The organism is Mesoflavibacter sp. (genome assembly GCF_964226795.1).
Taxonomy (GTDB): domain Bacteria; phylum Bacteroidota; class Bacteroidia; order Flavobacteriales; family Flavobacteriaceae; genus Mesoflavibacter; species Mesoflavibacter zeaxanthinifaciens.
Window position 1 is genome coordinate 1 of the sequence record NZ_CAXQQP010000005.1, and the last position, 115,343, is coordinate 115,343.

The 115,343-nt window shown below is 31.8% G+C and carries 87 protein-coding genes and 1 pseudogene (1 of these 88 running past the window's edge); 49 read left to right on the plus strand and 39 right to left on the minus strand.

Annotated features, from left to right (window positions below):
* A pseudogene (locus ACEQT4_RS02385) lies at positions 1-750 on the minus strand (hypothetical protein); the annotation flags it as partial.
* 182 nt (positions 751-932) lie between these two features.
* Positions 933-3,284, minus strand: a complete 2,352-nt coding sequence (pbpC, locus tag ACEQT4_RS02390) for a penicillin-binding protein 1C (protein WP_370225831.1) — start codon at positions 3,282-3,284, stop codon at positions 933-935.
* Positions 3,285-3,372: 88 nt separating this feature from the next.
* On the opposite strand from pbpC, the gene ACEQT4_RS02395 reads away from it, so the two are divergent.
* Entirely contained in the window at positions 3,373-5,244 is a 1,872-nt protein-coding gene (locus ACEQT4_RS02395) for a T9SS type B sorting domain-containing protein (RefSeq protein ID WP_370225833.1), read from the plus strand.
* Positions 5,245-5,250: 6 nt separating this feature from the next.
* On the opposite strand, the gene ACEQT4_RS02400 is transcribed toward ACEQT4_RS02395, so the two are convergent.
* The 3 genes from ACEQT4_RS02400 to ACEQT4_RS02410 all read right to left on the minus strand — a co-directional run bounded on the left by ACEQT4_RS02400 (position 5,251) and on the right by ACEQT4_RS02410 (position 12,517).
* A complete protein-coding gene (locus ACEQT4_RS02400) occupies positions 5,251-5,727 on the minus strand; it encodes a hypothetical protein (RefSeq protein ID WP_370225835.1) in 477 nt (158 codons plus the stop codon).
* Positions 5,728-5,769: 42 nt separating this feature from the next.
* On the minus strand, positions 5,770-11,343 hold the full coding sequence (locus ACEQT4_RS02405; RefSeq protein WP_370225837.1) for an alpha-2-macroglobulin: 5,574 nt from the start codon (positions 11,341-11,343) through the stop codon (positions 5,770-5,772).
* Between the two features lie 106 nt (positions 11,344-11,449).
* The gene (locus ACEQT4_RS02410) at positions 11,450-12,517 is read right to left on the minus strand and encodes an isoaspartyl peptidase/L-asparaginase family protein (protein ID WP_370225839.1); all 1,068 of its coding nucleotides are present in this window, start codon (positions 12,515-12,517) and stop codon (positions 11,450-11,452) included.
* A gap of 116 nt (positions 12,518-12,633) precedes the next feature.
* Between ACEQT4_RS02410 and ACEQT4_RS02415 the strand changes: the two genes are divergently transcribed.
* From ACEQT4_RS02415 to ACEQT4_RS02425, 3 genes are all read left to right on the plus strand, one after another.
* The gene (locus ACEQT4_RS02415) at positions 12,634-14,187 is read left to right on the plus strand and encodes an aldehyde dehydrogenase family protein (protein WP_027879688.1); all 1,554 of its coding nucleotides are present in this window, start codon (positions 12,634-12,636) and stop codon (positions 14,185-14,187) included.
* A 190-nt stretch (positions 14,188-14,377) separates the two neighbouring features.
* Positions 14,378-15,292, plus strand: coding sequence for an OmpA family protein (locus ACEQT4_RS02420; RefSeq protein ID WP_370225840.1), 915 nt, complete (start codon positions 14,378-14,380; stop codon positions 15,290-15,292).
* 13 nt (positions 15,293-15,305) lie between these two features.
* Positions 15,306-15,857: a hypothetical protein gene (locus tag ACEQT4_RS02425; protein ID WP_370225841.1), complete on the plus strand. Its 552-nt coding sequence runs from the start codon at positions 15,306-15,308 to the stop codon at positions 15,855-15,857.
* 198 nt (positions 15,858-16,055) lie between these two features.
* On the opposite strand, the gene ACEQT4_RS02430 is transcribed toward ACEQT4_RS02425, so the two are convergent.
* From ACEQT4_RS02430 to ACEQT4_RS02440, 3 genes are all read right to left on the minus strand, one after another.
* Positions 16,056-17,186, minus strand: a complete 1,131-nt coding sequence (locus tag ACEQT4_RS02430; RefSeq protein WP_106677070.1) for an ATP-binding protein — start codon at positions 17,184-17,186, stop codon at positions 16,056-16,058.
* Between the two features lie 40 nt (positions 17,187-17,226).
* Complete coding sequence (locus tag ACEQT4_RS02435; protein WP_370225843.1) at positions 17,227-17,979, minus strand: SDR family NAD(P)-dependent oxidoreductase; 753 nt, start codon at positions 17,977-17,979, stop codon at positions 17,227-17,229.
* Between the two features lie 69 nt (positions 17,980-18,048).
* On the minus strand, positions 18,049-18,915 hold the full coding sequence (locus tag ACEQT4_RS02440; protein WP_370225844.1) for an aldo/keto reductase family oxidoreductase: 867 nt from the start codon (positions 18,913-18,915) through the stop codon (positions 18,049-18,051).
* A gap of 168 nt (positions 18,916-19,083) precedes the next feature.
* On the opposite strand from ACEQT4_RS02440, the gene ACEQT4_RS02445 reads away from it, so the two are divergent.
* The 12 genes from ACEQT4_RS02445 to ACEQT4_RS02500 all read left to right on the plus strand — a co-directional run bounded on the left by ACEQT4_RS02445 (position 19,084) and on the right by ACEQT4_RS02500 (position 31,709).
* The gene (locus ACEQT4_RS02445; RefSeq protein ID WP_027879681.1) at positions 19,084-20,085 is read left to right on the plus strand and encodes a MoxR family ATPase; all 1,002 of its coding nucleotides are present in this window, start codon (positions 19,084-19,086) and stop codon (positions 20,083-20,085) included.
* A 113-nt stretch (positions 20,086-20,198) separates the two neighbouring features.
* Positions 20,199-21,065 (plus strand): DUF58 domain-containing protein, encoded by an 867-nt coding sequence (locus ACEQT4_RS02450; RefSeq protein ID WP_370225845.1) that lies wholly within the window; start codon positions 20,199-20,201, stop codon positions 21,063-21,065.
* Between the two features lie 36 nt (positions 21,066-21,101).
* Positions 21,102-22,763, plus strand: coding sequence for a hypothetical protein (locus ACEQT4_RS02455; RefSeq protein ID WP_370225846.1), 1,662 nt, complete (start codon positions 21,102-21,104; stop codon positions 22,761-22,763).
* Positions 22,763-23,767, plus strand: a complete 1,005-nt coding sequence (locus ACEQT4_RS02460; protein WP_027879678.1) for a VWA domain-containing protein — start codon at positions 22,763-22,765, stop codon at positions 23,765-23,767. The genes ACEQT4_RS02455 and ACEQT4_RS02460 overlap by 1 nt, the downstream gene beginning before the upstream one ends.
* 34 nt (positions 23,768-23,801) lie before the next feature.
* The gene (locus ACEQT4_RS02465) at positions 23,802-24,839 is read left to right on the plus strand and encodes a VWA domain-containing protein (protein WP_106677082.1); all 1,038 of its coding nucleotides are present in this window, start codon (positions 23,802-23,804) and stop codon (positions 24,837-24,839) included.
* Between the two features lie 77 nt (positions 24,840-24,916).
* Complete coding sequence (locus ACEQT4_RS02470; RefSeq protein ID WP_370225848.1) at positions 24,917-25,759, plus strand: tetratricopeptide repeat protein; 843 nt, start codon at positions 24,917-24,919, stop codon at positions 25,757-25,759.
* A gap of 47 nt (positions 25,760-25,806) precedes the next feature.
* A complete protein-coding gene (locus ACEQT4_RS02475) occupies positions 25,807-27,591 on the plus strand; it encodes a BatD family protein (protein WP_370225849.1) in 1,785 nt (594 codons plus the stop codon).
* 12 nt (positions 27,592-27,603) lie between these two features.
* Positions 27,604-28,362, plus strand: coding sequence for a tetratricopeptide repeat protein (locus tag ACEQT4_RS02480; RefSeq protein ID WP_370225850.1), 759 nt, complete (start codon positions 27,604-27,606; stop codon positions 28,360-28,362).
* A gap of 57 nt (positions 28,363-28,419) precedes the next feature.
* Positions 28,420-28,710 carry a hypothetical protein gene (locus ACEQT4_RS02485; protein ID WP_027879673.1) on the plus strand — a complete coding sequence of 97 codons (291 nt, stop codon included), beginning with the start codon at positions 28,420-28,422 and terminating at the stop codon, positions 28,708-28,710.
* Positions 28,711-28,796: 86 nt separating this feature from the next.
* Positions 28,797-30,383 carry a SulP family inorganic anion transporter gene (locus tag ACEQT4_RS02490; protein ID WP_370225852.1) on the plus strand — a complete coding sequence of 529 codons (1,587 nt, stop codon included), beginning with the start codon at positions 28,797-28,799 and terminating at the stop codon, positions 30,381-30,383.
* A gap of 23 nt (positions 30,384-30,406) precedes the next feature.
* Entirely contained in the window at positions 30,407-31,036 is a 630-nt protein-coding gene (locus ACEQT4_RS02495) for a carbonic anhydrase family protein (protein ID WP_027879671.1), read from the plus strand.
* A 7-nt stretch (positions 31,037-31,043) separates the two neighbouring features.
* Positions 31,044-31,709, plus strand: a complete 666-nt coding sequence (locus tag ACEQT4_RS02500; RefSeq protein ID WP_106677096.1) for a DUF2490 domain-containing protein — start codon at positions 31,044-31,046, stop codon at positions 31,707-31,709.
* Positions 31,710-31,733: 24 nt separating this feature from the next.
* On the opposite strand, the gene ACEQT4_RS02505 is transcribed toward ACEQT4_RS02500, so the two are convergent.
* Positions 31,734-32,285 carry a CvpA family protein gene (locus ACEQT4_RS02505; RefSeq protein WP_027879669.1) on the minus strand — a complete coding sequence of 184 codons (552 nt, stop codon included), beginning with the start codon at positions 32,283-32,285 and terminating at the stop codon, positions 31,734-31,736.
* 52 nt (positions 32,286-32,337) lie between these two features.
* Here ACEQT4_RS02505 and ACEQT4_RS02510 point away from each other — a divergent pair, with 52 nt between their 5' ends.
* The 7 genes from ACEQT4_RS02510 to ACEQT4_RS02540 all read left to right on the plus strand — a co-directional run bounded on the left by ACEQT4_RS02510 (position 32,338) and on the right by ACEQT4_RS02540 (position 40,852).
* Positions 32,338-32,694, plus strand: coding sequence for a hypothetical protein (locus ACEQT4_RS02510; RefSeq protein WP_027879668.1), 357 nt, complete (start codon positions 32,338-32,340; stop codon positions 32,692-32,694).
* Between the two features lie 165 nt (positions 32,695-32,859).
* Positions 32,860-33,879, plus strand: coding sequence for a phenylalanine--tRNA ligase subunit alpha (gene pheS / locus ACEQT4_RS02515; RefSeq protein ID WP_027879667.1), 1,020 nt, complete (start codon positions 32,860-32,862; stop codon positions 33,877-33,879).
* A 146-nt stretch (positions 33,880-34,025) separates the two neighbouring features.
* The gene (locus ACEQT4_RS02520) at positions 34,026-34,526 is read left to right on the plus strand and encodes a GbsR/MarR family transcriptional regulator (RefSeq protein ID WP_370225854.1); all 501 of its coding nucleotides are present in this window, start codon (positions 34,026-34,028) and stop codon (positions 34,524-34,526) included.
* 4 nt (positions 34,527-34,530) lie between these two features.
* A complete protein-coding gene (locus ACEQT4_RS02525; RefSeq protein ID WP_370225855.1) occupies positions 34,531-35,670 on the plus strand; it encodes an efflux RND transporter periplasmic adaptor subunit in 1,140 nt (379 codons plus the stop codon).
* Between the two features lie 27 nt (positions 35,671-35,697).
* On the plus strand, positions 35,698-38,835 hold the full coding sequence (locus ACEQT4_RS02530; RefSeq protein ID WP_370225856.1) for an efflux RND transporter permease subunit: 3,138 nt from the start codon (positions 35,698-35,700) through the stop codon (positions 38,833-38,835).
* A gap of 4 nt (positions 38,836-38,839) precedes the next feature.
* Positions 38,840-40,249 (plus strand): efflux transporter outer membrane subunit, encoded by a 1,410-nt coding sequence (locus ACEQT4_RS02535; RefSeq protein WP_370225857.1) that lies wholly within the window; start codon positions 38,840-38,842, stop codon positions 40,247-40,249.
* Between the two features lie 6 nt (positions 40,250-40,255).
* Complete coding sequence (locus ACEQT4_RS02540; protein ID WP_370225859.1) at positions 40,256-40,852, plus strand: TetR/AcrR family transcriptional regulator; 597 nt, start codon at positions 40,256-40,258, stop codon at positions 40,850-40,852.
* A 56-nt stretch (positions 40,853-40,908) separates the two neighbouring features.
* On the opposite strand, the gene ACEQT4_RS02545 is transcribed toward ACEQT4_RS02540, so the two are convergent.
* Together ACEQT4_RS02545 and ACEQT4_RS02550 are read right to left on the minus strand one after the other, a co-directional pair.
* Entirely contained in the window at positions 40,909-42,006 is a 1,098-nt protein-coding gene (locus tag ACEQT4_RS02545) for an HmuY family protein (RefSeq protein ID WP_370225860.1), read from the minus strand.
* Positions 42,007-42,018: 12 nt separating this feature from the next.
* Positions 42,019-44,151, minus strand: a complete 2,133-nt coding sequence (locus tag ACEQT4_RS02550) for a TonB-dependent receptor plug domain-containing protein (RefSeq protein WP_370225861.1) — start codon at positions 44,149-44,151, stop codon at positions 42,019-42,021.
* 90 nt (positions 44,152-44,241) lie between these two features.
* Here ACEQT4_RS02550 and ACEQT4_RS02555 point away from each other — a divergent pair, with 90 nt between their 5' ends.
* The 6 genes from ACEQT4_RS02555 to ACEQT4_RS02580 are packed head-to-tail and all read left to right on the plus strand — an operon-like array spanning position 44,242 to position 50,121.
* Positions 44,242-45,144: a DUF6607 family protein gene (locus tag ACEQT4_RS02555; protein WP_370225863.1), complete on the plus strand. Its 903-nt coding sequence runs from the start codon at positions 44,242-44,244 to the stop codon at positions 45,142-45,144.
* 3 nt (positions 45,145-45,147) lie between these two features.
* Positions 45,148-46,620 carry an ankyrin repeat domain-containing protein gene (locus ACEQT4_RS02560; RefSeq protein WP_370225864.1) on the plus strand — a complete coding sequence of 491 codons (1,473 nt, stop codon included), beginning with the start codon at positions 45,148-45,150 and terminating at the stop codon, positions 46,618-46,620.
* Between the two features lie 10 nt (positions 46,621-46,630).
* A complete protein-coding gene (locus ACEQT4_RS02565; RefSeq protein WP_370225865.1) occupies positions 46,631-47,113 on the plus strand; it encodes a DUF2271 domain-containing protein in 483 nt (160 codons plus the stop codon).
* An 8-nt stretch (positions 47,114-47,121) separates the two neighbouring features.
* Positions 47,122-49,311 carry a PepSY domain-containing protein gene (locus ACEQT4_RS02570; protein WP_370225866.1) on the plus strand — a complete coding sequence of 730 codons (2,190 nt, stop codon included), beginning with the start codon at positions 47,122-47,124 and terminating at the stop codon, positions 49,309-49,311.
* A 16-nt stretch (positions 49,312-49,327) separates the two neighbouring features.
* Positions 49,328-49,684: a DUF6686 family protein gene (locus ACEQT4_RS02575; protein WP_106677122.1), complete on the plus strand. Its 357-nt coding sequence runs from the start codon at positions 49,328-49,330 to the stop codon at positions 49,682-49,684.
* A gap of 41 nt (positions 49,685-49,725) precedes the next feature.
* Positions 49,726-50,121, plus strand: coding sequence for a hypothetical protein (locus ACEQT4_RS02580; RefSeq protein WP_370225867.1), 396 nt, complete (start codon positions 49,726-49,728; stop codon positions 50,119-50,121).
* A gap of 34 nt (positions 50,122-50,155) precedes the next feature.
* Here ACEQT4_RS02580 and ACEQT4_RS02585 read toward each other — a convergent pair whose 3' ends face one another.
* The 3 genes from ACEQT4_RS02585 to ACEQT4_RS02595 form a co-directional block, all read right to left on the minus strand.
* Positions 50,156-50,614, minus strand: coding sequence for a hypothetical protein (locus ACEQT4_RS02585; RefSeq protein WP_370225869.1), 459 nt, complete (start codon positions 50,612-50,614; stop codon positions 50,156-50,158).
* Positions 50,615-50,686: 72 nt separating this feature from the next.
* Positions 50,687-51,043, minus strand: coding sequence for a hypothetical protein (locus ACEQT4_RS02590; RefSeq protein WP_370225870.1), 357 nt, complete (start codon positions 51,041-51,043; stop codon positions 50,687-50,689).
* A gap of 52 nt (positions 51,044-51,095) precedes the next feature.
* Positions 51,096-52,097: an NAD(P)H-dependent glycerol-3-phosphate dehydrogenase gene (locus ACEQT4_RS02595; RefSeq protein WP_370225871.1), complete on the minus strand. Its 1,002-nt coding sequence runs from the start codon at positions 52,095-52,097 to the stop codon at positions 51,096-51,098.
* A gap of 130 nt (positions 52,098-52,227) precedes the next feature.
* Between ACEQT4_RS02595 and ACEQT4_RS02600 the strand changes: the two genes are divergently transcribed.
* Entirely contained in the window at positions 52,228-53,181 is a 954-nt protein-coding gene (locus ACEQT4_RS02600) for a nicotinic acid mononucleotide adenyltransferase (RefSeq protein WP_370225872.1), read from the plus strand.
* A 187-nt stretch (positions 53,182-53,368) separates the two neighbouring features.
* Here ACEQT4_RS02600 and ACEQT4_RS02605 read toward each other — a convergent pair whose 3' ends face one another.
* The 5 genes from ACEQT4_RS02605 to ACEQT4_RS02625 all read right to left on the minus strand — a co-directional run bounded on the left by ACEQT4_RS02605 (position 53,369) and on the right by ACEQT4_RS02625 (position 58,049).
* Positions 53,369-53,806, minus strand: coding sequence for an OsmC family protein (locus ACEQT4_RS02605; RefSeq protein ID WP_027879649.1), 438 nt, complete (start codon positions 53,804-53,806; stop codon positions 53,369-53,371).
* Positions 53,807-54,098: 292 nt separating this feature from the next.
* Positions 54,099-55,877 (minus strand): WG repeat-containing protein, encoded by a 1,779-nt coding sequence (locus ACEQT4_RS02610; RefSeq protein WP_370225874.1) that lies wholly within the window; start codon positions 55,875-55,877, stop codon positions 54,099-54,101.
* A gap of 78 nt (positions 55,878-55,955) precedes the next feature.
* Complete coding sequence (gene nadD, locus ACEQT4_RS02615; protein WP_027879647.1) at positions 55,956-56,534, minus strand: nicotinate (nicotinamide) nucleotide adenylyltransferase; 579 nt, start codon at positions 56,532-56,534, stop codon at positions 55,956-55,958.
* Between the two features lie 52 nt (positions 56,535-56,586).
* The gene (gene gmk, locus ACEQT4_RS02620) at positions 56,587-57,174 is read right to left on the minus strand and encodes a guanylate kinase (protein WP_370225875.1); all 588 of its coding nucleotides are present in this window, start codon (positions 57,172-57,174) and stop codon (positions 56,587-56,589) included.
* Between the two features lie 17 nt (positions 57,175-57,191).
* Positions 57,192-58,049 (minus strand): YicC/YloC family endoribonuclease, encoded by an 858-nt coding sequence (locus tag ACEQT4_RS02625; RefSeq protein WP_370225877.1) that lies wholly within the window; start codon positions 58,047-58,049, stop codon positions 57,192-57,194.
* A gap of 138 nt (positions 58,050-58,187) precedes the next feature.
* Here ACEQT4_RS02625 and ACEQT4_RS02630 point away from each other — a divergent pair, with 138 nt between their 5' ends.
* The gene (locus tag ACEQT4_RS02630) at positions 58,188-58,667 is read left to right on the plus strand and encodes an acyl-CoA thioesterase (protein ID WP_370225878.1); all 480 of its coding nucleotides are present in this window, start codon (positions 58,188-58,190) and stop codon (positions 58,665-58,667) included.
* On the opposite strand, the gene ACEQT4_RS02635 is transcribed toward ACEQT4_RS02630, so the two are convergent.
* Together ACEQT4_RS02635 and ACEQT4_RS02640 are read right to left on the minus strand one after the other, a co-directional pair.
* Positions 58,656-59,552 (minus strand): DMT family transporter, encoded by an 897-nt coding sequence (locus tag ACEQT4_RS02635; protein ID WP_370225880.1) that lies wholly within the window; start codon positions 59,550-59,552, stop codon positions 58,656-58,658. The two genes, ACEQT4_RS02630 and ACEQT4_RS02635, sit on opposite strands and share 12 nt — an antisense overlap.
* Positions 59,545-59,898 (minus strand): arsenate reductase family protein, encoded by a 354-nt coding sequence (locus ACEQT4_RS02640; RefSeq protein WP_370225882.1) that lies wholly within the window; start codon positions 59,896-59,898, stop codon positions 59,545-59,547. The genes ACEQT4_RS02635 and ACEQT4_RS02640 overlap by 8 nt, the downstream gene beginning before the upstream one ends.
* A gap of 162 nt (positions 59,899-60,060) precedes the next feature.
* Here ACEQT4_RS02640 and ACEQT4_RS02645 point away from each other — a divergent pair, with 162 nt between their 5' ends.
* Positions 60,061-60,516: a DinB family protein gene (locus ACEQT4_RS02645; protein ID WP_027879641.1), complete on the plus strand. Its 456-nt coding sequence runs from the start codon at positions 60,061-60,063 to the stop codon at positions 60,514-60,516.
* Here the strand turns inward: ACEQT4_RS02645 and ACEQT4_RS02650 are convergent.
* Positions 60,513-61,241: a DUF3298 domain-containing protein gene (locus ACEQT4_RS02650; protein WP_370225884.1), complete on the minus strand. Its 729-nt coding sequence runs from the start codon at positions 61,239-61,241 to the stop codon at positions 60,513-60,515. The genes ACEQT4_RS02645 and ACEQT4_RS02650 overlap by 4 nt on opposite strands.
* A gap of 166 nt (positions 61,242-61,407) precedes the next feature.
* On the opposite strand from ACEQT4_RS02650, the gene ACEQT4_RS02655 reads away from it, so the two are divergent.
* Positions 61,408-62,547, plus strand: a complete 1,140-nt coding sequence (locus ACEQT4_RS02655) for a cystathionine gamma-synthase (RefSeq protein WP_370225885.1) — start codon at positions 61,408-61,410, stop codon at positions 62,545-62,547.
* Between the two features lie 70 nt (positions 62,548-62,617).
* Here the strand turns inward: ACEQT4_RS02655 and ACEQT4_RS02660 are convergent, their stop codons facing one another.
* Entirely contained in the window at positions 62,618-63,433 is an 816-nt protein-coding gene (locus ACEQT4_RS02660) for a hypothetical protein (RefSeq protein ID WP_027879638.1), read from the minus strand.
* 226 nt (positions 63,434-63,659) lie between these two features.
* Here ACEQT4_RS02660 and gdhA point away from each other — a divergent pair, with 226 nt between their 5' ends.
* On the plus strand, positions 63,660-65,003 hold the full coding sequence (gdhA, locus tag ACEQT4_RS02665) for an NADP-specific glutamate dehydrogenase (protein ID WP_370225886.1): 1,344 nt from the start codon (positions 63,660-63,662) through the stop codon (positions 65,001-65,003).
* Between the two features lie 50 nt (positions 65,004-65,053).
* Here the strand turns inward: gdhA and ACEQT4_RS02670 are convergent, their stop codons facing one another.
* Together ACEQT4_RS02670 and ACEQT4_RS02675 are read right to left on the minus strand one after the other, a co-directional pair.
* Positions 65,054-66,136, minus strand: a complete 1,083-nt coding sequence (locus ACEQT4_RS02670) for a hypothetical protein (RefSeq protein WP_370225888.1) — start codon at positions 66,134-66,136, stop codon at positions 65,054-65,056.
* 1 nt (position 66,137) lies between these two features.
* Positions 66,138-67,451 carry an MBOAT family protein gene (locus ACEQT4_RS02675; RefSeq protein ID WP_370225889.1) on the minus strand — a complete coding sequence of 438 codons (1,314 nt, stop codon included), beginning with the start codon at positions 67,449-67,451 and terminating at the stop codon, positions 66,138-66,140.
* A 159-nt stretch (positions 67,452-67,610) separates the two neighbouring features.
* On the opposite strand from ACEQT4_RS02675, the gene ACEQT4_RS02680 reads away from it, so the two are divergent.
* From ACEQT4_RS02680 to ACEQT4_RS02690, 3 genes are read left to right on the plus strand one after another with little or no spacing between them, the layout of a single operon-like run.
* The gene (locus tag ACEQT4_RS02680; protein WP_370225890.1) at positions 67,611-69,971 is read left to right on the plus strand and encodes a two-component regulator propeller domain-containing protein; all 2,361 of its coding nucleotides are present in this window, start codon (positions 67,611-67,613) and stop codon (positions 69,969-69,971) included.
* A complete protein-coding gene (recO, locus tag ACEQT4_RS02685; protein ID WP_370225891.1) occupies positions 69,971-70,690 on the plus strand; it encodes a DNA repair protein RecO in 720 nt (239 codons plus the stop codon). The genes ACEQT4_RS02680 and recO overlap by 1 nt, the downstream gene beginning before the upstream one ends.
* Positions 70,674-73,091, plus strand: a complete 2,418-nt coding sequence (locus ACEQT4_RS02690) for a TonB-dependent receptor domain-containing protein (RefSeq protein WP_370225892.1) — start codon at positions 70,674-70,676, stop codon at positions 73,089-73,091. Before recO ends, ACEQT4_RS02690 begins: the two co-directional genes overlap by 17 nt.
* A gap of 63 nt (positions 73,092-73,154) precedes the next feature.
* Here the strand turns inward: ACEQT4_RS02690 and ACEQT4_RS02695 are convergent, their stop codons facing one another.
* Positions 73,155-75,542 (minus strand): T9SS type A sorting domain-containing protein, encoded by a 2,388-nt coding sequence (locus ACEQT4_RS02695; RefSeq protein WP_370225893.1) that lies wholly within the window; start codon positions 75,540-75,542, stop codon positions 73,155-73,157.
* Positions 75,543-75,656: 114 nt separating this feature from the next.
* Entirely contained in the window at positions 75,657-80,204 is a 4,548-nt protein-coding gene (locus ACEQT4_RS02700; RefSeq protein ID WP_370225894.1) for a beta strand repeat-containing protein, read from the minus strand.
* A gap of 164 nt (positions 80,205-80,368) precedes the next feature.
* Here ACEQT4_RS02700 and ACEQT4_RS02705 point away from each other — a divergent pair, with 164 nt between their 5' ends.
* Positions 80,369-80,836, plus strand: a complete 468-nt coding sequence (locus ACEQT4_RS02705) for a regulatory protein RecX (RefSeq protein WP_370225895.1) — start codon at positions 80,369-80,371, stop codon at positions 80,834-80,836.
* Positions 80,837-80,891: 55 nt separating this feature from the next.
* On the opposite strand, the gene ACEQT4_RS02710 is transcribed toward ACEQT4_RS02705, so the two are convergent.
* The 3 genes from ACEQT4_RS02710 to ACEQT4_RS02720 form a co-directional block, all read right to left on the minus strand.
* Complete coding sequence (locus ACEQT4_RS02710; protein WP_370225896.1) at positions 80,892-81,383, minus strand: DUF6646 family protein; 492 nt, start codon at positions 81,381-81,383, stop codon at positions 80,892-80,894.
* 2 nt (positions 81,384-81,385) lie between these two features.
* Positions 81,386-82,255, minus strand: coding sequence for a cupin-like domain-containing protein (locus ACEQT4_RS02715; RefSeq protein WP_027879627.1), 870 nt, complete (start codon positions 82,253-82,255; stop codon positions 81,386-81,388).
* Positions 82,256-82,322: 67 nt separating this feature from the next.
* On the minus strand, positions 82,323-84,143 hold the full coding sequence (locus ACEQT4_RS02720; RefSeq protein ID WP_370225898.1) for a TonB-dependent receptor plug domain-containing protein: 1,821 nt from the start codon (positions 84,141-84,143) through the stop codon (positions 82,323-82,325).
* 78 nt (positions 84,144-84,221) lie between these two features.
* On the opposite strand from ACEQT4_RS02720, the gene ACEQT4_RS02725 reads away from it, so the two are divergent.
* Positions 84,222-85,715 carry a PLP-dependent aminotransferase family protein gene (locus ACEQT4_RS02725; RefSeq protein ID WP_370225899.1) on the plus strand — a complete coding sequence of 498 codons (1,494 nt, stop codon included), beginning with the start codon at positions 84,222-84,224 and terminating at the stop codon, positions 85,713-85,715.
* 1 nt (position 85,716) lies between these two features.
* Here the strand turns inward: ACEQT4_RS02725 and ACEQT4_RS02730 are convergent, their stop codons facing one another.
* Entirely contained in the window at positions 85,717-86,247 is a 531-nt protein-coding gene (locus ACEQT4_RS02730; protein WP_370225900.1) for a hypothetical protein, read from the minus strand.
* Positions 86,248-86,661: a putative signal transducing protein gene (locus ACEQT4_RS02735; RefSeq protein WP_370225902.1), complete on the minus strand. Its 414-nt coding sequence runs from the start codon at positions 86,659-86,661 to the stop codon at positions 86,248-86,250. It lies immediately after the preceding gene.
* Between the two features lie 133 nt (positions 86,662-86,794).
* Between ACEQT4_RS02735 and ACEQT4_RS02740 the strand changes: the two genes are divergently transcribed.
* Positions 86,795-88,054, plus strand: a complete 1,260-nt coding sequence (locus ACEQT4_RS02740) for a Y-family DNA polymerase (RefSeq protein WP_370225904.1) — start codon at positions 86,795-86,797, stop codon at positions 88,052-88,054.
* Positions 88,055-88,197: 143 nt separating this feature from the next.
* Positions 88,198-88,638 (plus strand): LexA family transcriptional regulator, encoded by a 441-nt coding sequence (locus ACEQT4_RS02745; protein WP_027879621.1) that lies wholly within the window; start codon positions 88,198-88,200, stop codon positions 88,636-88,638.
* A gap of 56 nt (positions 88,639-88,694) precedes the next feature.
* Here ACEQT4_RS02745 and ACEQT4_RS02750 read toward each other — a convergent pair whose 3' ends face one another.
* The 7 genes from ACEQT4_RS02750 to ACEQT4_RS02780 form a co-directional block, all read right to left on the minus strand.
* Positions 88,695-88,973 (minus strand): F0F1 ATP synthase subunit epsilon, encoded by a 279-nt coding sequence (locus ACEQT4_RS02750; RefSeq protein WP_370225905.1) that lies wholly within the window; start codon positions 88,971-88,973, stop codon positions 88,695-88,697.
* 74 nt (positions 88,974-89,047) lie between these two features.
* Positions 89,048-90,556: a F0F1 ATP synthase subunit beta gene (atpD, locus tag ACEQT4_RS02755; RefSeq protein WP_106677203.1), complete on the minus strand. Its 1,509-nt coding sequence runs from the start codon at positions 90,554-90,556 to the stop codon at positions 89,048-89,050.
* A 168-nt stretch (positions 90,557-90,724) separates the two neighbouring features.
* On the minus strand, positions 90,725-92,362 hold the full coding sequence (locus ACEQT4_RS02760) for a G-D-S-L family lipolytic protein (protein ID WP_370225907.1): 1,638 nt from the start codon (positions 92,360-92,362) through the stop codon (positions 90,725-90,727).
* Positions 92,363-92,373: 11 nt separating this feature from the next.
* Positions 92,374-95,136, minus strand: a complete 2,763-nt coding sequence (locus ACEQT4_RS02765; protein ID WP_370225908.1) for a TonB-dependent receptor — start codon at positions 95,134-95,136, stop codon at positions 92,374-92,376.
* Positions 95,137-95,327: 191 nt separating this feature from the next.
* Positions 95,328-97,175 (minus strand): glutamine--fructose-6-phosphate transaminase (isomerizing), encoded by a 1,848-nt coding sequence (glmS, locus tag ACEQT4_RS02770; RefSeq protein ID WP_027879616.1) that lies wholly within the window; start codon positions 97,173-97,175, stop codon positions 95,328-95,330.
* Positions 97,176-97,180: 5 nt separating this feature from the next.
* On the minus strand, positions 97,181-98,809 hold the full coding sequence (locus ACEQT4_RS02775) for a DUF4270 domain-containing protein (protein WP_370225909.1): 1,629 nt from the start codon (positions 98,807-98,809) through the stop codon (positions 97,181-97,183).
* A gap of 17 nt (positions 98,810-98,826) precedes the next feature.
* On the minus strand, positions 98,827-99,636 hold the full coding sequence (locus tag ACEQT4_RS02780) for a glycogen/starch synthase (RefSeq protein ID WP_370225911.1): 810 nt from the start codon (positions 99,634-99,636) through the stop codon (positions 98,827-98,829).
* 109 nt (positions 99,637-99,745) lie between these two features.
* On the opposite strand from ACEQT4_RS02780, the gene panC reads away from it, so the two are divergent.
* From panC to ileS, 8 genes are all read left to right on the plus strand, one after another.
* Complete coding sequence (panC, locus tag ACEQT4_RS02785; protein ID WP_370225912.1) at positions 99,746-100,594, plus strand: pantoate--beta-alanine ligase; 849 nt, start codon at positions 99,746-99,748, stop codon at positions 100,592-100,594.
* 13 nt (positions 100,595-100,607) lie between these two features.
* Entirely contained in the window at positions 100,608-100,958 is a 351-nt protein-coding gene (panD, locus tag ACEQT4_RS02790) for an aspartate 1-decarboxylase (protein ID WP_027879612.1), read from the plus strand.
* On the plus strand, positions 100,959-101,915 hold the full coding sequence (locus ACEQT4_RS02795; RefSeq protein WP_370225913.1) for a YbhN family protein: 957 nt from the start codon (positions 100,959-100,961) through the stop codon (positions 101,913-101,915).
* Positions 101,916-101,950: 35 nt separating this feature from the next.
* Positions 101,951-103,096 (plus strand): alpha/beta hydrolase, encoded by a 1,146-nt coding sequence (locus ACEQT4_RS02800; RefSeq protein ID WP_370225915.1) that lies wholly within the window; start codon positions 101,951-101,953, stop codon positions 103,094-103,096.
* Positions 103,096-104,460, plus strand: coding sequence for a DNA repair protein RadA (gene radA, locus ACEQT4_RS02805; RefSeq protein WP_370225916.1), 1,365 nt, complete (start codon positions 103,096-103,098; stop codon positions 104,458-104,460). Before ACEQT4_RS02800 ends, radA begins: the two co-directional genes overlap by 1 nt.
* A gap of 127 nt (positions 104,461-104,587) precedes the next feature.
* Positions 104,588-110,353 carry a LamG-like jellyroll fold domain-containing protein gene (locus tag ACEQT4_RS02810; protein WP_370225917.1) on the plus strand — a complete coding sequence of 1,922 codons (5,766 nt, stop codon included), beginning with the start codon at positions 104,588-104,590 and terminating at the stop codon, positions 110,351-110,353.
* A gap of 22 nt (positions 110,354-110,375) precedes the next feature.
* A complete protein-coding gene (locus ACEQT4_RS02815; protein WP_370225918.1) occupies positions 110,376-113,306 on the plus strand; it encodes a PQQ-dependent sugar dehydrogenase in 2,931 nt (976 codons plus the stop codon).
* 121 nt (positions 113,307-113,427) lie between these two features.
* Positions 113,428-115,343, plus strand: the 5' portion of a protein-coding gene (gene ileS / locus ACEQT4_RS02820) for an isoleucine--tRNA ligase (protein ID WP_370225920.1). The gene runs 1,489 nt beyond the window's last position; only the first 1,916 of its 3,405 coding nucleotides appear in the window; it begins with the start codon at positions 113,428-113,430; the stop codon falls past the right edge of the window.

Genomic DNA, 115,343 nt, shown 5'->3' on the forward strand with positions numbered 1-115,343 from the left:
TGCTGGATAAGGATTGTTAGTCGATGTTGTTGTACCATCTGTTGTTGGCCCTCCTGTTCCTGCTGGTTGTATCCAAATTTGCCATTCAGTCTCTGATCCGCCTGCTAACCATGTTATATCTGCAGTGGTATCTCCTGTTGTGACAGCAGTTACACCTGTTACGTCTGCACATGCTGGTGGCATTTGAGAATATAGTGTTGGAGAACTAAAACACATTCCCCATCCCCAAATTCCTCCATCATCATAAAAGAGACGGTATTTGAAACCAGATAACTGTGTTGCTGTAAAACCAGCTATGTTTAATTGGTCTGTAGTATAAGCTTCAGATGTTCCTGCACAAAAATCATTTGTTGGAGGTGTAGCTGTATCTGCTTGAATTGGTGATCCCCAAGGATTCCATGTTCCTGCATCTGCATCCCAATATTCAACTCCGATAGCGTCTGAACTTATCCAGTTGAAAACATAATCTGTGTCAACAAATAGCCAAGTTTCGCCTGCACTAAATGCTGCTGTTAAATCAATTACTGGTGATTCTGCTTGTATGGCGTCTGTACTACCGCTACCTGCATCATCATCATCAAATGCAAAGTTTGCTGTTGTTGTAGGGTCTGCTTCAAAAGCTGTAGGATCTGTATTGTAGCTTCCAGTTACAGTCCAATTGGTATTGGGCCAGTTTGCTGGCTGATTAATTACCTGAGCTTGTACAATTATACTAAATAATAGTAAAATTAGGAGAGTAGTTTTTTTCATAGGTATGAAATGATTGTGTTAGTTTAATTTATATGATAAACATCCCAAAATTTCATTTGGAATCTTAAAGGTATATTTTTTTATGAGACTATCTAAATTCAGATAGATATAATGCTCTTTTTTTCGTTGAAATGTTAGTGTTTTGTTAAAATTGGTATTTAATTTTCTGTGTTTTTGCTGTTTTAATGAGAAATTTCTATGGTTTTTTTGATTTCGTTGCCGAATTCGTCAGTGACTGTAATTGTATATTTACCTTCTTTTGGTCGTATAGACATGTTGTGGATTGTAGTTGTTTCACCTAAAAAAATATGGTCTAAATACCAATATAATTTAGTGTTTGGTTTAGAGTGTGTAACTTTTAAAATCAGATCGTTAGTTTTTTCATTGAAATCTTTAGGTAGAAAAATCTTTTTGATATCTTTAGGATAGATAAATTCCATTGTTTCTTTTTTAGAATTAATGCAATCCTCTCTAAAAGCGGGTAAGGGTTTGTAAAATGGATGTTTGTCTTTATAGTAGTAAGCCATTAAAGGAGGTAAAATAAACCAAGATGTGTTTTTAATTTCGTTTATATTTTCGCAAGAAGAATTTACTTGGAAACTCTCAGTTTTATCTAAATGTATTAATTTATGATAGGGACAAGCTTTAGTTTTTAAGCCACTTTTTTGTATATATTTTTCATCTACATTATTACAATTTACAGACGCTCTGTAACCACTAGTTAAGCATATCTTTACCTTTTCCATTTCATCAAAAGGTTTTTGAAACCATTGACTATTAGGTAATAAATCAAACACATCAAAAAGTATTGGTGCAGCTGTTTGTACACCAACTAAGCCAGGTCTTCCTTCTCCATCTGCATTACCAACCCAAACACCAACTACATAATCTTTTGTAGTACCTATAGCCCATGCGTCTCTAAAGCCATAGCTAGTCCCTGTTTTCCAAGCAATTTGTTTAGAATTATCAAAAAATTCCCAATTATCATCGCCTTCAGGTCTATTTACTTCTTTTAAACTTTCATAAGTTAAGTAAATGGAAGCGGCGTCAAAAAGTGTTTTTTCGTTGGATTTTTTACCAAAATTTATTTTTTCGTCTTCGTAGAAAGTAGGCTCACAAAATTCGTTACTAAAATATTCGCTTGATGTTTCGTTAAAATGATTAATAGTTGAAGAAAACGCTGCATAACTTTTACATAAATCCCAAAGGTTACTTTCTGCTCCGCCAAGTACTAAAGATAACCCGTAGTGGTTAGCATTAAATCTAATATCTTTAAGATGAAGATTTTTTAAATAGTAATGAAATCTGTCCAAGCCAAAATCTTTTAACATTATAACAGCAGGTACATTTAAAGATCTTGATAAAGCTTGTTTTGCAGGTACAGCACCATCAAACTCTTTATTGAAATTTTCTGGTGAATAATCGCCAAATTGTGTTGGTACATCTGCAACTAAAGTATTTGGTAAAATATCACCAGCGTCTAGCATTGCAGCATATAAAAAAGGTTTTAAAATACTACCTGTGCTACGTGGTTTGTTTATAATATCTACACTATTTTGATGATTTTTATCGGTTGGAGCATTACCTATATAGGTTAAAACTTTTCTGGTTTTTACATCTAAAATTAGTACCGAAATATTATAAATTTCGTTTAGTTTTAACGTGTTATAATGGTTAAAAACAATAGTGTTAGTTTGCTGTTGAAGTCTCTTGTTAACACTAGTTTTAATTCGTTGCCCTTTGTTGTTTTTTGCAATGGTTTGCAGTAAATGTGGCGCAATTTGTGGTAAAGGATAGGGTTTTTGTGGTAATCCTTCGGATATTGATAGTCTGTAAGTTAGGCTATCAATAGTTTGATTATCTAAAAGCTTTTTTAGTAATCTATTACGTTTCTTTAATAGTTGTAATTGGTTTTTACCAGGATATATCAAACTTGGTGCATTTGGTAAGACTGCTAATGTTGCACTTTCTGCCCAAGATAAATCTTCAGAATTTCTATTAAAATATCGCCACGATGCTGCATCTAAACCAACAACATTTCCGCCAAAAGGCGCATGACTGGCGTACAATGCTAAAATTTCATCTTTTTTATGCCTAAATTCTAGCCGCGTTGCTAAGATAATTTCTTTAAATTTTTCCCAATAAGTACGCTGTTTTCCTTTTCGCGATAAGCGTATAACTTGTTGTGTAATGGTACTTCCGCCTCGTTTAATTTCACCAGAATTTATATTTTCTTTTAAAGCTTTAAAAATTGAAATTGGATTAAAACCAGGATGATTGTAAAAGTATTCATCTTCAAAAGCTATGATACAAGTTTTAAATTTATCAGGAACTGAATCATTTTCAGGAAAGCGCCACTGCCCATCGTCTGCAATTATAGCTCCTAATAACTCATTTTTATTACTTGTAATAACCGTTGCAGTTGGGTCTTTAAAAAGGTGTTTGGGTAAGCAAAAATAGTAAGCCACAAGTAGTAAAAACAATACAATTGTTTTCTTTTTATTGTTTTTAAAGTAGGCTAACAGTCTTTGCATTAAAAAGTTATAGTTTGTAACAAAGTTTTAAAAAGTGAATTTAAGCATTTAACATTAAAAATGACCAATTAATATTTATCTTTAAAACGTGAAAAACGATAAGTTACTTCTTAAAATAATTATAATTTTTATTGTTCTATTTTCTATTGAAGATGGATATGCTCAGTTAGGTTTTTGTAATGGAAATTCTGGTGACCCAATCTTCACAGAAACCTTTGGGACAGGTACAATACAAACACCTTTGCCAGCAGGTACAACAACTTATACCTTTTCTTCTGCAACACCAAATGATGGGTTTTATACAGTTTCAAGTTCAACTGCGTTTTTTGATTGGCACGATGTACCAGATCATACAGAAGGTGATAGTAATGGGAAATGCTTAATTGTAAATGCAGATTTTACTGCTGGCGAATTTTATAGAACAACAATTACAGGACTTTGTGAGAATACATCTTATGAGTTTTCAGCATTTTTAATAAACCTTTCAAGAAGTACGGGTTGTGGAGGAAATAACATCCCAATAAATGTAAGGTTTGAAATTTGGGATGATACTGATACTACACTTCTTGCAAGTGGTGATACAGGAGAAATTGACGCACAAGCCACACCAAATTGGGAGCAGTATGGATTAGTTTTTCAAACATTACCAGCGCAAACCGAAGTGATTTTAAAAATGAGAAATAATGGCGCAGGCGGTTGTGGTAACGACCTTGCAATTGATGATATAGTTTTTAAATCATGTGGAGATAATGTAACCATAGAAGATACAACTAATGAAAGTGATGTTTTTATTTGCGAAACACAAACGCCTTATAATTTAAACTTACAAGCTAATCCTGACGGCACAATTTTTAATACATATGCATATCAATGGGAAACCTCTACAGATGGTATAAATTGGACAGAAATTGTAGGTGAAACCAATCAAAATTTAAACATCAATGTTAATACAACATCTTTATACCGTGTCAAAGTAGCCGAAGATGCTATAAACCTAGCTAATGCATTGTGTAATGTAATTTCAGATGAGTTTTCTATTACGATAGTACCAACGCCATTAGCACCTGTTAGTAACGGAGATATCACAATTTGCGAAAACGAAAATCAACCTTTAGAAGTCACTGTACCAACAGGAGTAACAGTAAATTGGTACGATGCTGTTTCTGGAGGAAATTTACTTGAAGAAAATAATACGAGCTTTTCACCTGAAAATGAAGGTGTTTATTATGCTGAAGCCATTTCGATAAACGGAAATTGTATTTCAAACACAAGAACAGCAGTAACACTTACTTTTTCCCAATCGCCACAAGTTTTTGATGAAGCAGTCTTTTTTTGTCAAGATGAAAGTATTGAAATAAGTGCAAACATCAATAACGTGAGTTACCTTTGGAATACAGGTGAAACAACCGAAAGTATTACAGTTTCAACCGAAGGTATTTATACTGTAGATGTTACAAATCTTGATGGTTGTACAGTTACAAAAACAATAGATGTTACACAATTAGATGCGCCGATAATTGCTGAAGTTTTTACTGAAAATAATGACTTAATAATTACTACCGAAAACCAAGGTAATTTCTCTTATTCTGTCGACGGAATTAATTATCAAAACACTCCAGTTTTTGAAAACCTTGAAGGAGGAAGATATACCGTTTACGTTAGAGAAAATAGTGATTGCGGCATAGATACTCAAACTTTTATTCATTTTATAGTACCAAAATTTTTCACGCCAAATAATGATACTTACCATGATACTTGGCGATTAAAAGGCATAGAATTTTATGCGTCTTCTGAAGTGCAAATTTTTGACCGTTACGGTAAATTACTTTTTTATAGAAAGAACAAACCAATCTCTTGGGATGGAATGTTTAGGAAACAACAATTACCAACTTCAGATTATTGGTACGTTATTACTATTAATGGACAACGTCGTGTTGGGCATTTTACGTTGAAGCGATAAAATAATTTAGTCCAAACTATCTAAAAAGGCTTTTAGTTCGTCAATTTTTTGAGAACCGATTAAAAACTTTTTTCCATTTTTAAGCTCTAAGGCTAAACCCATTTTTCCTTTAATGTTGTAAACGGTTCCGTAATTGGTCCATAATCTAATTCCCCAACCGCCAACAAAACCATAATTTACAATTTGTGCTTTTTCAACTTCAGACCATTTCATAGCTCTTTTAACTAAAGGGAAGAAGTGTATTTTAATATCTTGTTGCGTAATTTCGGTTCGCAATTGTATCATCCAGAAAAAAGTAATTAACGTAAAAACAAATACAGAAAATACAATAAGCCCTTCATCAGACATAGGTTTATCTCCCATAGGTTCTCCTAAGTAAAGTTGCTTGTAAATACCAGCAATAGGCAAAACACCAATACTAAGTAAGATTAGCCAAAGCCACCATTGTGTAAATTTTTGTGTTTCTGTGAATTGTTTTTTCATATTTCAATAATATAAAAAGATTCCCGCTTTCGCGGGAATTTGTTACTTCTCAACCTCAATCCATTGTCCTTTATTTCTAACAAAAAACTCGTTATCATACATGGCTTCTGCTTGTATACCTGGTAAATAATAAGACCCTAAGTAAGACGCATTAAGCATAACGTTAAAGGTTTTAGTTTCCTTTTGTTTTAAATCAAAATAGAAATTAACACGGTCGTCTCTAATATCTGTAAATCGGGCTTGACTTGTTGTATTATCTCCAAAATCTGTAAAACGTGTGTTTACAATTTCCCAACCTGAAGGGAAAATTTGGGTTAATGCCACATCATTAACGCTATAGTTTTTAGCATTAGTAATTTGTACTGTTGCAACAAAATCTTCACCTTGTTTAAGTGTTGAGATGTCTATTTTATCACCTTTTAAGTTTTTAAAGACAACGTTTGCAGTTAATCCTCTTTGCTCGGTTAACTCTTCGCCTAAAGGTAATTTACCAGAAGTTAATACGCGTACATACACTAAATTGTCGTAGTTGTTTTTAATACTAATTTGGTTAGCACCATCTTTGATTTTTAAATCACGTTGCGCTAATGCATTACTACTATTTACGGTTTCGGATTTACCATTAATACTGTAGTTAATTTTTATGCCTTTTCCGCCATTAGCAATAACCATTTTACCCATTGCAAGCAAGCTGTAAGCTGTGGTTTGTGTACTCATCCAACGTTGGCTAGACAATTCTTTAGCAATAGTTTCAGCTAAATCTTTAAGGCGTTTATCTTTGGTAATAACCATTGTTTCTAGCGCCATAGCACGATTTCGGTCAACAGAACCGTAGGTGTAATAGTTACGTTTTACAGGTTGAAACTCGATATTTGCAGTTTTAGCAACTGTGTTACTAGCTTCGGTTTGACCTGCTAAAGCATAAGCTGCTGCAAGACGCCATTTGGCTTCGTTAGATAATTCTGAAAATTCGCGTAAGCGATTCATTGCTGCTAAATCAGGACTATCAGCCAATGCTAATGTGTACAATCTGTAAGCTTGTGCTAAATCAGAGTTGTAGTTACTGTAACTAGGTCTCCAGTTTTGCGCTGCTTCTTTTTGGTATTTTATCCAATTGCTTTTAAACGTTAATGGTAATACAAAACCTTTCTTTTCGGCTTCTATCATAAAATGTCCAGCGTAACTTGTTCCCCAATCATTAGTGTTATTTTCTCCAATCCAATAACTCATGCCACCATTTGGTCTTTGGAAATGACCAAGACGCTTGATTCCGTTTTTAATATTATCCTGAATTTTTAATTGTTGATCTTGAGGTAAATCAAAAATATCTGTCAAAAATAATTGAGGGAAAACGCTAGATGTTGTTTGCTCTACGCAGCCATGAGGATATCTAATTAAATATTCTAAACGACGTGTAAAGTCCATTGGAGGTAATGTAGAAAACTCAACCGTTGCGCTATTTGTACCTGTAACACCAAAGGTTGAAAAATCTATAGTTTTACTCTCGTTTGCGGTTAAAGATTCGTTGTGACTTTTAGTAGATATTGGATTAACATTTTCAACATCAATTTCAACTTTGTAAGTTGAAGTTTCGCCGTTTCCAGATGCTACAACTTCAATTGTATTGATGCCTTTTGCTTTGCTAACATCCAGTTCAAAATATTCCATCTTTTCATCTGGTTTTGCAAAACTTAAAGATTTTGAAGACTCGCCAACTACTGAAATTCCGTTGCTTAATTTTAATTTAAGTGATACGTTTTTCACCTTAGGTTCCATAGCAAAAACCGTTACCGGAAGTGTTACTTTTTCGCCAGGACTTAATTTGCGTGGTAATGATGCTAATACCATTAAAGGTTGTTTAACTTGTACCGATTTTTCAGCATTACCGTAGGCTTCATTTTCTACATGACTAGCTACAACCATAGTTCTTACTGCACCAATATAATTTGGCATTTTTATGGTGTGAGATTTGCGATCTCCAGCCTCTAGTTTAAATGGACCTAAAAAGGTAACCACAGGTTTAAAGCGGTTAGCCTTTTTGTTTTTTCCTGCTGCTGCATTACCATCTCCACCAATTGCAAACACTTGATCAATACTACCGCTGTAAGCGCCAATAACATCATCAAATATATCCCAAGTTTTTACACCTAAAGCCTCGCGTGCGTAAAATGCATCCCAAGCATTTGGAGTTTTGAATCGGGTTAAATCAAGCAAACCTTCTTCTACGACAGCAAGCGTGTACGTCATTGGTTTGTTATTTTTTTCTGAAACAAATACCGTGTAATCTTCTTTTGGTTTTAAGACACTTGCCATTTTAATTTCTGGATGTAAAATGGTATTTGGATCTTCTACCATTAATGGAATTACACCGTATAAACGCAACGGTAAATCGTTAGCAGTAGAGGCATGTGGTTGCAGTAACAATATGTTTACAAATACGTTTGGCGCCATTTGTTTGGTAATAGGAATATCTACTGTTGTTTCTCCAGTTTCGGTTTTAACCCATTTGTGTTCTATAACTTCAGAGCCATTTTCTATACTAATTAACGCACGACCAGAAGTGCCAGACGGGAAAGTGATTTTTGCAGTTTCGTCAACATTGTAATTTTCTTTATCTGCTGAAAACACAAGCATACTTGCAGCTTCTTTGTCGTTTGATGGTTGACGTTTCCACCAATTTTTATAGAAATATGCAGTTTGACCTGTTGAATGTCCAGAAACAGGATCTTTAATTGTGATGTAATAACGACCACCTTCTTCATCAGGAACATTGATATTAAAAGACGTTTTTCCTTTGGAATTGGTGTTTAATTTGCTTTCTAAAAATGGTTTGTAAAACGAACTTGAGGTGTATTTTGATAGATTATCTTCTGAAGAATTCCACCACCAACGCCATTCAATTTTATAAACTTTTACTTCTAAACCATTACGTTGTATAGCATTACCTTGATCATCTACAACGACTAGATCGAAGTTGTTATTAGCATCCGTTTCATAAGAACCGTAACGTTTTGGCTCTGGTGATTTTAAACCAACAAACGAGTTGTAAGGTGCGTAAGGCATTGTGAATGCATCCATAGAGAAATCGCCACCATTTTCAAAAGCTCTGACTAAAAATTGTGCGTTTAACATACCTGGTGCGCCTTTACCAATAGATAAGTTTTTGGTAATGTTGGCTAAACCATCGGCATCTAAATTGCCTTCAAAAATGGTTATTTCTTCGGTATTGAAAGATTTTGCAGGATCTCTAAATTTGTAATCTGGATAGTTTTTAAATCCTGAATAGGAATTAGAAAACTTTGCTTTTACTTCTGCTTTTAAATTTTTTGCTGGTGCGCCATGTAGCCAATTAACGGCTAATTTTCCTTTTAAATTAGAATTGCTTTTTAGGATTTCGTCATTAAAATCTATCTTAATTTTTAGACGGTTTGGTTTAACGGTTTCAACTTTTAACCCTTTATAAAAATTAGCGCCACCAACGGTTACTTTTGCATTCCAATTACCAGTTTTGTCTTCGGTAGCTGTTGGAACGGTAAAGGTGTAAACATTGTTTAATCCGTTGCTTTTTACTTCTTTAAAGGCTAATTTTCCGTTAGGATCTGTAATTTCAAGTTTTACTGGATGACCTTTAGGTAGTTTATTTGCCGCATCATTAAGCATAAATGATAAATGAATGGTGTCACCAGGTCGCCAAACACCACGTTCTCCATAGATGTAACCTTTTAAACCACGTTGCAGCGTTGTGCCCGAAACATCAAATTTACTTAAGGATAAAGAGTTACCATCGTTAAGTTTTACATAAGTAGTGTTGTAGCCTTTTGTTACAGTTGCAAAAGCAGCGTGCTTATTAGCGCTTATAGTTGCAAAACCATTACTGTTAGTGGTTGAACTAACTATTTTTTGTTGCTGAAAATTGTATAATGCTATAGTTGCTCCTGCTTCTGGATTAGTATTTAAAATATTACTTACTGCAAATAAATAGTTGTTATTAGCTCCTTTTTTAACAATAGTACCAAGGTTAGAGCTAATTAAATTTTGAGCAATAACACGATTAGAGTTATAGTACGATTCGTGGCAAGGATTGTTGCGTTCTCTCCAGTTATAGTTATCGTTGCGGTAGCTATAGGTTAGATTATCCCAATACTCTTCTTCTTTAAGGTCTTCGTCTTCGGTGTTGGTTTGGTTGTAATTGTCGCTGTAATAATCGTCGTAATAGTAATCGTCTTCGTAGTAATACTCATCCTCGTCATCATTACTACTAGAAGCTGTGGTATTACAGTCGTAAAGTGAATAGGCTTTTTTAAAGTCAATTTCAACTCTATAAATAGCGCCAGGATCTGCTTTTATGTATTTTGAAAGATCTACGCTGTAGGTTTTCCATTTTCCGTCGTTATCTAAAGGGTTTTCAATTAGGTTAATGGTATGTTTTGCAATGCGTCTTCCTACGCGTCTAATAGCTCTACTATTGTTGCTATATAGTTCATTATCTTGAAGAAATTGAAGTACGTTATCTTCAAAAATTTTAATAACTCTAAGATCTACAGCTTTTAAATTTACTGCTTTAAAATTGAATTTTAATTCTTTAGAATTTGGCAAAAACACACCGCTATTTACCAGTTTTACTTTTGGTTTTATGTCTTCAAAAGCAATAGTTTGACTGTAAGGTGTTTTTAATTTGTACCCATATGTGTTTTTTATACCTTGAAATACATCAATTTTTAAATTACCTGACATTTTGGATTGTGGATACACTTTAAGCACATTGCCATCTACAATAAATTTTGGGTTTTTAGCATTTTGAATAGTTACTAAACCATCAAAATTTTGTTGTTTTTTTATTGGGTCTGAAAAATTAATAGATAAAAATTGCTCTGGTAATTGAAACACTTCTACACCAACAATTTTAAAGTTGTTAATACCAGGAATGGTTACTTTGTTCTCTCCAGAATTGTCTGCATTTATTGGTTTTCCGTTCCATTTTACTAAAATATCTGCATCATCAATTTTTCTAGTAATACTATCAATTTTAAATTCAAAATATTTTGAAGGAAGCAGTTTTTCATCCCAAACAATGTTTAATTTTTTTCCATCTTGACTGGCTTCAACCAGTAGCTTTGCTTTATCAATAGTAGTGATATCTGCTAATTTTAACGCGCCATTTAAATACTGTAATTCTTTAGTGTAAGATTGTAGGTTGTTAGTTTCAATAATAAAATTTGGTGTAATAGTTTTAAAGCTAAAATCATAAGTATCAAAACCATCTGGTAAATCGTTATAAAGATCTTTTAGTTTTACAGAAACGGTATATTCTGTGTCTGGCGATAAGTTTTCGTCAGGAATAAAAGTAAACGCGTGATCATTTACAACTTTAAGTTGTCCTTCTACAAAAGGTTTGATTTTAAAAAGACTTTTGTCTAACTCTTTGTCAGCTTCCCAACCGGCTACAGTTTTTGCAAGACTAACGTTAATATTATCTGCAACAGATACTCGACCAGCAGTTGTGTAACTAATATAGTCTCTATATTTAAAAAGATTGTCTGTTTTTGGTGTTTTTTCTTTACATGAAAATGTTATGAAAAAAACTAATAGAGTGGTGTAGAAAGATTTTAACTGCATTGATTAATAGGTTTGTAGATGAATGTTTATCAAGAGAAATAGTGTTAAATAAATTACGTTAACATTTTATGATTTAGTTTGTATGAGATGTTAAAAAAAAGATAAATTATTGATTGTAGATACCAACATAAACTTCTCCTTTGTCATTAACAGAAGCTCTATACATGCCAGCAGTGTTAAAGTCCATAACAATGTTTCCGTATTTATCAATAGCAATAATACCACCGTTCCCACCAAGATCAGGTACCTTTTTTTGAATTACTTCTTTTGCAGCATCTTTTAGGCTTAAACCTTTATATTCTATTAATGCAGAAATATCATGAGCAACCGTAGCGCGAATAAAAAATTCTCCCCAACCAGTTCCAGAAACAGCGCAAGTAGTATTGTTTGCATAAGTACCAGCTCCAATTATTGGTACATCACCAACCCGACCAAATCTTTTATTAGTCATTCCTCCAGTAGATGTGCCAGCAGCTAAATTTCCGTTTTTATCAAGAGCTACACAGCCAACGGTTCCAAATTTTGAATTTTTTATTTCAGCGTCATAAAAAGCTATTTGCTTTTCTTTATTAGTTTCTTTCTCTTTAATTCTTTTTAAACTTTTAAGTCGTTTTTCTGTTTTAAAGTAATTAGGGTCTACAATTTCAAGTTGTTGTTCTTTTGCATACTTTTCTGCACCTTGACCTGTCATCATTACATGTGGAGAAACATCCATGATTTGTCTAGCTAAATTAATAGGATTTTTAACGTTTGTAATAGCAGCACATGCACCAGCATTTAAGGTTTTTCCATCCATAATTGAAGCATCAAGCTCAATAGTTTCTTCATTTGTAAAAACAGCACCTTTACCTGCGTTAAATAAAGGAGAATCCTCTAGTATATTTATTGTTTTTTGTACAGCATCAACACTGCTGCCTCCTTCTTTTAAAATGTTGTAACCAACCATTACGGCTTCTTCTAATTTTGCTTTGTAGGCTGCTTCATTTTGTTTAGTCATATTCTTTTTTAAAATAGTGCCTGCACCACCATGAATAACTATAGCGAACTCATTTACTTGAGTATTGGTAGTTTTGTTAACTATGTCTGATTCTACATTTTTTGATTTTTCTGTAGAATTGCAGCTTAGGTTTAATAGAAATAAAAGCGATAGAATAGATTTTAGTAAAGTCTTCATTAGATAAAAATTATAGCATTAAAATTAGCAATTTTTAAACGGTTTTTATGCTAAATAACCAATGAAATATTAGTATATTCGCTAAAAATTAAATAATTCGTAAAAAAGAAACATTTATGGAAGCAATTGCTACCGATTTCGGAATAAAAGAAGCTTTAAAACAATTAGGTATTAAAGACGTTAATGATGGTACTTCTACAGGCTCTGATAGCTTTGGAAGTGGTGAGTTAATTTCATCTTACTCTCCAACAGATGGACAATTAATTGGTAAAGTTTCTACTACAACAAGAGAAGACTACGATAAAGTTATAAAAACAGCTCAAGATGCCTTTTTAGAGTTTAGAGCAATGCCAGCACCACAAAGAGGTGAGATAGTAAGACAGTTTGGTAACCGTTTAAGAGAATTAAAAGAACCATTAGGTAAGCTAGTATCTTACGAAATGGGTAAATCTTTACAAGAAGGTTACGGAGAAGTACAAGAAATGATAGATATCTGCGATTTTGCAGTAGGTTTATCAAGACAGTTAAACGGGCAAACTATTCCTTCGGAAAGACCAGGACACGTCATGAGAGAGCAGTGGCACTCTTTAGGTATTGTTGGGATTATTTCAGCATTTAACTTTCCAGTTGCAGTTTGGTCTTGGAACACAGCTTTAGCATGGGTTTGTGGTGATGTTTGTGTTTGGAAAGCTTCAGAAAAAGCACCACTTTGTGCAGTAGCATGTCAAAATATAATTGCTGAGGTATTAAAAGAAAATAATTTACCTGAAGGTATTTCTTGTATTATAAACGGAGATTACAAAGTAGGAGAATTTATGACAACAGATCATAGAATTCCGTTAATCTCTGCAACAGGATCTACACGTATGGGACGTATTGTTGGTAAAACAGTAGCCGAGCGTTTTGGTAAATCTTTATTAGAATTAGGAGGAAACAACGCCATCATCATTACACCAACTGCAGATTTAAAAGTAGTTGTGCCTGGTGCAGTATTTGGTGCTGTTGGTACTTGCGGACAACGTTGTACAAGTACACGTCGTTTAATTATACACGAGTCTGTTTACGATAAAGTAAGAGACGCTATTGTTGGTGCCTACAAGCAATTAACTATTGGTAACCCATTAGACGAGAAAAACCACATTGGACCATTAATCGATAAAGACTCTGTAAACACGTATTTATCTGCTATAGAAAAAGCTAAAGCTGAAGGCGGAAATGTACTAGTTGAAGGTGGTGTTTTAGAAGGAGAAGGATACGAGTCTGGTTGTTATGTAAAACCAGCGATTATTGAAGCTGAAAATGATTTTGAAATTGTACAAACCGAAACTTTTGCGCCAATTTTATATTTAATGAAATATTCTGGCGATGTAGAAAATGCAATCGAAATGCAAAACGGAGTTGCGCAAGGATTATCTTCTGCAATCATGACTAACGAAATGAAAGAAGCAGAAAAATTCTTATCCTTTGCTGGAAGCGACTGCGGTATTGCCAACGTAAACATTGGTACTTCTGGAGCAGAAATTGGAGGTGCTTTTGGAGGCGAAAAAGAAACTGGTGGCGGACGTGAGTCTGGATCTGATGCTTGGAAGGTTTACATGCGTAGACAAACTAACACGGTAAACTACTCAGACCAGTTACCTTTAGCGCAAGGTATTAAGTTTGACTTATAATATTATTTCGCTTTCGCGGAAGTTAAGCCACATCAAAAAAGATGTGGCTTTTTTATTTTCATAAAATTTAACCTAAAATTTTAGTTTTTTATCGATTATTTGTGTTTAATTCAAATAATTAATAATCAAACAGTTAAAAAATCACGATTTTTTAATAACTTAATACTCATAATATTAAAAACTAACCATTATGAGTAAAAAATCTAGATACCTTCTTGGTATTTTACTTACCATCATAATCGGTACAGTCTTGTACTGGTTTTTTTGTTGTCAATATTGCACAGGTAATATTGAGAATAAACAAAAAGATGTGTCCGTAGCACCAAAAGTAACTATCAAACCAATTACACTTAATGATCCAGATGGAGATTTTAATTTAGAAATTAAAGACAATTTTAGTTTCAAATTTTCAGATTACCATTTTATTGAGCCAATTTCAACAGAATTAAATCAAGGTTTAGATCAAATAGCAACTTATTTAAATAATCATCCTGAAAAATCACTTGACGTTAAAGGTTTTTACAAGTCAGTAGAGATTAATAACTCGGCATTTCCTACCATTGGGTTAGCACGTGCTAACGTGATAAAAAATCTTATGGCTTCTAAAGGTGTAAATTTTAAAAATATAAATACATATGGTGTTTTAGATAACGATTTAAATCGAGAAAATGATACTATAAACGGAGGTATAAGTTTTGAAATTTCTGCATTTAAAGAAAGAAATTCTGATCAAGATGAAGCTTTAAAAGATTTAGCTAAAAGTATTAAAGCTAATCCGTTAATACTTCATTTTGAAACAGCTCAAACTAATATTGTTCTAACTAAAGAACAACGACAAAAAGTGGCAGATATGGTTGATTATGTATATAAAGTAGATGGTGCAAGTATTACGGTAACCGGACATACAGATAATCAAGGTAGCAGAGATACTAATATAAAAGTTGGACAAGAAAGAGCAGATTTTGCTAAAAACTATTTAATAGATAACGGTATTTCTTCAAGTAAAATATCGAGTACTTCTTTAGGTCCAGATCAACCTATTGCAGATAACACTACTGAAGAAGGTAGAGCAGAAAACAGACGAGTTGTAATAACCATTAACTAAAAAAAATAAAACCATGAGAATATTATTAATTAGCATACCGTGTTGGTTAATTCCTACTTTGGTAGGATTAATTTGCGCAATTTTAGGATACTTATTAGGTAAACTACTAAACAGAAGTAATGATAATAATGAAAATATTGATATTTATAAAAACCGAATTTCTAAATTAGAAACAGATTTAGCAGCTTGTATGTCAAGCAAAGATGTGTCTCATACTTCTGGATTAGCAAATACTATTGCTCCCAAAGCATCAGGTATTGAAGCTGTTGTTTTTAATGCAGATGCAGCTAAAGCAGCTTTAGGGAAAAAAATAAAAGAAAACGATTTAACTGTTGTTGAAGGTATTGGACCAAAAATAAAAGAATTGTTCCATAGCCATAACGTTATAACTTGGAAAGATCTAGCTAATTGTACGGTAGAAAAATGTCAAGAGATATTAAAATCTGGTGGAAAACGATTTGAAATACATAAGCCAGGTACTTGGCCAAAACAAGCAGAAATGGCTGCTAAAGGCGAATGGCAAAAACTTAAAGATTGGCAAGATCAACTTGATGGAGGTAAATAAGAAATAATAAAGATTTAAAAAGTAAAACCACTTTCTAATAGAAAGTGGTTTTTTTATGTAAACCCTAATTCAATGCCGAAACTTTATCGGGAGAACTAAGGTTTTTTAAAATGTTAATTAATACATTAAAACATTGTTTAATTAACTAATTTATAGACAGTTTTAAATTTATATATAACCAATTATCTAGATTAACCGTTAACTGTATTTAACCTTTCTTAAAATTCTAATAGCATCTTTATATTTTTGATACACTTTAGGATGCTTTTTTAAATATGGTTTTGCTTCATGAAGTTTATCTATTGCTTCATGAAATAAATTTAGATAACATATAAGATACGTTTCTGGTAGGTTATTTAGATCTCGTAATTCTACTTTATTTAAAGAAATTCCTTTTTTAAGTTTTTCTAAAACAGAATTATTAGTATTGTAAATGTGATGTAATACTTTTTTGTCATACTGTGGCGGATTGAAAACCAAGGTAGAATCTATATTATAATTTGCATTATCATTAAAACTAATAACAGTTTCTTCTAAAGGGTAATATTTATAATGATCTTGAATACCTAGCTTTACATAATCTAAAATTGAAAACGAATTTTCATCATATTTTATAGCAACTTCATCTAAAGTTGAATAAAACAATCGTACTTGCTCGTTAACCAGTTCTATATCAACTCTAGAGTAAAATGTTTCGTCTTTAACGGTCTTTTTAATACCTGACCAACACACAATAAAATATTCTTTAAAGACAATATATTTTGGATTGTAATCTTGTCTTTTTTGCATAAAATCTATAACTCCATCTAAAATATGCTGAATATTATTTTGGGCATGTTTCTCGATAGAAGCTACAATTTCTGAATTAACATCTTTAATCTCTATGTCAAAAACCTTAGGCATACTAATACTACCTTCTCTAAAAAACACAGAGCCACCATAGTATTTCCAGATGTTTTTTCTTAAAGATGTAATACCTGTACTTGGTCTAATAGTTACTAGACCAACTACTTTGTGATCTGGTAAATGCGGAAAAGGAATATTTTCATATTGTACAATTGGCGGATTGGTTAAATAGGCATTTATTAAATTCTGAATTTTAGAATCGTCAAAAAAATCTACACCAACTATTTTATTATCTTCGTCTTCTACGCCAATAACGATGTAAGAATTATTTTTTGGGTTAGAGTTTGAAAGTGCGCAGACGTGCTTTAAAAATTTAGCTTTTCCTTCCTTTTGACCAATATCAATTTTTCGTTTTTTGTCATAAAAACTGTTCTCATCATTATGAGCTAGTAAGTTTTTAATTAAAAGACGTTTATTGATCATATGTCTGATATTCCTGCGCATGCAGGAATCTTTTTAAAGGTTATTCCTTTTTCACAATAGTACTACTAGCTTGTGCTGTACAAAACATCAATACATCTGCAAGGTTAACATGTGCAGGACGTGATACAGCAAAATAAATAACTTCGGCAACATCATCTGCTTGTAAGGCTTTGTAACCGGTATAAACGGTATCTGCTTTGGCATCTCCTTTAAAGCGTACTTTAGAGAATTCGGTTTCTACCAACCCAGGATTTATGGCTGTAACTTTAATCCCAAAAGGGTTAAGGTCTATACGCATACCTTCGGTAATGGCGACAACTGCGTGTTTGCTTCCGCAGTAAACATTACCATTAGGATATACTTCTTTTCCTGCCGAAGAGCCAATGTTAATAATATGTCCGCTCTTACGCTCGGTCATATTAGGGATTATGGCTTTGCTAACGTAAAGTAAACCTTTAACGTTAATGTCCATCATTTTATCCCAATCGTCTAAATTTCCGTCTTGAATGGGATCTAAACCATGTGCATTTCCTGCATTATTAATTAAAATATCTATGGTTTTAAATGCTTCTGGTAAAGAATTTATAGCGTCAAAAACGGCAACTTTATCACTAACATCAAAATTAAGTGTATGTACGTTAGTTTGTTTTGATAAGGCTTTTTTAATAGTATCTAATCGCTCTTGACGTCTTCCGCAAAGTATAAGATTGATGCCATGTTTGGCAAATTGGTGTGCTGTAGCTCTTCCTATGCCGCTTGTTGCTCCTGTTATTAACGCAGTTTTTTGACTCATTTTTAGGTGTTGTTTTAAACACCTAAATATAAGGGTAATAAACTTCTGTGAAAACTTTTTTAAATTAAATTAAGGTACTTTATGACCTTGACAAGCTACTAATATTAAGAACCAATCTTCTAGATCTAAATTAATTTTAGTAGCAGCATAAGCATCTTTTAAACGTTGTTTTGTTGTAGTGCCAACTACAGGAATAATGTTTGAAGGATGTTTTAGTATCCAAGCTAATAATAATTGATCTTCGGTAGCATTATATTTATCTAATAAAGCACCTAATTGCTTGTGTATACGTCTTGTTTGCTCTGTATCTTCTTTAAACACATAGCCTAATGGTGACCAAGACATTGGTTGTATATTGTTTAGCATCATGTGGTCTAAGGTACCATCATGCATTGCTGTATGTTGCGTTAAAGAAAACTCTATTTGATTAACCTCCACACCAACGTATTTATTTAATAAGTCGGTTTGACTAGGTGTAAAATTAGAAACACCAAAAGACTTTATTTTACCTTCTTTTTTTAATGTTGATACTGCTTCAGCAACAACTTCTGGTTGTAATAATGGACTTGGTCTATGCAATAATAACAAATCTAAATAATCTGTTTTTAGATGTTTTAAGCTATTTTCGGCAGACCAAATAATGTATTCTTTTGTGTAATTATAGTGTTTTACTTTTAAGTCTGGTCTAGAGTTGCCAATATACTGTATACCGCATTTGCTTACTAACTCTATTTGACTTCTTTTAATACCACTTTCCGCGAAAGCGTTACCAAAATCTGCTTCTGTGCTGTAGTCTCCATATATATCAGCGTGATCAAATGTATGTATGTTATTTTCTAAACAATGATGCATCAAATCTATCATTTCTTGTTTAGACAGTTTTTTTCCCCATTGTCCCCATGTCATTGTCCCTGCTGTAATTTTAGAAAAATTCATACTATATACTTTAGTTTTTATATTTGTGCTAATAATGTAAAATTACTCTTAAAAGACTTATAAATTAAGAACTTTTAACCAATTCTTAACATCGGTAATTGAAAAAAAATTACAATTTGCAGAGCTTGAAATTATTAGAGTTTCAAATTCCTAAAAAACTAATTTATAATGGAAGATACTAGTACTGTTGATATTGCATCAATAAATGCAAAAATTGAAAAGGAAAGCGCATTTGTAGACTTACTTATGCTAGAGATGAATAAAGTAATTGTTGGACAAAAACACATGGTCGAGCGTTTACTAATTGGATTATTAGGACAAGGACATATTTTACTAGAAGGAGTACCTGGTCTAGCAAAAACATTGGCTATTAATACGTTGTCACAAGCAATAGATGCTAGTTTTAGCAGGATACAATTTACACCAGATTTATTACCAGCAGACGTTATTGGTACATTAATTTATAATATAAAGGAAAACGATTTTACTATTAAAAAAGGTCCAATCTTTGCCAATTTTGTTTTGGCTGATGAGATTAACCGTGCGCCAGCAAAAGTACAATCGGCTTTATTAGAAGCGATGCAAGAAAAGCAGGTAACTATTGGTGACGAGACTTTTAAATTAGATAAGCCATTTTTAGTAATGGCAACTCAAAACCCAGTAGAACAAGAAGGAACATATCCTTTGCCAGAAGCGCAAGTAGACCGTTTTATGCTAAAAACGATTATAGATTATCCAAAACAAGCCGAAGAGCAACTAATCATGCGTGCTAATTTAAAAGGAGCTTGGGATAAAGTAAATCCAGTAGTGACTACAGAGCAAATTATAAGAGCACAACAAGCGGTAAGAGAAGTGTATATGGATGAAAAGATTGAAAAATACATCCTAGATATCATCTTCGCTACACGTTATCCAGAACAATATAGACTAGACGATTTAAAACCATTAATCTCTTTTGGTGCGTCGCCACGTGGTAGTATTAACTTAGCTACTGCAGCAAAATGTTACGCATTTATCAAACGTCGTGGTTATGTAATTCCTGAAGATGTACGTGCTGTTGTACAAGATGTATTACGTCACCGTATCGGAATTACTTACGAAGCTGAAGCAGAAAATGTAACTGCAGAAGATATCGTAAACAAGATTGTAAACGAAATTGAAGTACCTTAATCAGTTGGCAGTATTTAGTCAACAGTCTTCAGTAAAGTTTAATTTACCGAATTCTTTTAACTAAATACTATTTAGCACTGCAAACTGCACACTGAACACTGCATACTGAAACAATGGATACTAAAGAAATACTAAAAAAAGTTCGAAAAATAGAGATTAAGACACGTCGTTTGTCTGATCATATTTTTGGAGGCGAATACCATTCGACTTTCAAAGGTCGTGGTATGACTTTTTCTGAAGTACGCCAATACCAATTTGGTGACGATGTAAGAAACATCGATTGGAATGTTACCGCACGTTATAATGAGCCTTATGTAAAAGTTTTTGAAGAAGAACGCGAGCTAACCATGATGCTTATGGTAGACGTTTCTGGATCTGAATTTTTTGGAACAGAACAACAATTTAAAAACGAAATTATAACCGAAATCGCTGCTACTTTAGCCTTTTCGGCAACTCAAAATAACGATAAAATAGGTCTGATTTTATTTTCAGATGACATTGAACTTTACATTCCACCAAAAAAAGGAAGATCTCATGTATTGCGTATTATTCGCGAGTTAATCGAGTTTCAACCTAAAAGCAAACAAACCAATATTGCCGAAGCTTTAAAGTTTTTACGCAACGTCATGAAAAAGAAAGCTATTGTTTTTATGATGAGCGATTTTATTGCAGAAGATTACAAGCAAACCCTAAAAATTGCAGCCGGAAAGCACGATATAACAGGAATTAGAATTTACGATAAACATGAAGAAAATATACCAAATTTAGGTATGGTAAATATGCAAGACGAAGAGTCTGGCGAGCTAATGTTGGTCAATACAAGTTCTAAAAAAGTAAGACAAGAATACGCAAAGTTTTATACACAAAAGGTTAGCTACTTTAAAGATAGTTTTGCAAAATCTGGCGCAGGTAGTTTGTCTTGCAGAACCGATGAGAGTTACGTAAAAAAACTATTAGGCTATTTTAAAACAAGAGGATAAATTATCAGGTTTAGCGTAGTCCAAACCTAATTTAGTATGAAGAAACAGTATTTAAAATATAATAAAGTAAAACTAAAAGGCTTTTGGTCTTTGGTCTTTTTTCTTTTCTCGTTTTTATCATTTGCACAAGTTACATCATCCATAGATTCTACTTCAATAAAAATTGGTGAACAAATTACCTATAAAATTGAAGTCGAAACCGATACAACAAACGCTGTTATTTTTCCTGAAGGGCAAACATTTATGCCTTTAGAAATGATAGAATCCTATCAGCCAGACACTACAAAATATGATGCTAAGTATAAACTGATTAAAAAGTACGGTTTAACACAGTTTGATTCTGGTAAATATGTTATCCCAAAGCAAAAAATAATCATTGGAGGAAAGACGTTTGCAACAGATAGTATGTTGGTTGAGGTTAACGATATAGTTGTAGATACAACCAAGCAAAAACTATACGATGTTAAACCAATGATAGACGTTAAAAAACCTTCTAGCAATTGGTGGTTATGGGTATTGTTAACTATTGCATTGGTTGCAACAATTGGCTTTTTAGTGTATTGGTTTGTATGGCGAAAAAAACCATTAACCGAAGAAGAAAAAATAGCACAATTACCACCTTACGATCGTGCAAAATTAGCCTTAAAGCAATTAGACGAAACCAAGTATTTAGAACGTGCCGAAATCAAAGAGTACTATTCTGAGCTAACCTTTATCATCAGAAAATATTTAGATGAAAAAGTTTACGACAAAGCTTTAGAAAGTACAACAGATCAATTAATAGATCGATTAAATATTTTACAAGAAGGTAATCAAATAGAGCTAAGCAAAGATGATATAAAAAATATTGAAGCTATTTTAAAACGTGCCGATTTGGTAAAATTTGCAAAATCTGCTCCAGATATCGAGCTTGCTAAATTAGATAGGCAAACGGTAGATACAGAAATAGATCAAGTAAAAGACGCTTTACCAGAACCAAGCGAAGAAGAATTACTTAAAAACGAAGAATACCAAAAGCTAAAAGCTAAAAAAGAAAAGCAAAAAAAAATCTGGATTACAGCAGCAATTGCATTTATGCTTTTAATAGGTACTGTTGGTGTTTTTAGTTATAAATACGGTATTAATTACGTTATAGATACGGTAACAGGTAAAGACACTAAGCAATTATTAGAAGGTAATTGGGTAACTAGTCAGTATGGTTTTCCGCCAATGACAATTTCTACTCCAGAAGTATTAAAAAGAGAAGATGTTGAGGTAGAACAAAGTATAGCACGACCAATTACAAAAACAGCATTTAGTTACGTTCTAGAAAATGAGTTTTATGTAACCGTTTCTACCACAACAATAGAGGTTAATCCGCAAGCAGAAAACAAACCATCTGCAGAACAAAATATCCAAAAAGCAATAGAAGATAATTTTAAAGCGCTAGAAGACAACGGAGCAAGAAACATCTTGCCTGTTAACGATAAGTTTGTAACACCTAATGGTGTTGAAGGCTTAAAAACATCAGGAACATTAGAGTTTCCTGTTGATGAAGCTAAAGAGAAATACGTATCAGGTCAGTTTGAATTATTAAGTTTTGCTAGTGAAAACGTCATGCAACAAGTTATGATATATTATCTAAAAGATGATGTCTATTTAGACCAAGTTGTAGAGCGTGTTTTAGCTTCAGTAGAATTAAAATCTAAAGAAGAATAATGTTACAAGGTATCACTTTTGAAAATAAAATATTTTTCTGGTTGCTGTTAGCATTACCACTAGCTATACTTTGGTATGTATTAAAACATAAACGTCAAACAGCTGAGCTTAAAATTTCAAGTTTAAAAGGATTTAAAACCAAACAATCTTGGTTGCCAAAATTAAAACATGCATTATTTGCATTACGATTAATTGCATTAGCCTTATTAATTACCGCGTTAGCACGACCACGAACTTCAGAAACTAAAAGCAAAACTAAAACCACACGAGGTATCGATATTGTTATGGCAATAGATGTATCAGCTAGTATGTTGGCTAAAGATTTGCGTCCAAACCGTTTAGAAGCTTTAAAAGATGTAGCGTCAGAATTTATTAAAGGCAGACCAAACGACCGTATAGGATTGGTCGAATATGCTGGAGAAAGTTACACCAAAACACCAATTACTAGCGATAAAGCTATTGTGTTACGTAGCTTAGACGAAATTAAATATAATACAATTATAGAAGGTGGTACAGCAATTGGTATGGGATTAGCCACTTCGGTTAACCGTTTAAAAGATAGTAAAGCAAAAAGCAAAGTCATTATTTTACTAACCGATGGAGTTAATAATTCTGGAGCAATAAACCCAACTATTGCTAGTGAGTTAGCTGTTGAGTTTGGTATTAAAGTCTACACCATTGGATTAGGTACAAATGGTATGGCATTGTCTCCTGTCGCAATTTTACCAAACGGAAGATTTCAATACGATCGTGTACAAGTAGAAATTGATGAAGAACTACTAAAAAGTATAGCAACTGCAACTGGCGGGAAATATTTTAGAGCAACCAACAACCAAAAGTTAGCAGAGATTTACGACGAAATTAATAAACTAGAAAAAACAGAAATAGACGAGATAAAATTCACAACCTACCAAGAACATTTTAGACCATTTGTTATTGCAGCAATGGTATTGTTGTTGTTAGAATATCTAATGAGAATTACAGTCTTTAGAAGTTTTGTTTAAAAGAAATTCCGCGAAAGCGAAAAAATAAAAATTTATGTTTCAACTAGAAGAAAAAATATGGTTTTGGGCACTACTTATCATTCCGGTGATAGTTGTTTTCTTTTTGTTGCTACTGCTTTGGAAAAAGCAAACCCAAAAAAAGTTTGCAGACAAAGCACTTTTAAAGCGATTAAGTCCAAATCAGTCGGTATTTAAATCTGTACTAAAAATAATCGTGTTAAGCTTAGCATTTGCAAGTTTAGCAATAGCATTGGTAAACCCTAAAATTGGAACAAAGTTAGAAACCGTAAAGCGCGAAGGTGTAGATATTGTCTTTGCAATTGACGTGTCAAAAAGTATGTTGGCAGAAGATATTAAGCCAAACCGATTAGAAAAATCAAAGCAATTAGTATCTCAAATCATTAATAACTTAGGTAGCGACCGTGTTGGAATTATTGCTTACGCAGGAAAAGCGTTTCCGCAGTTACCAATAACTACAGATTATTCGGCAGCAAAACTGTTCTTACAAAACATGAATACAGATATGCTGTCGTCACAAGGAACAGCTATCAATGAAGCTATTTTACTTGCAAAAACGTATTATGACGATGATGAACAGACTAATCGCGTATTAGTCATTATTTCTGATGGAGAAGATCATAGTGAAGCTGCAGTGCAGGTTGCAGAACAAGCTAGCCAAGAAGGTATAAAAATCTTTACCATTGGTGTTGGAGAAGCAAAAGGAGGACCAATTCCCTTAAAACGAAACGGAATCGTTACTGGATACAAAAAAGACAGTCAAGGCGAAACTGTAATTACTCGTTTAGATGAAACCACGTTAAAAAATATAGCAGCACAAGCCAACGGACAATACATACAAGGAAGAACAACAGATAAGGTGGTAAACCAAATGAAAGACATTTTAAACAAAATGGACAAAACCGAATTTGAAGCCAAACAAATTGCCGATTTTAAAGACCAATTTCAGTGGTTTTTAGGCTTAGCAATTTTGCTGTTTTTTATAGATATTTTCCTTTTAGAACGTAAAACAGCTTGGCTAAAAAAATTAAATCTTTTTAATGAGAATTTATAAAACCCTTAACAGCAACAATTAGAGGTCTTTAGTATATTTACAAGTTGTTTTTTGATAAAAGCAGGCAGTATAAAAAAATGAAAAAAACATTAAGCTACATATTATTTTTCTTCACAATTGCACTTATAGCGCAAGATAAAAATGAAGAAAAAGCATTGCAAAAGCAGACTAATAAAGCATTATCTTATGTTGCAGAAGCTAATGATTATGCTAAAAGTGACGATTTTGTAAATGCAGAAATGGAGTACCGTAAAGCATTATCTACAAAACCAAGCCAGTCAGTTGGAGCTTATAATTTAGCTTATCAATATTACCAAAAAGGAAGCTTAGACGAAGCACTATACCGTAACCAACAAGCAGCAAAAAATGCAACTGATAAAGTTGAAAAACACAGAGCATTTCATAACATTGGTAACATTTTAATGAAAAAAGAAAAATGTAAAGAAGCGGTAGAAGCTTATAAAAACGCACTACGTAACAACCCAAAAGATGACGAGACGCGCTATAATTTAGGTTTAGCTAAAGATTGTGCAAAAAACCAGCAAGACGACGAGCCTCAAGAAGACGATAAAGACGGAGAAAATAACCGTGATAAAGACGAAAACCAAAACGAGGACCAAAAAGAAAATAACGAAAAACAACAAGAAGACCAAGATCAAAAAGATCAGAAAGATCAAGGCGACCAAGATAAAAAAGAAGGCGATCAAGACCAAGATGGTAATCCTAAAGATAATAAAGATCAAGATCAAAAAGAAGGCGATCAAGATAACAAGCAACAACAACCACAACAAGGACAATTATCGCCTCAGCAAATTAAAAATTTGCTAGAAGCTATGAATAATCAAGAACAAAAGGTACAAGAAAAAATAAATGCTCAAAAGGTAAAAGGAGCAAAAGTACAAACCGATAAAGATTGGTAAAAAATTATAAATTTGAAGCTTAATATTCAGAATTAAACCAATTAAAAGTGAAATTAATTAAACACATATTCATTTTATTACTTGCTATTGCACCAATATTTGCTTTAGCGCAAGATGAAGATGCAATAACGTTTCAAGCAAAAGTAAGTAAGAAAAAACTTGGCTTAAACGAACGTCTACGTGTCGATTTTGAGATGAATAAAGATGGAGATAATTTTAAATCTCCAAACTTTGATGGCTTTACCGTAGTAGGCGGACCAAATCAATCTGTAAGTCACTCTTGGTTTAATGGTAAACGTAATTTTTCAAAAACGTATAGTTACTTTTTAGCTCCAAAGCAAATGGGTACATTTACTATTAATCAAGCAACTATAGAGATTGATGGTATAACTTATAAAACATCTCCAATTACAATAAAAGTAACAAAACCAATAGAAGTACCAGAAGATCCTAATGATCCAGATTATATCTTAAAAGAAAGTATTCATTTGGTAACAGAAGTATCAAAAACTAACCCATATTTAAACGAGCCTATAACCGTTGTCTACAAACTTTATGTGGCACCAAAAGCGGGTATTAGCAACTTTAGAGAGATTGAAAGTCCAAAATTTAATGGGTTTTGGAGTCAAAATATAAATATAAAAGGATTAAAAGCACAAGAAGGAACTTATGATGGTGAAGAATATAGATACGTTATATTAAGAAAAACTGTACTATTTCCTCAAAAAACTGGAAAGTTACAAATAGAGCCACTTAGTTTAGACTTAACCATAGATGTTCCAACTAACAAAAGAGATCTTTTTGGAAGAAGAATTACAAATCAAGCACATAGAACTATTACAGCAAACCCAAGGTCTATAAATGTTAAAGATTTACCTTTAGAAGGAAGACCAGACAATTTTACTGGAGCTGTTGGAGACTTTGATTTTAATGTGTCAGTATCTAAAACAGATTTAAATGCAACCGAAGCTTTAGATGCAAAAATAGAAGTTTCAGGTAACGGAAACCTTAAACTTTTTGAACTACCAAAATTTAAGGCACCAAGTGCATTAGAAGTTTATGAGCCAGAACACGAAGAAAATATTAGAACCAACTTATCAGGAATGCAAGGTAAAATTTCTGATAATTATACAATAGTACCTCAGTTTAAAGGTAAATTTCCAATACCACCTGTTACATTTTCGTATTTTGACTTAAAAACAGAAACATACAAAGAATTGTCTTCTGAAGAAATTGTTATTAATGTTTTAGAAGGTCCAGCTTATGCAGATGCCGATAATAATTTACCTACTAATACCTCAGGAAAACAACCAGTAGTTTTAAATGAAAATCAATTTGCATTTATAAAAACTAAATCTAATTTTTCATCTATAAAAGAAGAAGATTTTTTCAATACAACAGCATTTTGGACAGGATTATTAGCGCCACTATTAGCAATACCTTTAGCATTAGTATATAGAAGAAAACGAGAAGAACGTAATGCAGATGTTGTTGGTAATAGGTTAAGAAAGGCAGACCGATTAGCTAAAAAATACTTAAGCGAAGCTAAAAAAGCACTAGGTAATAAAGAAGCATTTTATATAGCATTAGAAAAAGCGTTACATAACTATTTAAAAGGACGTTTAAATATTGAAACTACAGATTTGAGTAAAGAAAAAATTAAAGAATTATTGCATAGCCGAAATGTAGAGCAAAGCGTAATTTTAGATTTTGAAACGCTTTTAAAACATTGCGAATTGGCAAGATATACACCAATGACTCAAGTAGCAATGGAGCAAGATTACAATAATGCAGCTACAACAATTAGCATTATAGATAAACAACTAAAATAAAGTAGTTAGAAGATGAAAAAATTACTTTACATATTAGTCTTTGCACTTTCAGCTATAAGTTTAGCTCAAAATAATGAATTATTTGATCAAGCGAACGCATTATATAATGAAGGTAAATTTAGTGATGCAGTAAATAAATATGAAGCTATTATAAAAAATGGGAAACATTCTGCAGAGCTATATTACAACTTGGGGAATGCACATTATAAACTAAATAACATTGCACCTAGTATTTATTATTACGAAAAAGCGCTACAGTTAAAACCTAACGACAAAGAGATACTAAATAACATTGCTTATGCAAAAAATATGACTATTGATGATATAGAAGCAGTGCCAAAATTAGGATTGTCAAGATTCTTCAATAAAGCAATTAACGCTTTAACTTATGATAATTGGGCAACACTGTCTATCATTTTCGTGGTAGCTTTTGTATTGTTGTTTATTACTTACTTTTTCACATTTAGTACTTCAAAAAAACGATTAGCTTTTGTTTCTGGATTAGGAAGTTTATTAATAGGTTTAATTTGTTTGTCTTTTGCCTTTAAAAAGCAAAACTTAGATAAGAATAATAATCCAGCTATAGTTTTTGCAAAAGAAACAGAAGTAAAATCTGAACCTAACATGGGTAGCACAGAAGCTTTTGTACTTCATGAAGGTACCAAAGTTCAAGTTTTAGATACTATTAATAATTGGAAAAAAATAAAACTTGCAGATGGAAAAACAGGTTGGATAATATCTGGAGACATAAAATTACTAAATACTTTTTAGTATATTTAGCTTTAACAAAAACTAAAAAGCTATATTTGTTTCTTACCTTATCAGACTATGTCTAAACAATTAGTATCTATATTTTTTTCAATTTTATTTTTTGGGCTAATTACTGCACCATCAATTATTATTGCTATAGATGCAGATGTAGATGTTTCTATTTTGTACAGTGTCTCTGAAGAGGAAGAAGAAAACAAAAGCATAAAACTAGTAGTAACAGAACAAAAAGAAACTACAGAAAGTATTTATAAAAAAATTGCTTATCAAAAGTTAGACTATTTGTTTAAATCTTACACAAAACCAGCACTTAATTTAATATCTCCACCTCCAGAATTTTTCATATTATAATTTTGTTTATATGAGACTGTAAAGTCTTCTCTTTTATTAACTTTTAAAGTTACCTTGGTAAAAAGGTAACAATCAAACTTTATAATATGTTTAAATATATTAAAAACGATTTACCGGCAAGTATAGTCGTGTTTTTTGTAGCATTACCTTTATGTTTAGGTATTGCTTTAGCTAGTGGTGCACCATTATTTTCTGGACTAATAGCAGGGATTATAGGTGGTATTGTAGTAGGATCATTAAGTGGTTCTAAAATTGGTGTAAGTGGTCCAGCAGCAGGTCTGGCAGCAATTGTATTAACTGCTATTGGTACTTTAGGTGGTTACGAAAACTTCCTAGTAGCAGTTGTTTTAGGAGGTATTATCCAATTAATTTTTGGATTATTAAGATTAGGAATCATTGGTTACTACTTTCCTTCTTCAGTAATTAAGGGAATGTTAACGGGTATTGGTATTATCATTATTTTAAAACAAATCCCTCACTTTTTTGGATACGATCCTGATCCAGAAGGTGATTTTGCTTTCTTTCAAGTAGATGGTGAAAATACATTTTCTGAAATTTTAAATTCGATTAATCATATTACACCAGGATCATTATTAATTGGTGTTATCGGTTTAGGAATTTTATTATTATGGAGTAATGTGTTATCCAAAAAAGGTAAAATATTTCAATTAATACAAGGTCCATTAGTAGCAGTTGTTGTTGGTATTATCTTTTATGTGTTAACTAAAGATAGTTCAAGTATGGCAATTCAAAGTTCGCATTTAGTTAGTGTACCTGTTCCAGAAGATTTTTCGTCATTTTTAGGGCAATTTAGTTTTCCTAATTTTTCAGTAATAACTAATCCAGAAATATGGGTTGTAGCCTTTACAATTGCATTAGTTGCAAGTTTAGAAACACTTTTATGTGTTGAAGCAACAGATAAATTAGATCCTTATAAAAATGTAACACCTACTAATAGAGAGTTATTAGCACAAGGTACCGGAAATATCCTTTCTGGTATGATTGGAGGATTACCTATTACGCAAGTAATTGTTCGTAGTTCGGCAAATATCCAATCTGGAGGACGCAGTAAAATGTCGGCAATAATTCATGGTTTCTTTTTATTAATTTCTGTAATATTAATACCTAAGCTATTAAATATGATACCTTTGTCTGTGTTAGCAGCAATCTTATTAATAGTAGGTTATAAACTTGCAAAACCAGCTTTATTTAAAACAATGTACAATTTAGGTTGGAAACAATTTTTACCATTTATTGTTACCGTTACAGGTATTGTATTTACAGATTTACTAAAAGGAATTGGTTTAGGTTTAGCAGTTGGTATTGTAGTAATACTAATAAAAAGTTACCAAAACTCACACTTTTTACATAAAGAAGGAGAAGATGTAGACGATGGTAAAATTAAAATGACACTTGCAGAAGAAGTAACCTTCTTTAATAAAGGAGCAATTTTAAAAGAATTAGATCGTTTACCAGAAGATTCTTACTTAGAATTAGACGTAAGAAAAACACGCTATTTAGATAATGATATTATAGAGATTTTAGAAGACTTTTCAATTAAAGCAAAAGAACGAAATATCAATATCAAGTTAATTTCAGAAAGAGGAACGATAGAAAACCCAGAAAGTTTTATAGAGTTTTTTAAATTAAAACCTAAAACACAATTAAACTAACAAACAACACAATAGAAGATACTATGAAAGCACATACTAAAGAAACACAAGCTACAATGACTCCAGAAAAGTCATTACAGTTTTTAAAAGAAGGGAATCAAAGATTTCAGCAAAACTTAAAAGCAAATCGTAATTTATTAGAGCAAGTTAATGATACAAGCGAAGGACAATTTCCGTTCGCAACAATATTAAGTTGTATAGATTCTCGTGTATCTGCCGAGCTTGTTTTTGATCAAGGATTAGGAGATATTTTTAGCGTACGTATTGCAGGTAACTTTGTAAACGAAGATATCTTAGGAAGCATGGAGTTTGCTTGCAAATTAGCAGGAACAAAACTAATTGTAGTATTAGGACATACAAGTTGCGGCGCTGTAAAAGGTGCATGTGATCATGCCGAAATGGGTAACCTAACCAAGTTAATCCAGAAAATAACACCAGCTGTAAATGCAGTTTCAGAGCCAAAGGATGAGAGTTTAAGAAACTCTAAAAACTTAGAATTTGTAGATGAAGTATCAAAGAAAAACGTAGAACTTACAATAGATCGCATCCATGCAGAAAGTCCAATACTTTCTGAAATGGAAAAAAATGGCGAGATTAAAATTATAGGCGCTATGTACGATATTAATACTGGAGACGTACAGTTTTACGAATAAGATTAACATGAAAAAGAACACATTTGCAGCATTACTAGTTTTAGTAATGCTGCCTTTTTTAGGGATAAGTCAAAATAGCGAATTAGGTAATTGGTTAATCGTTTTTGGTAACAAACAATTAAATAGTAAATGGAATTTACATGCCGAAGTCCAATACCGTAATTACGATGCTATAGGCGATCTAGAGCAACTACTGTTAAGAACAGGAATAGGATATAATCTAACCGAAAATAATAACAACCTACTATTAGGTTACGGATATATCAAATCTGAAAATTACGTAGGTCAAACAGACAATAAAATTAATGTAAACGAACATAGAATTTTTCAGCAGTTTATAACAAAACAGCACCAAAACAGATTAAACATAACACATCGTTATAGGTTTGAACAACGTTTTGTAGAAGACGATTTTAAAATGCGATTAAGATACTTTCTATCTCTAAATTATCCATTAAATCATAAAAATTTAGAAGACAAAACATGGTATTTATCAAGTTATAACGAGCTGTTTATTAATACCGAAAATGATTTGTTTGATCGTAACAGGATATATTTTGGTACAGGATATAAACTAAATAAAGCTATAAAATTTGAGCTAGGTTGGATGAATCAAATATTCAGTTCAGGATCCAGAGACCAAATAAACATGATAGCCTTTATTAACTTTTAAATTACAATAAGAAGGTAATGGTACTTAAGCTTGCACGTCGTTAGTCTCTTCAGCAGGATCTATAATATCATTATCTTCTTCTAAAGTTTCATCTCCAGACTTAATAATACTAGGAAAAATCATTGGTGCCAAACCCTTAACAGGTTTGTAAAGTAAAGAATCTTCAATATTCTCTTCATCAACAAACGTAATTGTGTTATTCATTTTATCAAAAACAATAAGTAACACACTTAAAATCAATCCAATTTTTAAAGCACCAAAAACAGCACCTAAAAGTTTGTTTAAAATACCTAAAGAGGCAAAATCTGCTAATTTGGTAAGCGCTTTACCAGCCAAACTAATTAGTAAAATAATAACAACAAAAGTTATAGCAAAAGCAGTAATATTAATAGTTTTCTCGTCCCATTCGGTCTTATTCTCTAAAAAATTAGCTACAAAATAACTAAAATGTATAGCACCGTAAACACCACCAACAAGAGCAATAATAGAAGCTAATTCAACAAAAAGACCTTTAAACAATCCGCGTATTAAACCAAACAAAATTAACGCACCTAAAACAATATCTATAACCGCCATAAAGTTTACAATTTCAACAAATATAAACTAACTTTGCAACTTTAATAAAATTATGTCTAGAGACGAACAATTAAAACAACGCTGGGAAGAGATAGTAACCAAATTGTCTAATCAATTTGCAGATGGAGACACCTTAGATTTAGACGCAATAATCTACTTAATTGGTGTGCAAGAGTTGGGACAATTACATCGCAGATTTAAAAAAGATCACAAATTAGATTTAATGCACATAGCCATATGCAAACTATTAGAGCCTTACGGCTATTATGAGTTTGATTTTGTTGATGAAGATGGTTGGCCACACTATAAAATAAAAGAGCAATTACCAACATTAAAAGCAGGAGAGCAGTCTATTTTAATGAAAGAAGCTATAGTAAACTACTTTTTAGAAACCAACTATATACAATAATTATTACAGCGTTACCCTATCGGGTCAGGCTCTCGCAAGTCGCAATCAAAGATGTGCTCCAACAATTGCTCCATCCTTAACGCGCCAATCCGCCAACAAAAAGCTTACACTAAGTAATGTGTAAACCATAAAAAATAGTAAATTTGCCCTTTATTTTATGATGTCATGATAGATAAGATTAAAGAACTTATAGCCGAAGCAGAAGCGTTTAAAGCGCAAACCAAAGAAGAGGTAGAAGCATACCGTATTAAACTTTTAGGACAAAAAGGATTAGTAAAACAATACTTTGCCGAGTTTAAAAACGTAGCTAACGACCAAAAGAAAGAGTTTGGACAAGCCATAAACAAACTAAAACAAACGGCTCAAGACAAAGTAAACCAGCTAAAAGAAGAGCTAGATAATAATGCTCCAGAAACAAGCATATCTGGTGATTTATCAAGACCAGGCGAACCATTAATTATTGGTTCTCGTCATCCAATTTCAATAGTAAAAAATCAAATAATAGATATCTTTTCTAATATCGGTTTTAACGTTAGTGAAGGACCAGAAATAGAAGACGATTGGCATAACTTTACAGCATTAAACCTACCAGAATATCATCCAGCAAGAGATATGCAGGACACGTTTTTTGTGCAAACTAATCCAGATATTTTATTACGTACACATACCAGTTCTGTACAGGTACGTTACATGGAAAATAATCAACCACCAATACGTACAATATCACCAGGTAGAGTATATCGTAACGAAGCTATTTCTGCACGTTCGCATTGTTTTTTTCATCAGGTAGAAGGATTATACATAGATAAAGATGTAAGTTTTGCTGATTTAAAACAAACGCTTCAATATTTTACAACCGAGTTGTTTGGAAAGTCTAAAATAAGACTTCGTCCATCTTACTTCCCGTTTACAGAGCCTAGCGCAGAAATTGATGTATATTGGGGATTAGAAACCGAAACCGATTACAAAATAACCAAAGGAACAGGTTGGTTAGAAATTGGTGGTTGTGGTATGGTAGATCCAAATGTATTATCCAATTGTAAAATAGATCCAGAAGAATACTCTGGTTTTGCATTTGGAGTTGGTATAGACCGTATAGCAATGTTATTACATCAAATAGGAGATATTAGATTATTAAGCGAAAACGATGTACGATTCTTAGAGCAATTCAAATCGGCTTTATAATAAATTAACAACGAATTATAGTTAAAGGCTAATATGTTAAGAAATTTACATATTAGCCTTTTTTATTTAACAACAAATTAACTTCGTTTAGTTCGGTTTGTTCCGAACCTAATGTATTTTTGCAGCATAATTTTTTAGAATAATTTATGACTAAAGATATATGTAGCAAAAAAATGGCACTGGTTGAAAAACTTGGTGTGCATTTAGAAAGTAGAGAAAACCTAGCACCTGTTGCTGCACGCATTATGGCGTACGTAATTTTAACAGGTAAGCGCGGCACTACGTTTGATGAAATGGTTACTGTACTTCAAGCAAGTAAAAGCACTATTTCTACGCATTTAAACCACTTACAAGATTTAAAGAAACTAGAATACTTCACCAAAACTGGTGACCGTAAAAAGTATTTCATCATTAATAAAGATTCTGTTTTACATCATATTAATGAAATGATAAAAGAATGGGAAGAAGTTGCTACGCTTCACAAAGAAATGAAAGCATACAAAGAAGCCATTAACGTACATATTACAGATGAAGAAGAAAAATTCGATTTAACCTTTCATAACGATTATTTGCGATTTGTAGAAGATGCTTCGGCTTCAATAGAAAACTTAAAAGAAAACCTAATTAAAAATAAATTCAACCTTTAAAATAATGACAACAAATAAATTAATTTCAATATTAACCATAGCTAGTGTATTTCTAGTCGTGGTTAGCTGTGGTAATAAAGACAATGCACAAGCAGCTGAAGCGCAACAACAGCAAGCCTTACCATTTCCGGTAACGCAAATTCAAACCCAAACGGTAGAAGGCTATAACGAATATCCTGTAAATATAGAAGGTATTGTAAACAGTGATGTGCGTGCAAAAACTTCAGGATATATTCAAAAAGTACTAGTAGACGAAGGTGCTAGAGTACGCAAAGGTCAACCACTTTTTAGATTAGAAACGCAATCGTTAAGTCAAGATGCAGAAGCGGCAAAAGCACAAGTTAATGTAGCTCAAGTTGAGGTTGATAAGTTAAAACCTTTAGTAGAAAAAAATATTATTAGTCCTGTACAATTAGAAACTGCAAAAGCCAATTTAGCACAAGCCAAAGCAGCTTACAGTAGTATTGCTGCCAATATTGGTTATGCAACGGTAAAAAGTCCGGTTGATGGTTACGTAGGTTCTATTAATTTTAGAGAAGGTGCTTTAGTAAGCGCTGCTGATGCAACACCATTAACGACGGTTAGTGATATTAGTCAAGTGTATGCGTTTTTTACTTTAAACGAAGCGCAATACATAGACCATTTAAAACGAATGAAGGGTAAAACCAAAGCAGAACGTATTAAAAATTCGCCAGACGTAAGTTTAGTATTGGCAAATGGCGATATATATTCAGAAAAAGGTCGAATTCAAACCAGTACTGGTCAAATTAGTGAAACAACTGGTACCATTAAAGTAAGAGCGGCTTTTGATAATCCAAATGAACTTTTAACAAACGGAAACAGTGGTAAAATACGTATTCCATCAACTTACGAAAATGCGGTAGTTGTACCACAATCGTCAACCTTTGAACAGCAAGGTAAAGTAATGATTTACACCTTGGGCGAAGACAATAAAGTAAGCAGTAAAATTATTGAAATTGAAGCTAAAGTAGATAATCTTTACGTGGTAAAATCGGGTATAGATGCTAGTACAAAAATTGTAGCTTCTGGTGTTTCAAAATTACGCGATGGTATGCCAATTGCACCACAAGAAATTCCGTTTAACGAAGCCACAAAAAAAGTAGCTACGTTATTTAAAAACTAAATTATCCCTTAAACATATTTATTAGTTATGTTAAAAACATTTATTGAAAGACCAGTGCTTTCAACAGTAATCTCTATTATCATAGTTATACTAGGTGTTATCAGTATAACATCCTTACCTATAGAGGAATACCCAGATATTGCGCCGCCAACTATTAAAGTTACGGCTAACTATACAGGTGCAAACGCAGAGACTGTTTTAGAGAGTGTAATTGTACCTATTGAAGAGCAAATTAATGGTGTAGAAGGTATGACGTATATTACCTCTACAGCATCAAACAACGGTACTGCCGAAATTACCGTGTATTTCGACCAAACTATGGATGCCGATATTGCTGCGGTAAACGTACAAAACCGTGTAGCACGTGCAAATCCGTTGTTGCCTTCAGAAGTTATTCAAACAGGTATTGTAACGCAAAAGCAAGAAACCAGTGCATTAATGTTTATTGCTATGTATTCTGATAGCGAAGATTACGATGCTACTTTTATTCAGAATTACTTAAAAATAAACGTAATTCCTGCAATGCAGCGTATTAAAGGTGTTGGTGATGTATCGGTGTTTTCACAACAAGATTACGCTATGCGTGTTTGGTTAAAACCTGAAAAATTAGCAGCTTACAATTTAATACCATCAGATATTACAGCTGCTTTAAACGAACAGAATTTAGAAGCTGCAGCTGGTTCTTTAGGTGAAAATAATGGTGAATCTTTCTCTTATATTTTAAAGTATAGCGGACGATTTAAAGAAGAAGGACAGTATGCAGACATCGTAATTAAAGCTTTAGGAAATGGCGAATATTTACGTTTGAAAGATGTTGCAGATATCGAGTTAGATGCGCAATCCTATTCATCTAATGCTACAAGTTTAGGACATCCAGCGGTATTTATGGGAATTTTCCAAACCAAAGGATCTAACGCTGCCGAAATTATTGAAAACATAAAAACCACATTAGACGATGTAGAACAAGGTTTGCCTGATGGCTTAAACTTCTTTGTACCTTACGATACAAGTTTATTCTTAAACGCATCTATAGATAAGGTAATTAGCACACTTTTAGAAGCCTTTTTACTGGTGTTTTTAGTGGTGTTTATCTTCTTACAAGATTTCCGTTCTACATTAATTCCTGCAATTGCAGTACCGGTTTCTATTATTGGTACCTTCTTTTTCTTGAATGTCTTTGGATATTCTATAAACCTATTAACGCTTTTCGCATTAGTGTTGGCTATTGGTATTGTGGTAGATGATGCTATTGTTGTGGTAGAAGCCGTACACGCCAAAATGGATGAAGGTGAGAAAAAACCGAAAAGCGCCACTTTAAAGGCTATGAGTGAAATTTCGGGTGCGATTATTTCTATTACGCTGGTAATGGCAGCGGTATTTATTCCAGTAACCTTTGTAACTGGTCCAACAGGTGTGTTTTATGAGCAGTTTGGTGTTACTTTAATTATTGCCATTTTAATTTCGGCAGTAAATGCCTTAACGCTAAGTCCGGCATTATGTGCATTGTTATTAAAAGAACATAAAGATGATGAAGAATTAAAAGGAAAAAATGCGCTTCAAAAATTCTATACTGTATTTAACAGAGGATTTGATGCAACGGTGAATAAATACGGTAAGTCATTACAGTTTTTATATAAAAATAAGTTTGTATCAGTAATGCTATTAATCATTGCTGGTGTAGGTATTTACTGGGCTGCAACAACAACACCAACAGGATTTGTGCCAAATGAAGATAGAGGAATTATTTTTGCTAACATAGAATTACCTGCAGGTGCATCATTAGACCGTACCGAAGCAGTAACTAAAGAATTATACGCAAAAATTAAAGACCTTGATGGTGTAACAGATGCCAGTTTTATTAAAGGACGAAGTTTAATTAGTGGTGCTGGTAGTAACTTTGGTATTGGTTTCGTGAAGTTAAATGATTGGTCTGAAAGAGAATCTGAAGCCTTATCTGCACAAGCCATCACCGGAAAATTATTTGGTATTGCGGCAACTATTCCAGAAGCAAAAATTATTTTCTTCTCGCCACCAAGTATTCGTGGTTTTGGTAACTCAGCTGGTTTTGAGGTGAATTTATTAGACAAATTCGGTGGTGAATTTACCGATTTAGATAAAGCAAATAAAGAGTTTGCAGCAGCCTTAATGAGTCATCCAGAAATTCAGTATGCGCAATCGGCATTCAATACTAATTATCCGCAATACGAAATGGAAGTTAATGTGCCTTTAGCAAAAGAAAAAGGTGTGGCTATTAACAGCATTTTTGGGACGCTTCAAGGATATATAGGTGGAATTTACGCGTCAGATTTTAGCCGATTTGGTAAACAGTATCGTGTATACATTCAATCGTTACCAGAAGACAGAGCTGATGAAAACGACCTTAACAGTATGTATGTGAGAACGAGTTCTGGTGAAATGACGCCAATTACACAGTTTGTAACCTTAAAACGTGTGTATGGTCCGCAATCGGTAACGCGTTTCAACCTATTTAATTCAACAAATATAACAGGTGCAACCAATCCAGGATTTAGTACCGGTGATGCCATTAGAGTTATTGAAGAAGAAGTAGCAAAACTACCAAGTAATTACACCGTTGCGTATTCTGGTTTAACACGAGAAGAGGTAAATGCAGGTAACCAAACCACGTTTATCTTTATCTTAAGTATTCTGTTTGTGTATTTCTTATTAAGTGCGCAGTACGAGAGTTATATTTTACCATTTTCGGTGTTATTATCGTTGCCATTTGGTGTATTTGGTGCGTATATAAGTACGAAATTCTTCGGATTAGAAAACAATATTTACTTCCAAATTGCACTGATAATGTTGGTTGGTCTATTAGCTAAAAACGCCATACTTATTGTTGAGTTTGCATTGCAACGACGCAAACAAGGTGAAAGTATTGTAAATGCCGCAATAGATGGTGCTAAGTCACGTTTACGACCAATTTTAATGACATCATTCGCCTTTATACTTGGGTTAATGCCGCTTGTATTAGCCAAAGGTGTTGGTGCCGAAGGAAACAATTCTATTGGTACAGGTGCAGCAGGTGGTATGTTAATAGGAACCATTTTAGGTGTATTTGTTATCCCAATTTTATTCATCTTTTTCCAATGGTTACAAGAAAAAGTATCGCGTAAACCAGAAGTAGAAACAATTGAAGCTTAAAAAAATGAAATCGACTATAAATAAAAATTTTAGTAAAGGCGCATTAGTTTTAATGCTGGTGCTAACACTGCAAAGTTGTTTTGTGGCGAAGGATTACACACGTCCGGAGTTAGAAGAAACAGAACATTTGTACAGAACCGATAACTTACCACAAGACAGTATCTCGTTAGCAGATGTATCGTGGAAAGATATGTTTAAAGACCAATATTTAACGCAATATATTGAAGAAGGTCTTCAAAACAACTTAGATATTCGTGTGGCTATTCAGCAAATTGCTATCGCCAATGCGTATATGAAACAAGGTAAAGCAGGTTATTTACCAACGCTAACTGGTACAGCGCAGGCAACACATCAAGAACTGTCTGAAAACAGTCAGTTTGGTGGTTTTTTCTCGTCTGTAGATCAGTATGAATTATCAGGAAGTTTATCTTGGGAAGCCGATATTTGGGGTAAAATAAGAAGTAATAAACGCGCAGGTGAAGCTAGTTATTTACAAACAGTAGCAGCGCATAAAGCGGTAAAAACCGAATTAATTTCGGCAATAGCATCAACCTATTATCAGTTATTAGCCTTAGATGAGCAATTAGAAATTACTGAAAGAACTATTGCCACTAGAGACAGTAGTGTTTACACTATTAAAGCATTAAAAGATGCCGGAAATGTAACACAAGTTGCGGTAGACCAATACATAGCGCAGTTTAATAACGCCAAAGCCTTAAAAGTAGATTTACAAGCAGCCATTTTTAGAACCGAAAACACGTTGAATTTCTTATTAGGAAGGCCTGCAGAACCAATTGAACGAAGCAAGTTAACCGAGCAACAGTTAGATGAAAAGATTACACTTGGTGTGCCAGCAACCTTGTTGAGAAACAGACCAGATGTGATTGCTTCAGAATACAATTTAATCAATGCGTTTGAGCTAACCAATGTGGCAAAAAGTAACTTTTATCCATCGTTAACCTTAACGGCAAGTGGCGGATTTCAAAGTTTAGAATTAGATAAATTATTTAATGCTAATTCATTATTTGCAACAGTTATTGGTGGTTTAACACAGCCAATTTTTAATCAGCGTAAAATAAAAACACAGCACGAAGTAGCTAAAGCACAACAAAAACAAGCATTGTTAAACTTTAAGAAAACCTTGTTAACAGCAGGAAACGAAGTGTCTAACGCACTTTATGTTTACAATGCTGAAACTGAAAAATTTGAATATCGTAAAAATGAAGTTGAAGCGCTACGACAAGCCGAAGCAAACTCAGAGGAATTATTGCAAAACGGTTTAGCTAATTATCTTGATTTATTAACCGCTAGAGAAAGTGCGCTTAATGCCGAGTTAAACGTTATTGATAACAAATTACAACAATTACTAAGCGTCGTTACTTTATACGAAGCACTTGGTGGTGGTTGGAAATAAAATGCTATGATTACCAAAAGCGAATTGCTACAATGCGCAATTGCCAAATTCACAAAATTTGGTAGCAAACACGTGACTTTAGATGAGTTAGCAACAACGCTTGGTATATCTAAAAAGACCATATATTCATTTTTTAAGAATAAAGAAGATCTTGTCGTTGCAAGCATTGAAACTTTATTAAATGAGTATAAAGAAGATATAAATAGAATCATTTCTGAGAATGAAAACGATCCTATTTTGAGTGTTATATTTATCTATAAAAGAGGGTTTGAATATTTAAAATATTTCAAGCCTTCTTTTCTTTTTGGATTAGAAAAATACTACCCAAAAGCCTTTAAATTATTTAGTGAATTTACTGAGAATTTATCAGAAAATACTGCAAGTGTCTTGCTTAAAAAAGCCCAATCACAAGGTGATTTAATTGAAAGTGTAGATGTAGATTTGTTAGTGAAAATTTACTTTTTTAGAGTAGATAATTTATTGTTTAAAGACAATAATTTGTTTGAGATATATTCAGAAGATATGCTTTTAAGGCATATGGTAATTTATAATTTACAAGGTGTAGTAAATACAAGGTATCAAAATAGATTTTTTAATAATTAAAAAGCCTTAGTTTTTAACTAAGGCTTTTTTCACTTTTTAATCAATTACAATTAACACTATTGTAATAAGCTGTATACAAATTCTGGATAGCCACGTTCTCCGTTTTCGTTAGTTAGGGCTAAGAATTTTAATTTGTAAAGGTTACCATCTGTATCATTAACGATATAAAATACATTGTCTTTTAAAGACGGTAAAGTACCTGGTCCACCACCATTTCTCCAACTACTACCAATAGTTCTTCTATCATTTTCAACAAATAAAGAAGTTTCTACATCGGTTAAAGTAAAATTGTCATAAGATAATTCTGTGTCTACTTCTGTATCTATCATATAAACAATAGCATTTTCTAAGGTATTATTTAAAACATAATCTGAATATCCATAAGAGCCATAACCAGGTATCTCGTTTGTAAAAACAGTAAAGTTTAAGTCCCATTCTTCTTTTTTAGGTTCTACATTTACAATACTATTGGTATTAAAACTAAAAAATGTAAAATTGTAATCAGCATCTTTAGATATGGTAATTTCTTGGTGTGTAGTATCGTCAAGATTTGCGTATTGTAGGATGTAGTTATTACCATCTTGTAAGATTCTTACTTTTTTCCATCCTCTAGACTCGCCAGAAATTTCAACGCTTCCTGTACTTGCTGTTGCTGTTCCTACTTCGTCACCTAAGTTTACTAAATACACATAATTATTTGAGTTTGTTGCAGAGATTTCAGCGAAAGCTGTATTTGATAAATCTCCATTAGGCGCATCTATATAAGCCATATTTGCATCATCAAAAGTACCAACAGCTACTTGAGGTTGTAAGTCTTGAACTTCTTGATTATTTGAGTTTACGGCATCAATATCTGTTGAAGATAATTGTCCTGCCGCCATAAATATAGAGCTGTTTATGATAACTTTAAAGTCTGATCCTGTATAAAACCCTAAATCCCAAGAATCACGTTGTACACTAGTCATTGTGTTAGTGCTTAAGTCTACATATACTTGGTTTTGTTGGTTTGGACCACCAACTGTTGGTGCTACATCTGCACCTTCGATAATAACTTGTATTGGCTCTGACGGTAAGTTATTGTCATCATCACTGCTACAATTAGTTAGAGCTAATGCACCTAAACATAGTACTAATGTTAAAAATTTGTTTTTCATTTTGAGTTAGTATTAAAAATTTAAATTATATAATAGTTTGAAATAATATGATCTACCATAACCTAGTAATAAACTAGAGTTATTTGTGCTGTGTATACCAGATGTTGAGGCTCCATTTATTGCTACAGTGGTAACATCAAAAATGTTTCTGGCACCAATTGTAAAGTCTACTTTTTTATCAAAAAATGTCTTTTTTATAGAAGCATCCATCCAACTAAATGCATCTGTAGTGTATTTTTTAAATAATGAATTTCCTTGGTCGTCACTACCTTCGGCAATGTAATTTTCTTGTTTACCATTATGCTTTAGCAATATTGTAAATGCAGTATTCCATTTTTTTACTAAATATGATGCGCTTGTGTTTAATTGTAAGGCGTATAGGTAGTCGTTTTTAGCATTTTCTTCATTATTCATAATTCTTGAAATACCTTGATATGTAGCACCTAAATTAAGCGTCCAATTATCTTTTTTAATTGTGTTTTCTGAAGTAATTCCCCAAAGTCTGTATCCGTCTATATTTATATATTGATATTGTAATGGCGTTGGATTTATGACAGCTAGTTCTATTTTATCTTTTAAATCGATATAACTTAATTTAATGTTATTTGATAGTGATATATCCTTAAACCAAGTTCGTTTTTTTAAGTTTAAAAATGATGAGAAACCATGTTCTGGAGATAAGTTTTGGTTACCTCTAATATCATGATTAGAGTCTACTAAATAATAGTAAAGTTCTTCAAAATTAGGTGTACGATACGACGATCCTATACTTGCTCTAATTTCATATCCTTTATTAAGTAGATATCTAGCATTTAATGATGCTAATAATTGAGATTTGAACATGGAGTTATATTCGTATCTTAATCCTGGTCTTAGGGAAAACTTATCTATTAGTTTTATTTCTGCAGATCCAAATACAGCATAGTTTTCTTGTTTTAAGGTTTGGTCTTGTTGTGTTACATCGCCAGATGCTTGTGTATCAAATCCTTTTATAAAACGTGTTTCGTAACCTAATTGATAATTAATTTTGTCACTTTTTGACAGATTATTTATAGTTCCTTTAGAAAAGAAAACATCACTAGATTGATAAGTTTCGTCGGTTTCGTTAGTTTTCTCTTCAGTTAAGATATAATAGTTAAATTGGTTTAAATCTCTTTTCTGTGTTTGATAGGAAAATGTTGCGTTATAGACTGCACCAGTTTTTAAATGACCATTAATATTTAAATTATTTATTAGTCTATTAGTTTTAAAAATTCTGTCTGTAGCAGATGGATTACTTGTTTGCGATTGTACATCTATATTAGCTCTAACAGAAGCGTCGTAATAATTTAATGTTTCGTTAAAATATTCGAATTTATAAAAAGCATTAAAATTATCTGAGTTGTAGTTTATAGCGGCTTTACCATTAAATTGTGTTTTAGGTAACCAGTCATAACCTCTTAAACCATCATTAAAATAGTGGTTTTTTCCTTTTTTGTTATTAAAAAAACCAGCAAAATCATTTCTATTGGCACTCAATTTTGCATTCCAAGTATCATCTATTCTATGTCCAATACTTAAGGCTTGAATGTGTCTACCTTTATCAAACCACTCATACTCGTCACTAACAGTTTCTTCTTGTATAAAGGTTTGAATCTGCCAATCATGATCTAGTTTTTTCTTAGTTATAATATTAATAACTCCAGCAACGGAGTTTGCTCCGTATTCTACACCCATAGCACCTTCTACAATCTCTATACGCTCTACGTCATCTAAGTTTATTTGTGTTAAATCAATGTTGTTACCTAATCCATTATCACTAACGATTTGAACATTATCAAGCATGATATTAAAGTATTGGGCATCTAATCCAAAAAATGAAATTGTAGATTTTCCTGTTTGAGCATTAGGGATAATGTTTAAGTTTAAATTAAAATTTAAGACATCAGCTAAGGTGTTAGCAGCTTGTTTATCAATTTTTTCACGGTCTATAACAATAACGTTATGTACCGATTTTTTGATAGACTGAGGATTGTATTGTCCAGTAACAACAACTTCTTCTAACTGTTCAATTTTGGTAGTATCACTAACTTTTTCTTGAGCAAAAAGAAGTGTAACCGAAAAAAAAGAAAAATAAAGCGTTAAAAGTTTTTTATTTAGAATCATTCTTGATTAAATTTGCCACAAATATAAACGTTATTTTAATTCAGTCTAAATAAGAACAATATTTTTTAAAAAAAATTAAAATTCATCAAAATGAAACATTATCTAGTTATTACTTTATTATTCTTTGTAGCATTTAGCGCTACTGCACAATCTAAAAAAGAACAAGATCAGGCAGCTATAAAAAAAATGTGCGGATGTTATGAAGTCACTTTTAACTTTGCAGAAACCTTTAATTACAGTCAAGATTCTTTATATAAGCCATCTAAAACTAAAGTTGATAAAGGTTTAGAATGGGCACAATTGGTAGAAGACACAGATAATAAAATTTCAATCCAACATTTATTACAAGTAGGTAGTCCAGAGCAACCATATATAGTAAAACATTGGCGTCAAGATTGGTTGTTCCAAAATAAAGATTTTTACATGTTTGATGGTGATAATAAATGGAGTTTTGAAACCAAAACAGAAGATGAGGTAGAAGGACAATGGACGCAAAAAGTATATCAAGTAGATGATAGTCCACGTTACGAAGGTAGTGCGACTTGGGTACATGTGGACGGTAAAAGCTTTTGGGAAAACACAACAACTGCACCATTACCAAGACGTGAGTATACAAAACGTAGCGATTATAATGTAACATTAAGAGGTAATAGACACGAGATTACAGAATATGGTTGGTTACACGACCAGGATAATGCTAAAATTATTCGTCAAGAAGGCAAAGAAGATATTATTTTAGCCAAAGAAAAAGGTTATAATACTTATGTAAAAGTAGAAGATAGTCGTTGTCAAGGTGCTATAAACTGGTGGAAAGAGCATGACAAAAAATGGGCAACAGTTCGTGCAAAATGGAGCGAAGTTTATAACAGAAATAAGGATTTACATCTTGAAGATAAAGTAGATAATAAAGTGTTATTTAAACATTTATTTGATGAAGAATTAACCAACAAAGAAGACATCGATAAAACGATAGAATCTTTTGTAAAAAAATAGAATATGAAACATTTACTTACAATACTTATACTATTCATAAATTTTAGTGTAATTGCGCAAAATAACAAGTTGTTAGATAGAAAATTTTGGTCTAACACAACTACTGTAGAAACTGTTAAAACAGCTATAGAAGAAGGGAATGACCCTACACAATTAAATCCGAATAGTTTTGACCCAATGGTGTATGCCATATTACAAGATGCACCATTAGAAACATTACAATATTTACAATCTATAAAGGGTAATGATGTTAATAAACTAACTCACGATGGACGTACATATATCTTTTGGGCAGCCTATAAGGGTAATGACAGTTTTATGCAATATTTATTAGATAATGGTGCAAAAACAGATATTTTAGATGATCACGGATTAACACCTTTAAACTTTGCGGCAAATGCAGGACAAACAAACACAAAGGTGTATGATTTATGTATTAAATACGGTGCAAATCTAAAAAAAGACGTTAATCATAGTGGCGCTAACGCTTTATTACTAGCAGCACCAAGTGATAAAGATTTTAAGTTAATAGATTACTTTACCAGAAAAGGATTAGATTTAAATTCTACAGATAATAATGGTAACGGAATTTATAATTATGTAGCCAAAACTGGTAATTTAGAATTGTTACAAAAACTTTCTAATAAAGGAGTAAAAGGTAACGATCAAGCGTTTCTATTTGCTAGCCAAGGAACAAGAAATGTATCAAATGGTTTAGAAGTGTTTACATTTTTAGAAGCACAAGGTTTAAATCCAAATACATCGTCTAATGAAGGCGTAACACCATTACACTACATTGCTGCAAGATCACAAAATATAGATGTATTAAATTATTTAATACGTAAAGGAAATAATGTAAATGCAAAAGATAAAGACGGAAGTACTCCTTTTTTAAATGCAGTATCAAGAAATTCAATTAAAGTGATAGAAACTCTTATACCACAAGTAAAAGATATAAACGATCATAATAAAAAAGGTCAAACAGCTTTAATGTTAGCCACACAAAGTAATACACTAGAAGTGATTAAATTATTAATAAGTAAAGAAGCTAAAGTAGATGTTGTAGATGCCAATGGTAATAACTTAAATTATTATTTAATTGAAGCTTTTAGCCCAAGACAGCCTAAAGATTTTGCAATTAAATTAGAGTTTTTAAAATCTAAAGGTTTAGATATTTCAAAAAAACAAAAAGATGGTAATACGTTATTACATCTTGCTGTAAATAAGCAAAATTTAGATTTGATTAAGCAAGTTGTAAATCTAAAAGTAGCAGCTGTTAATGCTATAAATAATGATGGTAATACAGCTTTACATTTAGCTGCAATGTCTTCTAAAGACGAAAAAATCATAAAATACTTATTAAGTATTGGTGCAGATAAAACAATTAAAACCGAATTTGGAGAATCAGCTTATGATTTAGCTTCAGAAAACGAGTTATTAGAACAAAATAATGTTTCTTTAGAAATTTTAAAATAAATATTATATAATGAAATTATTAAAAATAACAATATCAACTATACTGCTATCATTTGCATTATTGTCATTTACCAATATAAATACTAGTAAATACAAATGCATGATTCAATTGACCAATTATACCGGTGAAGGCGCTTATGTTGTAGTTTCTTTAATTAATCCAAATGGCGAATACGAAAAAACACTGTATGTACAAGGCGATGACGACGAGTGGTATTTTGATATTACCGAATGGTGGAAGTTTCAAGGTAAGGTTAGAGCTAATATAGATGCGGTAACAGGAGCAACAGTATCTGGTGGACAACGTACAATAAGCATATTAGATATCAAAGATTCTAAATTAAATAAAGGTTATAAACTTAGATTTGAAACAGCTGTAGAAGATCAAGAATACTATACAAGCGATGTCGAGTTTGAGTTAACTACAGAAAATGTCAAAGCAAAACACGAAGGTAAAGGCTTTATTAGATACGTTAGATTAATGCCTAACTAGTATTTTGTATGACCATTTCTATCTGGAGATATAGTCATTTAGCATTAGCTATTACAGCGTCTGTTTTTATTTTATTAGCGTCTGTTACAGGTGTAATTTTAGCATTTCAGCCTATTTCAGAACAACTTCAACCTTATAAAGTAGAAGATTTAAAAACAATTAGTCTAGACCAAACAGTTAATACCTTTAAACAAACATATCCAGAAGTTTTACAAATAGAAGTAGATGCAAACCAGTTTGTATCTGCTTCTGTTGTTACTAAAGATGGTAAAAATCTAGAAGGCTATTTTAATCCTAAAACAGCTAATTATTTAGGTGAAAAAATCTCGCCATCAAAATTTTTTCAATTTACAACCAATTTACATCGGTCTTTATTTTTAAAAAGTACCGGTCGGTTTTTAGTCGCTTTAGGCTCTTTTTTATTGCTTTTAATTGTAATTACCGGTTTTATTTTAGTCGTTAAAAGACAAAGCGGAATTAAACACTTTTTTGCCAAAATTGTAAAAGAAAATCCGTCACAATATTGGCATATTGTACTTGGTCGTTGGTCACTTGTACCAATTATTATTATTACTATAACTGGTGTGTACTTATCGCTGCTTAAGTTTGATGTAATTACCGACCAAGCGATTAAACACAATGTAGATTTTGAAGCGTTAGAGGCATCTTCAACAGAAAAATCAGATTCAATATTTGGTGCAATTACTTTAGATCAAGTTAACCATTTAGAGTTTCCTTTTTCTGAGTTTGTCGAGGATTACTACACATTAAAACTTAAAGATAAAGAGCTGCTAATACATCAATATTCTGGTGAAATTTTAAGCGAACAAAACACATCTTTAACGTCTTATTTTTCAACACTAAGTTTAAATCTACATACAGGAAAAGGCAGTATTATTTGGTCAGTAATTTTGTTAATTGCAACCATAAACATCTTGTATTTTATGTATTCTGGGTTTGATATGACTTTAAGACGAAAGAAAAATACTGTAATCCCAAAGAATAAATACACTAAAGATCAAGCAAAATTTATCATTCTTGTAGGATCAGAAACAGGAAGTACTTATAGATTTGCTTCGGCATTATTCAATAGTTTGATAAATGCAAAACACAGTGTTTTTATTTCTGATTTAAACAGTTACTCAACCTACAAAAATGCTGAACATTTAATTGTTTTTACAGCAACGTATGGCGATGGTGAAGCGCCAATAAACGCTAATAAATTTTTAGATACATTTAAAAATACGCCACAAAACCAAAGTCTAAACTTTAGTGTTGTTGGATTTGGATCGTTACAGTATAAGGCTTATTGCCAGTTTGCAGAAGATGTAAATAATGCACTAAATAATAGTCAGAATTTCACCCAATTTTTACCGTTAAAAACAATTAACAATCAGTCTTTAGATACGTTTAAAAATTGGTGTATAGCGTTTAATTTACAATCGCAATTAGACATAGAAATACCTAAAGTAAAACAACTACAAACACCAAAAAATCTTCAAGATTTTAAAGTAGTTTCAAAATCTGAAATTAACCAAGATCATACTTTTGTGTTGACTTTACAAACCAAAAAAACACACAAAATACAATCTGGTGATTTGTTATCGGTGTTTCCTAAAGAAGATCAAATAGAACGATTATACTCTTTAGGAAAATTTGAAGATAAACTGGTTTTAAGTGTAAAAAAGCATCAGTTTGGAGTTTGTTCAAATTATTTTAGTCAGTTAAAAGCAGGTGAAATTATCAAAGCACGAATTAATAAAAATCCATCGTTCTACCTTCCAAAACACACAAAACATGCTGTTTTTATCGCAAATGGTACAGGAATTGGACCTTTTTTGGGTATGATTAATCAAAACCCAAACATTAAAAAACATTTGTTTTGGGGCACGCGTACGCAAGCTTCAGTTAATATTTATGATGCTTATTTAATTGAAGCAAAACAAAAGCAGTTACTAACCACATGTAATATAGCTTATTCTAAAGAAGGGAATAAAACGTATGTTCAAGATATTGTGGCACAAAAAGACAACATTATAGCTTCTGTATTAGAGCAAAAAGGAGTAGTTATGATTTGTGGTTCGGTTGCAATGCAGACTAGTGTTTTAGATCAATTAGATACTATTTGCCAGAGCAATTTTAGTAACAACGTAAGTTACTTTATAGATAACGGTCAAATAAAGATGGATTGTTACTAACATAAAATTTAAGATTATGTGTAATAACATAAAAACATTATCAAAAACATCTCAAGGAGAATTGTCATTGTGTAAAAACTGCAAGCATTTTCATTTAGAGTTTAATAATATTTATTTTGAATTTACTGTAAACGAGTTTAAGCAATTTAAGCAGTATGTTTTAAATTTAGAACCAGAATTTTGGGAGTGTAAATATGCTGAAGCTAACATTTCTAAAAAGATACCTATTCCTACCTTGCAAGACAATCTTATTCTGATGTTTAACCGACAAGAATTTTTACAATTAAAAGTATTAGTCAATAAGCCAATATTGAATATTTACAAAAAAAGTATAAGTGTAAATGATATTGATTACACATTAATTTTAAACTAATTTAAAATACTATTTTTGTGTACTTAAACTAAAAGATTAGTATGAAAAAAGATATTCATATTCCAAAAGTAGAAGGTGTTTACATTGCAATAGTTAACGAGTATAATGATGTGTACCAAACCCAAGATTGGAATGCATACATTATAAACGATAAAGACGTAGATTTAGATACTGTAATAATAGTTACAAGTGGTTATTCTGATAGTAAAACAACCTCTGTTTTTAGAAAAAAAATAGATAAGCTTCCTAAGAAAAGTTATGCCAAAATAGAGCTTATCCAAGAAGAACTTTTTGCGCTTAACAACCAATTTAAAGTCACGTTTTTTGAAGGTAATACTATGTATGATAAAACATATACTTTTAGAAAAAACACGATTAATAAAAATGCCTTACAACCTGTACCGTTAATGAAGGTACGTGGTGTAGTAGTAAAATAAGCCTTGAATTTTCAAGGCTTATTTTTTTATAGTTTTATTGCTTAATACATTGGTTTATAGTGTTAGTCCATTTTTGACCAACTTCTATCTCGCCGTTAATAAGTCTATTAACGTCAGTATTAAAAATATTAAAACCTACAATATCATTATTTACTATTTTAAAGTTTATAATAACGTCTGTTATTTGTTCGGTTGTTTTATTAATTCGTTTCTTTTTAATATCTAAAGCTGCACCTTCACAATTTTTTAAATCGACAATTTTGTGTGTAGATGAGTTAGATAATAAAGCTATTTTTTTATTTGTATCAATACCAAAAGATAGATGGTTAAAGATGTCTACTTTATTAATAGTTAGTCCATTATCTTGCGCAATGGTTTTAAATATTTGAGTTTTTTGTTGTGTTTTTTTCTTTTTAGAGATATACATTAAAAAGAAAGGAATACCGCAGCAAAGGGTAATCACAACACCTATAAGGGTATTTGCTGTATCCATTTGTTTTAATTTTTTAAATAAGAAAATGTGTTAAGATGTTATATCTTAATAAGTCTAGAATTTAAACAAATGCTATAGATGGGTATGAAAAGGGTAAGCTATATCTGTAGTTTTAAAGCTAACAGGAATAGCATTTAGGTAATGTAGTTTAAGATTACATTTTTTAGAGAAATAAGTTAAAAACTGTTTAAAGTTAAAATCTAAATCTTTATTTAGACTATTAGGGTAATCAACAAGGTTGACCTCTAAAAAAGTAATGTTTATAGGATCTGCTGTATTAGCAACAGTATTGTGTTTTACTGGCGAAGATACAGTTTCACTATTAGTTGAAACAATATTGGCTTGGTCACTAAAATTATAATTAATTGTAGTGGCATTTAAGCTTATTGTTACACTAAATAAAAGTAATATTTGTAAAAATTTCTTCACGAAGCAAATGTAAATTACCAACGATAATTAATTAACAAATAAAACGTTAATTTTAATTTAATTTATCAGTAAGTTTTTTAAACACTTTTTTAGGATCTTTACCTTCATATAAAATATCATAAACAGCATTTATAATAGGTAATTTGGTTTTCTTTTTATTCTTATCGTTTAGTAAATGAGCGCTCTTTGTAGCGTAGTAGCCTTCTGCAACCATATTCATTTCCATTTGTGCAGATTTTACAGTGTAGCCTTTACCAATCATGTTTCCAAACATACGATTACGAGAAAACGTAGAATAACCAGTAACCAATAAATCGCCTAAGTAAGCAGAGTTATTAATGTTACGTTTCATTTTATGCATTTTTTTAATAAAACGTTTCATTTCGCGTATAGCGTTACTCATCAACACACTTTGGAAGTTATCACCGTAACCTAAACCATGTGCTATACCAGCCGCAATAGCGTAAATATTTTTAAGCATTACTGCATATTCAGTCCCAATAACATCGTCGCTAGTTTTGGTTTTTATATAATCGCTAGATAAAGCATTGGCAATAATTTGTGCTTTTTTCTGGTCTGCGCAAGAAATTGTTAAGTAAGATAAACGCTCTAAAGCAACTTCTTCTGCGTGACAAGGACCTGCAATAACGCCAATATTTTCAAAAGGAATTTTATAATTATCATGAAAATGCTCTCCAACCAATAAACCAGTTTCTGGTATAATTCCTTTTACTGCCGAGACTACAATTTTATCAGTAATATCTGCAGTTAGTTTTTTTAATTCAGAATGAATAAATGCCGAAGGAATTACAAAAATTAAAACATCTGCATAGTTAGCAATTTCATCAATATCATTGCTAAGTTTTAGTTGTTCTAAATGAAACTCGACAGAACTTAAATAATTCGGGTTATGTTGTTCTCTAAGAATATGTTCTTTGGTATAAACACTGCGCATGTACCAACCAACTTCTTCTAAGTTTTCACAAAGCATTTTTACGATAGCGGTTGCCCAGCTTCCTGATCCAAAAACAGCATATTTTAATGGTTGACTCATAATTTCATTTAAATTCTAGGTCAAAAATACGTAAAATTAAAGACTTCAATTCATATTGAAAATCAATCACTTTTAATTTTTGGCACGCCTTTTGAAAATTAATTTATATCAATCCTTAAAACGACACATTATGAAGACGATAAAATTACTTTCAGGTTTTGCTTTAATAGCATTATTATTTACATCGTGTTATACAGAAGTTATCGTAGATGATTATGCTTATGATAATTATCAAGAACCAATAACGGTTAATCAATTACTAAACTCTTACGAGTTGTGGTACGTAGACATTAACGAAACTATTGGTTATGGTGAGACACCTTTTTTACAAATGGCTTTTACTGTATCTTTTAGAAACGGAAACTTATTTGCTAATAATAATTTAGTTGGTATTGGTAGTCAAGGTAACGGTTATGGTATACAAATAGGCTACTATAATGCTTACGATATGATTTTGGATATAGATCATGATATTGATGGTTATGATAGTTTTGATGTATACCAAATAGATCATAATACTATTGAATTGTATAATCCATTTAATGATACGTCATATTTTTTACATGGTTATCAACGTTCAAATTTTGATTACGATTATGTGTTTTATGATAATATACAATACTTTTTACAAGAATATGAAGCTTGGGAAAAAACATACACAAGTAACTTTGGTGCTTTAAACGAATTTGATAACGAAAACTTCCTTCAGTTTTTATCTGGCGGAAATGATAACAACTTTAGAAGTTCTCAAGATCCTGAAGGAACAAATCCAAACAATATATATTGGGATTATTCTGGATTGTATGGTGTTAATGATGTTAACGGAAATATGTACCTAAAAACACTAACCTTAGATTATGATTATTTTGATAATGAGTTTTTTGAGTTAAGCATTGTAAACGATCAAAGAGTAGAATTATATCACCCAAGTTCTGGTACGGTTTATGAGTTTACAGGAAGAGGTTATATACAATATTTAAAAGTTGGACAAACAACAGACAGAAGTAAAACATCTGGAGAGAAAAAACGTAAACAGCACACCAGAAAAAAAGATAACCCTAGAGAAAATACTAGAGAAAAATAAACCCTAGTTAGTGAGTAATTTTTGAGAATTAGTTTAGTTAGTTTAAGACCGCTTGAAGTTAATTTTAAGCGGTTTTTTTAATAACAAAGATTAAATAAAAAGAATATTTAATAAGCGAATTAGAGGTTTTAATACTAAAAAAGCCAACCCTAAAAGGTTGGCTTTTTTATGTGATAAACATTTAATCTTAACTTTCAAAAGTGATGTTTAGGCTAATATCTACACTGCTTAAAGCTTTACTTACTGGGCAACCTTTTTTAGCGCCTTCTGCAAGTTCTTTAAATTTAGCTTCGTCCATTCCATCTACTTTACCTGTTAGGTCCAATTGTATATGTGTAAAGGCAAAACCACCATCTTGTTGCTCTACAGTAATAGTAGCATCTACATCTAATTTATTAGCTTCAAAACCGGCTTCTTGTATAGCAAAACTAAGCGCCATAGCAAAACAACCAGCATGTCCTGCTGCAATTAGCTCTTCTGGGTTTGTACCAGCTTTACCGTCTTCGTTTTCAAAACGCGCTTTAAAGTTATAAGGTGTATTGTCTAAAACACCACTTGGACCATTTAAAAATCCTTTACCGTCTTTACCTGTACCTTGCCAAATGGCTGTTGCTTTTCTCTTCATAAAATAATTTAATTTTTGGTTTACTCTAAAATTAAAGCTTTTACTAAAGAAATAGGGTTAAGGAAATTGTAAATGTTTTGGGAAGTTTCGTTTAACGGTCTTGTGTATGGAACGTAGCGTGAAAAAGACGCTAACTTTTCGGATTAACACAGAGCCGAATTTTTATATTTTGTTTTTAACTTATCAATCTTAAAAGCCAAGTCTAAAAATTTGGCGGACTTAGCAAATAAACATAAACCTCTAGGAAAGCCTATATTAGCTATGTTTTATACACGTTGTTAGCAACTGGGCTTTATCGGTAATTTAATATATAACTAAATTTTTTATCAATTACTTTCGCGCTTACCTTTTGTTCTAAAACTTTCCCTTTAATATCAGTTGAGAAATATTTTCCATTCTTTTTTAAATAAATAGTGTCCAATTCTTTATTTGTCAGATATGGCCATTCCCATAAAATTTGTTCGTATTCTATTGGATTAATTATTTCGTTTTTCCAATTGATTGTTCCAAATAAACTGTTTTTTTTAACTTTGATTAGTTTAGAGTTATCTACTAAAATTTCGTCATAAATAGGTGGAATTACTATTTTTCCTTCCCTACTAATTAATCCTTTCTTTTTGTTCTTTGTTACAAAATGTTCGTCTGGACCATATTCCACCCAATTAGATATTTCATTATATTCTATTGGAATAATTATATTTTCATTAATATCTATTATCCCAAAAAGACTATTTTTTTTGACAATAAACCTATTGGTTTCATCATAAAAGCAAGGTGATATTTCTTGGTAAATAGAAGGGATTTTTAATTGCCCTTTTAAGTCTGCTAAACCTACATTACCATCTTTTTCAAGTATTAAAAGGTTGCACCATTGTTTTCTTTCATTACAAGTTATTGAGTTATATTCGAAAGGAATAATAGTTTCGGCAAATGAGTTAATAACACCAAATTTGCCATTCATTTTTGCTATCGTAAAATCTTGATATTTAAAATTTGATAATTGCTCATATTTAAAAGGTATAATTATTTCTCCTTTTGCGTTTATAGCTCCAAATTTCCCATTCTCTTTGTAGATGTAATATTTTTGTTGATTTTCTCCTCGTTTAAGTCTATCCCAAACAATTTCATTGTATTTGTTTTCGAGAAGAATGTCTCCATTGGAATCAAGTAATCCATACTTTCCCGAATCATTGGTTAAAAATTCGGAAAATATATTTGAGTATATCGCTGGATGTTCGATTAGGTCATATTTTAAAGGAATTATTAAGGTTCCTAAACTATCAATAATTCCATATTTTCCATTTTTAGATACTATCGCTAAATTGTTTTGAAAAGGTTCTGCAATGTCAAATTTCCCAAAAGGAACTATAGTTTTAAAATTTGAATTGATATATCCAAGTTGACCGTTTTTTTCAACTCGACATAATCCCTTTTTAAAATATGTGTTAGTCCTATCGTTATATGAAACCTCTGTGATTTTGTCATATTCAAAATCAGTAAGTCTTTTACCATCACAAGAGAAAAACGCCCATTTTCCATTTTTCATTGCGCATACGAGTTCGTCCCCTTTATTATCTCTTACTTTCTCAAACTCAATTGGAACTATTATTTTACCTGTTTTATCTATAAACCCATATTTATTATTTTTACGGACTCTAGCTAAACCACACTTATAAAAATGACTTTCGTTTTCATATTCAAATGGTATTACGACTTTCCCTTTTCTGTCAATAAATCCGTGTTTCCCATTTAATTCTGCTGGTGCAAGTCCATTTGAAAATACACTCAAATCATCATATTTAAATGGAATTAAAGTGTCCTGAGTAATATTTATATAACCACTTTTTCCATTGTTATGAGCGAGTATCATCCCTTCCTCGTCAATTGGATTAAGAAATTTATATTTATGAAGAGGTATAATTGTATCTCCTTTTTGGTTTACAAATCCCCAAGTTTTATTTCCGCTAATTCGTTTGTAGGTTTGAGGTTCGGCTGAATCTAATTCCGCCTTATTTGGTTTGCAAGAAATCAGAAGCAAACTGATAAGTAATATGTGTAAAAATGTTTTCAATGTTTGTCTTGCCTTGTTGCTAACGATTGTTAAACGAAGTTAGCAGAAAAATTTAATAAAGCCAAGCGATGCTTCATTCTACTTATAAAAATTCATTTCATCTAAATAAGCCCAAACGTTTTCTGGTAGTAAAGGTTTAACGTTTTTGCCTTCTTTTATTGCTTTTCTAACCATAGTAGAAGATAGTTCTATAATTGGTGCATCTACACGTGTTATTTTTGGGTGATTATTAAATTGTGTGTCTATTTTACCTTCACTAATACGTGGGTACACATAAATGGAGTGATACTCTAAAATAGTTTGGTAGTTTTTCCACTTATGGAAGCTTTTTAAATTATCCTCGCCCATGATTAAGGCAAAATCGTGTTTAGGATATTTTTCGGTTAAATGGACTAAAGTGTTAACGGTATAGTTAGGTTGCGGTAAGTTAAACTCGATATCACTTTCTTTTAACGTATCATAGTCTTTCGTGGCTAGATAGACCATTTCTAAGCGCTGGTAATTGTCTAAAAGTGTACTTTTCTTTTTAAATGGATTGTGTGGCGTTACTACAAACCAGATTTGGTCTAAATCGCTGTTTTCTACCAATTGGTTGGCTATAATTAAATGCCCAATATGTATTGGGTTAAAGGATCCAAAGTATAAACCTATTTTCATAGTTTAGTTAAAAAAGAGACAATTTATTACGCTCAGTTTTATAAATTATTTTTTATGATTTTACAAAAGTACCAACTAAATTTTCTGCTTCCGCTAATGCTTTATCTAGGTTGTCGTTTTCTATGATAATATCAAAAAGTGGTGCTGTTGCAAGCTCTGCGCTGGCTTTAGCAATACGCATATTTATCTTGTCTTCGCTTTCTGTTTTACGTTTTTTTAGTCGTATTTTAAGCTCGTCTATGCTTGGTGGTTTTACAAAAACAGCAAGTGTTTGCTCCGGGAATTTTCTTTTAATACGCAATCCGCCAGATACGTCTATATCAAAAATGACGTTTTTGCCTAATGCCCAAAGTCGCTCGACTTCACTTTTTAAAGTTCCATAAAAATTATCGCGGTAAACTTCTTCCCATTCTAAAAAATCGTCGTCTTTTATATGTTGTTTAAAGTCTTTTAAAGATAAAAAGTAATAGTCTTTACCATGCTCTTCTGTACCACGTTTTTTTCTTGATGTAGCAGAAATTGAGAAGGCTAAATTTAAATTATCGTCTTTAAGTAAATGTCTTACAATGGTTGTTTTACCTGAGCCAGATGGTGCAGAAAAAACAATTAATTTACCTTGTTTTGTGTTGTCTTTGTCCAATAGATTATGCTTTTATTTTAAAGAACGTTAAGTAATTGTTCTTTAATTTTTTCAAGTTCGTCTTTCATTTGTACGACCAATTGTTGCATTGGTGCGTAGTTGCTTTTAGAACCAATAGTGTTTATTTCTCTACCAATTTCTTGGCTTATAAATCCTAATTTTTTACCGTTGCTATCTGAGCTATTAATACTTTCTGTAAAGTAGTTTAAGTGATTGTTTAAGCGTACTTTTTCTTCAGTAATATCAAACTTTTCTATGTAGTAAACTAGTTCTTGTTCAAAACGATTTTCGTCGTACTTTTCTTTAAGTTCTTCAACGCCTTTTTTTAGTCGTTCTCTAACACATTCAATACGTTCTGGATCTATAGCTATTACTTGATCTAACAAGTCTGCAATATTTTTTATACGTACATTAAAATCTGCTTCTAACACTTTTCCTTCGTCTAAACGGTGCTGGTTTAAAGCGTTAATTGCTTGGGTAATTTCAGTTTGTATTTGCGTCCATTCGTTTTCGTCAATTTCTTCTCTAACCGTATTTAAGGCATCAGGAAAACGAACCGCCATTTTTAGTAATTCGGTATCATCACCATCAACAACATCTTTTAATTGTTGCATGTATTGTTTAACAACTGGCGTGTTAATTTGCGTAGATGTATCGTCTGCAGTAGTTTCTACATAAATAGAAAAATCTACCTTACCACGCACTAATTGATTAGCAATTTGCTTTCTAATTTCAAGCTCTTTTTCTCTGTAAATAGAAGGCATGCGCGCATTCAAATCTAGGTTTTTGCTGTTAAGAGATTTTAGCTCGATTGTAATTTTTTTTGTTGGCAACTGTAGTACAGATTTACCGTAACCTGTCATTGAATATATCATAAACAAAATGAATTTATTAAGCGCAAAGGTAAGTAAAATGTTAACGCCTAAGAAATACAATTTTAACAGCTTATTTAGATTATTTATTATGCACGCACAGTAAATAATTGTAGTTTTGATGTTTTAAATTTTTTAAAGATGTACAAAAAACAGTTTGAGATTAGGTGGAGTGATATTGATGCTAACAGACATTTAGCTAACTCTGCATATATAAATTTTATGAGTCATACACGTACAGCGTTTTTACATGAACACGGTTTTTCTTTATCAGAATTGGTAAAAGAAGGTCTTGGTCCTGTGGTTTTTCATGAGCATGTACATTATTTTAAAGAAACCTTTTTAGGTTATCCAGTAACAGTAACTCTTGAAGTATCTGGTTTAAGCGAAGACGGAATGTTCTTTAAATTTGATCATAATTTTTACAATCATAAAGGTGAAAATCTTGCTTTTTGTGAAATTTTTGGAGCTTGGATAGACTTAAACTCTAGAAAATTAACTAATCTACCGGACGATTTATTAAAGCTGACAAGTAGTTTTCCTAAAACTGAAGATTTTAAAATCTTAACAAAAGAAGACACCAGAAAACATAACAGAACACCAAGAAACCTAAGCTTGTAGTTTAGGTTTTTTGGTAACTAAATACACACCTAAAAAGATTAAAGCCGATGCTAAAATCTTAACGACTGTAACTGCATCGCTTCCCATAATAATTGCAAAAATACCAGCAATTAAAGGTTGCAAATAAATAAATACGGTTACTGTAGATGCGCGCAAATGTCTTAGCGCTAAAGGATTTAATAGGTATGTTCCAAATGTAGCACCTACAACTACAAAAATTACCGAAAACCAAATGTAAGGTGTAAACGTAGAGGTATCTACCAAAGTTAAATCTGAATATCCAAACGGTAATACCATAAAAAAACCAAACAAAAACAACCATTTAATAAATGTAAACGGATGGTATTTTTCTGTTAAACGCTTTATTATTATAATATATATACTGTAAGATAACGCATTAATTAGCACCATAATATTTCCTAATAACACATTGTCTCCTGGATTTGGTGATTTACCATAAACTGTTAATATCGCAGCACCAGTAAATCCAAAAATAACACCTAAAACTTTTAGTTTTGTTATCTTTTCATTTAAGTAAAAAGAAGATAGTATTAATACGATAATAGGACTGGTAATCATTATTACCGATGCGTGTATGGGTGTTGTAAGTTCTAGCCCTTTAAAGAAAAATAACATATTAACAACAACTCCAAATATGGATGCAAGAAAAAAAGTTTTAAAATCTTTACGTTCTATTTTTTCTTTTGGAGCAAAAAGGCTGACAACCCAAAATAGAATAGCTGCTCCACCAACGCGTAATGCAATAAAACCAAACGGCTTTATGTAACCGTTAGCCATTACGTCTTTTGCAAAAGTAAAGGTTAATCCATACAATAATTGTACTATAAACGCAGCAATTAAAGCAAATATTCTTAGTTTATTCATTTAGTGCTTCTTTGGCTGCTTCTACAGTTTTTTTACTACTACCAACAAAAATTTTGTCGTTAATTACAATAACTGGTCGGCTTAAAAAAGTATAGTGTTCAAGTAAATAATGTTTAAAATCTTTTTCGGTTAGATTTTGGTCCTTTAAGCCCATGTCTTTGTATAACTTAGCACGTTTACTAAACAAAGCTTCGTAACTTCCTGCTAATTTTGCTAACTCATCAACTTGTTTTGCTGTTAATGGTTCACTTTTTATTTCCTGAAATTTAAAGTCGTCACTTAAATTCAACTCGTTAATAATTCTTGTGCATGTGTTACAAGTTTTAAGGAAGTAAACGTTTTTCATGATGTTACATTTTTGGCAAATTTCGATTTTTTTTGCAAAAGTTTAATGCTTTTTCTGGCAAAACTTCTGCGAAAGCACAATACCCAACATTTTTTTTAAAAATTGAAGTGAAATTAGTTTTAAATAGCATAAATATTTAATTTTATTGAAAATTGAAATACTATGGATTTTGCATTTGATACTACTTTAAAAAGTAGAAAATTTTTAAAAGATTTACTTGAAAATTTAACTTTAGAACAACTTAATAAAGTTCCTGAAGGCTTTAATAATAATATTATTTGGAATGTAGCTCATACTATTGTAACCCAACAATTATTAGTCTACAATTTATCTGCAATACCTATGATTATAAGTGATGAGTTGGTTGAAATGTATCGAAAAGGTACAAAGGTAGAACGTGATGTAACCCAAGCAGAAGTAGATTTAATTAAAGGTTTATTGTTTAGTACTATTGAAAAAACAAAGGAAGATTATGAAAACAGAATTTTTCAAACCTATCATGAATATACAGTAACTACTAAAAGTACTTTAACCAATGTTGATGAGGCTATTGCGTTTAACAATTTTCATGAAGGAATCCATTTAGGTTATGTTTTGGCTTTAAAACGCTGTATTTAAAATTTTAAATAAGAATTTGCTACCACGTATGGTATTGTAAACTCAACAGGCTCTTTACTTAGTGCGCCAAATTCAAAATTGTTGTAAAAGATAATAATACCTTCTTCATTAAACCCGATAGTTTTAGGTAGCTTAAAATCTAAATTTTGAGATTGTAAACCGTTATGAACGGTCATTAACTCTTTATCATAATATTTTTTAACTAATGCTTTAAACCCATTTAAATCGTTAATTAAATCTTTGGTTTTTAATTCTTTTCCAGTTGCTGGATCAAAATTAAAAAACTTAAAAATCAAGTTGCTGTTAGCTTCTCCGGTTTGTACATTTCCATTCATGGCAATGCAGATAATAAATTCGTTTTGAAAAGAAATTTCTCCATCAATAAACGCTTCCCATTTAGGGAAGTCTTTAGCGACATCTTCAGTAAAAAGTGTTGTAAAACCTATGTAAGAGGCATTAAAAGCTGTAATGCTTTGGTCTATAGTTAGTTTTTTTTCTTTAGCACTATCTACATTTAAAATATCGCAAGCAAAATTATTAAGTGATGTATTTATGTTTTTAGCAACATTAGAGTCTCCTTTTGCTTTAGGCATGACAATGTCCACAAAAGTTTCTTTTTCTTTAGAAATATGAATTTCTGAAAACGATAATGTCTTTTCTTTTTCACAAGAAAAAAAGCCTATAAAACACAAAAAAAGTAGATAAAAAGTCTTGAAATTATTCATACTGTTAAACATAAACTAAAGCTAATAATGAAGTTTGAATACAACGAATTAAACGTTATTTTTGTTGCAATAATTACAAATTAAGTTGAAAAACATCTGCCTTGCATTCAAAAATAAGAATTATAAATTTTTAGATGATTATTTCAACTTTAAAAACTAAATAAACATGAAATTTAACACAAAAACGATACATGGTGGACAAAAACATGACCCAGCTTATGGTGCTGTAATGCCTCCAATTTATCAGACTTCAACATACGCACAATCTACACCTGGTGGACACAAAGGTTTTGAGTACTCAAGGACACACAACCCAACACGCCAAGCTTTAGAAAACGCTTTTGCTAGTATAGAAAATGGTGAGTATGGATTAGCTTTTGGATCTGGTCTTGCTGCTATTGACGCGGTAATGAAACTTTTAAAGCCAGGTGATGAGGTAATAAGTACAAACGATTTATACGGCGGAACGTATAGATTATTTACCAGTATATTTAAGAATTTTGGAATTAAATTCAACTTTATTGGTATGCAAAACGCAAGTAATATAGAGGATTATATTACAGAAAACACAAAAATTATTTGGGTAGAAACGCCAACTAACCCAATGATGAATATTATAGATATTAAAGCAACTACAGAGATTGCTAAAAAACATAATGTGCTTTTAGCAGTAGATAACACGTTTGCTACACCTTATTTACAACAACCTTTAGATCTTGGGGCTGATTTGGTAATGCACTCTGCAACAAAATATATAGGTGGACATAGCGATTTAGTTATGGGAGCACTTATAGTAAAAGATAAAGAGTTAGCAGATAAATTATATTTTATACAAAATGCAAGTGGAGCCGTTTGTGGACCACAAGATTCCTTTTTAGCGCTTCGCGGAATTAAAACGTTACACGTAAGAATGCAACGTCACTGTGAAAACGGAAGAGCTGTTGCAGAATATTTAGCATCTCATCCAAAAATTGAAAAGGTATATTGGCCAGGTTTTGAAAGTCATCCAAACCATGAAATTGCAAAAGCGCAAATGAAAGATTTTGGAGGTATGATAAGTTTTGTTACTAAAGGAAACGACTACAATGAAGCTATTAAAATTGTTGAGAATCTTAAAGTATTTACGTTAGCAGAATCCTTAGGTGGTGTAGAATCTTTATGTGGTCATCCTGCAAGTATGACACATGCAAGCATACCAAAAGAAGAGCGCGAAAAAACAGGAGTAGTAGACTCTTTAATTAGGTTAAGTGTAGGTATTGAAGATGAAGAAGACTTAATAAACGATTTAAAACAAGCTATAGGATAAGAGTAATTATCTTTATAAAAAAAGCCAACTTAATTAGTTGGCTTTTTTTATGATATATTTTGTTTGTTTTTTAATCTAAATAGTAGATATAACCAAAGTTTAACCATACTAACCAATCGTTATACTTGTTAGAGTTTAGGTCGTGATTTAAACCATCAATCCAATCGTTAAAATAGTATTGACCACGAAGGTCTAACATTAAATCAGAAACCATAGTTAGTTTATACCTAACGCCAATACTAGAAACAACAGACCACGTGCTACCAGAAGAAGGATCTACAGGTTTAGGGAAATCTGCATCTAAATTAGGGTTAGTAGCGTACCAAGGGGAATAAAAGTTATTCATATTAGTTACACTTTGGTCCCCGTAATTTGTATATACTTTAGGGTTATAAGATACGTAATGAGCGCCAAGACTTACAAAAGGAGCAAACTTATAACCAAAAGCTTGAAAAGAACGAATACTTAAAGGAAAGTATTCTAATTGCATACCAATATCTAAGTTATTTGCCTCACCAGTATGAGCTCTAAGTTTTTGAGCTTCAACACTATTTCTGTAAGGTTGTACCCATTCACCTAAATGATTTAATTTAGTTTTATTCCAAGAAATTTCTGTTCTAAGTTTAAAGTGATCATTAAAAAAATTGTCTGTAGTGTAACAGTTACAATCTGCACGATAAGCAAAGTTTATGTAGTGTACTAATCCAATTCCAATACCAGAGTTGCCAGTGTTAGTTTCGGGATCTAAACGTTCTCCAAAATCAGATTTAAAGGCAACAGGACCAGTAATGACACCAATTTCGTGTGAGAAGCCTAACTGAGAAAATGCGGTAGTACTAGTTAAGATAACTAATAAAAACAGTGTTAATTGTTTATGGTTAAGCATAATAAGGCTTTTATTTTAGAGGCTAAATATCCAACAAATATATGAAATCACGATTAACATACAAATAATAAGGATAAAATGAACTAAATATAATTATTTCTTAAAATAAGAAACTTACTAAAACGTTTGCGAAATTTTAAAAATGTGACGTAAATACTTAAAGATAATGTATATTTGCAGTGCAATTTGGCACTTAAAATAAAAGAGTCATAATTTTATTGTAATAATGAAACAAAAAATAGAAGCATTTTTAGATCAAGTAAAAGCAAATAATGGTCATGAACCAGAATTTTTACAAGCTGTACACGAAGTTGCAGAGACTGTAATTCCGTTTATAGAAGAGAACCCAAAGTATCAAGATAAGTTATTGTTAGAGCGTATGGTAGAGCCAGAGCGTACAATAATCTTTAGAGTTCCATGGGTTGATGATAAAGGACAGCCACAAGTAAATAGAGGTTACCGTGTAGAGTTTAACTCGGCAATAGGTCCATACAAAGGTGGTTTACGTTTTCATCCTTCTGTAAACTTAAGTATTTTAAAGTTTTTAGGGTTTGAACAAGTTTTTAAAAACTCTTTAACGACTTTACCAATGGGTGGAGGAAAAGGAGGAAGTGACTTTAACCCAAAAGGTAAAAGTGATAACGAAGTAATGCGTTTTTGCCAGTCCTACATGTCTGAATTATACAGACATATTGGACCAAATACAGATGTTCCTGCAGGAGATATTGGTGTAGGAGCAAGAGAAATAGGTTATATGTTTGGTCAATATAAAAGATTAAAAAACGAATTTACAGGAGTATTAACTGGTAAAGGATTATCATACGGAGGATCATTAATTAGACCAGAAGCAACAGGTTATGGTTGTGTATATTTTGCAAAAAATATGCTAGCAACTAAAAACGATTCTTTTGAAGGTAAAACAGTTGTTATTTCTGGATCTGGTAACGTTGCTCAATATGCTTGCGAAAAAGCAACGCAATTAGGAGGTAAAGTAGTAACAATGTCTGATTCTTCTGGGTATATCCATGATAAAGATGGTATAAATGAAGAAAAATTAGCATTTATTATGGAGCTTAAAAATGTTAAACGTGGACGTATCCACGAGTATACAGAAAAGTATCCGTCTGCTACCTTCCATGAAGGAGAAAGACCTTGGTCTGTAAACTGTGATGTGGCTATGCCATGTGCTACACAAAATGAGTTAAATAAAGAAGAAGCTGAAGCTTTAGTTAATAATAATGTAATAGCAGTTGCAGAAGGTGCAAATATGCCAACTACTCCAGAAGCTATTGAAGTGTTACAAAAAGCAAAAGTATTATTCTCTCCTGGAAAAGCATCTAACGCTGGTGGAGTAGCAACTTCAGGTTTAGAAATGAGTCAAAACTCTTTAAGATACAATTGGACTAGAGAAGAGGTAGATGCTAAATTAAATCAAATTATGGATGATATTCATGCATCTTGTGTAGAATATGGTAAAAATGATGATGGTACCGTAGACTACGTAAAAGGAGCTAATATTGCTGGTTTTGTTAAGGTGGCAGACGCTATGTTAGCACAAGGTTTGGTGTAAATTAAATATCACATAACTAATAAATAAAAACCGCCTATAAGGCGGTTTTTTTATTTTAAGTCAGCTTTACCAAGGTAATTTATATTTCTTTCAACCAATTCTAAAATAACAATATCAGGGTTATTATTTTCAATATCTCTTTTATTGATTTTAAAGTTTCTTATGTATATAGCATCTTCAAAGGTTTCGTTAAAAAAAGGTATTAGAGCATTAGAAAAAGAATCTCTATAAAGTATTAACTTATAATCTTTACTTTCATTTTTAAAATGAAGAAATTTCTGGTCATCTGATAAAACTTCTATTTTGGAAGGTGTCTTTTTTTCGAAATTTATAACTTCTGTTTTTTCTTTAATGTTTACCATTTGAGTATTGTCTCCTAAAACTTTGAAATCTGTAGAAACTTTATAATCCTTAAGTTCTAGTTTTTGAATGGATATATCTTTTTTGATATAATCTATAATGTGTTGATAAGCTATAAAAGCCCCTAAATCATTCCAATGAGAATCTGTTTTGTAATATAATTGGTTTTCTTTTTTTTCTTTTAGTAAAACAGAATGTAAATCTATTAATTGAGCTGTTGAGTTTTTTTCTAACTCTCTTTTTAAGTGACTATAAAGAGTTTCTTTTTTCTCTAATTGAAATGGTAAATATTCAGAATAAATACTATGTTTATTAGGCGGAAATATAACATAGAATTTTATGTTTTTTGAATTTAGATATTGATTGATTCTGTTTAAGTAATTAATAATTTCTTTTGTTTTATTGTCACCAGTCATCCCAAAAGAATTATAAAAAACATTATTATAATGATTGCCTAAAAAATACCAACCATCTTTGCCTGTTAAATTATAATTTGGTAAAGGTTCTTCTTTTAAAATAGTTTCTTTAAAATTGATGTATTGATTAACAGTTGTTTTTTTAAGACCAAAATTGCCTAAGTAATAACTTTTAAAATTGGATAGACTTTGTATAGGTTTTTTTATATCAATTTTAGGAAATTCTTTAAACTTTAAATTTTCGTTATCACCAATTTTAGATTCCACTCCAAAAATTAAAACTAAATTAGGTACAATTAATAACAGTAAAAATACTGCTATAAAAAGTTTATTTTTTATGTTATAGATATTATTCATTTTAAAATCTAAAGTAGATAAATGGGTTGTAAGCTTCTGTAGCTATATAATAAAAACAGAGAGCAAATAAGAAGATTAATCCTACGTTATAGCACAAAACACTTAGATTGTAAATGCTGTTGTTATCTTTTAAATTATTAAAATATAATTTTATTTTTTGATAAACAGGTGTAGATAATATTATCCCTACTATTAATGCTGTAATCACTTCTTTGGTTAGGTAAAAGTTTAAAAAGCCAGTATTTAAAGGTGTTTTAAAATCAAATAGGGTATATGTGTAATTAATTGCTTGATTTAGATTTTCACTTCTAAAAATTACCCATCCAACAATAACTATAAGTAATGTGTAAAAATGAGCAATCCAAGTACTTTGTTTTTTTAAAAAAGATTCAAAACCAATTCTCTCAATAATTAAAAATAAACCATGAAACAATCCCCAAACTATAAATGTCCAATTGGCACCATGCCATAAGCCTGTTAAGAAAAAAACTATGATTAAATTTATATATGTTCTATGGTTTCCTTTTCTATTTCCGCCTAAAGAGATGTATAAATAATCTCTAAACCATTGTGATAAAGTTATGTGCCAACGTCGCCAAAATTCTTTTATAGATTTAGAGATGTATGGATAATTAAAATTTTCTGGAAAATTAAAGCCAAACATTTTACCTAAACCTATAGCCATATCAGAATACCCTGAAAAATCAAAAAATATTTGTAAAGTGTAAGCTATAATACCTATCCATGCAATTAATGCAGAAGATTGATTTTGGGATAGACTAAATGCTGCGTCTGCAAAAAAAGCACAATTATTAGCAATTAGCATTTTTTTTGCTAAACCAATAATAAACCTTTCTACACCGGTAGCAAACTGTTTAGCGTTTGTTTTTCTTTCTCTTAATTGTTTTTGAACTTGAGAGTATCTTACAATTGGTCCTGCAATTAATTGAGGAAACAAAGTAACATACATCGTAAAGTCAATAAAGTTTTTATTGGCTTTTATGTTACCTCTGTAAACATCTATAGTATAAGACATTGTTTGAAATGTGTAAAAACTGATTCCTATAGGTAAAACTACATTTGTAATTAAGTTATTATTAATATTAGAAATAATAAAGTTAGAGTATTTAAAGTAGATTAAAATGCTTAGATTAAATACTATAGATAATACTAAACCTATCTTTTTTTTCCCTGAATTAATGATTAATCCAGAACTATAATCAACTAATGAAGATAATAGTATCAAAATAACCATCTGTTTTTCTCCCCAAGTATAAAACCCTAAACTTAAAACCAAAAGAATGATGTTTTTCATTTTCTTTGGAGCTAAATAATATAGAGCTAAAGAAAAAGGAAGAAATAGAAATAAAAATATAGGGCTACTAAATAACACAAGACTAAAATTATTGAGGTCTAAAATACAATAAAATATAGTACTTTTGGGTTTTATTCTAGCAACCCAAACTTTGTTTTAATGCGGTACATTAAACCTCTGATATTTATTTTTTTATTTTTTTTTATAAAAATAAGTTACTGTCAAAACTTTGAAGATGCTTGGTCAGAACATTATTCTTATCTGGAAATTAAAGATGTATCACCAGGTTTAGATAAATTATATGTAGCTGCAGAAAACACTATTTTTACATATGATATTAATACCTATCAAATAGAAAAACTTTCTACTATTAATGGTTTGTCAGGAGAGACTATAAGTGCCATCTTATATATAGAAGACCAAGATTTGCTGTTATTAGGGTTTGAAAATGGCCTAATGCAAATTTATGATCAGGTAAATAGAACCTTTTTAACAGTAGTTGATATTTTAGATAAACCAACAATTCCGCCAAATAATAAAGGTATAAATCAATTTTTTAGAAATCAAGATTTGGTTTATATCTCAACAGATTATGGTATATCAGTATACGATATTAATGCTTTAGAGTTTGGAGATACATATTACATAGGTCCAAATGGTTCACAATTAAAAGTTAGACAGACAACAATGTTTAACAATTATATATATGCAGCAACAGAGCAAAGATTGTATAGAGCAAGTTTAGATAACCCTAATTTAATTGATTATCAAGAATGGGAAAGTTTAAATAACGGAAATTGGTTAGGTGTTCAAAATGTTGAAGATAGACTATACATAGCTAATTCTAATAGAAGAGTTTATGAAGTTGTTAATGGTAACTTAATCCAAAAAGTTGCTTACCCACAAGATATAGTTGGTTTTAAAAGTAACGACAACCGTTTGTCAGTTACAATAACTAAGCAATCTTTTGTTTACAGTAGTAATTTTGATCAGTTAGTCAATGCAGCAACAACAACAGATTTTAATCCAAATTTTAGTACAAGTATATCTGTATCAGAAGAATTGTTTGTTGGAACAAATAGAATTGAAAATACAGGACAACCAGCTTTTGGAATTTTAAAAACCAGTTTTTCTGATCCAGAAAATTTTGAAGAAATTCATCCAGAAAGTCCATTACGAAATAGATTTTTTAAATTAAAATATCAAGAAGGACAAATCTGGGGAATACATGGAGGTTATTCAATATCTTATAATTTTAATGGCGGAGTAAGAAGAGAAGGTATTAGCCATTTTATAAATGATGAATGGCGAAATATAACGTATGATTCTTTAGCTCAAAACGTAACAAATCCATGGTACTTGTCCTATCTTACAATAGATCCATTTAATAGTAGCAATGTGTATGTAAGTTCATACTATTCAGGGGTTATAAATATACAAAATGAAGAAGTAGTTAATGTGTTTAACCAAAGTAATAGTAGTTTGGTGCCTTTATTTGGTTCGGTTTATTTGATTTTAAATTCAGCTTTTGATGATCAAGGTAATTTTTATGTTTATAATGGACGTGTTAACGAAACTCTTAATAAACTATCAGAAAACGGTCAATGGACATCTTATAACTACCAAGCTCTAATAGATCCCGCAACAAGTAATTTAGGATTTTCTTCAATGGTTTTTGATAATAACGGAACAATATTTTCTGGTAGTTCTCACTATGGTGTAATAGCATGTGTACCTAATAGCAGTAATAATCCAACAATAGTTAATATAAGTGAGGAAGAAGAAGGAATGCCTTCTCCAAACATAAGAACTTTAGCATTAGACAGAAATGGGCAATTATGGATTGGTATGGATAAAGGGATAAGAGTTGTTTACAATACACAAAGCTTTTTAGAAAATCCAGAAGTAGATAATATAGTGGTTTTAGATAATGGAGAAGCTAGTGAGCTGCTTTTTCAACAATTTGTAACAGATATTGAAGTAGATGGTTCTAACAATAAATGGATAGCAACATTAGATACTGGTTTGTATTATTTCTCATCAGATGGTCAACAAACCATATATCACTTTACAAAAGACAACTCACCACTACCAAGTAATGATGTTTTAGATGTAGCATTGGATGAAGAAAATGGTATTGTCTACATAGCTACAGAAAAAGGTCTATTATCTTTTAAGTCAGAAGCATCAAAACCAAAAACTACTTTAGAGGATGCTTTTGTGTTTCCAAACCCAGTTAGACCTACGTTTGATATGGTTTCAGAAAAAATAAAAATAAGAGACATTTCAGAAAACGTTAATATTAAGATTACAGATATTGAAGGTAATCTTGTAGCAGAAGCAGAGTCTAATACAAACGGCAGGTTTAAAGGTTATAATCTTGAAATTGATGGTGGTACAGCATTATGGAATGGAAAAAATCTAGCTGGAGATGTTGTGGCTTCTGGCGTGTATCTAGTCATGTTAAACGATCTTGATACATTAGAAACCAAAGTGCTTAAATTAATGGTGGTTAGGTAATGCAAACCAAAACAAAAGCCATAGTTCTTTCTAAAATAAGATTTAAAGACAACGATTTAATAGTAAAATGCTATACCTATAATCATGGTATAGTCAGTTATATTTTAAAAGGTGTTTTAAAGTCTAAAAAGAATAATAAGAAAACAGCCTATTTTCAACCATTATCTTTATTAGAATTAGAAACAGACCATAAAGATAATAGGTCTTTACAGTATATAAAAGATTTAAAAACAAGCTTTCTATATAGTAGTTTGCATACCAATATTGTTAAAAGCGCTATTGCAATGTTTTTAGCCGAAATCTTATCTCAAGCACTTAAAGAAGAAGAGCAAAACACACCATTGTTTAATTATTTAGAGACCTCTTTTATGTGGTTAGATGAAAGTAGTCAAATATCTAACGCTCATCTATTATTTCTTTTAGAATTAACGAAGTATCTAGGTTTTTATCCTGATGATTCTGAAGTTGATGCAGATTTTTTTAATCTTTTAGAAGGTCAATTTCAATACATAAACAATTCAAAGCACTGTATTTCTGGAGAAAATTTAACACTCTTAAAACAGCTTCTAGGCACAGATTTTGATGCGTTAAATCAAATAAAAATCAACTCAAAACAAAGACAGCAGTTTTTAAAAATGTTGTTGCAGTATTTTGATTTGCACTTAACCAATTTTAATCAACCTAAATCTTTACAAATCTTAAATGATGTATTTAATTAAAAAGATAACGTACATTTTCATATTCTGTTTTTTTGCAAATGCCTATGCGCAGTCAGTAAAAGTTGTAGATAAAACAACCAAAACACCAATACCAGGTGTTGCTGTTTTTAATAAAAATCAAACTACAACAGAAGTTACAGACGAAGATGGCTTAGTTAATCTAGATAAGTTTTTAGATACAGAATTGATCTTTTTTCAACATATTTCTTTCAATTTAAAATCTTTAAAAAAAGAAAATATTAATACCGATTATATTTATCTAGAGAGTAATCAATTAGGTTTGGATGAGGTTATAATATCTGCATCAAATTTTAAGCAAAATAAACGAGAAATCCCTAAAAGCATAGCTATAGTAAACGCCGATCAAATAAAGTTTAATAATCCACAAACTAGCGCAGATTTATTAGAAAACACAGGTAAAGTTTATATACAGAAAAGTCAGTTAGGTGGTGGTAGCCCAATGATACGTGGTTTTTCTACAAATAGATTATTAATTAGTATTGATGGAGTAAGGATGAACAACGCAATTTTTAGAGGTGGTAATCTTCAAAATGTAATTTCTATAGATCCACTTTCCATAGAAAAAACTGAAGTTATTCTTGGTGCAGGTTCAACTATTTATGGTAGCGATGCTATTGGTGGCGTAATGAGTTTTTATACTAAAAGTCCTAAGCTTTCTTACACAGATAGTTTAATTGTAGATAGTAATGTAATGCTTAGATATGCTACAGCAAATCAAGAAAAAACTGCACACCTAGATGTAAATTTAGGTCTAAAAAAGTGGGGATTCTTAACTAATGTTACATATACAGATTTTAACGATTTGCGTATGGGTAGTCATGGACCAACAGAGTATTTAAGACCCGAATACGTCGTGACAGAAAATAATCAAGATGTAATTATTGAAAACAATAATCCAAAAATTCAAAAATTTACTGGTTACAACCAAATCAATTTAATGCAAAAAGTAGCATACAAACCAAAAGATAACTTAGATTTTGATTTAGGATTATTTTACACGACAACTTCCGATTATCCAAGATATGACAGATTAATTAGATATAGAGGTGATAATTTGCGTTCAGCAGAATGGAATTATGGGCCACAACGTTGGTTTATGTCTAATTTAAAAGTAACAAAGACAAGTAGTAAGGCTACATTTTATGATAATATAAAAGCAACATTTGCATATCAAAATTTTGAAGAAAGTAGAATAGATAGAGATTTTGAAGATATAATTAGGAATATACATGAAGAGTCTGTTAATGCTTTGTCTTTTAACTTAGATTTAGAAAAAGATCTAAGCAAAAAATCTAGTCTTTTTTATGGTTTTGAGTATGTTTTCAATAAAGTCAATTCTATTGGATATACAGAGAATATTGAAGATAACACAACAGAAAACACTGTGTCAAGATATCCTGATGGAGCCACATGGAATAGTGCAGCTATATATGCTAATTTTAAATATAAGCCAAACGAAAAGTTTGTATTACAATCTGGTTTAAGATATAATAACGTAACACAAAGTGCAGATTTTACTGATAATAATCAATACTTAAATTTACCATTTGATCAATCTAAGATCAATGCAGATGCTTTAACAGCATCAACAGGAATCACATGGTTACCCAATGATATTTTACAATGGAAACTTAATCTCTCTACAGCATTTAGAGCACCAAATATTGATGATGTTGGTAAGGTTTTTGACTCAGAACCAGGATCTGTAGTTGTACCAAATAATAATTTAAAACCAGAGTATGCATACAATGGAGAGTTAGGTTTAAAACTTAATTTTAATAAAAAGGTAGTGTTTGATTTAGCAACATACTATACCTATTTAGATAATGCTTTAGTTAGAAGAGACGGAGACCTTAATGGAGAAACTGAAATTATTTATAATAACGAATTAAGTAATGTACAGTCTATACAAAATGCATCAAAATCTTGGATATATGGTTTTGAATTTGCTGCTTTATGGAATATTAGTGACCAACTTAAGTTAACATCAAGATATAATTTTATTGGTGGTACAGAAGAAACAGATGGTGTAGAAGTACCAGTAAGACACGTAGCACCAAACTTTGGCGATACACATCTAATGTGGCAATCTGATAAGTTTAAATTAGATGGCTTTGTAAATTATAATAACAAATTATCTTTTACTCAATTGGCACCTTCAGAAACAGAGAAAGATTACATTTATGCTTTAGATGAAAACGGTAACCCTTATTCCCCATCTTGGTATACCTTAAATCTTAGGACTCAATATCAATTAGCAGAAGATACAACAGTTACAGCAACTTTAGAGAATATAACAGACCAACGTTATAAAACATACTCGTCTGGTATTGCTGCACCAGGAAGAAATTTAATTGTTTCATTAACATATAGTCTATAAAAAAACCAGCATTAACAAAATTAGTTAATACTGGTTTTAAGGATTAGCATTTACACATTGCCTTTATTTTTTTATAGTCTTTTTAGTTATGGTTTGCCCATTGTTTAATGTAACTTTAGCTATGTAAAGATTTTCATTTAGATTTTTCAAATTGTAAATTTCAGAGTAATTATCACCTTTAAAAGAGTATATTAACTTCCCTAAAGTGTCAAATATTTCAATCGTTTTAATCTTAAGATTATGACCGACTTTAAACATTACATTGTCATTTTCTAGCTCAATAATAGAAAGGTTGTTTAAAGTTGTTTCTTTATTATCAATACCCAAACTAGCATTGTTGAAAACAATCTCAAAGCGATTGTTAAACTCGCCAACATTAGAAGTAAAGTTGTAATCACTTGTAGTTAAATCGTGAATTGTAGAGGTTAAATTGTCTTTAAGATAAATAGGGTTGCTAGATAAAAAATCACCTTCCAAATTGTCAATTGAAATAGTGTAAATTGTTGCTACATCTATATTAGTAAGAAAACCTAGAGGAATAACTTCATCTATATTCAAATCTGAAGTTGCTTTACCTTGGATAACAAACTTGTTGTTATCTCCAGGAATCACGGAATAAAATGCTAAACTATTCATCACAGCACCTGTTTTTTTAGCATCATAAAAACCACCATCATTCTGAGATGTTGCTCCTTCTACATAACCAATACCTATTTGATTATTTAATCCAATATCTGAAGTTAAACGTAACCAGATTTTATTAGGATTATTTGTTGAAGAAACTCTGAAAAATTGATTATTGTTTCCAGAAACTCTCATAGAATTAGTGAATTTTACAGTACCTGTAGCAGAAGCTGCAGCGTCATCGTATAATACAAAAAAGCCTTGACCAGAAGGGATATATCTGTTTGGGGTAATACCATCACCACCAACAGTTTCCATGGTGCCATTAATTGTAGCATAATCACTGTTAGAAAAGTTTAATGGTTGATTACCATTAGAAGTAATTGTTGGCGCGGTATTTTGTGACCATAAATAGATTGTACCAGTTAATTTTCCGTCTGTTGGGTTTGATGTTAAATTATTTTCAGTAAAAAATAGATCTACATCAATAGCAGAAGGATAAGGGTTGCCTATAAGGTTCCAGTTATTATCAGCTGTTTCAGCATCGTTTCTTTCGATAGGAACAGTTATATCTCCATTATTTAAAGTTCCTCTAAAAGTGTATATATAATTATTAGGTCCAAAAATAAACGAAGAGATAGAATGTGTTGCAGCATAACCAACACCAGGAGTCATGATATCTCCAGAAGATTTTAAAAACCAATCATCACCATTATCATCTATATCATCTACACCAGCTCCATTTACAAGTATATTATCATTAAATGTTTCGAATTGAGAGTCTCTAAAATTAGCAGCATTAAACTGAAACCTTCTATAAGGACTAGACTGAAATAAAGCATTGCCAAAAGTTTCATTAGCAACAGGACTACTCCAATATGTGTATTCATACCAGTTTTCTAAATGTGCTGTTTCTTTATCAACGACAGCAGCTTCTGGAAAGGAGCTTCCAGAATCATCGTATACTGCAGTGTCTTCTACTTGAACAAAAGATCCTTCATTTTGGATATTAATCCTACCGTTGTTTGTAACATTATTGTTTACTTCAACGTATGTATTTTGTGCTATGGTTAATTCTATTCCAGAATTTAGTGTTAAACTACAAGCAGAAAAACTTGTCTGACCAGCTATATTAGTATTGTAATTAGCGGTAAGTATAGCGTTGGTTGAACTATCTGGTGCAGATGGAGACCAGCTAATACCGTCCCATGTTACAGTAGATGCACATAGTGTTTCTACTAGTCCATTTATTTCTAAATCATTACCTGATAATCTCCCAATTGAAAATGAACCTGTTGATCCTGTTGCGCCCCAAGCATATAATCTAAATGTAATAGTTGTATTAAACACATTTTGTAACTCAGGTATTACTGATAAATCTATTTGTGTTTGTGCAGTTCCATTTGTAGGGCTTAGATTATATACAAAAGAAGAACCTATATCTATAAAGTTTGTTCCATCTAAGCTATATCTCCATAAAAAATTATCTGGACCTGTATTAGATCTTCTAAAGTTGACATCTAAAGAACTTAAAGAAAGTTTATATCCAGAAACAGCAGAAATATTAAATTGTAAATAATCATCGTTAGCAATTGCTAATGCTTGAGAGTTGCTTAAAGTAAAATTATTTGAAGAAAATGCATCTGCTAAATTACTAGGGCTAATACCACTTCCTCTACTTAAAGTACTTACGTTTAAGTTAGTATCTTGTGTTGTAGCATTAAAGGTTACTTCATTTCCTGAAAGACCATTTGTATCCCAAGCAGTTATTTGAGTAAAAGATAAATGGTTAATTAGTAAAAATATTAATAGCGTAAATTTTTTCATCTTAATGATATATAATTAATAGCATGCTAAAAATATTTCATAAATTATTTTAAAACAAAAAGCTTCAACTTTATTAGTTGAAGCTTAAGTTTTTAGCGATAAAAAACATTTTTTTTAGTTTTTGATAAACTTTTTAATGATTTTTTGCTTGTTAGAAAGTTCTATCTCGGCTAAGTAAACAGATTGACTTAATGTGTTTAAGTGATAGGTTTCTGTTTGTTCACTTCCTTTTAGATTAATTACTTTTCTTCCTAAATTATCATAAATAGTAACAGAGTTAATGCTTAGGTTTTTAGGAGCTATAAATTTAACGTCATCATTAGGTAATGAAATGATTGTTGTGTTAATTTCATTTAAAGTAAACTGGTCAATACTTAACGTTGGGTTTGTAAATACAATTTCAAAACGGTCGTTAAATTCACCAACTTCTGAAGTAAACGAATAAGCACTCGCGGATAAATCATGATACGTGTTTAATAAATTATCTTTTATGTAAGCAGTATTGTTTGCTAAAAAGTCTCCTTCAAAATTATCAATGCTTATAGTGTAAACTGTTGGGATATCTATCTTGTTTAGAAAACCAATATATATAGTTTCGTTAATATTTAAATCGGAAATGGCTTTACCTTGTACACTTAATTTTTCTGTGTCACCAGGGATTAAAGAGTAAAAAGTCATTGTTTTTGTATATGCTCCGTTAGTTTTTGCATCATAAGCAGCACCATCGTTTGCAGTTGTTGCGCCATTAACGTAACCAATCATAATATTATCTTTTAAGCCAAAGTCGTTGGTTAATTTTAGCCATAATTTATTTTCAGAAGTATTAGTGCTTGCGTTAACATTACTAGTTCTAAAAAACTGATTGTTATTTCCGTCAACACGCATACTATTGTTAAACGTTACTGTTCCGTTTGATGATGGAGCAGCATCAGAATATGTAACAAAAAATCCTTGTCCAGATGCTATGTAGTTTGTTACTCCGCTTACTGAAGAACCAGTGTAGTTAAGTGTAATATAATCGTTAAGATCAAAATTAATTTGTTGATTACCGTTATTAGTTACCGATGGAGGCGTAGAATGTGACCATAAATATATGGCACCATCTAAAGTACCTGTTGAAGGGTTTGCACTGTAATTATTTTCATTAAAAAATAATGTTGCATCAATAGCAGATGGGTAAGGATTACCAATTAAATTCCAATTGGTATCGCCTGTTTCGGTATCATTTCTTTCTACAGGAACAGAAATAATTCCAGTATTTAATGGACCTCTAAAAGAATAGTTATAATTTGTTGCTGTAGTGTATGCAGCTGGCGAGTGTGTTGCAGCATAACCAACACCAGGTGTCATTAAATCTCCAGCAGCTCTAAGTTGCCAGTCGTTAGCATCGTCATCAATATCATCTACTCCTGCACCAACAACTGTAGCATTGTTATTGTTAGTCTCGTAAGTAGAGTCTACAAAATTACCTGCGTTAAAACTAAATCTTCTATACGGACTTGATGGGAATAATGCACTTCCTATAGTTTCATTAGTCACTGGACTACTCCAGTAGGTGTACTCGTACCATGCGTCTAATACTGCGGTTAACTTTTCTACAGTTGTTGGGTTTGAGGCAACACTACCTGAATCGTCATAAATACCAGAATTGTCTATTTGAATGACAGATCCTTCGTTTTGCACTAATAATGTACCATTATTGTATATGCTATTTTGAACTTTCACGTAACTATTTGCACCAACAGTTAATGCATAAGATGGATTGATATAAAGACTACATGCTTCTATATTTCCATTTGAAGTTGTATTGTATGTGTCGTTGATAATTGCTGTTGTGGTAAGATTAGGAATACCATTATCCCATGACCCAGCAGACCAAGTTGTAGTAATCATGCTAACTTGAGCTGTATTTGTTGCTTGAGAACATGTACCATCTTCAGTAACTTCTGCATAAAATTGATAACCATTTAAATCAAAACCGTCAATTGTTAATGAGTTTGAATTTTCTCCAGTTACAGTACCAGGTAAAAAGCTAGTGTTTGTTACAGTAGACCATGTTGGAGAAACACCATCATTATAATACCAAGCATAAGTTAAAGTACCAGAATTGCCAGCAGTTGCTGTAAAGCTAAAGGTTGCACCGGTACATCCAGATATGTCGCTTATTGATGAAGCTGTAGGTAGGCTAGTAGGTAATGTAAATACTCCTAAATCTGTACAACTTTCAGTTAAATTTGTCGTCCAATCACCAGCTGTAAAGGTTGTTGATGGACCACTTCCTGTTATGTTTCTTAAGATTGAATATCCAATTGTATTAGGGCAGTGTACTACGTCATGCTGTGAGCCATTTTTGGTTAATCTAATTTCATCATTTTCATTGATACCGGCATTCAACTCTGTAAAATCAAACGAAATAGAAGAACATGGATTAGGCGTAGAGCTTCCTATTCGTAATGTAAAGACAGAATGTGCAGCAACTGTACCAGTTAAATCTATAGTTCTTGAAGGTAAAGCATCTCCAATATCTCCATAACGTTCAATTTCAAAATCAGTTCCTGTAGCATCTAAATTTATTGCTGTTCCTGTTGGGTTGTATAATTCCATGTACCAACCATTTCCACCATCAGAATCATAAACTTCTGTAATGATTAAGTCTGTAAAACTTGTTCCACTAGAGCAAGTACCTGTTGTATCAATTACGGTAAAATCTGTTGCAGAATTAACAGGACAACTGCTTTCGGTAATTGTGATAGCTCCAGTAGTTGCTCCAGATGGCACTTCAACTACTAATTGAGTAGCATTTTGACTAATAATTGTAGCGTTTGTTCCATTAAAATTTACTGTAGAAGAAGTTGTAAATCCAGTACCTGTAATTGTGATAATACTTTCTTCTGGACCAGAAGTAGGCATAAAACTACTTATTGTGTGTGTAGGGATACAAGCATTTATTACTTCAATAGTGTAATCTTCAATTTCACCGTCATCACTTCCGTCACAAGGTCCTGAAGGGTTTACGTCATATCTACAAGCTACACGCATTCTAGTTTGCCCTAAAGAAGCAGTTGCAGGTATAGTAATAGTTAATGGACTTACAGAAGTTGCGCCATCAATTACATTTGTTGCATCACCTAGGTCGTATTCTTCATTTAGGTCGTTAAAATCGCCATCTTGATTCCAATCAATCCAAACAAAAGCATGTACAGTATAATTTCCTGCTGTATCTAAGTTAATAGATAGATTATATGGTGTTGCTTGATTTACATTTGCTATTTCAGTGGTAAAGTCATCATATCCACTTCCTGTGCCAGAGCTATAATCTAAATCTGAAAAACTTACCCTAGTGATAGATGTACCAAAAGATGTATCACCAGATACATTGCAATAAGCAAATACAGGTGTACAAGAAACTTCTACACCATTAGACCATTCTAAGTCATTTCTTGTAAAAATTTTATAAGTATAAGTAGTGTCGTTTGTTAAAGCTATTATGGTTTCAGTAGTTCCTGTTCCTTTGTAAACACAAAATCCACCATCAAAAGCTGTTCCTGCTCCAAAAGTTGTGCTAGCTGTATATGCACCACCATTACCAGTTGGTGTAGCTGTAGAAAAAGATGAGTCTGTTGCAAATACTAAAATATTATCGTAACAATCTGATGGTAAAGTCCAATCTACAGTTGTAGTATTATTTTCACATAAAGAAGTTGATAAGCCAGTAACGTTACTTGGTGTTGCAGTTTGTATAGTATGTGTATCACTATCGTAAGCTGTTCCTGTTACACTTCCAGCAGAAACAAACGTTAAATCTGTAGTTAATAAAGCACTTACTTGTATCGTGTTACCATTGGTAGAAGTACATGGTATATCTGTAGTTATAAATAAATAACCAGTACTTCCATTAGATATTAATTGGCTAAATCCAGTAAACGTATGTGTGCCTGGTCCTAATGTTGCAGTTATATTATCAAGTAAAGTGTCTGTTCCTGCATTAAAAGTTGCATCTGCAGAGTAGTATAATTTAAAATTAGTAATGTTTGAAGCAGCATATGACCCCGATGTTGTAAAAGATACATCTGTTAATGTTGCATTAGCTGTAGATACTGATAAATCAAATGCATAAATTGGAGTGTCGTCTGCAGCTTGAATAATATTTGTGGCAGCAGTTGCAGGATTTGCGGAGTTTAATATGATGTCTGGTGGAGTAACGCTTCCACAAGTAACTTCTACATCATCTAAATAATAAGATCCACCTGAACGTTGGGACATAACTATTCTTAAATAGTAGTCTCCGGTTAAGTTTAAGCTTGTAGTAAATAATTGATGAGTAGTTGTTACTTCCCCAACAAGAATATCTCTAACAGTTGTCCAAGGTCCTGTGTTAGAAGTTGAATACTCAACACTTAAAGTTTTATTAGCAGTCGAACTAGATCTTGATAACCAGAAAGTTATTGTTTGAGGATTTGTTACAAATGTTGTTGTGATAATGTCATCATTTGTGTCGTTGAATCCTGTTCCATTTCCCGTAAGACCTGCTGTTGTATTTTGATAAGTGCCAGAACCATTAGACCAATTTCCATATCCCGAATTAAAATCATCTGTTAAACATTGCCCAAACGAAAAATTAAGGCATAGCAATGCCATTAAAGAGAGGAGAAATTTATTCATGTTGTATTTTTTGACTATTAATTAGTCTGAAATATAGGAAAATTCTTAAGGGATTAATTTCTATTTCGATGAATTGCAATGATTTATAGTTATATTTAATCATTACATAATATTGTGTGCTCTTTTTTTAATATTTATTTAATTTAGTGAACTATAAATGATAGATGAATAACTCTTACACATTAGAAGAAGCCATAAAAAAACTAGAGCATTATTGTGCGTACCAAGAACGTTGCCATAAAGAAGTGACTCAAAAATTGATACAAATGCAAATGATACCTGAGGTTAGAGACCATATTGTAGTCCATTTATTAGAACATAATTTTTTAAATGAAGAGCGCTATGCAAAAGCTTTTGTAAGTGGTAAATTCAATATAAAAAAGTGGGGAAAACAACGCTTAAAATTAGAGTTGAAACGAAAAGATATTTCTAGTTATAATATTAGTGCAGCTATAAAAACAATTGATGAAAGTGATTACTATAAAACCTTTAATCAGTTAGCAGAAAAGAAACTAGAATCTATTAAAGAACCTGATAAGTTTAAAAAGAAGAAAAAACTAATAGATTATCTGCTTTATCGTGGTTGGGAAACACATTTAGTGTATGATAAAGTAAACGAGTTAATTCCATAAAAAAAAGCCTTTCAACTTAAACAGAGAAAGGCTTTTCTTTTTATGATTTATTGGTCTATAAATTAAATACAGCTCCAATATTAGCATTAAATTGATTGTTTATTTTTTCTGCAGGTGTTAAGGCATCCGAGTTATATTTGGCAAAAGTAGTACCAAATTCTGTAAATAATCCAAAACCATCAGAGAAGAAATAACGCATACCAAGGTGTCCGCCAAAATTCTTTAAGCTTAAGCTAATTCCAGGATATACATCAAAGTTATCACTAATGTTAATTACATTACCTAAGTTAGCATTAAAACGTGCCTTTAAGTCTATTCTATCTTCAAAATCTGCGTTTAAACCATTGTTTAAATTAAGTGCATAACCACCAACTATTCCAACCGAAATGTTTTCGCCTAAACCATAATCGTAAGTTAGTACAATTCCGTTTACATTATCTTGAAAGTTTGCACCTATCTGTAATTTTTGGTCGCCTTTTCCTTCAAAAGTTTGAGCAGTTACTAGACTTGTAATTAAACAAGCAAGTATTAATAATCCTTTTTTCATTTTTAAGATTTAGTTAAATATTTATTTGTGTTTGTAATGGCTTGTTGGTTTTTCCAATCTATCCATTTTTGACCTTTAATTCTGCGCATAACATTATCTATGCTTCGCATAATAAATACGTTATATATGGCTTTTCCTAAGTTTTTTGGGTTTCGTGCAATAGCGCGTAAACTCATAGAAAAACCAGGTGTTAAATAGCGCATGTAGTGCCAATAACCTTCTGGCATGTATAAGACTTCACCATGATTTAAATTACAAACCCAACCTTTTGCATTTTTTAAGGCTGGCCATTTGTTAAAATCTGGATTAGCAAAATCTATATCTTCTCTTGTAATTAAAGAATGTGGTATTTTATATAAATGCTTATTCTGTTTTTGGTCAAACAAAATACATTGTTTTTTTCCTTCAAAATGAAAGTGAAAAATGTTAGCTAAATCTATGTCATAGTGCATAAACGTATAGCTATCACGACCACCAAAAAATAGCATTGGTAAGCCTTTCATTAAACGTAATCCAAAATCAGGAAACTTAAAATCCTTTTGCAATTGCGGGACTTCTTTTAAAACATTCCACAGAAAAATACGATATTTTGTAGGTTCGCGTTTAAGCAAATCTACATATTCGCTCATTTTCATTTTTGCATGTGGCTCATTAAAACCATCTTTATAATCTACTGGTCTATCATCATAAAGAGGTACAGTTTTGTCTCCAGCAATCTCTTTAATGTAATCTAAACTCCATTTAGAATAAGCAGGCCAATCTGTAATAAACTCTTCTATAACCACTGGTTTTTGAGGTTTGAAGTAGTTTTTTATAAAGTCTTCTTTGGTTATCGTTTTAACCCTTGGTATGTCTTGAAGATTTAATTTCAAAAATTAAAAATTTAGAGAGCAAAGTTAATAAAACGTTACCAAATAATAACTAGGCTATAGTTATAGCTTAGTTAAAATTATATCTAAGACCAAATAAAACATTGCTTGGAGGCATTGGTACAAAGCCAGCTTCTATATAATCGGCATTAAAAATATTACTTGCAGTTGCGGTAAGCGTAAATTGTTTTAATCTAGCTTCTAAAGACGCATCCCATACGTTATAGCTGTCTCCTGTAGTACGCTCAGCGTGCTTATAAACAATATTTTGAGTGATGTTTTTAAATAACTGTGTGCTTAAACGCGATGTAAATTGATGTTTTAAGGTGTTTAAAGAATAACGCGATAAATCTTTATTTTGATCTAAAATGTTATCTTCCATAAAGTTATAACCTACAGCAAAAGTTTGCTTATAATTATTTAAGCTGAAATGATATTGCGCATCAACCTCAAATCCTTTTGTGTTTACTTCTGCAATGTTCGTAGCCTCAAAAAATGAAATTGAAGTATTTGGTCTTACGAAGTCAATTAAGTTTTTAGCATCTCTATTATAAACTGCTGCAGATACTGAAAATTTAGACGACAAATATTTAAGTCCTATTTCTTGAGAAAAAGCTTCTTCTACTTCTAAATTTTCGTTACCAAGAGTACTTGGGTCACTATAATATAAGTCTGTATATGTTGGTATTCTGTAAGTATAACCAATGTTTCCATAGACTTTTAAGTTATTATTTAAACGGTAACCAAGATCTAATCCAGGAAATGCATAAAACTTAAAATCTGAAAAATAAGTTACAGCAACACCAGGTGTAATATCTAGATTTTCATCTAATAATTTAAATCTATGTTCTAAAAATAAAGTAGACATAAAACGCTGTCTGTTACCTAAATTATTACTTCTTAAATAAACCTTAGATAAATCTACACCAAAGCCAGTAACACCTAAACTAGACTTGTAAGACGCATTGACTTCAGTTCCTATTTTATCAGAAATATGAAGATTTCTGTAGACTGTTGGATTGTTACGTATGTAAATGTATTCATCTTGATTACGCTTCCAATATACACGTGGTTTTATGGTTAGATTTTCGGTTTTAAAAGATGTTGAAAATGCTAATAAACTATTTTGTGTTTCTTCGTATTGATCTATTGCACTTTCGCGAGCGTAAAAACCGTTAGCTCCAAATTTTCGCTCTTGAAATGTTGCAATCATTTCAATCGCTTTTTTCTTCTTATTAAAAACACTTTTTACAAAATAATTGCTGTTATCGTAATCTGTGTTATAGCGATAACCTTCAGAAGTCATTTTATCTATGTGTACAATGTGTGACGAGTTTTCTAAATCTGCACCAACCGTTACACCTGCATTTAATTGTCCAAAACTACCTGTTTCTAATTTTGCAGATACCGTATTTTTTAAACTATTTTTAGTTACAATATTTACAGCGCCAGTAAAAGCGTTTTGTCCAAAAACACGTGCTGCTGGACCTTTAATAATCTCTATACGTTCTATAACTTCTAACGGTAAAGCGGCATTCATGGTGTGATGTCCTGTTTGCGCATCGTCCATTTTTATACCATCAATAAGTAGTAAAGTTTGGTCAAATCCGCCACCACGAATATGTAAATCTGCTTGGCTACCAGCAGTACCACGACGTCTTATATCTACGCCTGCAAATTGTTGTAATACATCGGCAACATTGGTAGCTGCGCTATTTTTTATATCTGAAGAAGAAACTATAGTAATAGTTCTTGAATTTTCTTTAAACGGTAAATCTATTCTAGTAGAAGAGATAACAACCGAGTCTAATTGTTGTTCTTTTTGTAAATCTTGCGCTTGTAAACTTGTTGTTAAAACGCTTAGCCCGATAAAAAAACGAGTCAATTTCATAATAAATTTTTTATGTGATTTTTGAAGGTGCAAAATTCGTAACTTTCCGGATTAGTAAACTAGTCCAGTTTTAAAACAATGAATAGTCCGGCTGAAGACATATTATTAACATTAGTAACTTTAGATAATACATCTGTTTCGCCCAAGTACATTCAAATTGCTCAACAAGTTATTAATGCCATACAACGTGGTTATTTAACCGAAGGAACGAAGTTGCCAGGAACTAGAAAATTTAGCGGACTGCTTGATATAAATCGTAATACTGCAGTTGCAGTTTATGACGAATTAGCATCACAAGGTTGGGTAGATATAGTTGCAAATAAAGGTACTTTTGTTTTAATGCCCGAAAAGAAAACAGCAGCAATTAAAGGCGCTGCACAAGGATTAGAAAAACTAAAGACGTATCCAGAAACAGCAGGGTTTTCATTTCAATCTTCATTTAATTTGGCATCTACAGAAGAAAATTCTGATTGTGCATATGTGCTAAACGATGGACAACCGGATTTAAGATTGCATCCAACACATCAATTTTCGCGTTGGTATAGTGCGTCTATGAAACGTCCAACTTTAGTGTCTAAATGGAATCAAACCCAAGATCAATTCTATTCTATATTTAATAAACAACTGTGTAATTATTTAAATGCAACACGCGGTTTTTACATAATGCCGCATAATATTTTAAGTACTCGAAGTACAGAAATGAGTTTGTATATCGTATCTCAATTACTTATTAAAAAAAACGATGTGGTATTGGTTGCGCAATTAAGTCCTTATAAATCAAATATGATTTTTCAGCAAGCTGGTGCAAATTTAATTACAATACCTGTTGATCATAACGGAATAGATGTAGATTATATAGAACAGCATTTTACCAAAAACAGTATTAGATGTGTTTATGTTTGTGCGCATAGGCAATACCCAACAACCGTAACGTTGTCTGCCGATAGGCGTGTTAAATTATTACAACTAGCTAAAGCTTATAATTTTGCTATAATTGAAGACGATTTTGATTACGATTTTCAATTAAATGGATCGGCAATGTTACCTATGGCAAGTGCAGATAGTGAAGGCGTTGTAATCTATCTAGGACGTTTAGGACAATCTTTTTTTCCTAGTTTTCAAATAGGGTTTTTAATCGCGCCGCAAAACGTAATTAAAGAAGCTAATAATTACCTTCAGTTATTAGATAAACAAGGCGATTTAATACAAAAACAAATGTTATCTGAGCTTATTGCAGAAGGTGAAATTAACCGATTAATCAAGAAAAATGTTACGGTTTACAAACAACGCAGAGATTATTTGTCCAAATGTTTAACTGTTCATTTTAAAGGTGAAGCTACTTGGAAAATCCCTGATGGTGGATTAGCAATATGGTTAGAATTTAATTCTAATATATCTTTATTTCAATTAGCCGAAAAAGCAAAAGCTAACAATTTATTTTTACCAAAAACCATTTTGTATCAAAACAAATCACTTTGTGCTATACGATTAGGTTTTGGTCACTTAAATGAAGATGAAATTGAAACCGTAGTTAAAATTTTGAAACAGTCTTTTGATGCTGTTAAAGTTTAATTTATTCATAAACAAATTCACCTCTTTCACGATAGGCATCTTTGTTCATCCATTTAAAATCATTAGTTTCGGTAGCGTCTAATAAGTCTGCGTCAAGTGCATCAGCTAAATGTAAACCAATATCAAAAGCTTCTTTTTCTTGATATACCGTTGTTGCTTCAATTTTATTTTTAGTATCGTAAAATAAATTAATAGCATATTTGTTTTCAGAAATATTTGTAGAAGCAGTAGATACCCAAACTTTGGTGTTAAATGTTGCTGCAAAAACAGAAACGTAGTCAATGTCTGGAATTGATTGCCACTTACCAATTTTAAAACCAAGAATTGAAAATACTTTTCTGTAGGTTTTTGATTCTAAATCAATCTCTGTGCCTTCAGTTTTTAATAATAAATAGCTAAAAGCTAAAGGAACGATTGTAGCTATATTTCCTGATGTTATTAAGTTAAAAATGGTAAAAACTATTATTGCAACGCCTAAAATAGTTCGCCATAATGGTACTTTTTGTATATAACTAATGGTGTATTTACTCATCTATTTAATATCAAATTCAGTTTTACAATCATCACATCTATACTTATCCTTAGCATAAAAGGGAAGTGTTCCAAATAAAAAACCAATCATAAAAGAAAAGAAAGATTTAAAATCTTTAATAGTAGAAAACATAGCTACTTTGCTACTGTTACAATTAGGACAATGTATAGCGTTGCCATTATCATCTACCGAGTATTTATTAATAGTTTCTAAAATATGTTGCGCTCTTAAAGCATCTTTAGCTAATACTTTTAGTTTAACGCCACCAATAGCGTTGCTTACCAAAGGATCTGTATCTATAGTTAAGTGATCGCTTAAAAATACTTCGATACCTTCAGATTCTAAACGACCTTTTATAATCTGCGCTTCTGCAGAATACTGAAATTTTGCTATGGTTTTAAAGGTTGGAGACATATTTTATTATCTATATTAATTAGTAGATAAAAGGATTAAAGTGTTACAAGTTACTATTATTCATTTAAATTTTAACATTCTTCAAGGTAAAAAACTCAGCATAAATTCAAACATATTATGTAATTTTACACATATGTTTGCATTAGTAGATTGTAATAATTTTTATGCCTCTTGTGAGCGCGTATTTAACCCAAACCTTAACGGTAAACCAGTTGCTATACTTAGCAATAATGATGGTTGTGTGATTTCGCGTAGTGATGAGGCTAAAAATTTAGGTTTGCCTATGGGCGCGCCAATTTTTAAATGGGAAAACTTCTGTAAAATTAATAACATACACGTACTTTCATCTAATTATCCGCTATACGGTGACATGAGTAGTCGTGTCATGTCTATCTTAAAACAGTTTACACCAGATGTTGAGGTATATAGTATAGACGAATCCTTTTTGCAATTTAAAGGATTTGAAAATTACGATTTAGACGATTATGGACAGCAAATAAGACAACGCGTTTTAAAATGGACAGGCATACCAACCTGTGTAGGTATAGCAACCACAAAAGGATTAAGTAAAGTAGCTAATAAAATAGCAAGAAAATTCCCTAAACAAACTAAAGGGACTTATGTTATAGATACCGAAGATAAGCGTATAAAAGCATTAAAATGGCTAAAAATTGAAGACGTTTGGGGCATAGGAAGACAATTATCAAAACGATTAAAAGCCAAAGGATGCAAAACAGCTCTAGACTTTGCTAATTTGCCAGAAGATTGGATAAAAGTTAATTTTTCTGTAGTAGAAGCACGATTACATCGCGATTTAAATGGCATACCAACATTAACTTTAGAAGAATATGATCAAGCTAAAAAAGTAATAGCCACAACACGTAGTTTTGATTACACGTATTCTGATTTAAGTTATATAAAAGAGCGTGTAGCAACCTTTGCAGTAACTTGTGCAGAAAAGTTACGTAAACAACACTCTAGCTGTCATACCATAATTGTATTTTTAAAAAGTAATAAGCATAAAAAAGAACAAGCACAACATTCAGAAAGCAGAGCAGTGCACTTACCATATGCAACCAATTCATCTTTAATAATTAGTAATACAGCGGTTAATGCAGTAACTAAAATTTTTAAAAAAGGAATAGAATATAAAAAAGCAGGCGTAATGATAACAGGTTTTGTGCCTACAAACAATTATCAACTCAATATTTTCGAAAAAGAAAACCCAAAGCATTTACCGCTAATGCAAACAATAGATCAAATAAATTTAAAATATCACACAAATAAAATTAAATTAGCAAGTCAAGACCTAGAACGTACCTGGAAGATGCGTCAAGAACGATTATCGCCTAGGTATACAACCAATATAAACGATATTATAAAAGTTAAATAACCATTATAATAAAAAAATAAAAACATAACATATAATTTGGGCGTTACCCTATTGGGTCGGGCTTTTCGCAGTCGCGCTTTGCAAGGCGCTCCAACAATGCTACAATCCCTAACGCAACTATTTGCTAACAAAAAGACTTAACTATGATCAAGCACAAATCAGGAAGTTTAACCTTTTACATACCAGATGCAACAGCACAATCCGGAGCTCATTTTTTTGATGCAGGTATTTCGGCAGGATTTCCATCGCCAGCAGAAGATTTTAAAGAAGAACGTCTATCATTAGACGAGACGTTAGTAAAAAACAAAGAAGCTACTTTTTATGCACGTGTAAGCGGTCAGTCTATGATAGGTGCCGGATTAGACGATAATGATTTGTTAGTTATAGACCGTAGTTTAGAGCCAGCAAACAATAAAATAGCAGTTTGTTTTTTAGATGGCGAGTTTACAGTAAAACGTCTACGGGTAGAAAAAGAAGAAGTTTGGTTACAACCAGAAAACCCAAATTATCCTATCATTAAGATTACAGAAGATAATAATTTTTTAATTTGGGGTATTGTAACCAACGTTATTAAAAAAGTATAAAACAAAAAACGCGAAGCATTTGCTTCGCGTTTTTTAATTGTAAAAGTAATGTTTTATTAATCTGCTAAAACAATCACTTTGTTATCTTTCATTTCGATTGTACCAGAATTTATTTTTAGTAAAGTAGTGTTTTTATCGCCTTTAGTAAAACGATCTTGAACAGCTTCATCTAACTCTATATTACCAGTAATTTTAACGTTACCTTCTTTTAATATAGAGACAACAGGAGCGTGATTGTTTAACATTTCAAAATCTCCATTTACACCAGGTACAACAACGCTGGTTACTTCTCCGCTAAATAAAGTAGCTTCTGGTGATACAATTTCTAAATACATATTTTTTTTATTGAGTATTGAGTATTGAGTAATTAGAAGTTCTCACTACTAATATCTTATATCTCATTACTAGTTTACGCTTCAGCTAACATTTTTTCTCCAGCTTCTATAGCTTCTTCAATTGTTCCTTTAAGGTTAAACGCTGCTTCTGGTAAGTGATCTAATTCACCATCCATAATCATGTTAAATCCTTTAATAGTATCTTTAATGTCTACTAATACTCCAGGGATACCAGTAAATTGCTCTGCTACGTGGAAAGGTTGAGATAAGAAACGTTGTACACGACGTGCTCTACCTACAGCCATTTTATCTTCTTCAGATAATTCTTCCATACCAAGGATAGCAATAATGTCTTGTAATTCTTTATAACGTTGTAATAACTCTTTAACTCTTTGTGCACAAGCGTAGTGATCGTTTCCTAAGATATCTGCAGTTAAAATTCTTGAAGTAGAATCTAACGGGTCTACCGCAGGATAAATACCTAACTCGGCAATTTTACGAGATAATACTGTAGTTGCATCTAAGTGAGCAAACGTAGTTGCTGGTGCTGGATCCGTTAAATCATCCGCAGGTACGTAAACCGCTTGTACAGATGTAATAGATCCTTTTTTAGTAGATGTAATACGCTCTTGCATTGCACCCATTTCTGTAGCTAATGTTGGTTGGTAACCTACCGCAGAAGGCATACGTCCTAAAAGTGCAGATACCTCAGATCCTGCTTGTGTAAAACGGAAGATGTTATCTACGAAGAAAAGTACGTCTTTTCCTTGTCCATCTCCAGCGCCATCACGGAAGTATTCTGCTATTGTTAAACCAGATAAGGCAACACGCGCACGTGCTCCTGGTGGTTCGTTCATTTGTCCAAAAACGAAAGTTGCTTTAGAGTCTTTCATAGCTGCTTTATCAACTTTTTGAAGATCCCATCCGCCTTCTTCCATAGAATGCATAAAGTCGTCACCATACTTAATAATTCCTGACTCTAACATCTCTCTTAAAAGGTCATTTCCTTCACGAGTTCTTTCTCCAACTCCAGCAAATACTGAAAGTCCACCGTGACCCTTAGCAATGTTATTAATTAACTCCTGGATTAATACAGTTTTACCTACTCCGGCACCACCAAATAATCCAATCTTACCTCCTTTTGCGTAAGGCTCAATTAAGTCAATTACTTTAATACCTGTAAATAAAACTTCAGTAGAAGTAGATAAGTCTTCAAATTTTGGTGCTTGACGGTGAATTGGTAAACCAGCTTCTCCTGCTTTAGGTAAGTCTCCTAAACCATCAATAGCATCTCCAATAACGTTAAATAAACGTCCGTAAACATCACCACCAATTGGCATTTGGATAGGAGCGCCAGTTGCAACAACTTCTGTTCCTCTACTTAAACCATCTGATGAGTCCATAGCGATAGTACGTACAGTATCTTCACCAATGTGAGATTGTACTTCTAGTACTAACTTAGAGCCGTCAGCCTTATTAATTTCTAATGAATCGTAAATTTTTGGTAGTTCAGTACCGGCTCCGAATTCTACATCGATAACTGGACCAACTATTTGTGCAACTTTACCTGTAACTTTTGACATTACTTATCTGTTTAATATTATGGTATTTAATTGAATGAAAACTATTTCTGTTTTCGCGTGCAAAGATAGGTGTTTTTATTTAAAATAAAAGGTCTTTTTTCTTATTTTGAATATAAAAAAACACCTTCTGTATGAAGGTGTTTTATAAATTTAAATTTTACTGCTAATTTAGTTTAATCCAGCAGAATATGTTGTATTGTAGTTACCTATATTTACTAGGTTTCCTGAAGCTTCAAAGTTAGAGCCATATGTAGCATCTATAGCTTTTAAGAATTCGTTTGCAATTAAAGCGTAACCTCTAGAGTTTGGATGAACACCATCTAAAGAAAATGCACCACCAGTAACTAAACTTGCTGTTAATAAATAATCTCCAGAAGAAATACCACCATTAGCTAATTGATTTAATAACGTATTAGCGTCAACAAATGCTAAACCTGCGTTATTAGCAGCGTTTTCTATTGTCGAATTAAATGCAGCAGTAGCAGATGCTATTTCTGATTGTTCTGAAGGAATTAAAACCCATTTGTCATCTAAAGGTTTAGTAATACCTTCAGCAGAGAATTGTCCAGCTAGTGCTGGCGGTAATCCTTGCGCTACTAATCCAGCAGCATAATCCGTGTTAACAGTTCCTATTACACTACTACTTGGTAAAACAAATAAATCTGCAGCTGTTGCTTGTCTTGTTTGACCATAAGTGTTTCCTAAAAGGTTTGCTACTAAAGGAGCTGCTTGAGCAGGAAGCCCAAATTGTGCGATAAAAGCAGGAAATGTTGGACTAGCCATAAGCGCTCCGCTTATTTGAGCAGAAATATCTGTTAAGCTTTCGTCTTTAATAACTACAGGGCTATTCTCTGATTGAGAAAAAACTATAGCTCTTTCAGACTCTCCTAAAGCATCATATATTTGATTAATTGCTCCAAAAATTGAGTTTAACGTTGGTATTTGCGGACCAAAATCAGGATTATCAGGACTTAAAGGGTTGTAAGGTACTGTTGTGAAATGAGGTATTGATGTAACATCTGGAATGTTTGCAATTACACCTTGAGAACCTCCAGAAGTTAAGGTTGTCACTAAAGTGTTATATGCAAAATCAAATGTTGCTTGATCAGTAATAGGGTCATAGTTTTCTGCCATAGTATCACTTTCTCCACCAGATAAAGCATAACCTAAAACATCATTGTTTCCTATCCATAAAGAAAAGAACGTTGGTGATTGTGCCATAGCATCTGCAATAACAGATGTTGTAGGAGAACTTGCCATTCTTACAAAATAAGGATTTGCAGTCGCAGGTGTTGCAAATAAACCGTTTAAATCACCATAACCTGGAGCTAATAGATGAAAACTTTTTGCTCCTGGAACACCCATATTGTTAAATGGTCCAGTTGGATTATTTAAAACAATATCTGTTGTAGTTTGAGCCATAGGGTTTAAGTTTGTAATAGAAGTTGGACCACTACCATCAAACGCTAATCTTGGACCAAAACCAGGAAGTTGACTACCGTTAATTAATAACCCACCAGTATTATCATTTGTTAGTGGTTGGTTAAAGTTACCGCCACCAACTAAAGAGAATTGACCAGATAATATATTAGGCATTGAGTTTTCTTGAGATATTCTATATAAAGCATTGTCTGCAAAACCAGCAGTAAGCGAGTTACCTAAAGAAACGTATGTTGAAAAATTTGCATCTCCAGCTGTTAATTCTGGAAGAGGTCCAGATACATCATCTGAGCTACTATCGTCATCACTACAAGCTGTAAAGCCTAAAGCTGCAGCAAGTATCCATATATATTTTAATTTGTTCATTTTCATAAATTTTATAGGTTATTAATAGTCCAAGATACGTAGTATTGAGATCCAATAAATCCAGTACCAAATGCTGTAAAGTACTCATCTCCTAACAGGTTTGTTGCTCCAGCCTTAAATGTAGATTTTAAACTTGGAACTCTGTAGTTAATCTGCGCATCAATTGTGTGGTATGCAGGTACTTCTCCATCACCAAACGACGCTTCCCAGAAGTAAGCATCACTCCATCTCCAAGCAAGGTTAAATCCAAAGTTTTTAAATAACTCTGTGTTACCAAATGTTGCTTTTACTTTATGTTCTGGAGTATTGAAGTTTGTTCTAAAATCTGGATTATTTTCTTGATCAAAATCTAATTTTGCGTATGTATAGTTAAATCCTAAGTCAAAATCATTTAAGACTTTAGTTGTTACACCTAATGCAGTTCCGTAAGAATTTACGTTAGCATCAGAGTTAGTGTATGTTTGATAAGCTTGATAATCTCCATTTTGAATAGCTAATAAAGATAAAGAGTTATCTCCAACTGTTCCGTAGAAAGGAGCGATTACAGTTTCATTAGCTAAGAAGTCTTTGTAAGAGTTATAGTATGCACTAACGTCTACTATAAACTTATCTAATTTACCTCTGTATCCAACTTCAAAAGAAGTTACTTGTTCTGGTTGAGCAAAGTTAGAATTTGCTACTCTTAAATCTGCAGGGTTTGTTGATTCTGCAAAATCTTGTACAGAGTTAGCTAAGTATGAATTTGTATAAGCACTTTGTCCAGAGAAGTCTATAGTTGCAGAGTTTGTAAAAGCTTGACCTGCAGGACTTACATTGTAAGTGTCTACATATCTTTCTGGGTTATCTAAAGCACCACCAACTAATACTGCTCTTCCTACATCTAAACCAATGTATAAGTCTTGAGTAGTAGGGTTTCTAAATCCTGTTTGAACAGAAGCACGGAAGTTATGATCTTTATTAACTGTAAATCCTAAAGATAATCTAGGAGAAAAGAAACCGTCAAATAATTCTGATTTGTCATAACGAACAGAACCTGTTGCTTTTAATTCTACATTTTCACTTAAGTCGAAGTTTTTTTGGATTTGAGTATAAAAACCAACCTCAGAATAATCAATAGGACCATCATTATCTGTATAAATAGTTCCAAAAGAGTTTAATTTATACTTTCTATAAGATCCGCCTATTTGAATTTCAGCAAAATCAATCATGTCACTAAAATTGTAATTAGCATCTGCATGATAGATTTTTGAATTATCTTGAAATTTAGATCCAGTGCTTAAATCAGGATCTCTTGTAACTTTGTTAAATGCATTTTGAAATTCTGGTGTTCCTGGTAAATATCTTCCTGTATCTGCAGCAGCTCTTGCAGCGTCATGCTTTTGCTGTTCTGACAGACCTAAAGGGTTACCACTTAACTCTATACCTGCAAATGTTGCAATGTAATCTCCAAACCAATCTTCGTCACTCTTCCATGATCTATTAATATTGATTCCTGTAAAAACCATATCGTAAGAATCTCCAGCTTTATCTTCTGTTACATAACCTCTTACAAAGAAGTTTTTATCTCTAATTTCTAATTTATGTTGTTGTAAAAAGAAATTATTGATATTGTATCTATTTGCACCTTGGTAAATAGTGTTACCAGAACCAACTTTTCCTACATAAGCAATTTCAAAATCACTATCTGTAAATGGTCTAAAATATAATCCCCAATCTGCTTTTATACTTTCAGCATTATAGTTAGTTAGATCTCTTTCATTATAACCAGTTCTACTTACTGTTACATCAGGAATAATACCTAAACCTGAAGCAGATCTAATGTTTGCAGATACTTCATCTCCATAAACGTTAATACCATCATAGTCATAGTCTGATCTTGTTAAGCCTCTATTTAATTTATCTTTTTCGTTAGTTGCAGCCCAATCAGTTCCTTTTAAGTAACCAAAGTTAACTTTTACAGCAAATTTATCTGAGAATTTATGAGCCATTCTAATACCTAAATCTGTTAAAGGATTGTCTCCAGCAGCTTCTTGAGATGTTATACCTCTTTTAATATAACCACTAATTCCTTCATGATCAAAAGGGTTTTTACTTCTCATGAATAAGATTCCGTTAAAGGCATTTGCACCGTAAAGAGCAGATGATGCACCAGGTAAAAGCTCTACACTTAGTACATCTGTTTCTGTCATACCTAATAAGTTACCTAACGGGAAGTTTAAGGCAGGAGCTGAATTATCCATACCATCTACTAACTGCATAAATCTAGTGTTAGCAAATGTTGCAAAACCACGTGTGTTAATAGATTTGAATGTTAAACTATTTGTATTAATGTCTACACCCTTAAGGTTTTCTAATCCATCATAAAAATCTACAGAAGCAGTGTTTTTAATTTCTTTTAGACCAAATCGCTCTACCGTTACAGGAGATTCAAAAATACGTTCTGGTGTACGAGACGCAGAAATAACAACTTCATCTAAAGATGTTCCTTCTGTTAAAACGATGTCTACTTTTTGATTGTTAGTGGTAATTTCGGTTGTTTGACTTGTAAAACCAACACTACTTACTTGTATACTAAAAGGTGGTGTTTGGTTTGTGTTTAAAGTAAAATTTCCGTCAAAGTCTGTTACTGTTCCTTCTGAAGTTCCGAGGATAATAACATTAGCACTAGGTATAGGTTGTTTACTTACATCATCTACAACTGTACCTGTTATTGTTGTTTGTGCAAAAGTAATAGCACAAAATAACAACATTGCAATTTTAAGGGTTGTCTTCATTTTTTAGATTTAGTTTAATTATTGTAGCAATATACGTTTTTTAACTAAATCTTAAAAAAAAGTGAAAGAAAATTATGCGTGCATAATAAGTTTTTGCGAAAAAAAATAGCTTCAAAATCTATTATTCGTAAAAATCACCAAGGATTATTGAATATTTTAAGATTTTGAAGCTAGTGTTAACTATTCAGTTTTTATTCTACAGTAACTGATTTTGCTAAGTTTCTTGGTTGATCAACATTTTTACCTAACATCACAGCAATATGATAAGATAAAAGTTGTAATGGTATTGTTGTTAATAAAGGAGTTAAAGATTCGATAGTTTCTGGAACTTCAATGACATGATCTGCCAATTCTTTTACATCTTGGTCACCTTTAGTTACAATTCCTATTATTTTACCTGACCTTGATTTTATCTCTTGGATATTGCTTACTACTTTTTCATAATGCCCTTTTTTTGTTGCAATTACAAATACAGGCATTTGATCATCAATTAATGCAATTGGTCCGTGTTTCATTTCTGCAGCAGGATAACCTTCTGCATGGATGTAAGAAATTTCTTTTAGTTTTAGAGCACCTTCTAAAGCTACTGGAAAATTAAATCCTCTACCTAAGTATAAACAGTTTTTTGCGTCTTTATAAGTTTCTGCTACCATTTTTATATGGTCGTCAGATTTTAAAGCTTCAGCTACTTTATTTGGTATTAATTCTAATTCTACTAAATGTTTTTGAAATTCAGAATTAGATAAATTTCCATTAGATTTAGCTAGTTTTAAAGCTATAAGCGTTAGTACTGTAATTTGAGTTGTAAATGCTTTTGTTGAAGCAACACCAATTTCTGGTCCTGCATGAGTGTAAGCACCTGCGTGTGTTTCTCTAGCTATAGAAGAACCAACAACATTACAGACACCAAAAACAAAAGCTCCTTTTTGTTTAGCTAATTTAATGGCTGCAAGTGTATCTGCAGTTTCACCTGATTGAGAAATTGCTATTACAACATCTTTTTCTGAAATTACTGGATTACGGTATCTAAACTCAGAAGCATATTCTACTTCAACAGGTATTCTTGCTAGGTCTTCAAATATATATTCTGCAACTAATCCAGCATGCCAAGAGGTACCACATGCGACGATAATAATTCTATTAGCGTTTAAGAATTTTTCTAGATTATCATCAATACCAGCCATTTTTATAATACTATCATTGACTCTTAATCTTCCTCTGTAGGTGTCTTTTATAGCATTAGGTTGTTCATGAATTTCTTTAAGCATGAAATGTTCATAACCACCTTTTTCTATTTGTTCTAAATTTATTTTTAATTCTTGAATGTAAGGGTCTACTAAAGAATCGTTTTTGATTTTTCTTATTTTAACTCCTTTTTTAAGTCTTACAATAGCCATTTCTTCATCTTCTAAATAAATAGCTTTTTTAGTGTATTCTAAAAAAGGTGATGCATCACTTGCTATAAAAAACTCTTCTTCTCCAACACCTATAGCTAATGGACTTCCTAATTTAGCTACGACTATTTCGTCTGGTTTATTTTTGTCAAAAACAGCAATAGCATATGCTCCTACAACTTGGTTTAGTGCAATTTGTACTGCTTTTCCTAATTTAACTTTTTCGTTTTTCTTAACGTCTTCAATTAGGTTTATTAAAACTTCGGTATCTGTATCTGATTTGAAAGTGTAACCACGTTTGATTAACTCTTTTTTTATAGATTCATAGTTTTCAATAATTCCATTATGAATTATTACTAAATCACCAGAGTTAGAATAATGTGGATGAGAATTTACATCGTTTGGTACACCATGAGTAGCCCAACGTGTATGACCTATTCCTACAGAACCATCTTTTGAGATTTCTGTTTTAACTTTTTCTTCTAAATCAGCAACTTTACCTTTTGTTTTTGATAACTTTAGTTCTGATCCATCGTATAGAGCTATACCGGCACTATCGTAACCTCTATATTCTAGTCTTTTTAAGCCTTCCATTACTATAGGATAAGCTTCTTTTTTTCCTATGTAGCCTACAATTCCACACATAATTTTTAGTTTTCGGTTTCTGTGTAATAAATTTCAAAAGTTGCTCTGTTTTCTTCAGGAACAGATTCTTTACTACCATAAAGTACAGTACCTTTAGGAGAGATAGTTGAACTTGAAGGAACAAAATTAATCATATCTTCTTCAGTTGTGTTTATTATTCTTGAAGTGGATATGTTGTTTACGTTAGTTGAAACAAATATTCCTAAATCTAAATTTGTCGAGTCGCTTATAAGAATATTTTTAACATGCTCTGTTAATCTAAATTTGTATCTAATTCCATTTTCATCTTCGTCTCTTTCTAAACGTGGCGCATAAATAATTTTTGAGTTTATTGGGCTTAAAAAGTTGCTCGAAGCATCAAAATAATAATCTATGATAGGTACATTGTTTTTTAAATCATAAAGTATTACTCTTTCTGATTCAACATCATTAGAACTACTTTGGTTATTAACAAGATCTTGATTTACGTAAAAAATTAAGTCTGCTTCGTTAATTAACCATTTTTCATTTTTTTCTTTAAAATATTCTAGAGCAGGAACATCACTTCCAGATTCATCTTGAACTGTACCTTCAAATAATTTAATGACAGAAAAGTTTCCATTCATTCCTTTTAAATACAAATTGTCATCACCTAAAGTTGCGTCACCATCTGTAGGCGTGGTATATAAATTATTAAAGTTGTTAGCTTTAATTCCTGTAAAGTCTAAAGTGTATTGGCCTGTTAATAATTCTTCTTGATCAACATCATCTTCATCGTAATAGGTATATTCTAAAGTTATATTAGCATTGGCATCACCTAAGTTAAGCATAGCTATACTACCGTCTCCAGTATTGTCTTCTACTTTAAAAATTAGTCCTCTAAAGTAATTGTAAAAACTACTGTTGTTTGAAAGTTCTTCGCTGTCTTGATAAGGAAAAAATAAATTTTCCCAATCGCTTAGATTAATGATGTTTGCGTTGCTGTCATTAAAAAGATCTACATAAATTCCAGGAGCTAAAACCTCTGTTTCATCATCTTCATTGGTAACACTGTGAGTAGAATTACTAATTGAAAAATCGTTGTTTTCATAAAGTAACTCTAGTGTTTGAGAGTTTACATCTATAGTTTCAAATATGTTTGAGTAATAAAGCTGTTGGTCTTCAAAATCTGAAGCAGGGTCTAAGTCTCTTAACAGGTAATTGCTTCTGTAAATAGAAAGTTTAAATGTTGCGGATTGATTACCAAAAACAGAATCTAATGTGTATGTGGAAACTCCATCATCATCTGTACTTTCTATTTCAGAATAATATGGTATGTAAAGTTTTACAGATTGAAGTGTTGGATTTACACCAAAATCTGGGGATAAGTTTGTTGGTAAAACTTGAGTTATAATACTTGCTTCTGTAGCTCCGTAAGGTTGCATATCGTCATGATATACACCTAATAGATTGTTTGGTAATCCGTTAGTTTGAATTGGGTTACTTTTTTTAGTATAAGAAACAAAAGGGAAAACTTTACGATTGGTTTCAAAGTTTTGTACGCCTCTTATATCGCTATCAACATTTAAGTAATCTCTGTCGCAACCTACAGTGACTAAAGCGATTAAACCTAATATAGCTAGTGGTTGAAAGGCTTTACTTATATATTTTTTCATTAATTTTTATGCTTTTATTAGCTTAAAACGTCATTATTGTAAAAATTAGTGTAAGCTTCACTAAATTCATCTTTCGGTTGGTAATCTAAGACAGGTTTTTTAGAATCTTTTAAATGTTTTGTTAAATCTTCAGGAATATCTTCAGAACCAACTATTAAAGCGTCAGATTGGTCTATTGCAACCTTCATTAGGTTTGAGTATGAAGGATTTTCTAAAACCTTAATCTGATCTTCTTCTATACCATCAAATTTTATTTTATTAATTAGATCTTTATTTAACGTCTCGTCAAAGCTTTGACTGTAAACAGATGTTACAATTTTACTTTGATTAAACAAAGGTTCATCTTTATAAAACTGTTTTAAGTATAATGGCAATAAAGATGCTAGCCAACCATGTACATGAATAATATCTGGTGACCAATTTAATTTTTTTACAGTTTCAATTACTCCTTTTGCAAAGAAAATAGCGCGTTCGTCATTATCTTCAAAAAGGTTACCGTTTTCATCTGTAAATGTTGCTTTTCTTTTAAAGTATTCGTCATTATCGATAAAATATACCTGAATTCTTTCTTTAGGTATAGATGCAACTTTAATAATTAAAGGCATATCTAAATCGTTAATAACAAGGTTTATTCCAGATAAGCGTATTACTTCATGTAATTGGTGTCTTCTTTCATTTATATTGCCATATCTAGGCATAAAAATTCTTATTTGCCCTCCTTGTTGATTCACCATTCTAGGTGTTTCAAACGACATTGACGAAATTTCAGTTTCTGGTAAATAAGGCACCACTTCAGATGATACATATAATATCCTCTTATCTTTCATAAATTATTAGCTTTTTAGAATTAAAATTAAAAAACACGCAAAAGTACAAAATTTTATGCAGATTGCCACTAAAAGATTAAGTTTGCATGCGTTAATTAAATAATAAACAATGATTGTTTTTAGAAAAAAAGACGAACTTAATGCTAAGATTTCTTCTTTAAAGGAAGAAATTACGACCGTTGGATTTGTACCAACTATGGGTGCATTACATCAAGGTCATTTAAGTTTAGTTGAAGAGGCTTTAGCTAATAATAATCTGGTTGTAGTCAGTATTTTTGTAAATCCAACACAATTTGATAACTCTGAAGATTTAAAAAAATATCCACGAAATTTACAACAAGACGTTGACTTGTTGAATACTTTATCTGACAAAATTATTGTTTATGCACCAACGGTAGAGGATATTTATGAAGGTGAAACTAAATCTAAAAAATTTAATTTTGATGGATTAGAACATCAAATGGAAGGTAAATTTAGAGACGGTCATTTTGATGGCGTAGGAACAATTGTAAAACTTTTGTTTGATATTGTAAAGCCTAATAATGCTTATTTTGGAGAAAAAGACTTTCAGCAATTAGCAATTATAAAAAAGCTAGTTTCAAAATATAATATACCTGTTAATATTGTAGGTTGTAAAATTAAACGAGACGCTAATGGTTTAGCGTTAAGTTCTCGTAACACAAGATTAAAACCAGAGCATAAGGTAGTAGCGCCTTTTATTTATAAGACATTAAAAGCTGCCAAAGAAAAGTTTGGCACAAAAAGTGCTAATAAAGTTGTAGAATGGGTTGAAAATCAGTTTGCTAATCACGAATTGTTAGAGTTGGAATATTTTACCATAGCAGACGAAGCAACCCTAAAAACAGTAAAACGTAAATCTAAAAACAAGCAATACAGAGCTTTTATTGCAGTATATGCAGGAAAAATTCGGCTAATTGACAATATAGCTTTAAATTAATTATCTTTGTCCCATGCAAATTCAAGTAGTAAAATCAAAAATTCATCGTGTAAAAGTAACAGGTGCAGACCTAAATTATATTGGAAGTATAACCATTGATGAAGATTTAATGGATGCAGCCAATATTATTCAAGGCGAAAAAGTGCAGATTGTAAATAATAATAATGGCGCACGATTAGAGACCTATGCAATACCAGGTCCACGTAATTCTGGTGAAATAACCTTAAACGGAGCAGCAGCAAGATTAGTATCTCCAGGAGATGTGTTAATTTTAATCACTTATGCTTTTATGGATATTGAAGAAGCTAAGGTATTTAAACCATCATTAGTATTTCCTGATGAAGCAACAAATCTTCTAAAATAGATGTCTAAAAGACCGATAATACAAGTTTTAAAAATAGTGCTCCCAATTTTATTGGGAGTTTTTTTAATCTGGTATTCTTTATCTAAAATATCAATCTCTGGCTTATTAGAATATTTTAAAAATGCCAATTATCTTTATATCTTTTTAGGTGTTATTTTTGGTTTATTAAGTCATTTATCAAGAGCTTACCGTTGGTTGTTTATGTTAGAGCCAATGGGTTATAAAGTAAAAATGGGTAATAGTATAATGGCAGTTTTTGCTGCTTATTTAATAAATTACACTATACCACGAGCAGGCGAAGTGGCAAGAGCAACCGTCTTAACAAATTACGAAGGTGTGCCTTTTCAAAAAGGTTTTGGGACTATTGTTGCAGAGCGTGTTGCAGACTTTATAGTCATGCTATTAATAATAGGAGTTACGCTAATACTTCAATTTGAATTCATCTTTAATTTTTTTGCAGAAAAATTCAATCCAATCAAGCTTATAATTGCCTTTTCAATTTTATTGATTTTAGGATTTCTTTCAATAATTTATATCAAAAAGAGTAGTTCAAAAATAGCTATCAAAATTAAAAATTTTGCCAATGGTTTAATAGAAGGTGCGTTAAGTGTCTTTAAAATGAAAAAAAAGTGGGCTTTTATCTTCCATACATTCTTTATTTGGGCAATGTATATTTCAATGTTTTATATAACCACATTTGCTATAAAGGATCTGGGTAATGTATCTATTGGAGCTGTTTTAATAGGGTTTATTTTAGCTACTTTTAGTATAGCAGCAACAAATGGAGGTATTGGATCATACCCAGAAGCAATTGTAATAGCTTTTACATTATTTGGTTTACCTGAAGATCCAAGTCGTGCATTTGGGTGGATTATGTGGACATCCCAAACCTTATTAATATTTGTTTTAGGAGGACTATCTTTATTGTATCTTCCTTTTTTTAACCGAAACAAATAATTTGTACATTGCACTAAACTTAATCTATTAACCTTATGAAACGTTTTTTATTACTGCTAATAACGTTAGTTTTAAGCAATACGCTAACATCCCAAACCATTTATAAAGAAATAAACTCTGAAAAGTTAGGCGAATCTCGTCAACTAAAAATTCAAGTACCACGTAACTACGATACTTCAGATAAAAAATATCCGGTAGTTGTCGTTTTTGACGGAGATTATTTATTCGAAATCGTAGCAGGAAACGTAGATTATGCAGCCTATTGGGAAGATATGCCAGAAGCAATCGTAGTAGGAATAAATCAATATCAAAAACGTGAAGCAGATTGTTTTTACAGCGAGCAAAACTCGCTACCAATAGAGACTGGTGCTGCTTTTTTTGAGTTTGTAAGTATGGAGCTTATTCCGTTTATAGATAAAAATTTCCGTACAGAAAATTTTAAAGTAGCAGTTGGACATGGGCAAACAGCAAACTTTATTAATTACTATTTATTAAAAGGAGTTCCTTTATTTCAAGCATATATTAGTTTAAGTCCAAGTTTGGCGCCAGATATGAAAACATATCTAACAGAGAAAATGCCAAAATTAGAACAAAAAATATTCTATTATTTAGCAGCAGCAAACAATGATAAGGGTAACATTAAAGAAGAAACAGAAGCGTTAGCAAAAAGTATTTCTTCAATAGAAAATGATAATCTTTTAGATCATTCTGAAGTTTTTACAGACGCGACACATTATTCTTTACCTGCGCAGGCTATCCCAAAAGCTTTACAAAAAATATTCTTAGTATTTCAACCAATAAGTTTAAAAGAATACAAAGAAACTGTTCTAAATCTTGAAGGAAATCCGGTTGATTATTTAAAAGAAAAATATGAAACTATAGAAACGCTTTTCGGTATAAAAAAACCAATTTTAATTAACGATTTTAAAGCAATCGAAGCTGCGATTAAGAAAAAAGAAAAGTACGAATACTTTGAAGATTTAGGTAATTTAGCTCGTAAAGAATACCCAGATACCTTACTTGGACATTATTATCTTGGTCGTTTTTACGAAGAAACGGGTAAGTCTAAAAAAGCAATGAAAACATATCAATCTGCATATGTTTTACAAGAAATAGGAGGTATTACAAAAGATTTAGTTTTAGAATTAGCAGAACAAATTAAAGCAGATTTTGGGTATTAATGGCAAAAGTAAAAACAACGTTTTTTTGTCAAAATTGTGGCACACAATTTTCTAAATGGCAAGGTCAATGTACATCTTGTAAAGAGTGGAATACCATTGTAGAAGAAGTGGTGCAAAAGCCTGAAAAAAACGATTGGAAAACATCAACATCCAACACTTCAAAAAGAGTTTCAAAGCCTTTAAAGCTAAAAGAAATTGATTCGTCTCAAGATCTAAGATTAGATACTAATGATGCCGAATTTAACCGTGTTTTAGGTGGTGGGATTGTGCCTGGCTCTTTAACGCTTTTAGGAGGAGAACCTGGTATTGGTAAGAGTACATTGCTGCTTCAAGTGTCCTTAAAATTACCTTACAAAACGTTGTATATTTCAGGTGAAGAAAGCCAGAAACAAATAAAAATGAGAGCAGAACGTATTAATCCAAATAACGAAACCTGCTACATTTTAACCGAAACCAAAACACAAAATATCTTTAAGCAAATTGAAGCAATTGAGCCTGATATAGTTATTGTAGATTCCATTCAAACATTGCATAGTGATTATATTGAAAGTTCTAGCGGAAGCATTTCGCAAATTAAAGAATGTACTACAGAGCTAATCAAGTTTGCTAAAGAAACTAATACACCAGTAATCTTAATTGGGCATATTACAAAAGATGGTCACATTGCAGGACCTAAAATACTAGAACATATGGTAGATACTGTACTTCAGTTTGAAGGCGATCGTAATCATGTATTCAGGATTTTAAGAGCAAACAAAAACCGTTTTGGATCTACAAACGAGCTAGGTATATATGAAATGCAAGGATCTGGTTTAAGAGAAGTGTCTAACCCAAGCGAAATTTTAATTTCTCAAAAAGACGAAGCTTTATCAGGTAATGCAGTTGCTGCAACTTTAGAAGGTATGCGTCCTTTAATGATAGAAGTACAAGCGCTGGTAAGTACAGCTGTGTATGGTACGCCACAACGAAGTGCTACAGGTTTTAATGCCAAACGTTTAAATATGTTATTGGCAGTTTTAGAAAAGCGTGCAGGATTTAGATTAGGCGCTAAAGATGTTTTTTTAAATATAACTGGTGGCATTAATGTTGATGATCCAGCAATAGATTTAGCAGTAGTAGCTGCCATTTTATCTTCAAATGAAGACGAGCCACTTCAAACCGATTTTTGTTTTGCTGCAGAAGTTGGTCTGTCTGGAGAAATTAGACCAGTACAACGCGTAGAGCAACGTATTCAAGAAGCTGAAAAGCTAGGTTTTTCAACCATTTTTGTGTCTAAATTTAATAAAATAACGATTAAGCCTAAAGGTATTAAGATTCAGTTGGTTACAAAAATAGAAGACGTCTTGTCGGTTATTTTTACATAATAAAACTACTTGTCGGAATTTTCTACAAGATATCGATTATTTTGGTGTAATCTATTGCGTTTAAATTAATTTTGATTTGCCCAAACACTACTAAAATAGTAGTAACCAAATCTAAAATATGATCGCTATGAATTTTAACCAAAACAAATTCGTTTCATTGCTTATTGTCTTATTTGTAATTTACACCACAAATCTTAATGCTCAATGTAGTTATAATATTAATTCATTAGGAGGTAATGATCTTGTGGACTGGAATGGACATCATATATCCAAAGTAGAAATCTTTGGAGACGCTGCTTCAACTATCAATAATAGTAATTCTAATACTAGATATACAGATTACACAAGTCAGTCTGTAAATGTAACAGCAGGAAATACTTATAGTTTTTCTATAGAAAACAATAAAGGTGGAAATACTTGGGGAAGTGTAGAGGTTGCAATTTGGATAGATTATGATAATAATGAAAATTATACACAAGTTTTTTCTCAACATTTTGGGCAAAATAATAATACCTCTCATACAATAACAGGCAGTTTTACTGTTAAACCATCAGCTAATTTAGGTACATCAAAAATTAGAATACAAGCTGCTTATTGTGATAACTGTAGCGGTAATGCAGGTGTATTGTCTAGTGATGGTTGCGATTTCACCAATACCTATAGAGGAGATGTAGAAGATTATACATTAAATGTTGTGCAGGCTTCTGCAACACCAGTAGTAATTGATGACCAACTAGAAGTTGTGGTTAATAGTGGCTCAGGTATAGATAATCAAATAGATGTATCTACTAATGATTATGTAGGCACTGTTGGAGGAGATTCTGATAATTATGCATTAGCATCTTCGCCATCAAACGGTATTGTTACCGAACTTACTGATGGTGTTTTTGAATATATACCTAATGCAAATTATTTAGGTGCAGATAGTTTTACATATACGTTGTGTAATAACATTAATCAATGCGAAACAGGTATTGTAAATATTACAGTAACCGATATTTATTGTACACCTGTAGCCTCAACAAATGGAGGAATAAGATATCTTTCTAATGTTACGTTGCCGGGAGAAACGATTACAATTAATAATAACTCTGGCGATGGTGATGGATATGAAGATTTCTCTCATTTACCTGCTGCAGATTTATATTTTGGTAATACATATGATCTTTCAATATTAATAGGTAGTGATACTCAGACTTTAAATGCAGCAAATCATAGATCTGGATGGGTTGCGTTTATAGATTTTAATCAAGACGGTATTTTTGATACAGGAACAGAAAGAATTTACAGATCTGGCGGTAATGGTGGAGGAGAAGAGCCCAACACTGCATTTCCGTATGCTACACAACAATTTATAGTACCAGCTACTGCTTTATCTGGTAATACAAGAATGCGTATAGGTATGAGGCAATATTGGTCTCCAGGAGAAGCGTGTTCAGACTCTTCTGCTAATGTTTTAGATTACGAAGACTATACGGTAAATATAGGTTTAGACCCAAATTCTCCTCAAGACATAACAGTAATTGGTAATAATACTAATATTACTAATGGCCAAACAGAAACGACGTATTCTAGTTTTACAGATTTTGGTACTTATGATATTAATGGAGGAGCTAAATCAAGAGTGTTTACTATAACAAATAATGGGTCTTTACCATTGGTTTTAGGTGCGTTACCTGTTCAATTTCAGGTAGGATCTAGTCCAGATTTTACAGTAACAGCACAACCAGCTCCAGGAACAAGTATAGCTTCTGGTGCAAGTGAAACCTTTATAATAAGTTTTGATCCTAGTGCAATAAACAATAATATAACAGCAGTTGTAGTAATTACTTCAGATGATCCAGACGAAAATCCGTTTACATTTTCTATTAGAGGTGAAGGAGATGTTTTGTATCCAGATACAGATGGAGATGGCGTTTCAGATAATATTGATATAGATGATGATAACGATGGTATTGCAGATGGTGAAGAGCAGTTACAATGTTTAATGTATAGTAATTCTACAGTTGTTGAAACTGAGTTTTTAAATGAAGACTTTGGAGCAGGAATTAATAGATCATCAATAAACGGAAACACACCAGGAGTAACAACATCTTACTGTTATGAAGATGGAGTAAATGGTCAAGCTTCTGGAGAGTGTGATGGAGATGTAAATTTAAATGATGGAGAGTATACAGTACATTATTCTATAACAAATGGAGATAGTACAAACACTACAGTAACAGCAACAGGAGAAAACATTGCAACATTTGCTTATTATGCTTGGTATAAAGGTGAAGATCATACACCTGGAGATACTAATGGAAGGATGGCAATTTTTAATGCGGCAGAAGATCCTGGTGTATTTTATGAAACAGCAATATCAGGTATTTTACCTAATGTGCCAGTTAATTACAGTTTTTGGGCATTAAATATAGATAATGCAGATAATAGATTTAGCGCAGGAGAATTACCAAGAATTAACCCAAATATTACTGTTAAGTTTTTGACTACAGACTATGCTACAGAATTAGCTTCTTTTGATACAGGTGATATTACAAGATGTGACTCTGGTAATAGTTGCGTAGATTCTGTTTGGAAAGAATTTGGAACAACATTGTCTTTTAATGAATCAGAGTTTATTATACAATTTATTAATAATTCTCCTGGTGGTTTAGGTAACGATTTAGCTTTAGATGATATTAGGATAACACAAACACTTTGTGACCTTGATGGAGATGGTGTTGCAGACGTATTTGATTTAGATAATGATAATGATGGTATACCTAATGTATACGAATTTGGAGGATATTTAAGTGTGAATGATTTTGATAGAGATGGGTTAGTTTGGTCTGATGTATCATGGGTAGATTCTAATGGTAATGGGATGCATGATAATTTAGAAGGTCAAACAGCTTTAGATACAGATGGAGATGGTGTACCAGATTATATAGACTTAGACTCAGATAATGACTCTGTTTTTGATGTGGTTGAAAATGATGGCTTTGGAGATTTAGATATTGATGGAGATGGTGTTGGAGACGGAACAGATGCAGGAACAGGTGTTAATAATGATAATTTTGATAACGACGGACTATTAGCATTAATAGACGGAAATGATGATGACGCAGATGAATCTGATCATGGAGCAGGAATTAATGGTTATAACTTTCCTGTTGATTCAGATGGAGATGGTATACCAGATTACTTGGATATTGATAGTAATGATAGTTCTAACAATGCTGCTAACGGAACAGATATTAGTCAGACTATTTTTTATAGTTTAGATAGTGATAATAATGGTGTTATAGATGTTATTGCAGATGCAGATCACGATGGTGTCTCAGATGCTTTTGATACTAGCAATATTGTTTACGGTTCTCCAAGAGATCTAGATGGGTCATATAGTTTGTTTTTTGATGGTAGAAACGACTATGTTGAAGATACAACAATTTTAACATCAGGAGATGCATCTTTATCTGCGTGGGTAAAAACAGAAGGATCAAATACTACGGCTAATAATCAAGTAATAGCAGGACAATCAAATATTTACATAAGACTTAATACGGATAATACAGTTTCATTTGTGTTAAATGGTTCGACTATAATAACATCTTCTACTGTTGTAAATAATAATATTTGGACACATGTTGCTGTTAGTACAAATGGATCTTCTTCAGTATTATACATTAATGGAGAACAAGAAGGTAATACCTCTTCTGGTGGTGTAGCATTAGATAGTTCAAACTTAACAATAGGAAAGCTAGCTAATGTGGACAATAATTATTTTCATGGAGAAATAGATGAGGTTAGAGTTTATAATATTTCTTTAACTTCAGAAGAAATTCAAAAAACAGTATATCAAGAGTTAGATGAATCCACAAACTTTAATCAAGGTTTAATCATTCCTAAAGATATTTCAGCAAATAGTACAGGAGTTAATTTATTGAAATATTATAAAATGGATATTTTTAAAGATGATATAACAGATAACAAAGTAACTTCTGCAATAGACTTATATACAGGAGCAAAATTATATAATATTAAAAATATTTATTTTCAAACGGCTCCATTGCCATATCAAACTAACGCTGATGGTTCTTGGACAGATAGTGCGTCTTGGTTACACGGAAATGTTTGGGACATTGCTGCTGTTGTAACTAATAAAGATTGGAGTATTGTACAAATAAATAACAATATTACAACTAATAATTCTCATACTAATTTAGGTTTAATTATCTCGGATAATAACCTTCTAGAGGTAAATAATGATAATTATATAAATAATACTTGGTATCTTAGTTTAAATGGAACAATAGATTTAAAATCAGATTCGCAACTAATACAAACAAATACTAGTGATTTAGTAACTTCTATTAATGGTAAAATTTACAGAAGACAAGAAGGATTATCAAATTTTTATAGATACAATTATTGGGGATCGCCAGTTGGAGCTCTTCAAAACACATCCTTATCAAATAACAACGCTTCAGGTTATGTAAATAACGCTACATTTCAATTAAATCAATTAAAAGATAATACATTATCACCTATTGAATTTACTACAGCTTATGATGAAATAGGCAAAATAAGTACCTATTGGACGTATACTTTTGAAAATGGTTATTCATATTATCACTGGAATAATATAAACGCTACAGATCCAATAGATGTTGGTGTTGGTTATATACATAAAGGTACTGGTTTAGGAGGATCAGAGTTTCAATATGTTTTTGAAGGACGACCAAATAATGGTTTGGTATCAATTAACGGTATAGATACAGGTGGACCAGGATCTGTAGGAGGAAGTAGTAAAACAGAATATTTATTAGGTAATCCTTATCCTTCGGCTTTAGATACAAATCAATTTATAAATGATAATGCAGGTGTAATAAGTGGTGAAATATATCTTTGGGAACAATGGGCAGGAGACACACATGTTTTAGCTCAATATCAAGGCGGATATGCAACTCTTAACCTATGGACATATGTAGAAGCCTATCAATTTGTAGGATTAAATGGAGCTGATAATGGTTCACAAGACGGAACCAAAACACCAACAAGATATTTGCCAGTTGCGCAAGGATTTATAGTTGAAGTTGAAAATACAGGTGAAATACAATTTAATAACAATCAAAGAATATTTAAAACAGAAGCATCTGGAGATTCTGTGTTTTTCAGGACTAGTGATAACAGTACAAATAGTGCAAGTAGTACATCTCAAGATTCAATAACATCGTTACGATTACAGTTTAAAACTCAAAATAATTTAGGAAGAGAGTTGGTTCTAGGTTTTAGTAATTTTACTACAGATGATTACGATTATGGATACGATAGTAAGGCTTACGAGTTAAATTCTAACGATTTATATTTACCATTACAAGATAAAAAGATGGTAATACAAGCTTATGGACCAATATATGCAGAAAAAGAAGTTGCTTTACATTTTAAAGCATCTCAAAATGGTATGTATACTATAAATCAAAAGGAGCTGTTAAACTTAAATAGTAGCCAGCAGATATATCTTTTTGATAGTTTTAATAATTATTACCATGATTTAACATCAACTCAAGAATATTCTTTTAATTCAGATGCAGGAGATTTTCCAAGTAGGTTCAAAGTAGTATTTCAAAATTCAGAAACACTCTCAATAGAACAAAATTCACTGCAGCAATTAAATATCTATTACAATAATTCTAGTAATAGTTTGCATATTAAAAATCTAAACGAAAATATAGAGCAGTTGGATTTATATAATGCATTAGGTCAAAAAATACTATCAAAAAAAGATATTAATATTACCGAAGCAGCTTCTGGAGTTTTATTAAATCAACAAAGTGACGGTGTTTACATTGCTTACGTTAAGACAAAAAACAGTACTTTTAGCAAGAAATTAATTATAAAAAATAATTAAACCCAAATTAACCTAACCAACAATGAAATACTTTTTTTATGGTTTCCTATTGCTATCTCAATTAGCATTAGCACAAACCTCAATGACACCTAGCTCTACTTCTGTAACTTATGGTTCAGATTGGACAACAACAAAAATTACTGCAGATAACGCATTAGATTACCCATGGGAAATTACTTATGGACCAGATAATAATTTATGGGTTACAGAGCGTGTTGGCGAAAAAATTGTAAGAGTGAGCACTACAACTTCTACAAATACTCCATTTACAATGATAGACTTAAGTACTAAAGTAACTTATTCTAAACAAGGCGGATTAATGGGTATGGCAATTCATCCAGATTTATATCAGGACATTGCAACTAATGTAAATAATTATGTTTTTGCAGCTTATACTTATGATGATGGTGGAGTTTTAAAATTAAGAATTGTTAGATTAATTTATAATAATACAACAGGAAACTTAACAGAAGATACATCTTTAGATGCTAATGGGACAATAGTTGAAGGTATACCAGCAAGTGGAGACCATAATTCGGGGCGATTAATTTTTGGACCGGATTTAAAGCTATATTATACAATTGGTGACCAAGGAGCAAATCAATTTGACTATTCATGTAACCCTGTACTATCGCAGGTATTACCTAATAGTATCACAGATTATGATAATTATCCAGGTAAAACTTTAAGACTAAACATAGATGGGTCAATCCCTAATGATAATCCTATTCTAAATGGTGTTAAAAGTCATGTGTATACTTATGGTCACAGAAATGCTCAAGGAATTATTTTTAGTCAAGACGGAAAATTATATGCATCAGAGCATGGACCAAAAACAGATGACGAAATAAACGTTATTAAAAGTGGTAAAAACTATGGATGGCCAGAAATAGCTGGTTATTACGATAATTTAGCCTATACATATTGTAACTGGTCTTCTTTAGGTGGAGCCTGTAATGCAAGTGATTTTAGTGATCATAATTGTCCGGCAGGAGCAGAAACTGCTACAGAGTTTGAATCATATCCATCAGGAGCACCATCAAATTTTGAGCCTCCAATAGGAACATACAATAGTACTATTGCAAACGATCCTTCTGGAGGTTGGTTTACTTGGCCAACACCTGCGCCTTCAAGTATTGATATACATGAAACAAATAACATTCCAGGATGGGGAAGATCTTTATTAATACCTTCTTTAAAAAAAGGAACTATATATAGAGCAAAACTTACTCCAGATGGAGAAGATATAGTGTCAGATTTTTATGAAGAATTTCATGCGTCTAATGATAGATATCGTGATATAGCAATTTCACCAGATGGATTAACAATATATGCAGTAACAGATAACGGTGGTGGTACTTCTGGTCCTTCATCTAATTCTGGTGTATCAATTCAAAATCCTGGAGTAATAATAAAAATAGAATATCAAGGCGTAACAATATCTAATCCTCCTGTAGCTAATTGCCAAGATATTACTGTAACATTAGATGCTACAGGTAATGCTCAAATTATTCCTGCAGATATAGATAATGGATCTACTGGTGGCTCTGCAGGTATTGCATCTTTAGTTATAGATCAAGATACATTTAATTGTACTCATACTGATAACCCTCAAACTGTTTGGTTAACAGTAACAGATAATAATGGAAATGAAAGTAGATGTTCTGCTCAAGTAACAGTAGTTCCTAATTCAAATCCAGCAGCTTTTACAGCACCTGTTTTGGACGATGTAGTAAGTAATTGCGAGATTACTGTTCCTGCACCATCATTAATTAATAATTCCTGTACCGAAGTTATTGCAACTACTACAGATCAAGTAACTTATACAGCAGGACAATCAGGTGTTATCACATGGGTTTTTGATGATGGTACATATACAGATACAGCAACTCAAAACGTAACAGTTAATACCTTGGCAGTACCTAATAATATTAACGTAACTCCAGGTACAACAACTGCCTATTTAAATTGGGATTTAATAGATGATGTTACTTATAATATAAGATATAGAGAAGTAGGAGCACCTACTTGGATAACTCAAACTTCATCTATGAATTCATTAACCTTAACGGGTTTAAATATGTTAACAAATTATGAAGTACAAGTAAATTCAGATTGTGGGTCTTCTCAGTCAGCATATAGTGTTATTGTTAACTTTACTACAACAGATATCACTTATGTAACTCCAACTGCTAGCTATTATCCAGATGATTTTTATATCAATAATTTTGAAATTTTAGATGAGAATTCTAATAGTATTTTAAATAATAGTTCAAATCAATCAGAAGATATTATGGGATATTCTAATCATACAGATGACGGCTTAAGTATTCCAGATTTAAAACAATTAGATCAATTTAATGTTGTAGTGTCTTTAGTAAATACGCATCCTTGGAACAAGACTTCAGGACATAGTATTTGGATAGATTATAACCAAGACGGTGATTTTGATGATTTAAATGAAAGAGTTTGGGGGACAACAAACGGTGATGATTTATTCCCTCACGGAGTTTCTGGAACAGGAAGTTTTACTGTTCCAGAAGAAGCTTTGTTGGGGAATACCAGAATGAGAATAGCGTCAAGAACCTACTGGACACCTAATGATCCAGAAGCAATGACTTACGATGGTAATAACGGTGGAGAATATGAGGATTATACAGTAAACATAACATCTAACACACTTTCTGTTACTAATTTTAATATAGATAGTTTTGGTATTTATCCAAATCCAATAAACAACGATTTTATTATTAAATTTGCAAGAGGTGTAAATAAAGATTTAACAGTTACACTGTCCGATTTACAAGGAAGAATAATTGAGCAAAAAAGAATGTCTAAATCTGTTAGCTCTTTACAGTTTAAAAATCTAAATCATTTAAACAGTGGTATTTATTTTGTGTCTATTTTAGATGGAAACAAAATTGTAAAGTCAAAAAAGCTTATAAAAATGTAAATTTTTAAAATTATAATTAAGAAAAGCTTCAATATCTAAATTGAAGCTTTTTTTATGCTCAAAAATCAGACTTTTAAACAGAATTCATTAATTTCGCGACTCTTATAAGAAAAACGAAAACATGAATACTGGATTTCCTGAATATAAAGGACTTAACTTACCAAAAGTAGCAGAAGAAATTCTTAACTATTGGGAAGACAATAATATCTTCGAAAAAAGTGTAACCTCTCGAGAAAACGCAGAACCTTTTGTGTTTTTTGAAGGTCCACCATCTGCAAACGGTTTACCTGGTGTACACCACGTATTAGCACGTGCAATTAAAGATATTTTTCCAAGGTATAAAACCATGAAAGGTTACAAAGTAAAGCGTAAAGCTGGTTGGGATACACATGGTTTACCAGTAGAATTAGGTGTAGAAAAAGAGTTAGGAATTACCAAAGAAGATATTGGTAAAAAAATTACTGTAGAAGAGTATAACGCTGCATGTCGTAAAGCCGTAATGCGTTACACAGACATCTGGAATAACCTAACCCAACAAATGGGATATTGGGTAGATATGGACGATCCATACATTACCTATAAACCAAAATATATGGAAAGTGTTTGGTGGTTGTTAAAGCAAATCTACAATAAAGAATTGTTGTATAAAGGCTATACCATTCAGCCATATTCTCCAAAAGCAGGAACAGGATTAAGTTCTCACGAGCTTAATCAACCAGGAACATACCAAGATGTAACAGATACAACTGTAGTAGCGCAGTTTAAAGCTGTAGCAGATACGTTACCAGACTTTTTACAAAACGAAGGCGATATTCATTTTATAGCTTGGACTACAACACCTTGGACATTACCAAGTAATACAGCATTAACCGTTGGTCCAAAAATAGATTACGTTTTAGTCGAAACGTATAACCAATATACCTTCAAACCTATGAATGTGATATTGGCTAAAAATCTTGTTGGTAAACAATTTGACGGTAAGTATAAGCAAGTTGAAACAAAGCCAGAATTAATTGAATATAAAGAAGGTGACAAGAAAATTCCTTTTTACATCGTAAAAGAATTTAAAGGAAAAGACCTAGTTGGTATCAAGTATGAGCAATTGTTAGATTACGTATTACCAAATGATAATCCTGAAAATGCATTTAGAGTAATTTCTGGAGATTTCGTAACGACTGAAGACGGTACAGGTATCGTACACACAGCGCCAACCTTTGGTGCAGATGATGCTTTAGTGGCAAAACAAGCAACACCAGAAATACCACCAATGTTGGTAAAAGACGAGAATGATAACTTGGTACCATTAGTAGATTTACAAGGTAAATTTAGACCAGAAGTGACCGAGTTTGCTGGTAAATACGTAAAGAATGAATATTACGCAGAAGGCGAAGCACCAGAAAAGTCAGTTGATGTAGAAATTGCCATCAAACTTAAAATAGAAAACAAAGCTTTTAAAGTAGAAAAATACAAGCATAGCTATCCAAACTGTTGGCGTACAGATAAACCAATTTTATACTATCCGTTAGATTCTTGGTTTATCAAAGTAACAGACGTAAAAGATAGAATGCATGAGTTAAATACAACCATTAATTGGAAACCAAAATCTACAGGAGAAGGACGTTTTGGTAACTGGTTAGCTAATGCAAACGATTGGAATTTATCACGATCACGTTATTGGGGAATACCATTACCAATTTGGCGTACAGAAGATGGTAAAGAAGAAATTTGTATCGGTTCTGTTGAAGAATTAAAAGCCGAAATGGCTAAAGCTGTTTCAGCTGGCGTACTTCAAAAGGATATTTTTGAAGATTTTGAAGTTGGTAACATGTCTGAAGACAACTACGATAAAATAGATTTACATAAAAACATTGTAGATCAAATTACGTTAGTATCGCCATCTGGTCAATCAATGAAGCGTGAAAGCGACTTGATAGACGTTTGGTTTGATTCAGGATCAATGCCTTACGCGCAGTGGCATTACCCATTTGAAAACAAAAACTTAATAGATAATAACGAAGCTTATCCTGCCGATTTTAT

Bases quoted from the DNA above. Each gene is read 5' to 3' on its own strand.
- pbpC (WP_370225831.1), bottom strand. From the start codon at position 3,284: ATGCAAAGACTGTTAGCCTACTTTAAAAACAATAAAAAGAAAACAATT.
- ACEQT4_RS02400 (WP_370225835.1), bottom strand. From the start codon at position 5,727: ATGAAAAAACAATTCACAGAAACACAAAAATTTACACAATGGTGGCTT.
- ACEQT4_RS02405 (WP_370225837.1), bottom strand. From the start codon at position 11,343: ATGCAGTTAAAATCTTTCTACACCACTCTATTAGTTTTTTTCATAACA.
- ACEQT4_RS02410 (WP_370225839.1), bottom strand. From the start codon at position 12,517: ATGAAGACTTTACTAAAATCTATTCTATCGCTTTTATTTCTATTAAAC.
- ACEQT4_RS02415 (WP_027879688.1), top strand. From the start codon at position 12,634: ATGGAAGCAATTGCTACCGATTTCGGAATAAAAGAAGCTTTAAAACAA.
- ACEQT4_RS02420 (WP_370225840.1), top strand. From the start codon at position 14,378: ATGAGTAAAAAATCTAGATACCTTCTTGGTATTTTACTTACCATCATA.
- ACEQT4_RS02425 (WP_370225841.1), top strand. From the start codon at position 15,306: ATGAGAATATTATTAATTAGCATACCGTGTTGGTTAATTCCTACTTTG.
- ACEQT4_RS02430 (WP_106677070.1), bottom strand. From the start codon at position 17,186: ATGATCAATAAACGTCTTTTAATTAAAAACTTACTAGCTCATAATGAT.
- ACEQT4_RS02435 (WP_370225843.1), bottom strand. From the start codon at position 17,979: ATGAGTCAAAAAACTGCGTTAATAACAGGAGCAACAAGCGGCATAGGA.
- ACEQT4_RS02440 (WP_370225844.1), bottom strand. From the start codon at position 18,915: ATGAATTTTTCTAAAATTACAGCAGGGACAATGACATGGGGACAATGG.
- ACEQT4_RS02445 (WP_027879681.1), top strand. From the start codon at position 19,084: ATGGAAGATACTAGTACTGTTGATATTGCATCAATAAATGCAAAAATT.
- ACEQT4_RS02450 (WP_370225845.1), top strand. From the start codon at position 20,199: ATGGATACTAAAGAAATACTAAAAAAAGTTCGAAAAATAGAGATTAAG.
- ACEQT4_RS02455 (WP_370225846.1), top strand. From the start codon at position 21,102: ATGAAGAAACAGTATTTAAAATATAATAAAGTAAAACTAAAAGGCTTT.
- ACEQT4_RS02460 (WP_027879678.1), top strand. From the start codon at position 22,763: ATGTTACAAGGTATCACTTTTGAAAATAAAATATTTTTCTGGTTGCTG.
- ACEQT4_RS02465 (WP_106677082.1), top strand. From the start codon at position 23,802: ATGTTTCAACTAGAAGAAAAAATATGGTTTTGGGCACTACTTATCATT.
- ACEQT4_RS02470 (WP_370225848.1), top strand. From the start codon at position 24,917: ATGAAAAAAACATTAAGCTACATATTATTTTTCTTCACAATTGCACTT.
- ACEQT4_RS02480 (WP_370225850.1), top strand. From the start codon at position 27,604: ATGAAAAAATTACTTTACATATTAGTCTTTGCACTTTCAGCTATAAGT.
- ACEQT4_RS02485 (WP_027879673.1), top strand. From the start codon at position 28,420: ATGTCTAAACAATTAGTATCTATATTTTTTTCAATTTTATTTTTTGGG.
- ACEQT4_RS02490 (WP_370225852.1), top strand. From the start codon at position 28,797: ATGTTTAAATATATTAAAAACGATTTACCGGCAAGTATAGTCGTGTTT.
- ACEQT4_RS02495 (WP_027879671.1), top strand. From the start codon at position 30,407: ATGAAAGCACATACTAAAGAAACACAAGCTACAATGACTCCAGAAAAG.
- ACEQT4_RS02500 (WP_106677096.1), top strand. From the start codon at position 31,044: ATGAAAAAGAACACATTTGCAGCATTACTAGTTTTAGTAATGCTGCCT.
- ACEQT4_RS02505 (WP_027879669.1), bottom strand. From the start codon at position 32,285: ATGGCGGTTATAGATATTGTTTTAGGTGCGTTAATTTTGTTTGGTTTA.
- ACEQT4_RS02510 (WP_027879668.1), top strand. From the start codon at position 32,338: ATGTCTAGAGACGAACAATTAAAACAACGCTGGGAAGAGATAGTAACC.
- pheS (WP_027879667.1), top strand. From the start codon at position 32,860: ATGATAGATAAGATTAAAGAACTTATAGCCGAAGCAGAAGCGTTTAAA.
- ACEQT4_RS02520 (WP_370225854.1), top strand. From the start codon at position 34,026: ATGACTAAAGATATATGTAGCAAAAAAATGGCACTGGTTGAAAAACTT.
- ACEQT4_RS02525 (WP_370225855.1), top strand. From the start codon at position 34,531: ATGACAACAAATAAATTAATTTCAATATTAACCATAGCTAGTGTATTT.
- ACEQT4_RS02530 (WP_370225856.1), top strand. From the start codon at position 35,698: ATGTTAAAAACATTTATTGAAAGACCAGTGCTTTCAACAGTAATCTCT.
- ACEQT4_RS02535 (WP_370225857.1), top strand. From the start codon at position 38,840: ATGAAATCGACTATAAATAAAAATTTTAGTAAAGGCGCATTAGTTTTA.
- ACEQT4_RS02540 (WP_370225859.1), top strand. From the start codon at position 40,256: ATGATTACCAAAAGCGAATTGCTACAATGCGCAATTGCCAAATTCACA.
- ACEQT4_RS02545 (WP_370225860.1), bottom strand. From the start codon at position 42,006: ATGAAAAACAAATTTTTAACATTAGTACTATGTTTAGGTGCATTAGCT.
- ACEQT4_RS02550 (WP_370225861.1), bottom strand. From the start codon at position 44,151: ATGATTCTAAATAAAAAACTTTTAACGCTTTATTTTTCTTTTTTTTCG.
- ACEQT4_RS02555 (WP_370225863.1), top strand. From the start codon at position 44,242: ATGAAACATTATCTAGTTATTACTTTATTATTCTTTGTAGCATTTAGC.
- ACEQT4_RS02560 (WP_370225864.1), top strand. From the start codon at position 45,148: ATGAAACATTTACTTACAATACTTATACTATTCATAAATTTTAGTGTA.
- ACEQT4_RS02565 (WP_370225865.1), top strand. From the start codon at position 46,631: ATGAAATTATTAAAAATAACAATATCAACTATACTGCTATCATTTGCA.
- ACEQT4_RS02570 (WP_370225866.1), top strand. From the start codon at position 47,122: ATGACCATTTCTATCTGGAGATATAGTCATTTAGCATTAGCTATTACA.
- ACEQT4_RS02575 (WP_106677122.1), top strand. From the start codon at position 49,328: ATGTGTAATAACATAAAAACATTATCAAAAACATCTCAAGGAGAATTG.
- ACEQT4_RS02580 (WP_370225867.1), top strand. From the start codon at position 49,726: ATGAAAAAAGATATTCATATTCCAAAAGTAGAAGGTGTTTACATTGCA.
- ACEQT4_RS02585 (WP_370225869.1), bottom strand. From the start codon at position 50,614: ATGGATACAGCAAATACCCTTATAGGTGTTGTGATTACCCTTTGCTGC.
- ACEQT4_RS02595 (WP_370225871.1), bottom strand. From the start codon at position 52,097: ATGAGTCAACCATTAAAATATGCTGTTTTTGGATCAGGAAGCTGGGCA.
- ACEQT4_RS02600 (WP_370225872.1), top strand. From the start codon at position 52,228: ATGAAGACGATAAAATTACTTTCAGGTTTTGCTTTAATAGCATTATTA.
- ACEQT4_RS02605 (WP_027879649.1), bottom strand. From the start codon at position 53,806: ATGAAGAGAAAAGCAACAGCCATTTGGCAAGGTACAGGTAAAGACGGT.
- nadD (WP_027879647.1), bottom strand. From the start codon at position 56,534: ATGAAAATAGGTTTATACTTTGGATCCTTTAACCCAATACATATTGGG.
- ACEQT4_RS02625 (WP_370225877.1), bottom strand. From the start codon at position 58,049: ATGATATATTCAATGACAGGTTACGGTAAATCTGTACTACAGTTGCCA.
- ACEQT4_RS02630 (WP_370225878.1), top strand. From the start codon at position 58,188: ATGTACAAAAAACAGTTTGAGATTAGGTGGAGTGATATTGATGCTAAC.
- ACEQT4_RS02635 (WP_370225880.1), bottom strand. From the start codon at position 59,552: ATGAATAAACTAAGAATATTTGCTTTAATTGCTGCGTTTATAGTACAA.
- ACEQT4_RS02640 (WP_370225882.1), bottom strand. From the start codon at position 59,898: ATGAAAAACGTTTACTTCCTTAAAACTTGTAACACATGCACAAGAATT.
- ACEQT4_RS02645 (WP_027879641.1), top strand. From the start codon at position 60,061: ATGGATTTTGCATTTGATACTACTTTAAAAAGTAGAAAATTTTTAAAA.
- ACEQT4_RS02650 (WP_370225884.1), bottom strand. From the start codon at position 61,241: ATGAATAATTTCAAGACTTTTTATCTACTTTTTTTGTGTTTTATAGGC.
- ACEQT4_RS02655 (WP_370225885.1), top strand. From the start codon at position 61,408: ATGAAATTTAACACAAAAACGATACATGGTGGACAAAAACATGACCCA.
- ACEQT4_RS02660 (WP_027879638.1), bottom strand. From the start codon at position 63,433: ATGCTTAACCATAAACAATTAACACTGTTTTTATTAGTTATCTTAACT.
- gdhA (WP_370225886.1), top strand. From the start codon at position 63,660: ATGAAACAAAAAATAGAAGCATTTTTAGATCAAGTAAAAGCAAATAAT.
- ACEQT4_RS02670 (WP_370225888.1), bottom strand. From the start codon at position 66,136: ATGAATAATATCTATAACATAAAAAATAAACTTTTTATAGCAGTATTT.
- ACEQT4_RS02675 (WP_370225889.1), bottom strand. From the start codon at position 67,451: ATGAAAAACATCATTCTTTTGGTTTTAAGTTTAGGGTTTTATACTTGG.
- ACEQT4_RS02680 (WP_370225890.1), top strand. From the start codon at position 67,611: ATGCGGTACATTAAACCTCTGATATTTATTTTTTTATTTTTTTTTATA.
- recO (WP_370225891.1), top strand. From the start codon at position 69,971: ATGCAAACCAAAACAAAAGCCATAGTTCTTTCTAAAATAAGATTTAAA.
- ACEQT4_RS02690 (WP_370225892.1), top strand. From the start codon at position 70,674: ATGATGTATTTAATTAAAAAGATAACGTACATTTTCATATTCTGTTTT.
- ACEQT4_RS02695 (WP_370225893.1), bottom strand. From the start codon at position 75,542: ATGAAAAAATTTACGCTATTAATATTTTTACTAATTAACCATTTATCT.
- ACEQT4_RS02700 (WP_370225894.1), bottom strand. From the start codon at position 80,204: ATGAATAAATTTCTCCTCTCTTTAATGGCATTGCTATGCCTTAATTTT.
- ACEQT4_RS02705 (WP_370225895.1), top strand. From the start codon at position 80,369: ATGAATAACTCTTACACATTAGAAGAAGCCATAAAAAAACTAGAGCAT.
- ACEQT4_RS02710 (WP_370225896.1), bottom strand. From the start codon at position 81,383: ATGAAAAAAGGATTATTAATACTTGCTTGTTTAATTACAAGTCTAGTA.
- ACEQT4_RS02720 (WP_370225898.1), bottom strand. From the start codon at position 84,143: ATGAAATTGACTCGTTTTTTTATCGGGCTAAGCGTTTTAACAACAAGT.
- ACEQT4_RS02725 (WP_370225899.1), top strand. From the start codon at position 84,222: ATGAATAGTCCGGCTGAAGACATATTATTAACATTAGTAACTTTAGAT.
- ACEQT4_RS02730 (WP_370225900.1), bottom strand. From the start codon at position 86,247: ATGAGTAAATACACCATTAGTTATATACAAAAAGTACCATTATGGCGA.
- ACEQT4_RS02735 (WP_370225902.1), bottom strand. From the start codon at position 86,661: ATGTCTCCAACCTTTAAAACCATAGCAAAATTTCAGTATTCTGCAGAA.
- ACEQT4_RS02740 (WP_370225904.1), top strand. From the start codon at position 86,795: ATGTTTGCATTAGTAGATTGTAATAATTTTTATGCCTCTTGTGAGCGC.
- ACEQT4_RS02745 (WP_027879621.1), top strand. From the start codon at position 88,198: ATGATCAAGCACAAATCAGGAAGTTTAACCTTTTACATACCAGATGCA.
- ACEQT4_RS02750 (WP_370225905.1), bottom strand. From the start codon at position 88,973: ATGTATTTAGAAATTGTATCACCAGAAGCTACTTTATTTAGCGGAGAA.
- atpD (WP_106677203.1), bottom strand. From the start codon at position 90,556: ATGTCAAAAGTTACAGGTAAAGTTGCACAAATAGTTGGTCCAGTTATC.
- ACEQT4_RS02760 (WP_370225907.1), bottom strand. From the start codon at position 92,362: ATGAACAAATTAAAATATATATGGATACTTGCTGCAGCTTTAGGCTTT.
- ACEQT4_RS02765 (WP_370225908.1), bottom strand. From the start codon at position 95,136: ATGAAGACAACCCTTAAAATTGCAATGTTGTTATTTTGTGCTATTACT.
- glmS (WP_027879616.1), bottom strand. From the start codon at position 97,175: ATGTGTGGAATTGTAGGCTACATAGGAAAAAAAGAAGCTTATCCTATA.
- ACEQT4_RS02775 (WP_370225909.1), bottom strand. From the start codon at position 98,809: ATGAAAAAATATATAAGTAAAGCCTTTCAACCACTAGCTATATTAGGT.
- ACEQT4_RS02780 (WP_370225911.1), bottom strand. From the start codon at position 99,636: ATGAAAGATAAGAGGATATTATATGTATCATCTGAAGTGGTGCCTTAT.
- panC (WP_370225912.1), top strand. From the start codon at position 99,746: ATGATTGTTTTTAGAAAAAAAGACGAACTTAATGCTAAGATTTCTTCT.
- panD (WP_027879612.1), top strand. From the start codon at position 100,608: ATGCAAATTCAAGTAGTAAAATCAAAAATTCATCGTGTAAAAGTAACA.
- ACEQT4_RS02795 (WP_370225913.1), top strand. From the start codon at position 100,959: ATGTCTAAAAGACCGATAATACAAGTTTTAAAAATAGTGCTCCCAATT.
- ACEQT4_RS02800 (WP_370225915.1), top strand. From the start codon at position 101,951: ATGAAACGTTTTTTATTACTGCTAATAACGTTAGTTTTAAGCAATACG.
- radA (WP_370225916.1), top strand. From the start codon at position 103,096: ATGGCAAAAGTAAAAACAACGTTTTTTTGTCAAAATTGTGGCACACAA.
- ACEQT4_RS02810 (WP_370225917.1), top strand. From the start codon at position 104,588: ATGAATTTTAACCAAAACAAATTCGTTTCATTGCTTATTGTCTTATTT.
- ACEQT4_RS02815 (WP_370225918.1), top strand. From the start codon at position 110,376: ATGAAATACTTTTTTTATGGTTTCCTATTGCTATCTCAATTAGCATTA.